Below are 112,133 nucleotides of genomic sequence, written 5' to 3' on the forward strand. Positions count from 1 at the left end.
CCGCCCCTACCATGGGCGGTGTCCGCAGCCGTCCGCCGCCGTGGGGTGCCCCGATGACCAACGCACGGGAACTGTACGAGCGCACCGTCGCCGAACTCGCCCCGGCCGCCGCCCACAACCGACTCGTCGAACTGGTGGAGGCCGGCACCGCACCCGTCGAAGCGCTGCGCCGGATCGCCGGCGAGGAGTACCGGATCATCCGCAGCGACCGGCGCTCCTTCGCCCTACTCGCCGCCCGCTTCGCGAACTCCGCCCCCACCTCGGCCGCGTTCTTCCTCGGGCTCGCGGAGGGCGAGGGCCAGGCACTTGACCTGCTCCCCGCGTTCGCCTCCGCCGTCGGCCTCCCGCCCGCCGAGCCGGCCGCCCACCGCCCCCGCCCGGCCGCGCAGACCTACCCGCACTACCTCGCCTGGCTGTCCCAGAACGGCGGCCTCGGCGAAACCGTCCTCGCCCTGCTCGCCAACTTCGGCTTCTGGGGCGGCTACTGCGCCCGCCTCGCCGCCGCCCTCCCCCGCCACTACGGCCTCTCCGCCGAAGCCACCGCCTTCTTCCGCTACTTCGCCACCCTCCCCCCAGACTTCGAACCCACCGCCCTGTCCCTCCTCCAACTCGCCCTGGACGAAGGCGAATCCGCCGACGACGCCCGCCACGCCGCCCACCTGATGCAGGCGTACGAGGCGAACTTCTGGACGGCGGTGCTCTAGGGTCTGTCCGGCCGGTCTTGTCGGATCAGCGCGCGTCTCCCCCGGCCCGCCAGGGCTGGGAGCGGATGATCCGGCGTCGCGCGCCCGGCACGATCGGCCGGACAGGCCCTAACTCCCGGCCGGCCTCAGCCGGTACACCACCGTTCGCCGGTGCGGCCCGGGCGGCAGGCTCAGGTCCTCGAAGTCCGCCGACGGGTCGTACGTCATGCCCAGCCGCTGCGCCACCGCCCGCGACGGGGTGTTCCCGGCCGCGATCAGGGCCAGGATCTCCGGCAGCGCCAACTCCTCGAAGCCGTACCGGAGTACGGCCCGCGCCGCCTCGGTCGCATAGCCGTGGCCCCACGCGTCCCGGTGCAGTCGCCAACCCGCCTCCACGCCCTCGACCGGCGCCTCCTCGTCCACCGGATCGAGCCCGGCGAACCCCAGGAAGCTTCCCCTGCCGCGGAGTTGGACGGCCCACCAGCCCCAGCCCCGCTCGGCGAGCTCCGCCCGGAAGCTCTCCAACGCACCGGCGGACTGCTCCCGGGTCAGCAGCGTCCCGAAGTGACGGCGCACCTCGGGGTCGGCGTTCAGCTCCGCCCAGCGGCCCAGATCACCGTCCCGCCACTGGCGCAACACCAGGCGCGGCGTGGTCAGTTCAACGAAATCACCCATGTCACGCCCCCGCCCCGGCCAGGACCTCGCCCGCCAGCGTCTGCGCCGCGTCCAGCACCGCACCGAGCTCCGCCGAGCCGGCCCCGCCGGGCGCGAACAGCGCCTGCGCCCGACGCTCGAAATCGGGTGGCGCACAAGGAAGTCGACCGGCCGAGGCGATCGCCCCCTTCTCGTTCACCAGCCACCGCCCGGCCCGCGCGTGCAGCGCGTGCACCAGCAGACCGACCGCCCGGAACAGACAGCCCTGCACATAACCGGCGTCACCCCGCCGCGCACCCTTGCGGGCACTGGCCAGCGTGAACGGCACCTCCCACCCGGCGTCCGCCTCCAGCCGCCGCGCCAACTCGGCCGGGAATTCCCGCACTTCACCCTGGAGCGCGGCCAGCGCGCCGTCCCGGTCCGCCAGCACCCGCCCCATCGCCAACTCGCCGACGTACGCGTACGACGGCACGCCGTACGGATGCCCGGCCTGCTGGCCGCCGACGTACCGCCCGGCCCGGGCCTCGGCGGCGTAGTGGCGGACCCGGGCCACCTCCCGGTAGATCCAGTCGACCCGCACCGGCCCCAGATCCAGCCACGCCCCGCCGTCCACCCACGGACCCCAGCCACCGGGTTCGGTCACCTCGACGGGCCGGCCGCAGAGTTCGGCGGCCAGCCCGCGCAGCGCGTCGGTGTCCAGTTCCCCGGCCCGGTAGTACAGGCCGAGGTCGTAGTCGGAGCCCGCGACCTGCTCCCCCCGCGCCCGGCTCCCGCCGAGACACACACCGACCACGCCCTCGACCGCCATCAGCCGCGAGGCGATCCGCCGGAGCTCGGCCTCACTCAACTCGCCATGTCCACTGTTCCCGTTCATCGCCCGCCACGATGCCGCACCGCCCCCTCCCCCGCCAGACGTTTTCGCCCGAACGGCCGCCGGGGAAGGGCGCGGTACGGCGAGAGCCCTCAACCTGCCGCGCAGGCCACCCCGTTGAGACAGAAGCCACGGCGACAGAGCGGCCGCCGCCCGGTTCCCCGGTCCGACGGCCGCTCCAACCAGCCCGGATCAAGCGGGAGTTACCGCTGGCCGGCACTCAAGTCGGCTTCCGCGCCGACCAGTTCCTTGCCCATGCAGATGCTGAGCTCGTGGTCCTTGTAGTAGCCGAACTTGCGGATGTCGTCGTAGCCCTCGGAGGCGTACAGGCCGACCGCCTCGGGCTGCAGGGTGCCGGTCTCCAGCACCAGCCGGGTGCGCCCCGCGGCGATCGCGGCCTGTTCGAGGTGGCGCAGCAGGGTGCGCGAGTAGCCCTTGCCGCGGGCGGCGGGGACGACGTACATCCGCTTGAGTTCGGCGTCGCCGTCGCGCAGGCCGTCCGCGTCGCGTTCCTTGACGCGCCATCCGCCGCAGGCCACCGGCTCGCCGTCCACGTAGCCGATCACGAACAGCCCGGCGGGCGGGTCGAAGTGGTCGGTGTGCATGGCGGTCTGGTCACCGTCGCCGTAGCGCAGGACGTACTCCTGCTGGACTTCGGCGGCGAGCTTCTGGGCATCGGGGTGTCCGAAGCCGGTGGTGCGGATCTCCATGTCGGTCAAGGGTACGGGCCGCTCCCGGGCAGTCGTGCGGCGGGCGACCGGGTCCGTTCGCACCCGGGCATCCGGGCGCCGTTCGGGGTGTGCTCCCCAACCGCCGTTCAGGCGATTTCCGGCCGGGCGGCCCGGGATCAACCCGTTTGCCGCACACCATCATCTATTACTTTTTGTCACCATAAAGGCACTTTCTGTCACACCTTTCTGTCACAACTGTCCCCGCCCCCGTGAGGAGCATCCCGTGATTCTCTCCATCTCAGGCATCGTTCTGTTCGGCGTCATCGCCTTCCTGTTCTTCCGCCGGGACGGGCTGAAGATCTCGCACGCCCTGGTGTGCGCACTGTTCGGCTTCTACGTCGCGGGTTCCTCGATCGCCCCGAGCATCCAGGCGGGCGGCGCGAGCCTGGCCGGCCTGATCGGCGGCCTGAACTTCTGAGCGGCCCCACCTCCTTTGCGGCCCGGGCGCGGAGGTCCCACCGCCCCGGGCCTTTCGCCGACCCGGGCCGTCCCCGCCGGCGACCGACCGACCGTCGAAACCCCACCCCGCCTCCGGAGCCCGCATGTCCTTCACCCGCCATTTCCACCGGGGCCGCAACCTCGCCCGCACGGCCGGCGACCACGCCGCCGACGTGTTCGCGCCGCTGACGCTGATCGGCCGCGGCCTGCTCCGTCACGTCGACTGGGCCAAGGCCCGCTGGGCGGCCACCCCGAAGGAGCGGCGCGGCCCGACCCTGCTGGTCGCCGCGGCCGTCACGATCGGCGTCTTCCTGCTGCCGCACGGCCCGCTGATGGCCCTGATCGCCCTGGTCGCCTCGGCCGCCTGGGTCGGCCGCCGCACCAGGTCCGCCCCCGAGCCGGAACCGGACCTCGCCGACGTCAAACTGACCGCGCTGTACGCGGCCCTCACCCCGTACCTCGGCGGGCTCGACGAGCCGTTCGCGCTGTACCGCCTGGACGGCGAGTGGCGGGCGGCGTTCTCCGGCTGGGAGTTCGACGCGGACGGGCGGCTCACCGCGCTGGAGATCTCCTACCCGGCGTACTTCACCGACACCGAGCCCGCCGCCCGGGCCCGGATCGAGCAGGTGGTGCAGGGCAAGGCGGGCCGCTCCCGGGAGTACCGCTTCGACTGGGACGAGGAGATCAACCGGCTGCGGGTGAGCGCGCTCGCGCCGCTGCCGGCCGACATCGTGGCGCAGCGTTTCGTCACCGCGCCGGGCGAGATCGTGCTCGGCTTCACCGACGGCGCGGGCAGTCACCGCACCATCCCGGTCGAGCAGGGCGGGGCGAGCGAGCAGCAGCCGCCGGTGGTGTGGCGGGTCGGCCCGCGCGCCGCCGAGCCGCACCTGCTGGCGCTGGGCACCGCCGGGTACGGCACCTCGACGCTGCTGCGCTCGATCGCGCTGCAGGCGCTGCCGTACGGCGACCTGGTGGTGGTGGACGGCGCGAGCACCGGTGAGCACGCCTGCCTGGTGAACCGTCCGGGCGTGTACACGGTGGAGACCAGCCTGCACGGGGCGCTGGCCGCGCTGGACTGGGTGGCGAAGGAGACCGAGCGCCGGCTGATCGCGCTGAACGCGGCCCGTCACCACGGGGTGGCGGCGCCGGAGGACGTCACCCGGCCGCTGTGGATCCTGCTGGACCACCTCACCGAGCTGTCCGAACTCGCTCACGCCGAGGGCCGCACCGACCCGCAGGAGCTGCTGGAGGTGCCGCTGCGGCACGGCCGGGCGGCGCGCGTCACGGTGGTGTTCGTGGACGACCTGGACGCCCGCCACCGGATCGCCGCCACCGTGTACGCCTGCACCCGGGCCCGGGTGGTGCTCGGCCCGGTCACCTCCGAGTCCGGCTCGGCCGGGCTGGGCGTCCCGCTGGACATCGCGCCCGCCGCGCACACCCCGCCCGGCCGCGGCTACGCCCGGATCGGCACCGCCGCCCCGGTCCGGGTCCAGGTCCCGGTGACGGTGGACCCGCTGGACGACGAGGCCCCGCAGGCGCTGCGCGAGGCGGTGATCGCGCTGCTGCCGCACCGCGACACCCGCACCGAGGCGCCCGCCCCGGCCGAGGCCGCGGGGGCGGAGTGCTCCGAGGTGCAGCTGACCAAGGACACCGCCCCGGCCGAGCCGGATCCGGCCCGTTAGGCGGCCGCGCGACCGCCGACCAGAAGTGCACAAAATGTGACACGCCGGGTGATATCACCGCTCAGATGTGACAAATCGGGCGACCATGGGTACAAACAGGGGCGGCACGACAGGCGACGTATGTCCCCGGACGGGAATCTTCGTCGGAGGTCGAGCGTTGGACCCATCGACGAAGACAGCGACCACTAGTCCTGTGGGCAAGAAGCCCGGGAGGCACGATTCATGAGCGAGCGAGCTCTCCGCGGCACGCGACTCGGGGCGACCAGCTACGAGACCGACCGCGGCATTGATCTGGCACCGCGCCAGACCGTTGAGTACGCATGTCAGAACGGACACCGTTTCGAGGTGCCGTTCTCGGTCGAGGCGGAGATCCCCGTGGTGTGGGAATGCCGCTTCTGTGGCCAGGAGGCCGCACTCCTCGACGGTGAGGAGCCCGAGGAGAAGAAGACCAAGCCCACCCGCACCCACTGGGACATGCTGATGGAGCGCCGGACCCGCGAGGAGCTGGAGGAGGTTCTGGCCGAGCGCCTGGCCGTGCTCCGCTCCGGTGGGATGAACCTCGCGGTCCACCCGCGGGATTCCCGCAAGTCCGCCTGACGGGCAAAGACCCCGCACCACTGCCGAAGGGCCCCGGAAGTTCCGGGGCCCTTCGGCGTTCCCCGACCCGGGGCCGTACAGGGCGGGGCCGAAGGGCCGAACGAAAAACTCCCCGCTCCGGGGAGCGGGGAGAGCGATCGGACGCAGCTGCGGATCCAGGTACGGCTCAGGGGGCGATCGGCGGCCGGTACTGCGTGTCCGGACCGTTCGGGCCGGCCGGCGGGTCGACGACCTCGCCCTGGACGATCTTGCCGTCGGGGCGGTGGATGCGCAGCTGCTCCTGCAGGCGCATCGCGTCGGCGAACCGGTCCGCACCGACCGGGGCGGTGGAGCGCAGTACCGAGCCGGTGAGCCGGCGGGCGGCGGCGCGCCACATGGCGCGGGTCGGCGGGAGCAGCAGGGTGCCGGCCACCAAGTCCGACAGGAAGCCCGGCAGTATCAGCAGCACGCCGGCCAGCACCGTCATCGAGGTGCCGGTCTGCGGCTGCGCGGACTGCGGGTTCTTGGACAGTTCGACCGCGGCGCGGAACGCCCGCACCCCGGCACGCTTGATCACCGTGCCGCCCAGGAACACCCCGGCCAGCAGCAGCACCAGCGTCAGGAACCAGCCCACCCAGCCGGCCACCAGGGTGACCAGCCAGATCTCCAGCACCAGCCAGGCGGCGATCATCAGCGGCACGAATCGGGCGAGGCGCCCGCGCCGGGTCGGACGGGCCGAGGTCGCTTGCTGGGACACGGTACGGATCCACTCCATCGCGGTGCTCTCAGCGGCGGCCGGCGACTCCGGCCGCGTTCACGGCACCACCCTGCACAACGGCCCGACGGCGCCGGGTGTTCCGCCGCCCGGTCCTGACCGGCTCCGGCCCGGCGCGGAACCCCCGTAAGGCCCCCGGAACCCCGCAACGACCGCCCGGAACCGCTCAGGACCGCGCACGGGACCGCTCGGGACCGCTCGGGAACCCGTCAGACCGCCCGGAACCCGTCAGGCCCGCTTGGCCGCCCGCCGCCGCTGCCACCCGGCCGCGGCCGCGTAGCCGCAGGCCAGCAGGCCGCCGAGGGCGAGCACCCACTCCGGCCCGGCGCCGACCTTGTCGGCGATCGTCTGGCCGTCGCGCAGCGGCACCACGGCGCTCAGCACTTCCTGGTCGAGTTCCTTGGTGCGCTGCTCGACCTCGCCGTCCGGGGTGATCACCGCGCTGACGCCGCTGGTGGCCGCGATCAGCACCGACCGGCCGTGCTCCACCGCCCGCAGCCGGGACATCGCCAGCTGCTGCTCGGTCTGCCCGGTCTTGTTGTAGGTGGCGTTGTTGGTCTGCACGACCAGCACCCGGCCGCCCTGGTTGACGGTGTCGCGGACGATCTCGTCGTACGCCACCTCGAAGCAGATCACGTCGCCGATCCGGGCCGGGCCCACGTGCATGACGCCGCTGCCGGTGCCGGGGTAGAAGTCGCGGGCGACCCGCTGGAGCCGGGTGATCACCTTGGAGAGTTGGGCGCGGAACGGCACGTACTCGCCGAACGGCACCGGGTGCTGCTTGGTGTAGGACTCCCCCGGGCCGGAGTTCGGGTCCCAGACGATGCCCTCGTTGCGCACGTGCTGCTCGTCGGGGCCGTCCACCAGGGCGCCGACCAGGGTGGGCACGCCGATGGTCTTCACAGCCTGGTCGATCCGGGCGTAGGCCGCGGGGTCGGTGAACGGGTCCAGGTCGGAGGCGTTCTCCGGCCAGATCACCAGGTCGGGCTTGGGCACCCGGCCGGCGGCAACGTCCTCGGCGAGTTGCTCGGTGGTCTTGGCGTGGTTGTTCAGCACCAGCATCGGCCGGCCCAGGAAGTCCATGCCGGGACGGTCCACGTTGCCCTGGACGATCGCGACCTTCACGGTGTCGGCGGCCGTGGTCGGCACCGGCACCGCGTAGCCGACCAGCACCAGGCCGACGGCCGCCAGGCTGCCCACGGCGGTGCGCCAGGGCAGTACGGGGGTGCCGGCCCGGCGGGCGCGCAGCACGCACAGCGCCGCCCAGGCCAGCAGCACGCCGCAGGACGCGACGGCGAAGGTCACCAGCGGGGCGCCGCCGAGCGCGGCGAGCGGCGTGAACGGGCTGTCGGTGTTGGCGAACGCGAGGCGGCCCCACGGGAAGCCGCCGAACGGCAGCCGGTCGCGCGCCCATTCCTGGGTCACCCAGAGCATCGCGCCCCACAGCGGCCAGCCGCGCAGCTTCGAGGTCAGCGCCAGGCCCGCGCCCATCAACGCGAAGAACACCGCCTCGATCGCCGACAGGCCGATCACGCCGTCCCAGCCCACCACCCGCAGCCAGGACAGCAGCACCACGAAGAACGGCAGCCCGAACACGTAGCCCAGCCAGGCCCCGTGCCGGGCCCGCCGGCCCCGGGTGAGCAGCGTCAGCGCCGTCACCCCGAGGATCGACAGCGGCCACACGTCGTACGGCGGGAACGCGAACGCCATCGCCGTCCCGCACGCCGCGGCCAGGCCGGTCCGGGCCCACCATCCGCCGCGGCCGCGGCGCTCCGGCGCCCCGTCCGGCTTCTTCTCGGCCACGGGGCGCTCCTGCGAAACGGGCAGTGCCACCTGCGCACCATCTCTCTACTTCGTACGACGTCCCCCGAAAGGTACATCACGCGCAGAGAGGGCCCACTAGCCCTGGTGGGTGTGCACCGTCCGCCCGCGGACGACGGTGCGCAGGCAGGTGGGGAGGGGCTCTCCGGGGGTGAGGTCGGGGAGGCCGGGGGTGCCGGAGCGCGGGTCGGTGGACCAGCCGGCAATGCGGTTGTCGGGGGCCTGGACGACCAGGTCGGTGGTGGCCCAGACCGCGTAGGAGGCGACCGCGCCGGGGACCAGCACGCCGTCGGTGTCGTGGCCGAGGGCGCGGTGGCCGCCGCGGGTGTGGGCGGTGAACGCGGCGCGCACCGAGATCCGGTGCTCGGGGGTGCGGTGGAACGCGGCGGCCCGGACGGTGCCCCACGGGTCGAGCGGGGTGACGGGCGCGTCGGAGCCGAAGGCCAGCGGGATGCCGGCCCGCAGCATCGCGGCGAACGGGTTGAGCCGCGCGGCGCGTTCGGCGCCGAGGCGTTCGACGTACATGCCGTCCGGGCCGCCCCAGGTGGCGTCGAAGGCGGGCTGGACGGAGGCGGTGAGGCCGAGTTCGGCGAACGCGGCGAGGGTCTCCGGGGTGAGGGCCTCGGCGTGTTCGACGCGGTGTCGCACGGCCTTGACGCGTTCGGCGCCGAGCTTCTCCCCGGCGGCGCGCACGCCCTCGACGACGGCGGTGATCGCGGCGTCGCCGATGGCGTGGAACCCGGCCTGCAGCCCGGCCTCGGTGCAGGCGGCGACGTGCTCGGCGATCTGCTCGGCCGTCAGGTAGGCGACACCGGTGTGGTCGGTGTCGGCGTAGCTGTCGTGCAGGCAGGCGGTGTGCGAGCCGAGCGCGCCGTCGACGAACAGGTCGCCGCCGGCGCCGACCGCGCCGAGCCGCTTGGCGGTGGCGACACCCTGCGCGCCGAGTTCGCCCCAGTAGCCGAAGACCTCGGGGCCGGGGGTCTCGGCGGCCAGCGCGAGCAGCGCGGCGAGGTCCTCGGCGGAGGAGATGTCGGGGCCGGCGCACTCGTGCAGCGCGCCGATGCCGAGTTCGGCGGCGCGGCGCAGCGTGGCGAGCTGGGCGTCGCGGCGCTGGGCGGCGGTGAGGTGGGCGAGGGCGGCGCGGCGGACGGCGTGGTGGGCGTCCTGGGTGAGCGGGCCGTCGGCGGAGTATCCGGTGCGGTCGGCCAGCGTCGGGACGAGGGCGCGCAGGGCGCTGGTGGCGAGGCCGGAGTGGACGTCGGTGCGGGAGAGGTAGAGCGCGGCCGAGCCGGCGGCGGCGTCGAGTTCGGCGAGCGTGGGGGCGCGGTGCTCGGGCCAGCGGGTCTGGTCCCAGCCGTGGCCGAGCAGGATGCCGCCGGTGAAGCCCTCGGTGAAGGCGGTGATCGCGGCCAGCGCCTCGGTGAGCGAGGCGCTGGTGGTGAGGTCGAGGCCGGTGAGGGCGAGGCCGGTGGAGGTGGCGTGCACGTGGGCGTCGACGAACGCGGGGGTGACCAGGGCGCCGTCGAGGTCGATGATCTCGTCGGCGACGTCGGCGTACGCCTCGGCGGCTCCGTCGCTGCCGACCCAGGCGATGTGTTCGCCCTCGACCAGCATGGCGGTGGCGAAGGGGTCGGCGGGGCTGTAGACGTTGCCGCCGCGCAGCAGGACGGTCCGGTCGGTGCGTTCGGTCATGGCGACCAGTCTCGCACCACGTACCTTCACAGTTTCGGGGGGCGGGCCTCGTACGGGGTGGAGAGGACGACGGTGGTGCGGGTGGAGACGCCGGCGGCGGCGCGGATCCGGGCGAGCAGGTCCTCCAGGTCGCCGGGGGTGGGGACGCGGACCTTGAGGATGTAGTTCTCGTCACCGGCGACGCTGTGGCAGGCCTCGATCTCGGGGAGGCCGACCAGGCGGTCGGGGGTGTCGTCGGGGGCGCTGGGGTCGAACGGTTTGACGGAGATGAACGCGGTGAGCGCCAGGTCGACCGCCTCGGGGTCGACGATGGCGGTGTAGCCGCGGATGACGCCGCGCTGTTCGAGGCGGCGCACCCGCTGGTGCACGGCCGAGGTGGACAGGCCGGTGGCCTTGCCCAGGTCGGTGTAGCTCATCCGTCCGTCCTGCAGCAGCAGATGGACGATGCGCTGGTCGAGTTCCTCCACAAGGCGTCAACCTACTCGATCCTTACGGGGCTGTGCAGGGAGCTCGCTGGGGGGCGCATTCGGGGGGCACATGCCAAGGGAATGTGGCAAGGAACACACGGGGTGCATCACCGTGCGCCGGAGCGCAGGGTTATGACATGCCGTCAGGGGGAAGTGCTGCTGGTGGCCCGGACAACGAGTGACTCCGGCCCGATCCGAGGGGGATCAGATGCCTTCCACCGACCTGCGTTCCGACGTCGAGGACGAACCCGGCGCGCCCGAGCTGTCCTTCGGGGCGGACCCGGGCGCGGCCGACAGCTGGGAGATCGTCCGGGTGCACTGCCCGGCCTGTGACCGCCCGATCGCGCTGATCGGGGACGAGGAGCGCCTGCCGCAGCACGCGGTGCTGCCCTCCGCGTGGAACCCCTTCCAGTCGGCGATCTGCCGGGGCACCGGCACGCCGACGGCCGACCTGCCGGAGTCCGAGGAGCAGCCCGCGCAGTCCGGCTTCGAGAACCTGGTGACGCTGCCGACGGCGCTGGACTGGCGCACCCAGCCGTTCTCGCACGCGGGCGTCCACCGCGCGGTGCGGGCCATGCTGCCCGTGCAGCGCGACCGTCGGGCGGCCTGAGCGCCGGATCCGGTCGAGGGCGCCGCGGGCCGGTGCCCTCCGGGGGGCCCGTGCCCGGCCACGTAGGCTGGCCGGATGAGCGATGCCTTCCCCGACCTGTCCGCGCTGGCCGCGGGCCTGCTCGCGCTGCCGCCGTCGCTGGGCCCGGTGCGGCTGGTCGCGGTGGACGGGCACGCCGGTTCCGGCAAGACCACCTTCGCGGGGCGGCTGGCGGTGGCGCTGGGCGGTGCGCCGGTGGTGCACCTGGACGATCTGGCGACCCATCAGGAGCCGTTCGGCTGGGTGGGCCGTCTGCGTGCCCAGGTGCTGGAGCCGCTCGGGCGGGGCGCGGCGGCCCGGCACGGGGTGTACGACTGGACGGCACGGGAGTTCGGCCCGGTGCGCGAGGTGCCGCCGGCTCCGGTGGTGCTGCTGGAGGGGGTGGGCGCGGGTCGGCGGGCGGTGCGTCCGGCGCTGGCGGCGCTGCTGTGGATGGAGCTGGACGCGGCGGCGGCGCGGGCGCGCGGGGAGTTGCGCGACGGTCCGGAACTGGCCGAGTTCTGGGCGGGTTGGGCGGTGGCGGAGCGGGCGCATTTCGCCGCCGATCCGAGCCGTCCGTTCGCTTCGCTGCGGGTGGACGGGATCACCGGGCGGATCGTCGGGGACACCCTGAGTGAACCGCTTGAACCGCTCTTGACCTGCGGCGTCGCCAGGATCTAAGTTCTGCGTGTCGCGGAAATCAGTTGAATCCGCAACCACAGACCGGCGTCTCCGACTTGTTCCCCCGTGAGTCGGAGACGCCGTTTCCCTTGCGCCCCGGGCACCGCCGCGCGCGCCAACACCCGGTCGTCTCGCGCCATTTGGCCTGCGCGGCACCCTTACGGATCAGCTCCGCGCCGGTACCATGCCCACGCAGGCGCGTGTGAACGCGGCCCGAGGTCCGGCGGGGGGCGTCAGTGACGGTGGAGAGTTCCGGCGGCAAGGGGCCCGCCGCGGCGGGGCCGGATCCGGAGGCCGACCGCTCCTGGTCGCGTGCCATGGACGCCTACACGGCCGGTTCCTACGCCCGCGCCGAGGAGGAGTTCCGGGCGGCGGTGCGGATCGATCCCGGCATGGCGGACGCCTGGCTGGGCCTGCACGCGCTGCGCAGCGACACCGCGGGCGCGCTGCTGGCGATGCACCGGCACCGGGAGCGGTTCGGCGAGCAGCGCGAGCGCCATCGCCGTCCGCTCAGCTCCTGGTACTGGCTGGGCTGGTGGGTGCAGCCGGTGCTGGAGAGCGCGCAGGACCTCGCGCTGGCGTACGCCTCGCACTGGCTGGACGGGCGTCATCTCACCGAGCTGGACCAGGCGTTGGCGGACTGCCCGACGCCGGATCAGGAGCCGGCGGTGCGTTTCCTGCACGCCTGCCGCTGCTACCTGTTGAAGGACTGGGAGCAGCTGATCCGGGACACCGACCGGCTTCTCGACGATCCGGTGCTGGGCATCGAGGCCGGCCTGTTCGCGGGCATGGCCCGGGTCCGGCTCGACATGTGCGCGCAGGCGCAGCGCCCGCTGGCGGCCTCGTTGGCCCGCTGCCGCTCCGAACAGCCGCAGCGCAAGGAGTTGCGCTACTGGCTGGGCCGGGCGTACGAGGGGGCGGGGCGCAGCGCGGCGGCGCTGCCGCTGTACCGGGCGGTGCACCGGGCCGATCCGGCGTTCATGGACACCGAGCAGCGCCTGGCGGCGATCTCCGCCGAGGACGGGCTGCTCGACGGCGCCGCGCCGGCGGGCGAGTCGTACGGCGAGTACCGGGGCACGGCGATGGAGACCGCGGTCGAGGCACTGGAGGACGCCGGGCCGGAGCGGGCCCAGCCGTCGGCCGGGGAGCCCCGCGGCGGGCAGGTGGCCGAACGGGCGTCCGGCGCTTCGCCATTACCCCTGCGGCTGGGCAACTGGCCTGCGGCGGCGGCGATTCCGCCGGCCGGGCCGAACCCGGCGCCGGCCGCCCGGCTGGAGCTGGACCAGGCGCTGGCGGAGCTGGAGGCGATGGTCGGCCTCGACCCGGTGAAGCGTCAAGTGCGGGCGCTGTCGGCGCAGTTGCGGATGGCGCGGCTGCGCGCGGACCGGGGCCTTCCGGTGCAGCCGCCGAAGCGGCACTTCGTGTTCTCCGGGCCCTCGGGCACCGGCAAGACCACGGTGGCGCGGATCCTCGGCCGGGTCTTCCACGCCCTCGGGCTGCTCTCCGGGGACCATCTGGTGGAGGCCCAACGGGCCGATCTGGTGGGCGAGTTCCTGGGGCAGACGGCGGTGAAGGCGAACGAGTTGATCGACTCGGCGCTGGACGGCGTGCTGTTCATCGACGAGGCGTACTCGCTGGCCAACTCCGGCTACAGCAAGGGCGACGCGTTCGGCGACGAGGCCCTGCAGGTGCTGCTGAAGCGGGCCGAGGACAACCGGGACCGGCTGGTGGTGATCCTGGCCGGCTACCCCGAGGGGATGAACCGGCTGCTGGCGACCAACCCGGGCCTGAACTCGCGGTTCACCACCCGGGTCGACTTCCCGTCCTACCGCCCGGCCGAACTCGCCGAGATCGGCGCCCAGTTGGCGCGCACCGACGGCGACGAGTGGGACGTGGACGCGGCCGAGGAGCTGGCCTCGATCTGCGGCCACGTGGTCACCGAGGGCTGGATCGACCAGCTCGGCAATGGCCGGTTCATCCGCACCCTGTACGAAAAGTCCTGCGCCTACCGGGACTTGCGCCTCTCCGGCCAGCGCGGCGTCCCCTCTCGGGAGGACCTGGCGACGCTGCGGCTGCCCGATCTCCTGCAGGCGTACGGCGAGTTGATCGACGGCCGCCAGTGACGGACCGGGGGCTCGGGCGTCAGCCGTGCACGACGGTGCGGCCGGCGATGACCCAGACGTTGGCCGGGGTCGGGGTGCACTTGGTGGCGCGCGGCGGCTTCTCGGGGTGCAGCAGGTCGGCGCCGGCCCAGCCCACGCGGAGGTGGCCCTCGGCGTCGGCCGGGTAGAAGCTGAATCCGGTCTCGGGGTGCCAGCCGGCCGGTCCGGTGGTCGGTGCACTGCCGTCGGCGGGGGTGGCCGAGGCGCTCGCCACGGGGCCGGTGACGGTCACGGCGCCGCCGCCGTCGACGACCAGACAGTCCACGTCGAACTCGACCCGGACGATGCCCTCGCCGTCGAAGACGTGCTCGGCGACGACGTGTCCGCGGGTGCGGCCGCTGTCGGTGCGGGCCTCCACCCACGCGGTGAACCGCTGGCCCGGGTTGGGGCCGGGGCCGTTCTGGTTGAGCAGCGTCCAGCTGTGCACGCCCAGGTGCCGATCGGAGTCCTGGGCGGCCGCGGCGGGGCCGGCGGTCACGGCGATCAGCGTCGCCGTCGCGGCGGCGGCCAGGGCGGCGGAAGCGGCCTTACGCATCGTCAATCCTCCATGCTGCCAAGGGAGTCGGGCACCTCGCCCGACACCCGCAATCCTTCCGCTCCGGCCGCCGCGCGCCCTCCGCCCAAGGCAGGAACCTCCGTCGGCACGGCGGACGAGGGCCGCCCCCTCCCGGGGGACGGCGCGGTGGGCGCGGCGTCCGCCGGGAGGAGGATGCACCCGCTGGACGGCACGCGCCGGGCGTGGGCTCAGGACGCCGGGGCGGTCGCCCGCACTCCGGTCAGGTAGGCGGTCAGGATGCGGCGCAGGCGGGGTTCGACCTCGACGATCGCGTGGCCGAGGCGGGGGTCGGAGGCGTAGAGCGCCCGGATCCGGGGGCCGGGGGTGGCGATCTGCCAGAGGGCGCCGGCCATGCCGGTGGCGGTGGCGGCGAGGTCCAGCACCTGCTGCTCGGTCAGGCCGAGCAGGCGGTTCAACTCCGCGCCGATCAGGGCGACTTCGTCCAGGGTGACGAGCTTGAAGGCGCGCACCGCCTCCACCGAGACGTTGCGCTCCAGGTTGAGCGGGGCCTGCGCCAGCAGGTCGCAGAACATCGGGCGGGCCGACAGCGTCGCGGCGAGCAGCTCAGCGACCTCGGCGGGGGCGGCGTGCGTCCGGGCCGCGAGGTCGGCGCGCAGGGCGGCGGACCACTCGCGCCAGCCCTGGGCGGTGAGTTCGAGGAAGATCTGCTCCCTGGTCTCGAAGTACCGCAGCAGCGCCGACTTGTGCATGCCGACCTCGGCGGCGATGTCGGTGAGCGTGACGTCGCGGATGCCGCGCCCCTCGCCGAGTGTCCGGGCCGCGTCCAGGATCGCCCCTTCGCGCGCCTGCTTGGCCTCGGCGCTGCGCGCCCGTCGGAATGCCGGCTCAGTCATGGACCCATCATAGGAGCCGTTAACGAAACGCCGTTGCGCTAATAAGAGAACGGTGTTTTACTAATGCCATGAGCGAAGAAGCGCGCACCACCCAGCAGCAGGTCTGGTTCATCACCGGCTCGTCCCGCGGCTTCGGCCGCGCCCTGGTCGACGCCGCGCTGGCCGCGGGCGACCTGGTCGTCGCCACCGCCCGCCGCCCCGAACCCCTCGCCGCGGAACTCGCCGGATACGGCGACCGCGTCCTCACCGTCGCCCTCGACGTCACCGACCCGGCCGCCGCGCAGGCGGCGATCGACGCCGCGCTCGACCGCTTCGGCCGCATCGACGTGCTGGTCAACAACGCCGGCTACGCCAACGTCTCCCCCGTCGAGACCTCGGACGACGCCGACTTCCGGGCCCAGTTCGAGACCAACTTCTGGGGCGTTTACCACGTCACCAAGGCCGCCCTGCCCGCGCTGCGGCGTCAGGGCGCGGGCACCGTGGTGCAGTTCTCCTCGGTCGGCGGCCGGGTCGGCGGGTCGCCGGGCATCGCCTCGTACCAGGCCGCCAAGTTCGCGGTGGACGGCTTCACCCGGGTACTGGCCGCCGAGACCGCGCCGTTCGGCATCCGGTACCTGGTGGTCGAGCCGAGCGGCTTCGCCACCGACTGGGCGGGCGCCTCGATGACGGCGTACCCCGTCCCGGAGGAGTACGAGCAGACGGTCGGCGCGATGAACCGCCGGATGCGCCAGGGCGGGCCCGGCGCCGCCGGCGACCCGGTGCGCGCCGCGGAGATCATCGTCCGCACCGTGCGGCTCGCCGAGCTCCCGAGCCACCTGCTGCTGGGCGTGAACGCGGCGACCATGGCACTGGATCACTCCCGCCGGCAGCTCGCCGAGGCCGGCGCCTGGGAACAGGTCAGCCGCTCCGCGGACTACGCCGAGCCGTACCCGGTCGAGCTGCCGGCGCGGTGACGGCGAACGGCCCCGCCGCAGCAGCTGCGACGGGGCCGGGAGGGAGCAGGACGTCAGCGGCGGTGGTCCGGGTCGTGGACCTCGCCGACCAGTTCCTCCAGGACGTCCTCCAGGGCGACCAGGCCGAGCTGGCGGCCGTCCGCGTCCACCACGGCGGCCAGGTGGGCGGCGGCGCGGCGCATCGCGGCGAGCGCGTCGTCCAGTGGCAGGCCGGAGCGGACCACGGTGATCGGGCGCCACAGCCGGTCGGGGACGGGCGCGGTGAGGTCGTCCACCTCCAGCGAGTCCTTGACGTGCAGGTAGCCGAGCACGGCGCCCTGTTCGTCGGTGACCGGGAAGCGCGAGAAGCCGGTGCGGACGGCCAGCTGCTGGATCTGTTCGCCGGTGACGCCCGCGCCGACGGTGACCAGCTGGTCGGCGGGCAGCAGCACCTCGGTGACGGGGCGGCTGCCCATCTCCAGGGCGTCCTCCAGGCGTTCGCGGCGGGTGTCGTCGAGCAGACCGGCCTCGCCGGAGTCGGCCAGCAGGTGCAGCAGCTGTTCGCTGGTGAACACCGAGTTGACCTCGTCCTTGGGTTCGACCCGGAACAGCCGCAGCACGCTGTTGGCGAAGGCGTTCAGGAAGGCGATCGCCGGGGCCAGCCAGCGGGCCAGCCGGTCCAGCGGCGGGCCGAGCCACAGCACGGCCTTCTCCGGCCCGGCCAGTGCCAGGTTCTTCGGCACCATCTCGCCGATCACCATGTGCAGGAACACCACCAGGCTGAGCGCGATGGCGTAACTGAGCAGGTGGATCGCCGTGTCGGGCACGCCGAGCGCGTGGAACGCGGGCTCCAGCAGGTGCGCGATGGTCGGCTCGGCGAGCGCGCCGAGCAGCAGCGAGCAGACGGTGATGCCGAGTTGGGCGGCGGCCAGCATCGCGGAGACGTTGGACAGCGCGTGCAGCACGGTGCGGGCGCGCTTGTCGCCGGCCTCGGCGAGCGGTTCGATCTGGCTGCGGCGCACCGAGATGACGGCGAACTCGGCGCCGACGAAGAACGCGTTGCCGAGCAGCAGGAGCAGCGAGAAGGCGAGTTGCAGGGCGCTCATCGGTGGCCGTCCTGGTCGTCCTGGTCATCGGCGGGGCGGGTGCGGCGCACCTCGACCCGGCTGGTGCGGTGCCGGTCCACGGCGGTCACGGTCAGCTTCCAGTCCGGCAGTTCGGCGCTCTCGCCGACCGCGGGGAGCTTGCCGAGCAGGTCGGCGAGCAGTCCGCCGAGGGTCTCGTAGGGGCCGTCGGGGGCGTGCAGGCCGATCTTGGCGAGCTGGTCGAGCCGGGCCCGGCCGTCGGCGTCCCAGACCGGCAGTCCGTCGCGCGGGGCGAGCGGGCGCAGCTCGGGGGCGTCGTCGGGGTCGTGCTCGTCCTGGACCTCGCCGACCACCTCTTCGACGATGTCCTCGATGGTGGCGACGCCGGCGGTGCCGCCGTACTCGTCGATCACCACGGCCATCGGTTCGCTGCCGCGCAGCAGGTCGAGCAGCCGCTCGACGGGCAGCGTCTCGGGGACCAGCAGCGGCAGGGTGGCCAGGTGCCGGACCTTGGTGTGGTCGCGGCGGTCGGCGGGGACGGCGAGCGCGTCCTTGAGCGTGACGGTGCCGGTGACGTTGTCGAGGCTGTCGCTGTACACCGGGAAGCGGCTCAGCCCGGTGGCCCGGGTGAGGTTGAGCACGTCGCCGGCGGTGGCGTCCTCCTGGAGCGCGGCGACGTCGATCCGCGGGGTCATCACGGATTCGGCGGTCAGCTCGCGCAGGCCCAGGGTGCGCACGAACAGGACGGTCGACTCCTCGTCCATCGCGCCGGCCTGGTAGGAGTGCCGGGCGAGCGCGACGAGTTCGTCGGCGGTGCGGGCGTGGCCGAGTTCCTCCTGCGGCTCGACGCCGAGGGCCCGGACGATCCGGTCGGCGGAGCCGTTCAGGAACGCGATCAGCGGGCGGCAGGCGGCGGAGAACACGCGCTGCGGGCCGACCACGGCGTAGGCGACCTGCATCGGGTGGGAGATCGCCCAGTTCTTCGGGACGAGTTCGCCGATCACCATCTGCAGCACGGTGGCCAGCACCAGGCCGACGATCAGCGCGGTGCCGCGGGCCGCCGCGTCGGGCAGGCCGACGGCGGTGAACACCGGGGAGAGCAGGGTGGACAGCGCCGGCTCGGCGAGCATGCCAACCACCAGCGAGGTGATGGTGATGCCGAGCTGGGCGCCGGAGAGCTGGAAGGACAGCTGGTGCAGGGCCTTGGAGAGGCTCTTCGCCCGGCCGTCGCCGGTGGCCGCGGCGCGTTCCACGGTGCCGCGGTCGGCGGTCACGAACGCGAACTCGGCGGCCACGAACAGGCCGTTGGCGAGGATGAGCAGGAATGCCGCGAGCAGCAGGAGCCAGGCGGTGGTCATCGGGCCGCCCGCCTTCCCTGGCTCGAAATGTGCGTGGCGGCGCGGGTACTACCGGACGGATCGTCCATCGAGGGGAGGTGTCACTCCTCAGGTCGCGGGTGGGGGCGGAAAGCCGGACACATGGAGGCTTTGCCGCGGTTTTACCAGCGTAGACGATACCCGAACGGTTCTCGGGGCCCGCTCGGCCGGGGCTGCCGAGGGGCGCGTCAGGGCCGGCTCGCGCCGCGTTCCTCGACCAGGTCGCGCAGCGTGCGGGCGGCCGTGACGGCCTGGTCGCGGCCGCCGGCGGGCTGGATGCCGACGGCGGCCAGCGCGGTGCCGTCGGCGAGGTCGAGCATCACCCACGGGTCGCCGTGCTTGAGGTTGACCCGGACCACCTCGGCCCAGGACAGGCGGCGGCTGCGGACGAAGTTGACCACGGTCAGCCCGTCGGCGTCGGCGACCACCTTGGGCCGGGCCAGCATCAGTCCGACCCCGGCGAACAGCAGTCCGCTGACCACCATCATCGCCCGGTCCCTGAGCTGCCAGTTCTCCGGCAGGGCGACGGCGAGCACGGTGAACAGCACCACCATCACGGCACACAGCGTGAGCAGCACGGCGCGGTTGCGGCGGGGGGCCCAGGTGACGGGCAGGGTGGCAGAGGCGAGGGACGTGGGCACAGACACGGGTGGCTCCCGGAAAAGGGCGGGGCCACCGCAGAGGTGGACCCCGCCCGACGGCGGATCAGATGCGGCAGGCGTGGATGTTGGTGACCAGGATGGCGCGGGCGCCGATCGCCCACAGGTCGTCCATGATCCGCTGGGCCTCCTTGCGGAGCACCATGGAGCGGACCGCGACCCAGCCCGCGGTGTGCAGCGGCGAGACGGTCGGCGACTCCAGGCCGGGGGTGAGCGCGACGGCCGCGCCGACGTTCTCGGCCTTGATGTCGTAGTCCATCAGCACGTAGCGGCGGGCCACCAGCACGCCCTGCAGGCGGCGCAGGAACTGGTCCACGGCAGGGTCCTCGCCGGCGCCCTTGGGCCGGATCACCACGGCGTCGGAGATCAGGATCGGGTCGCCGAACACCTCCAGGCCGGCGTTGCGCAGGCTGGTGCCGGTCTCCACCACGTCGGCGATGACCTCGGCGACGCCCAGGTGCACGGCGGTCTCCACCGCGCCGTCCAGCTTGGTGACGGTGGCCTTCACGCCGTGCTCGGCGAGGTGCTGCTCGACCAGCCCGGTGTAGGAGGTGGCGATCCGCAGGCCGTCGAGGTCCTGGACGGTGGAGATCTCCGCGCCGACCGGCTTGGCGAAGCGGAAGGTCGAGCCGGCGAAGCCGAGCGCGAGCACCTCCTCGGCGACGGAGGCGGAGTCCAGCAGCAGGTCGCGGCCGGTGATGCCGATGTCGAGCCGGCCGGAGCCGACGTAGACGGCGATGTCACGCGGGCGCAGGAAGAAGAACTCGACCTGGTTGTCCGGGTCGACCAGGACGAGTTCCTTGGCGTCCTTGCGCTGCCGGTAGCCGGCCTCATGGAGCATCTCCGCCGCGGGACCCGAGAGCGAACCCTTGTTGGGGACGGCGATGCGGAGCATGAGAGGCGAACCCTTCGTCGACTGCGTGCGGTGGGGGGACTTACAGGTACTTGTAGACGTCTTCGAGCGTCAGCCCGCGGGCGAGCATCATCACCTGGACGTGGTAGAGGAGCTGGGAGATCTCCTCCGCCGCCTCCTCGGGCGACTGGTACTCCGCGGCCATCCAGACCTCGGCGGCCTCCTCGACGACCTTCTTGCCGATGGCATGAACGCCCTGCTGCACGAGCTGGGCGGTGCGGGAGGTCTCGGGGTCGCCGGTGGCGGCCTTCTGCTGGAGCTCGGTGAAGAGCGCCTCGAATGTCTTGGAAGCCATGATGACCTCACCTTACGGGGTGCGGGCTGACGGGCGGTAAACGTTTCGCACCGTGGACAGTCCGGTGGACATCCAAACCGGCCATTCACGGTGCGATCGTCGGTTCAACGCCAGGGCTCGACGACCTCGCGCAGCGTGGCGGCGGTGAGGACGGCGGCGACGACCGCCTCGTGGCCCTTGTCCTCGGTGGAGTCGGGCAGGCCGGCGCGGTCCAGCGCCTGCTGCTCGGTGTCGCAGGTCAGCACGCCGAAACCGACCGGGACGCCGGTGTCCACCGCGACCTGGGTCAGGCCGAGCGTCGCGCCCTGGCAGACGTAGTCGAAGTGCGGGGTGCCGCCGCGCACCACCACACCCAGCGCCACCACCGCGTCGTACCCGCGGCCGGCCAGCTGCTTGGCGGCGACCGGAAGTTCGAAGGTGCCAGGGACGCGGACCACGGTCGCTCCCTCGATCCCGAGCTCCTTCAGCGCGCGGTGCGCGCCGTCCAGCAGTCCGTCCATCACCTGCTCGTGCCACTGCGCGGCGATGATCGCGACCCGCAGGTCGGCGTAGTGCTTCAAGGACAGATCGGGTGCTCCGTGGCCGGCCATGTCAGGTTCCTCTTTCGACGGTGCTTCAGAACACTTGTTACTACGACTACTTGCTGTCGTCCTCGAGCCACGGCAGGTCGTGACCCATCCGGTCGCGCTTGGTGCGCAGGTAGCGCAGGTTGTGCGCGCCGGTGGCGGTGGGCAGGGGACGGCGCGCGGCGACCTTCAGGCCGTGCTCGGCGAGGGCGGCCTGTTTGGCCGGATTGTTGGAGAGCAGGGTGAGCGAGCGCACGCCGAGGTCGGCGAGCATCTGCCCGGCGATCGAGTAGTCGCGGGCATCGACGGGCAGCCCCTGGTCGAGGTTGGCGTCGACGGTGTCGCGGCCCTGCTCCTGGAGCTCGTAGGCGCGCAGCTTGTGGGCCAGGCCGATGCCCCGGCCCTCATGGCCGCGCAGGTACAGCACCACGCCGCGGCCGGCGTCGGCGACGGCCCGCAGCGAGGCGTGCAGCTGCGGGCCGCAGTCGCAGCGCAGCGAGCTGAACACGTCGCCGGTCAGGCACTCGGAGTGCACCCGCACCAGCACGTCCTCGCCATCGGGGAGCTTCCCGTCGGCGTCCAGGCCGCCGGCCACCAGGGCCAGGTGCTCGGCGCCGTCGATGGTGCCGCGGTAGCCGACGGCGGTGAACTCGCCGTGGTCGGTGGGCAGTCCGGTGACGGCGGCGCGATCGACGTGCAGTTCGGTGCGGCGCCGGTAGGCGATCAGGTCCGCGATGGAGATGATCGCCAGGCCGTGCTCGCGGGCGAAGGCGTGCAGTTCGGGCAGCCGGGCCATGGTGCCGTCGTCGTTGACCACCTCGGCGATCGCCCCGGCGGGGGCGAGGCCGGCCAGCCGGACCAGGTCGACGGTGGCCTCGGTGTGTCCGGGGCGTACCAGCACACCGCCGTCCACGGCGCGCAGCGGGAAGACGTGGCCGGGCCGGGAGAGGTCGCCGGGTTCGGTGCCGGGCGAGGCCAGCAGCCGGACGGTGCGGGCCCGGTCGGCGGCGGAGATGCCGGTGTCCACGCCCTCGCGGGCGTCCACAGAGACGGCGTAGGCGGTGCCCTTGCGGTCCTCGTTGACCCGGGTCATCGGCGGCAGCTTGAGCCGGTCGAGCTCCTCGCCGGTCATCGGGACGCAGATCACGCCGGAGCTGTAGCGGACGGTGAAGGCCATCAGTTCGGGGGTGGCGGCGGACGCGGCGAACATGATGTCGCCCTCGTTCTCGCGGTCCTCGTCGTCCACCACGATCACGGCGCGGCCGAGCGCGATGTCGGCGATGGCGCGTTCCACCGGGTCGAGGGCGATCGGTGCTTCGGGCTGGTCGGCGCTCATACGGCAACTTCCTTCGCGCGCGGGGCGGTTCGTACGGTGCGGGCCTTCGTCCACCAGCTGACCAGGCCGGCCACCACCAGGACGAAGTAGATGGTGAAGGTGAGCGCGGAGAACACGTAGCCGTGGGCGTAGCTGTACGGCACGCTGATCACGTCAACGGCGATCCAGGCGAACCAGAACTCCACCCAGCCGCGGGCCTGGGCGTACATCGCGGCCAGCGTGCCGGTGAAGATGTACGCGTCCAGCAGCGGGTTCCAGGACAGCTGCGGGTTGGCGTAGAACAGCGCGGCGACGGCGGCGGTGCCGGCCGCGGTGGCCAGGATCAGTACGGATCGCTGCCGCCAGTCGGCGAACCGGACCTGGATCTCGCCGGTGTCGCGGCGGCCGCGGTGCCACTGGGTCCAGCCCCAGATCGCGGTGACCACGACGATCACCTGCTTGCCGATCAGTCCGGGCACGTGTCCGCCGAGGAACACGCTGATCAGCACGGTGCCGGCCAGCAGCTGGGCGGGCCAGGTCAGCACCGAGCGGCGCCAGCCGAAGGCCAGCCCGGCGAGCCCTATCAGGTTGCCGACCATGTCCGCCACCTTCACCTGCTCGCCGAAGGCGGTGAACGTCAGATCTGCGAGCGAGCTCACTTGGTTTCCCCCAGGGTGTCGGGCAGGGCACGGTGTTCGAGCAGTCGTTCCACGTACTTGGCGAGCACGTCCACCTCCAGGTTGACGGGGTCGCCCACCGCCTTCACCCCGAGCGTGGTCAGGGCGAGCGTGGCGGGGATCAGCGAGACGGTGAAGGTGTCGCGGGCGGCCTCGACCACGGTGAGGCTCACTCCGTCCACGGTGATCGACCCCTTCTCCACCAGGTAGCGCGAGATCGGCTGCGGCAGGGAGAAACGCACCACCTCCCAGCGCGGATTCCCGTCCGCGTCCAGGTCGCCCGGCTCGCGGGAGAGCAGGGTGCCGGTGGCGTCGACGTGGCCCTGCACGAGGTGGCCGCCGAGCCGGTCGCCGAGCGCCATCGCCCGTTCCAGGTTGACCCGGGAGCCGGGGCGCAGCGCGCCGAGGCTGGAGCGCTTGAGCGTCTCGCGCATCACGTCGGCGCTGAACTCGCCCTCGCGCTTGGCGAGTTGTTCGTTGTCGTCGACGACGGTCAGGCAGACGCCGTTGACCGCGACGGAGTCGCCGTGGCGGGCGTCCGCGGTGACCAGCGGGCCGCGCAGGCGGATTCGCGAGGATTCGCCGATCTCCTCGATGGAGACGACCTCGCCGAGCTCTTCGATGATGCCGGTGAACACCCGGGTTCTCCTCGCGCTTGGGGCGCGGACTCCGGGGCGGCGATCGGGAGTTGACTGCGGACGTGGCACGCCGGGAACGCCCCCGTGGAGCCTCGGCCGGAAACGGTCGTGGCACGGGTTCGCTGCCGAAAAAGCCGTGCTTCCGCACCCCGGCCCTCGGGTGGGCCCAGGTGACGGACGCACTTGTCCGCCGCGCACGCCTCCCATCCGGACTTTAACCGTCGGTCCAGGAATTTCACCTGGTCAACCGGCCGCTGGCTGCGGACGGGTCGCGGACTGTAACCGCCGGCTCGGAATTTCACCGACCCCGGAGTGCGCTGAACGTCACTGCTACTTCACCAGCATTCTTGCACGCGCATGGACCAGGAAGGCAAGAACGTCTCCTGTGGTCTGCTTCACGTCGCGGTCGCAGGGTGGAAATGAGCCACCTTTCGTACCGGGGGCTCCCGGCCGAGGAGTTGAGTCACGATGACGACGATGTACATGGACGTCCACCACGGCATGAAAGGCATCACCGCCGACCAGTTGAAGGCCGCGCACGAGGCGGACCTCGCGGCGCAGGCCCAGGAGGGCGTGAAGTTCCAGCAGGCCTGGGCCGACCCGGATTCCGGCACCGTCTACTGCCTGTCGTCCGCGCCGTCCAAGGAGGCCGTCCAGCGCGTCCACGAGCGCACCGGGCACCCGGCGGACGAGGTGCACCCGGTTCCGCTTCAGGTCTGACCCTCCCGCGGGCCGGTGGGCGGGGGTAGTGTCGGATCAGTGATCTTCGACGCCCTCGCCGCGGACGCGATCCGCGATCCGGCCCGCCTGCGCGGCCTGTACGAGCAGCCGAGCGAGCTGGTGCGGCGCAAGCAGGTCGACCACCTGCACGACGCGGCGCGCCGGTTCATCGGCTGCTCCTCGCTGGTGTTCCTCGCCACCGCCGACGCGGACGGCAACTGCGACGCCACCCCGCGCGGCGGCCCGCCCGGTTTCGTCTCCGTGCTGGACGAGCGGACCATCGCCATCCCGGACGCCACCGGCAACCGTCGCCTCGACAGCCTGCACAACATCGTCGCCACCAAAATGGCCGGGCTGATCTTCCTCGTCCCCGGCCGGGCGGCCACCCTGCGCGTCAACGGCCGGGCCTGCGTCAGCGAGGACCCGCAGCTGCTGGCGCGGCTGACCGCCGTCGGCAAGCCGCCGCGCACCGCGATCGTGGTCGCCACGGACGAGGTGTACGGGCACTGCCCGAAGGCGCTCATGCGCAGTTCGGCCTGGCGCCCCGAGCAGTGGCTGCCCGACGACGCGGCCCCCGCGTCCGCCGAGATCACCCTCTCCCACCTGAACGACCCGGAGCTGACGCTGGAGCAGATCCGGGCCGCCGAGGAGGAGTCGCTGCGCCTGCGGTACGAGTGAGCCGGGCCCGCCGAGGGGATGGTGCGGCGCTCGTGCATGCTGGAAGGCAGACAGGCGCCTCATAGGCGGAACTTTGGGGGGTCATAGCTTCGACTTATGGAGACATAAGCCGGAGCACCGTACCGGGCGCCGCCGACCGCCGGAAGGCTGGCGGTACGCGCCCAAAACTGAAACACCCAAAACTGAAACAGGAGTACCTGCCCATGTCCCGCCCCGTCCGGGTGGCCGTCGTCGGTGCCGGCCCCGCCGGGATCTACGCCGCCGACGCCCTGCTGAAGTCCGAACTGGCCACCGCCCCCGGGGTCTCCATCGACCTGATCGAGCGGCTGCCCGCCCCCTTCGGCCTGATCCGCTACGGCGTCGCCCCCGACCACCCCCGGATCAAGGGCATCGTCACCGCCCTCCACCAGGTCCTCGACAAGCCGCAGGTCCGCCTGCTCGGCAACGTCGACTACCCCGGCGACCTCTCCCTGGACGAGCTCCACCGCTTCTACGACGCCCTGGTCTTCGCCACCGGCGCCGAGGCCGACCGCGACCTGGCGATACCGGGCATCGAACTCGACGGCTCCTACGGCGCCGCGGACTTCGTCTCCTGGTACGACGGCCACCCCGAAGTCCCGCGCGAATGGCCGCTGGAGGCCGAACAGGTCGCCGTCCTCGGCGTCGGCAACGTCGCCCTCGACGTCGCCCGGGTGCTCGCCAAGACCGCCGACGAACTGCTGCCCACCGAGATCCCGCCGAACGTCCACGCCGGCCTCGCCGCGAACCGCGCCCGCGAGGTCCACGTGTTCGGACGGCGCGGCCCCGCGCAGGCCAAGTTCTCCCCGATGGAACTCCGCGAGCTCGACCACTCCCCCACCATCGAGGTGATCGTCGACCCCGAGGACATCGACTACGACGACGCCTCGATCGCCACCCGGCGCGCCAACAAGCAGGCCGACATGGTCGCCTCGACGCTGGAGAACTGGGCGATCCGCGACACCGGCGACCGGCCGCACCGCATCCACCTGCACTTCTTCGAGAACCCGGTCGAGGTCCTCGGCGAGGACGGCCGGGTCGTCGCGCTGCGCACCGAGCGCACCGCGCTCGACGGCACCGGTAACACGGTCGGCACCGGCACCTTCCGCGAATGGCCCGTCCAGGCGGTCTACCGCGCGGTCGGCTACCGCTCCGACGAGCTGCCGAAGCTGCCGTTCGACGCCCTCTCCGCGACGGTTCCGCACGAGGCGGGCCGCGTCCACGAGAACGGCACCCACCTGCCGTCCGTGTACGTCACCGGCTGGGTCAAGCGCGGCCCCGTCGGCCTGATCGGCCACACCAAGGGCGACGCGAACGAGACCATCGCCTGCCTGGTCGCCGACCACGCCTCCGGCGCGCTGCGGCCGGCCGCCGAGCCCGGCGAGGACGCCGTGGTGGACTTCCTGCGCTCGCGCGGCGTCGACTTCACCACCTGGGAGGGGTGGCAGCGGCTGGACGCACACGAGAAGGCCCTCGGCGAGGCCGAGGGCCGCGAGCGGGTGAAGGTGGTGGACCGGGTCGCAATGCTGGACGCCTCGGCGAGCGACCTGGCGGCGGAACGCAACCCGCGATAGCGGGAGGGCGGGGAACTGCGCGACTAGCGCAGACCGGTCCGCAAGGTCGCGACCACGTGCAAGTCATTGTCCTGTGTCGCGATCTCGCGGTCTGGTCCTTCCGCTTCGCGCAGTTCCCCGCGCCCCTGGTGGTGCTCTCCCTGGTTTCGCTCTCCCTACTCCAGCTCGGCCCGGCCGGCCGCGTCGGAGAGTTTGAGCAGGACGGCCGTGAGGAGCCAGTTCGCGGTGAGGGAGGAGCCGCCGGCGGCGAGGAAGGGGAGGGCCTTGCCGGTGAGGGGGATGAGGCCGGTGACGCCGCCGACGACCACGAAGACCTGGAGGGCGACGGCCGCGGAGAGGCCGGTGGCGAGGAGTTTGCCGAAGGGGTCGGTGACGGCGACGGCCGTGCGCAGGCCGCGTTGCACGAACAGGCCGTAGAGCAGCAGGACGGCCATGCCACCGGCCAGGCCGAGTTCTTCGCCGATGGTGGTGAAGATGAAGTCGCTGCGCCCGGCGAAGCCGATCAGGAAGGGTTTGCCCTGGCCGAGGCCGGTGCCCAGCAGGTGGCCGCTGCCGAGGCTGAACAGGGCCTGCGCGGGTTGGTCGGAGACCAGGTCGGGGTTGTGCACCGGCAGGTAGTAGTCGAGGGGGTGCAGCCAGGCCTCGACGCGGCCGTGCACGTGCGGTTCGAGGTCGCCGACCACGGCGGCGCCCGCGGCAGCCATGAGCAGGCCGATCAGGACCCAGCCGGTGCGTTCGGTGGCGGTGTAGAGCATCACCACGAAGACGCCGAAGAAGATCAGCGAGGTGCCGAGGTCGCGTTCGAAGATCAGCACCAGCAGGCTGATCACCCAGATCGCCAGGACCGGCCCGAGGTTGCGGCCGCGCGGCAGGTTGACGCCCCAGACCTTGCGGCCGGTGAGGGCGAGCGCGTCCCGGTTGGCGGTCAGGTAGCCCGCGAAGAAGACGGCGATGGCGACCTTGACGAACTCGTCGGGTTCGAAGGAGAGCCCGCCGAGCCGGATCCAGCGCTTGGCGCCGAAGCTGTCGCCGGGGAAGAACGCGGGTGCGGCCAGCAGGACCAGCGCACCGGCCATGATCAGGTAGACGTACTTCTGGAGCAGCCGGTGGTGCTTGACCACCACCAGCAGCACGGCGGCGACCACGGTGGCGACCACCGTCCACTGCACCTGGCTGGGCGCGGCGGGGAGTTTCTGCCAGTCGCCCTTGGCGGCGTGCCAGATCTTGTACGAGAAGTCGAGGCGGTCGAGCAGGACCAGTCCGAGGCCGGTGAGCAGCACGGCCAGGGGCAGGATCAGCGGGTCGGCGTAGGGGGCGGAGCGGCGGACCACCAGGTGCAGGACGGCGGTGAGGACGGTCAGGCCGGCGCCGTAGGGCAGCAGTCCGGGCGGGAGGGTGCCGGTCAGGGCCAGGTTCGCGCTCGCCCAGCCGGCCAGGCACACCGTCACCGCGAGGGCCAGCAGGCCCAGTTCGACGTTGCGGCGGTGGGTGGCGCGTCGGCGGCCGGCGCTGCGCGGAGCCTTTGTCACCCGGGCCCCCTCTCGAAGGTTTTCTACAGGCGTGTAGAACTTCGGTGTCGGATCCTTGCACACGGACCCGGCGCTGCGACGACGCCGGGTGCCGGTGTGCGGTTCCACCCGTCGGGCGAAGCGGCCGGAAAGCGACCGTAGGAGAGCCCCCGCCATGCCCCACCCCGCGGCCGTCGCGCCCTGGCACTGGTCGGCGCTGGCCGACACCTGGACCCTGGAACCGGCGGTCGCCGCCCTCACCGTGCTGCTGGCCGGCGGCTATCTGGTGGGCGTCCGACGGCGCGGCGGCTGGCCCTGGTACCGCACGGCGGCGTTCCTCGGCGGGCTGATGGTGTGGGTGTGGACCACCAGTTCCGGCCTCGGCGTCTACGAGCGGGTGCTGTTCACCGACCGCGCCGTGCAGATGGTGCTGTTGCTGATGCTGGTCCCGCTGCTGCTGGCGCTCGGCGCCCCCGTCTCGCTGCTGGCCGACACCCTGCCGCCGGCCGGCCGGGAGCGGCTGCGGGCCGCGCTCGGCGGGCGGGCGTCCCGGGTGCTGATGTTCCCGCTGGTGTCCACCGTGCTGCTGGTGGCGCCGCCGTGGCTGCTGTACTTCACGCCCTGGTACACCGAGACGCTGACCAGCACGGCCGGGAACATCGGCTTCCATCTGCTGCTGGTGCTGCTCGGCCTGCTGTATTTCTGGCCGCGCCTGCAACTGGACCCGGTGGCGCGCGAGTATCCGCTGATGATCGGTGTGGTGATCAGTTTCGTCGAGGTGGTGTTCGACGCGGCGCTGGCCCTGGTGCTGCTCTACGGCGGCCATGTGGTCGCCGAGCCGTACTACGCGGGCCTGGCCCGTGCCTGGGGCCCCTCGCTCGCCCGGGACCAGTTCGTCGGCGGCAACGCGATCTGGATCCTCGGCGACCTGGTCGGCCTGCCGTTCCTGGTCGCGCTGATCCGCCGCCTGATCGTCACCGGCCGGGCCGAGACCGCCGCCGTGGACGCCGCGCTGGATGCCGCCGAGCGCGACCGGGCCGTGGCCGTGGAGACGGGCGAGGCCCCGGCGGACGACCGGCCGTGGTGGCTGGACGACCCCAACCTGCGTCACCGCTACGGCGGCTGACCGCCGTCGGGCAACCGGGTGAGACGCACGTCACCCGGCGCGCCCGGGAATGCGCCTCCCGCCGGTCCGGTTGCACTGGGCGTACGCTGAATACCCATGGGGGTATCGAAGCACCAGAACGCGGACAAACCACAGCATCGACCAGAGAGGCTCGGCAACATGACCGACGACTTCACCGCCCTCCTGAACCACCCGTTCACGGACGCGGTCGACCGGGTCCGCGCGGCCCTCGCCGCGCAGGGCTTCGGCATCCTCACCGAGATCGACATGCCGGCCACCCTGCAGGCCAAGATCGGCGTCGGCATGGAGGACTACCTGATCCTCGGCGCCTGCAACCCGGAGCTCGCGCACCGCGCCCTGGAGATCGACCGCCGGGTCGGCCTGATGCTGCCGTGCAACGTGGTGGTGCGCGACCTTGGCGGCAGCGTCCTGGCCGAGGCCATGGACCCGAAGCTGATGGTGCAGTTCACCGGCCGTCCCGAGCTCGGCGCGGTGGCCGACGAGGCCGCCGCCAAGCTGCGCGCCGCGATGGCCGCCCTGAACGCCTGACCCGCACACCCCGGCAGGGGGCGCTCCCACGCCCCCCGCCCCCTCCGCATTCGCACCCCGACCCCCGCCTGCCTGCACATATACCCCCCTAGGTATTACCCTTGGACCGGCGGACCCCCGCCCGCTTGGAGAAACACCTGTGAACCGCTCCGCCCCCGCGCCGGCCGCCACCGCGCCCCCGGCCGTCGCCCCGCCCCGGGACGGGCTGCTCGGCCGCCTCGGCGTCTGGTCCGTCCACCACTTCAAGACCGTTCTGGTCGGCTGGCTGATCGTCGTGATCGGCCTCGGCGCCTTCGCCCCGAAGGTCACCACCGCGCTCTCCGGCGCGGGCTGGCAGGCCAACGGCTCCGACTCGGTGAAGGTCCGCTCCCTCGCCGAGGAGCACTTCGCGGGCAACGCCTCCTCCGCGATCCAGATCGTGGTGCACGCCGACCGCCCGGTGACCGACCCCGGCGTGCAGCAGGTGGTCGACCGGGCCGGCGCGCTGGCCACCGCCGACAGCCGGATCTCCACCGTCGTCCCGCCGCAGCCCGGCGCGACGATCAGCCAGGACGGCCGCACCGCCGTACTGCTGGCCGGCGCCAACGCCTCGCCGGACGACATGGTGCGCGCCGCCGACGACCTGAAGGAGCCGCTGCGCGAACTGTCCGGCGGCGGCGTGGACGTCACCGCGACCGGCGCGTCCGTGCTGTGGAGCGACTTCAACACCGCCAACCACGACGCGATGATGAAGTCCGAGATCATGTCCTGGCCGGTCACCCTGGCCATCCTGGTGCTGGCGTTCGGCTCGCTGGTCGCCGCCGGACTGCCGCTGCTGCTGACCATGGCCGGACTGGCCGCCTCGGCCGGCTCGCTGGTGCTGATCAGCCACCTGTTCCCGGTCTCCATCTGGGCGATGAACTTCGCCATGATGTTCGCCCTCGCGCTGGGCATCGACTACGCGCTGTTCCTGGTCGTCCGGTTCCGCGCCGCACGCGCCAACGCCGAACGGGGAAGCGACAGTTCACGGGCGGTCGCGGAAACCATGGACACCGCGGGCAAGGCCGTGCTGCTCTCCGGCGCCACCGTGCTGGTCAGCCTGTCCGCCGTGATGCTGGTCCCGTCCCCCGCGTTCCGCTCGATGGCCGGCGGCATCATGCTGGCCGTGCTGTTCGTGCTCGGCGCCACCCTGACCCTGCTGCCCGCCGTGCTCGGCAAGCTGGGCCACCGCGTCGACGCCGTCTCGCTGCCCTGGGCCAAGCGCGAGGAGCAGACCTCGCCGCGGTTCGCCGCCTGGGGCGAGCGCCTGTGGAAGCAGCCGCTGCGCTGGGGCGCGCTCGCCCTGGTCGCCCTGCTGGCGCTGGCCGCGCCGGTGATCGGACTGCGCACCGCGATGCCGTCCATCAACGTGCTGCCCGGCGACGCCAGCGCCCGGGCCGGCTACACCGCCGTCCAGCAGGCGTTCGGCGCCGGCGCCCCCGGCACCCTGCAGATCCTCACCCCCACCGACCAGGCCGCCGCCACCGCGCAGACCGTCGCCGGGACGCCCGGAATCGCCGGCGTCATGCCCGCGATGCCGGCCGCCGACGGCACCGACCTGTCGATGATCCAGGCCGTCCCGTCCGTGGACCCGTCCGACCCGCAGCTCGGCCACACCGTGAACGCGCTGCGCGCCGAACTGCCCGACCACACCCTGGTCGGCGGCGCGGCGGTGGAGAACCTCGACCTGCAGCACCTGCTGACCGAGAAGACCCCGCTGGTCATCGGCGTCGTGATGGCGCTCGGCTTCGTGCTGCTGCTGTTCGCGCTGCGCGCCCCGCTGATCGCGGCGCTCGGCACGGCCGCCAGCCTGCTGTCCACCGGCGCGGCGTTCGGCGTCGCCCGGCTGATCTTCCAGGACGGCCACGGCTCCGGACTGCTGGGCTTCGCCCCGCAGGGCTTCCTGGACGGCTGGGCACCAGTGTTCTTCTTCGCGATGATCTTCGCGATCGCGATGGACTACACCGTCTTCCTGCTGGCCTCCGCCAAGGAGCAGTACGAGCGCACCGGTGACCCGCGCAAGGCGATGGTCGGCGCACTGGCCCACTCCGGCCGGGTGATCTTCGCGGCGGCCGCCGTGATGGTCGCCGTGTTCTTCACCTTCGCCATCTCCGGCCCGCTGCCGCCCAAGGAGATGGGCATCGTGCTCGGCGTCGCCGTCCTGCTGGACGCCGCCCTGGTCCGCCTGGTGCTGCTGCCCGTACTGCTCCGCCTGACCGGCCGCGCCGCCTGGCACACCCCCCGCTGGCTGGACCGCGTCCTCCCCAACATCCCCTTCTCGCACACCTGACACCCCTCCCCGAAAGGACCCACCCCCATGTGCCGTCGCATCACCTGCAAGACCTGCAACAAGCCCTCCTACGCCGGCTGCGGCATGCACGTCGAGCAGGTCCTCGCCGGAATCCCCAAGTCCCAGCGCTGCTCCTGCACCGCGGCCGACAAGGCCGCCTCCGGCTCCTGGCTGAGCCGCATCTTCGGCCGCTGACCCGCACCCTCGGCCACTGAGCCGCCCGAACCGCGCCCCCGCCCACCATCAGGGCGGGGGCGCTCGGCGTTCCCCGAACCCGCGTCGGGCTCGGCGGACCGCTCCCGGGCCCCCTGTTCCCGCTGGTGTCGCGGCAGTTGGCTAGAGTCCGCTGCGACGTGCGCACAGGCGCGGCGAGGCAGGCACTCGACGTGCCGGTGTCCGACCGGGGGTGGACCATCAGAGGGGAACGAACGGCCGTGTCCGAGAAATGTCCGCGGTGTGGAGAGACCGGCAGTACTCTCAGGGCACGCCAGGCGTACGAGGGTGATCCACCCGCGCTCGAGGTCGCCCCGCCGCCCCCACCGCCGGTGGCCGAGACCGCCGCTGCCAAGCCCCGCTGGACCCTCGGCACGCGGATGGCGGCGCTGATCGCCGGCGGTTACCTGGCAGCCGCCCTGGTGGCGGTCCTGGTCGCCTACACCACCGGGCGGAGCCTGGGAGCCATCCTGGCAGGGTTCCCGATACCCGGCATTGGCCTCTTCGTGGTTCTCTACTTCTTCCATGACCGGGTTCCGCCTCCGTCCGCCAAGGACAAGCTGTCGTCCTTTCACCGGGCTGTCTGGACCCGGCGGATGCAGGTGTGGGAGCACGCCTGGTTCTGCTCGGCCTGCCGGGTGGCGTTCTGGCCCGCCGGGGCGTTGAAGGCCGCTTACCCCGCTTCGCCCGCCGTACCGGCGCACGAGTTCCCGCTCACGGTCGCCACGATGGCCGAGAGGGCGTACGGTCCGGCCTGACGACCGGCAAGCCCCTCCCCATGGGGCCATGGGGAGGAAAGCAAGAACCCCGGAGTTCGGCCGAGGTCGGCACACGGAGCTCCTACCGGCGAACCGTCACGCTGCTGCCCACCTCGAAACCCGGAGGAGAAGGCCTACACGGGCGCGGCCTCCGCACTGCCGGCGGTGGCGGCCAGGACGCGTTCGGCCAGGGTGGGGTCGAGGGCGGCGCGGACCAGGGCGTCGGCGAGGCGGTGGAGCTCGGAGGGGTCGATGAGGGTGGCGAGTTCGGTGGGGTCGGTGGGCAGGCCGAGGCGTTCGGCGCCGGTGATGGCGCGGGCGTCGAGGGCGGGGCGGAGGTGGGGCCAGACCGCCTGGGCCTCGCGGCAGAACGCGGCGGCGCCGGCCGGGCCGATGCCGGGGAAACGTTGCAGCAGGGCCCGGGTGCGTTCGGGGCGGCCCTGCGCGGCGGCGGCAAGTTTTCGCAGGTCGCCGCCGTATTCGCCCTGGGCGAGCCGGGCGCATTCGCCGAGCCGGGTGGCGGTGCCGTCGGCGAAGTGCTGGTAACGGCCGGCGATCAGCGCGTCCTTGCGCTGCTGCCAGTCCAGTTCGAGCGTGCCCGCGGGGGTGCCCGCCCCGGCCGCGACCAGGGAGGCCGTGCCGGTGACGGCGATCTCGGCCTGGATGCGGGCCGAGACCAGGTTGCTGAGCATCAGCAGCTGCCACAGTTCGGCGGGCCGGTCGGCGATGTCGATGCCTGCCTGTTCGGCGTAGGTGGTTCCCGCCTCCGCCACCAGTACTGCCACTCGTTGCCGCGCGTCCATACCGGCCTCCCTGAGTCCCTTCGCTGACGAACCGTCAGCCGTCCGGGCCCGACGGTACGCGGCGGGGGCCCCGGGCGGCCCGCAGGCACGCCGCGCGGGGTTCAGCCCAGCAGCGCGGCGACCTCGGTGAGTGTGCGCACCCGGGGGACGGTCGCGTCCGCGCCGGTGGGTTCGCGCTCCAGCCAGATGCCGAGCAGTCCGGCCTCGGTGGCGGCCTGCGCGTCCACGTCCAGCCGGTCGCCGACGTACGCGGCGCGCTCGGGGGCGACGCCGAGGGCGCGGCAGGCCAGGTGGAAGATCGCCGGGGCGGGTTTGGCGCAGCCCGCGTCGCCGGAGGCGGTGGTGTGCGCGGCCAGGGTGCCGAGGCCGACGGCGTGCAGCTTGCTGCGCTGCATGTCGCCCTCGCCGTTGGTGATCACGCCCAGCTGCCGTCCGGCCCCCAACTCGCGGATCGCGCGCGGCACTTCGGGAAACGCCCGCCAGGACCTCCGGTACCGGCGGAGATATCCGGCGAACCAGGCGTCGGCCCGTTCGTCCGACCACTCGCCCAGCCCGAGGTACCGGGCCAGGCCGAGCGCCCGGTGCCGGCGCTGCTGCTGCACCGTCAACTCGCCTGCCAGGTACCGGTCGTACTCGCGGTGTTCCAGCTCGCGCCAGAACCGCAGCAACCCGTCCCGGTCCAGTGGCTGTCCGGCGAGTTCGGCGACGGCGCCGGCCAGTACGGCGGCCTCGGCCGCGCCGTCGTGGTCCATCAAGGTCCCGTCGAGGTCGAACAGCACCGCCTCGATGCGCATCCGCCCCTCCTTCGCCGCCGCCCCACCTGCGCCGTCAGCCTGTTCGGCCGCCCGACGGGCCCTCACCAGGGGCCTGCCGGGAGGGGCCCCTGGTCTGGAGCCGGCCCTCCAGTTCCATGACCGTGGCCCGCAGGGAGGTGGACCAGCGTGCGCCGTTGTAGTGGGACGGGTGCGCCTCGACCTCGGCGGAGACGGCCAGTTGGCCGCTGCCGGACGGGACGACGCGGATGGCGGCGACCTCGTCCCCGGAGACGGCGAAGTGCAGGTGCAGGACGCCTTCCTCGGCGCGGGCCACCCAGCGCGCCGCCCGGTAGCCGGCCCGGTAGCGGTTCCACTGCTCCTCGGGGAAGTACATCCGGTCCGGAACGGAACAGGGCCGGGGCAGCCGCATCCGGGTGAGGTGCGGCAGCGGCGCGGGGATGCTGCCGGGGACGGTGAACGCCCAGGTGGGCAGCGGTTCGCGGGCGTCCAGCCAGGCGGCGGGGATGCCCGCCGTGCCGGTGCGGGCGGCGACCACGCCGCCGGTGATCGCGGCGACGGTGTCCATGTCGCCGCCGGCGCCGATCGCCGACCGGACGGCCGTCGGATAGTCGTCGAGCCACCGGGCGGCGCACCAGAGCGCGAACGGGACGGTGTCGAGGGCGCTGGTGCGGCTGCCGTTGCCGAGCACGGCCGCGACCTCGCGGGCGTCGCTGCGGTCGAGCAGCCGCTCGGCCTGGTGCAGGCCGTCGCGGACCGGCCCGTACGGGGTGAGGGCGGCGACGGCGCGCAGGAAGGGCTCGGGGCGGAGCGGCTCGGTGCGGCCGCGCACCGCGTGGGCGGCCGCGACGGCCACCGCGATCGTGCCGTCCACCGCGTCCGGGTGGGTGTGGGTGATCACCGCGGTGTCGGCGGCGATCCGGACCACGGCAGCCGGGTCCTCGGCGTGGGCGGCGCCGAGCGGGGCCACCCGCATGGCCGCGCCGTTGCCGAACGAGCCCTGGCCGTCGAAGAGTTCGGCGGCCAGCCGGCGGGCGTCGCCGCCCTCCCGGATCAGCCGCAGCAGGCGGTTCGCGGCGGGTCCGTAGCCCCGGTCGAAGTCGTGGCGGTGCGCAAAGGAATGGGTGAGGTCGTAGCTGTCGATGGCACCGCGTTCGGTCTGCGCGGCGTACACGGAGCAGGCCATCTCGGTGTCATCGGTCCACGGCCAGGGGCCGGACGGGACGGTGCCGGCGGCGAAGTGGGCGCGGGCGGTTTCGGGGACGAAGAACTGGGCGCCGAGGGCGTCACCGACGGACAGGCCCTGGAGCGCGTCGAACGCGGGGCCGGTGTGCGGGGCAGGGGCAGGGGTGGTCATATGGCTCCCACCGAAGCGCCCGGGGTGCCCGTTCGTCAAGCCCGCACCGGCAGGCGGTAATTCGTTTGCGGCGCCGGGTGGACCGGCCGAGAATCCGCTGCCATGGGTGTCCTTTCCGAGCAGCAGGTCGAGGCTTTCGTCGCGGACGGCTTCGTCCGCCTGGAGGGCGCGTTCTCGCCCGAACTGGCCGCCGAATGCCGGGAGTTCCTGTGGCGGGAGATGGGCCTCGACCCGGACGACCCGACGGGCTGGACGCAGCCGGTGGTGCGCCTGGAAGGGTACGCGCAGGAGCCGTTCCGGCGGGCGGCAACCTCCGAGCGGCTGCACGGCGCGTTCGACCAGCTGGTCGGCGAGGGCCGTTGGACGCCGCAGCCGTGGCTGGGCGGCTTCCCGATCCGCTTCCCGCACCCGGACGACCCGGGCGACGCCGGCTGGCACATGGACGCGAGCTTCACCCCGGACGGCGAACAGGGCCACTGGCTCAACCTGGTCTCGCGCGGCCGGTCACTGCTGATGCTGTTCCTGCTGTCCGACGTGGACGAGGCGAACGCGCCCACCCGGATCAAGGTCGGCTCGCACCTGGACCTGCCGCGCCTGCTGGAACCCGCCGGGGACAAGGGCGTGGAGATGTTCGCGTTCTGCGCCGAACTCGACCGGGCCGGACTGCTGGACCACCCCGGGCGAAGGACCGCCCTCGCCACCGGGCGGGCGGGGGACGTGTACCTGTGCCACCCGTTCCTGATCCACGCCGCGCAGCCGCACCACGGCACCGAGCCGCGCTTCCTCGCCCAGCCGGCGCTGCTGTCCACCGCCGACCTGGTGCTGGAGCGTGCGGACGGGGCGTACTCGCCGGTGGAACGCGCCGTCCGCCTCGGGCTGCGCCGCTGAAGCGCTGCTCGCTCCGCCGTTCGCGCTCAGGTGCCACAACTGCCGCCGGACGACACCCTCCTACGTGAGGTCGCAGCACACGTCCGCACTGGCACGGCCCGCCGCACGCCGTGCCGCCCGGCTGCGATGATCGGTGGACCGTATGGACGGACTCGGGGAGGCGGAGCCGGTGATCGGTGTGGTGCTGGTGGTCGTGCTGCTGCTCGTGGTGGGCGGCTGCGGGTGCGTGGTGTGGGCGGAGCGTGGTGGGCCGGGCTGGGTCCGCGTGGTGGCGCGGGCGACGCTCGGCGCCGGCGAGATGGTCCGGCGGGCCGAGCGTCGGCGCCGCATCCAGGGGCGCCGCAACAATGACTCCGGGGGCGGGGACTGACAGCGCGTCAGTACGGCGCGCCTGCGGAATGGCAGTGCGTCAGTCCGGGCCGGAATGGCACCGCGTCAGCCTGCCAGGCCCAGCGGGTCGGGGGCCTCGGTGAGCAGGTGGGGGCCGTTCTCGGTGACGCGGTTGACGGCCGTGGGCACCGCCCGGACCAGGATGTCGCCGTCGGCCGGGTGGTGCAGCAGGTGGTGCAGGTCGGCCCGGTCGCTGTGCGCCGGGTCGAGCCAACTGTCCACGTCCTGCCGGGTGATGGTGAGCGGCATCCGGTCGTGCACCCGCCCCGCGCTGTCGGTGGCGTCGGTGGTCAGGATGGTCGCCGTCGCCAGCCACGCCGCCGGGTCGTCCTCCGGCAGGCTCGCGTCCCGCCAGAACTCGTACAGGCCGGCCATCAGCATCAGTTCGCCGGTGCTCAGGTAGTACGGCTGCTTGTACGCCTTACGGCCGTCCCCGGCCGGGACGGGACGCCACTCGTAGTAGCCGTCGGCGGGGATCACGCAGCGCCGGGCGGCGAACGCCTTGCGGAACGACGGCTTCTGGTCGACGGTCTCCGAGCGGGCGTTGATCAGCCGGGCCGCGCCGGAGCGATCCTTCGCCCAGGACGGGACCAAACCCCAACGCAGGGTGCGCAGTTGGCGCACCACTTCGCCGGTGTCGCGGTCCACCCGCTCCAGCACGGCCGCAATCGGATCGGTCGGCGCCACGTTCCAGCTCGGCGCGAGCGCCTCGGTGGGGTTCCAGCGCGCGACATCGAGCAGGGCGACCAAGTCACCGGGCTCGGTGGTGGAGACGAAGCGACCGCACATGCGACCTACCCTGCCACCGAATCCCGGCAACCGCACGCACTCCACGCAATCCCGGACCGCCGAGGAGCCTCAGGCGTAGAAGTTCCGGTCCCAGCGGTGCCCGGCCAGCACCTTCAACTCGCCCTCGCCGAGCGGCACTCCGTCACCGACGGCGGCATTGCGCTGCACCTTGCGCACCGAACGCAGGTGATCGGTCCGCGAACTGGCCGGCCCCCCGACGGCCCGTTTACGGAGGTGGCGAGGACGGGCGTGAATCGGGGCTGGCGGGGGCGGCGGGGACCGGGGTGAGGCGGCGGGGCCGGGGTGGGGGTGGGCTGGGGTTTGTCCGCGAACTTTCGAACCCTGGCGGGCCGTTGGTGGGGGTGGTGGGGGGCGGTGTGGGGGCGAATTAGACTCCGGGGCATGACCGTTCCGCTGTCCGCTTTGGGGCCGTACTTTGCCACCGTGACCGGGCCGCCGCCTGGTGGGTTTCGGCCGATGCGGGAACTGTCGGCGACAGGTGGGCCGCTGGCGGGGCGGATTGCCGAGGTCGCGCGGGTGTTGGGTACGGACGAGGTGCGGGTTGCCGCGTCCACCGCGCACCTGGGGCTGGCGGCCCGGGTGTGGTCGGTGGCGCTGGGGGTGGCCGTCACGACCGGGCGGCTGCCCGACCTGGACGGTGCCCGGTTTGCGCTTCCGCCGCAGGGTCCGTTCGACCTGTGGCTGCCGGCGGCGCCCGGGGCGGAGGCAACACCCGCCGCACTGCACGGGCTGGTGATGGGCCGGCATCTGCACCCGCTCGCCGATGCCGTCCGCATCCTGACTCCGCTCGCCGCAGGCCTGTTGGCGGGCAACGCGGCCTCCGCGCTGGTCGGCGCGGCCCGGCAACTCGCCACCGCGGACGCCGCTGCCCTGGCCCGTGCCGTCCTCGCCTTCCCGGACCTCGCCCTCACCGGCACCGCCACGCCGCCGGGCCGCCCGCTCGCCTTCCGCCGTGCCTCCTGCTGCCTCTACTACCGCACCCCCTCGGGCGGCCTGTGCGGCGACTGCGTGTTCACCCGGTCGCCGAAGTCCCGCCGCTGACCAGGGACTTGGGAGGCCGGAGGTCGAGGAGGAGATCCACGGCTCGACCGGCGGCCTCAGGCCACGCAGGCCCTGGGCGGTTGCGTCGGAGGCGGTCCGGCTGCCCGGTTCGGTGCACAGCGCGGGTCCAGGTCCGTCTTGTCCCGGCGGGGGGTTGGCGCACCCCCCCCCGCGGCAGGTTCTTCAGCGGGTGGCGGTCTCCGCGATCAGGGCACCGATGCGATCGACGGCGGTGGACGGGCCCGGGAAGAAGCGGTTCTTGGTCAGGGCGAAGGAGATGCCGGTGGCCGGGTCGGCCCAGGCTGCGCTGCCGCCCATGCCGGGCATGCCGAAGACGGTCGGGGTCTGCTGCGGGTCGGTTCCGGGGCGGCCCAGGTTGTAGCCGAGGGCGCGGGGGGTCGGGAAGCCGACCATGCGGTCGGTCTCGGCGGTGGCGAGGGCGGTGATCTCGCGCAGGCGCGCGTCCGGGACCAGGCGGATGCCGTCCACCTCGGTGAGCAGGGCGGCGTACATCCGGGCCACCGCGCGGGCGGACATCGTGCCGCCCGAGGGGATGTCGGAGGTGAGCACGGTGGGGTTGTTGCCGTAGGCCGCGCTGGGGGTGAGGGCGGGTGGGGTGGCCTTGAAGAGTGGCAGGTCGGCGGGCATCGCGGCGAGCATCTCGGCGGTGCCGGGCGCGTCCACGAGCCGGGCGAGGCGGCCGAGTTCGGGCTCGGGGACGCCGAAGTACAGCTCGTCGGCGATGCCCAGCGGCTCGGCCACCTCCTGCCGGAGCACCTGCGAGATCGGCCGGCCGGTGGCCCGGCGGACCAGCTCGCCGATCACGTAGCCCCAGGTCACCGCGTGGTAGCCGGTGCCGGTGCCGGGCTCCCACCAGGGCTCGGAGTCGGCGATCAGGGCGCACATGGCGTCCCAGTCGGCGAGGTCCCGCACCGTGAGGTCGGCCGGCACGGCCGGGACGCCGAGCGAGTGGGTGAGCGCGTGCCGGACGGTCGCCTTCTCCTTGCCGTGGGCGCCGAACTCCGGCCAGAGCTCGACAATTGGCGTGTCGTACCCGAGCGCGCCGCGCTCCGCCAGGACGTGGACCACGGTCGCCGCCACCCCCTTGCCGGTGGAGGCGCTGAAGAACGGGGTGTCCGAGGTGACCTGGCGGCCGGTGGCCGGATCGGCGATGCCCGCCACCGCGTCCACCACCAGTTCGCCGTTCCGGTACACCGCGACCTGGATGCCCAACTCCTCGCCGGACTCCACCAGTTCGTCGATGGTCTGCTGCACAGGCTGCTGCATGACGGTCGTGCCCTTTCGATCCTCGACTGCGGCGCTCGTGGGCGCCGTTCACCCAACAGTCGGCGCCGCCGACCGGATCTCTACATCACCGGCGGAGAATTTCTGCCGCCGAGTTGCGCGGCGAGGACGGCGGGCGCCTCGGCCAAGGACGGGCCGTACCAGGTGAGATGGCGGCCGCTCAGCAGAGCGTACGGGAGGGTGGGGAACGCCTCGGGGCCGTCGGTGGCGGTGAAGCGGTAGGGCTCGTCGGGGAGGAGGAGCAACTCGGCGCCTGCGCCCAGGAGTTCGGGAAGCGGGACGCGGGGGTACCGGCCCGGGTGACCGGCCGTCACGACGGTGACGCCGAGCCGTCGAAGCAGGTCGGCGGCGAAGGTGTCCGCACCGAGTACCATCCACGGCCGCCGCCAGATCGGCACCACCGCACGCATCGGAACCGCCGGAGGCACCAGGCCGGCCCATGCCCGGCTCGCCGACAACAGCCAGTCAGGATCCGGGAGTTGGCAGGCGTCCACGAGCAGGCGGCGCAGCGAGCGAAGTGCCTGGTCGAGGTCCCGGATCCGGGTGGTCCACACGGCTACCCCGGCCGCGCGCAGGGCGGCTAGGTCGGGGGCCCGGTTCTCCTCCTCGTTGGCGATCACCAGGTCGGGGCGCAGCGCGAGGATCCGTGCCACGTCCGGGTTCTTGGTGCCGCCGATCCGGACCACGTCGAGGTCGGCGGGGCGGGTGCACCAATCGGTGGCACCGACCAGCAGGCCGGGGGCGGCGGTGGCCACGGCCTCGGTGAGCGAGGGGACCAGCGAGACGACCCGGCGCACCGCCCCGAGCCGTACCGGGTCACCCTCGTCGTCCCTCAACTCCCGCTCAGCGTCCATGAATGCCACGCTATCGCGCCCGCAGCTAGCCCCTCCGAGTGCCGGATCAGAGCCGATGGAACGCACACGTACGTTCATCGGCGCACTGCGGGGGCGGACCTTCGGCAGCTGACCTAGCGTGGGGCTCGCCCCGGCGATCCGGGGCGGAATTTCGCAGGTGGGCGCCCCCCTGTCTCCCGAGAACACTCCGTTGTTCCTCAGTGAAAGTGGAAAGACATGGCATTCGGAAAGATGCTCGCCGCCATCGGTACCGCCTCGGCCCTGGCCTTCACGGCTGTCGGCACGGTCAGCTCCGTCGCGTTCGCGGACACCGCTCCCGCGGCCCCGCAGACGAACCAGACCGCCTCCCAGCCCGCGGACCAGCCGGCGAACCTGCCGGTGATCACGCCCGAGAACGCGAGCGCCGAGCAGGTCCAGACCCCGGCGGTGGAGATGGCGAGGCCGTCCAACCTGCCGGCCGTGCACTCCGACGGGACGATCACGAGCATCACGCCGCTGAACCTCGTCTGCGGGAACTTCAACTTCAACGGGCCGTCCTTCACGGAGACCTGTAACGGCCAGCTCTGGCAGCCCTTCGTCGACTGCTCGGACGGCAACCGCTACGTGTCCACCGTCCTGTTCTCCGGCCTGTTCCGCGTGCGCCTGACCTGCCCGGTCGGCGTGGCGGTCGCCGGCGGCGCCTTCGACCTGTCGTAAGTGCCGCTGACGTAGCGGACGGTCCTCCTGGCGCGCGCGAGCGGAGCCGGATGACGCGCGCGGCTGCGGCCACCCTCCGAGTGGACGCGGCCGCGTGCTCGGACCCGGCTTTCGGCCGGGTGCGGGACTCCCGTCCGCCGATCGGCCCGCTCGGCCTCAACTGCGTTGCCTCCGGCGCCCGTTGTGGCGAGCGGTGACTCAGGCCGTCGGCCCTGCCCCACCGGGCACGGTCGGCGGCCTGAGCCGTCTCCGCTGTTGTCAGGAGCCGTTCTTGACCGGCAGCCGGACCACCAGCCGTGCGCCGGGCAGTCGGCCGGGCGGCTCGGCGGCGACGGTGCCGCCGAGGCTGCGGGCGATGGTGCGCACCAGGGCCAGGCCCAGGCCCGCGCCGCCGCTGTGCCGGTCGCGGGCGTCGTCCAGGCGGACGAATCGCTCGAAGACCCGCTCCCGGTCGGCGGCGGGGATGCCCGGGCCGTCGTCCTCGACGGTGAGCCGCGCCCAGCCGTCCGCGACCGTGAGCGTGACGGCGACCCGGCCGTGCGCGTGCCGGGCGGCGTTGTCCAGCAGGTTGCGCACCAGGCGGGCCGGCCGCACCTCGCGGCCCGGCAGCACCGCCTCGTCGAGCTCGCTCTCGTAGGTCAACTCCCGTCCGCCGTACTGCCGTTCGGCGAGCTGCTCGGCGATCAGGTCGTGCAGGTCCACGGTGCCCTCGGCGCGGTCGGTGTCCCGTTCGGCGCGGGCCAGCAGCAGGAGGTCGTCGGCCAGGTCCTGGAGGCGTTCGGTGTCGGTGAGCGCGCCGCGCACCACCGCCGGCCAGTCGGCGGCGGCCGGGTGGGCGAGCGGCACTTCCAGTGAGCTGCGCAGGGTGGCGAGCGGGCTGCGCAGTTCGTGCGAGGCGTCGGCGACCAGGCGGCGCTGTTCGTCCAGGGCGTGCTGGAGCCGGTCCAGGGTGTCGTTGGTGGTGCGGGCCAGCCGGTGGATGCCGTCCCGGGCGCGCGGCACGGGGACGCGCTCGTGGAAGGCGCCGCCCCGCACCACGGCCATCTGGCGGCGGATCGACTCGACCGGGCGCAGCGCGAGACCGGTGGCGAGCCAGGCGATCAGTGCGACGAACAGCGAGGCGAGGGGGGCGATGAGGACGAGCAGGTGCCCGGTGACGACGGCGGTGGTCTGGTCCGCGATGGTCGGGTCGATCAGGACGTAGACGGTGAGCCGCTGCTCGGGCATCTCCGGGCCGGGACGGCGCCCGTCCGGGACCATCAGGGCGAGTCGGGCGCTGGTCACCGGTTCGGTGAGCACGCGCAGGAAGTGGTAGGTGCGGGGCTCGGGCGAGGCCAGCCGGTAGTAGGGGGAGATGCCGGCCGGATAGCGAATGGCGACGGTCTCGACGTTCTCGACGGTCTCGAAGGGCAGCACGGGTGGCAGGGCGACGCCGATCTCGGGCTTCGCGACCCGCAGGGGCGTCAGGCGCAACGCGGGATCGTCCTCGCGGTGATCCGTGAGCTGGCTTCCGGTCAGCCACTCCCCCTCCTCGGTGACTACCACGAACGGTTGACCGCCCAGAACCTCACCGTCGGCGCCGTCCCGGATCCTCGCCTCGATGTTCTGCATGGCGTTCAGGGCCTTGATCTCGGCCTCGCGGTAGAGCAGCGCGTGGACGGCGCCGCCGACCAGCGGCGAGGCGACCGCGAACGCCAGCGCGGAGGCGACCAGCGCGGCCACGGCGGCCCGGGCGCGGACACCGAGGGCGGGCCACCACCGCCACCGGCGCCGGCGGTCAGCCGACATCGGCGGGCGACGGGGTGAGCCGGTAGCCGATGCCGCGGACGGTGTCGATCCGGGCGTGCGCGCCGGCCCGGTGGAGTTTGCGGCGCAGCGCGGCGATGTACACCTCGACGATGTTCAGGTCGCCGCGGACCGCCGAGTACGCGGCGTCCCAGACGGCGTCCAAAATGTCGGTCTTCGGCACGGCCTGGTCGGGGCGGCGCAGCAGGCACTCCAGGACGCCGAACTCCTTTGCGGTGAGCCGGAGTTCGGCGTCGGCGACGGTGCAGCGGCGGGCCGCCGGGTCGATCCGCAGGTCGGCGACGGCCAGGGCGGCGGGCCGGCCTGCCGCGCCGCGGCGCAGCAGGGCGCGCAGCCGGGCGGTGAGCACCACGTAGGAGAACGGTTTGGCGAGGAAGTCGTCGGCGCCGCAGTCCAGCGCCTCGGCCTCGTCGTATTCGCCGTTCTTCGCGGTCAGCATCAGTATCGGCACGGAGTTTTCCTCGGCCCGCAGTCTGCGGCAGATCCGGAAGCCGTTCAGGCCGGGCAGCATCAGGTCGAGCACCAGCAGGTCGTACCTGCCGGAACGGGCCAGCGCCAGACCCGCCGGGCCGTCGGTGGCCACGTCCACCGCGTAGCCCTCGGCCCGCAGGCCCTGGCTGAGCGACTGGGCCAGCCTTTCCTCGTCCTCGACCATGAGTAGGCGCACGGGGCAAGCGTAGGTCAATTCGCCGGGGCGAAAAGGCCGTTGACCGATGTGCCGGTTTTCTCCCGGCTGAAGAAATCCTCAGCTTCTTTCAGAATCGGCTCAGCGGGGTTTTCCTAGCGTCGGTCGGGTGCGAATACCTTTCCGGGTCCGTCCCTGTTTGCTGCCGGTGGTGCCGGTGGTGCTGTTCCAGTTGGCGCTGTCGGTGCCGAGGCACTGGCGGATGCAGACCAGCGGCTTCGACCTCGGCATCTTCGAGGAGGCGGTGCGCGGTTACGCGTATCTTGAGCGGCCGGTGGTCACGCTGAAGGGCGCCGGGTTTGTGCAGTTGGGCGACCACTTCAGCCCCGCGCTGGCGGTGCTGGCCCCGTTCTACCGGCTCTGGCCGGCCCCGGAGACGCTGCTGGTGGCGCAGTCGCTGCTGTTCGCGCTGTCGGTGGTGCCCGTCACCGGGCTGGCCGTGCAGTGGCTGGGCCGGGCCCGGGGCGTGGCGGCCGGGCTGGCGTACGGGCTGTCCTGGGGGCTGTGGCAGGCCTCGGTGTTCGACTTCCACGAGATCGCGCTGGCCGTCCCGCTGGTGGCGTGCGCGACGGTCGCGCTGGCCCGCGGGCGGTGGCGGGCGGCAGTGTGCTGGGCGCTGCCGCTGCTGCTGGTGAAGGAGGACCAGAGTCTGCTGCTGGCCGGTGTCGGCGGCTACGTCCTGCTGGTCGGGCGCCGCCGGGGGCTCGGCGCGGCGGGCCTGGCGGCGGCCGTCCTCGGCACGCTGCTCACGGTGCTGGTGCTGATCCCCGCCGCCAATCCGATCGGCACCTACGCGTACGGGGCGACGGCCGCGCCCGACGACGGGGATCCGCTGAGCCGGCTGCTGCTGCCCGTCGACAAGTGGTGGACGGTCGGGGCGATCGTTGCCCCGACCCTGCTGCTGGCGCTGCGCTCGCCGCTCGCCCTGCTGATGGTGCTGCCGTTGGCGGCGCGCTTCTGGTCGGCCAACCCCGCGTACTGGAGCACCGGTTGGCACTACAACGCGGTGCTGATGCCCATCGTCTTCGTCGCCGCGATCGACGGCCTGCGCCGCTTGCCCCGGCGTCCGTCGCTGCGGGTCGCGCCCGCCGCGATGCTCGCCGTCGCGCTGCTGGCCGCCCCGGTACCCGACCTGTCCGGGCCCGGCCCCGACATCCTGACCGCCCGCCAGGTCCTCGCCACCGTCCCCGACGGCGCACGGGTCGCCGCCGCGAACCGGCTCGCCCCGCAACTCACCTCCCGCTGCACCGTCTCCCTGTTCCCCTTCCTCACCTTCCCCGACGGCACCGGCTCCACCGGCCTCTCCCCCGACGACCGCTCCCCCCTCTTCCGCCCCGTCGCCGAATGGGCCGCCACCCTCGACACCCCCGACGGCTTCCCCGCCCCCGCCCCCGCCGACCTCACCGCCCAAGCCGCTCTCCCCACCGCCGGCTACCGCCCGGTCGCCCACGGCGCGGGCATCACCATCTGGCACTGGGAACCGGGGCATTGACGGGCAAGGGCCACGACGAGGAGGGTGCCCGTCGGCGCCGGCGGAAGGCGGCACCCGACACTGAATGCCGTGGAAGGCACCCGCCGGCGCGGGGCGCGGCCACCGGAGTTGAGGTGCGAGGATGGTGGCATGGCCGAGTTCCGTGTTCCCGAACGCCACGCGCAGCTGTTGGAGTACGCGCAGAGTCTGACACCTCCCGCGGGCTGGAAGGTTGAAGTGTCAGGCGACGAGATCATCATGATGGCCGGGCCCTCGGTGATCCACCAGCGAAATCTGTTCATCGTCCGGGAGCAGTTCGATGTTCGGCGGCCGGCCGGGCTGATGCCCAGCGAGAACACCGATCTGGCCTCGCCGAACGTCGGCAAGCTCCGCAACCCCGACCTGACGTACATCCCGGTGTCGGTGGTGGAGCTCGGCGGCAACGAGGTCCCGGCCGATCTCGCCGCAATCGCTGTCGAGGTCGTCTCGGTGTCGAATCCCGAGAACGACCTGGTCGGCAAGGTCCGTGACTATCCGTTGATGGATATCCCTCTCTACCTGGTGATCGATCCACGCGAAGGGACGGTCGTCCTGTTCTCGGACCCGTCCGGTGGGGCGTACCGCCAGCGGTGGACCGGGGAATTCGGCGATGTCGTCCCGATCCCGGCGCCGTTCGACTTCGGCCTGGTCACCGCCGACCTGGTCCGTTACTGAAGGCAACCGGGGCCGCCAGGTTCCGTAGGTGCGGGCCGCAGGCCAGGCAGCCGCCCGGCGTTCTCCCGGCCCGTCAACCCCGCTTCGGCGGACAGCTGTTGGGGCACCTGGCCGAGCAGGCGGCGCACTGCGACGGGGTTGGGCTGCGGTCGGCGGGCCGGCCTCCCCGGAAGGGGCCGGCCCGGTGCTGGTCAGCAGTCCTTGAAGGCGGTGCAGACCGGCTTGGCGAGTGCGCTCAGCACTGCGGTGTCGGCGGGCGCGGACCAGGCGGTCTTCGGGTGCGCGCCCTTGGCGGTCTGTGCGTGCAGGGTGAGTTCGACCAGCGCGCCGCCGGAGGTGGTCAGGTACTCGTGCACCTGTACGGTGCCGCCGTCGGATTGCGGCACCGTCACGGTCGCCACCAGGTACTCACTGTCGTCCCCGGTGATCTCGGCCTTGGCCCCGGGCACGGTGGTGGCGCAGTTCTTCACCTCGTCCTTGACGGCGCCGAGCAGGCCGAACGCGGACTGCGCGGCCACGCTGCTCTTCGAGGCGTCGCCGAAGCTGACGATGCTCTGGTCGGCCTTCCAGTCGCCCGAGGCGCCGCCCAGCGAGGCGGTGTCCACGCCGGGGACGGTGTCCGTCCAGTCGTCGGAGCGCTTGCCGTGGCAGAGCTGCTCGATCTGGAACTGCCCCTTGGCGCCCAGGCTCTTCGCCGAGGTCGCGGGCGCCGTCCAGTGCAGCGCCGCGTTCAGCGGCACCTGCTGCGGGGCGATCCAGGCCGCCGCCGGCACCGTCGAGGACTTCCCGCCACCTGCGGACGGCGCCGCGCCCGGGTCGGACTTCGGGCTCCCGGACGCCGTGCTGCCGGCGGACGGCGTCCCACTGGCGGCGGGCGGCGCGGCGGCCGTCTTCCCGGCGTCGCCCCCGCCCGAGCCCTCGGGGTCGCAGGCGGTCAGGGCGGCGATGGCGGTCAGGCAGGCCACCGCGGTGGCGGCGAGGCGGAGCGGGCGCACGTGGATCCCCGGATTCGAGAAGAAGGGTGGACGGTGGACGGCCCAGGGCCTGTCTTCAGGCCCGCGCCGCAGCCGCGTCGTGGGGCAGGCGGGGGTTTGCCGACAGGCCCTGGGCCCGCGCGCCGCCGCCCCCGGCCGGTGAACCGGCGGGCGGCGGCGCGCGGCTCGCGGACGGTCAGTAGCCGCGGGCCGGACGGTGCGGGTCGGCCTGCTGCACCTTGGACGCCAGGTCGTGGCCGTCCGGCGAGACGTGGTACCGGTCGCGGATGTAGTTCATCGAGGCCGCCACGTTCGCCACCGGGTCGTAGATGTCGGTGGAGGTGCCCTTGACGTGGTACGCCGCGAAGGTGGACGGGATGGTCTGCCAGCCGCCGCGCGAGCTGTTCAGCGGCGCGCCGTCGGCCTGCTTCGCGCCGTGCGCGTTGCTGTCCCACAGGTTGACCTGCGAGCCGGCCGCGTTGTACGTGGACTCGCGGTTGGCGATGGTCAGCATGCCCTTGGTCCACGCCTCGCGGGCCGCCGGGTCGGTCACGCCCATCGCGTCCAGCGCCTGCGCGATGTACTCGCGGCAGGCGGCCTCGCCGCTCTTGAACTTGCCCTTGCCGCCGTACGTGACCTCGCTGGTCTTGATCGCTCCGGCATGCGAGATCTCGATCTTCGGGTCGTTGCCGTGGCCGCTGCCCCCGTGGTCGCTGCCGCCGTGGTCGCCGCCGCCGCCGTGGCCGCCCTTGTTCGGGCTCTTCGGCATCGGCGTGCTGGGCTTCTTCTGCGCGGGCTTGGTGGTCGGCTTGTGGTCGCCGCCACCCTGGCCCGGGCTCTTCGGCTGGGGCTTGGTGGAGCCGGGCTTGCTGACACCCTCGTGGGCGCGCTTCTCGGCCTCCTGGTACCGCTTGATCACGGTGCCGATCTTCTTGGTGTCCTCGGCGAGCTCCTTGGTGAGCTTCGCCTTGGTCGCCTCCAGCGCCGCGACCTGCTCGTTGATCGCGTTCACCTGCTGGCGGACCTGCGAGACCACCTCGGCGAAACCGAAGATGTTGCCGAGCGCACCGGCGGCCAGGTCGGTGCCCACCGCCTTCATCATCACGCCCTGGATGCGGCCGGTCTGCTGGGTCATCTCGTTCATCCGCTGCTGGATCGCCGCGAAGTCCCGCTGGATCTTCGCGAGCTCGTCCAGCTTGACGCCGAAACCTGCTGTCATGTTGTGTCTGCTCCCCCGTCGGACCTGACGCCAGTTCAGTTGTTTATCCCACCACAAGGCGTCTCGCGGCAATCACCGGGCCCCATCGGGTGCGCGGTTACCCCTGGGGCGCGGCCGGCAAACCCGCTGCCGGGGCTTTCGCCGAGATGCCGGGGTGCGCCCGGCGCGCGATCATGGAGTCGTGGACCGTCCGCCTGCGGTCCGCCTCCGACCGCACCACCGCGACTCACTGCCGAGAGTCGCAGCCGACCGGCCGGCGTCCTACCGGAAAGGCTGGGATTCGATGTTCCAACTCCTCTGGATTCTGCTGATCGGCTTCGTGCTGGGCGTGCTGGCCAAGCTGATCCTGCGTGGGCCGCAGTCCATCCCGTGGTGGCTGACCATGCTGCTCGGCGCGGCCGGCGCCTGGCTGGGCAACGCGGTGGCCGGCTGGATCGGCGTCCGCAACACCTCCGGCATCGACTGGATCCGGCACCTGCTCCAGCTCGGCTTCGCCGTCGCCCTGGTCGCCTTGGTCTCGCCCGCCTGGACCAAGTCCCACCCCAGCAGATGAAACGCACCGGCCCTGCCGGTCGCCCTCGCCACCGCCCGCCGAGCGCTGCGCTCGGCGGGTGGTGGCGTGTTTCGGCGAGGGCGGGTCAGACGAAGCGGGAGCTGCGCACCGGGCCGGACGAGCGGATCCGGTCGCGGTTGCCGGTCGCCCAGGTCGCGGCGGCGCGGGCGGCGAAGGCCGACAGTGCCTCGTCCGGGTCGGGCGGGGACTGTCCGTCGCCCTCGTCCGGCTCGGCGGCGGCGGTGCGGATCCGCTCCGCGAGTACCGCCGCCGGGGCGTCGTCCGCCGGCCCCCGCTCGACCTGGCCGTTGTCGTCGACCCGCAATCCCGGCTCCCACGGCGCGACCAGGTGCTGCACCAGCAGGCCCGAGACGTCCGCCGAGACCGCCGGGGTGTCCGTCCAGCACGTCGCGTGCTCGTACAGCAGCTCACCGGGCGCCCGCTCGTACAGCGCGCCGACCAGCTCCTGGTCGCACTCGTTCAGGTCGTACGCCACCACCAGCGCGTCCGCCGTCCCCGCGCCCGGCCGGTACGGGGCCGCGGGCAGCCCGAGCAGTGCCGCGGCCGCCAGACCCAGCGCCTCGCTGCCCCGGTCCGGCAGCAGCGCCACCGAGGCCGGGCGGCGGCCGGTGGCGTCGAGGACGGTGCGCAGCCGTTCCAGGCCGTGGCGGCAGTTCTCGTAGGTGTCGCCCAGCATCGCCCAGCGGCCGGTCATCCCGGCGGTGAATCCGTGCGTGGAGAGCGTCGCCAGCAGGCCGCCGGTCAGCGTGAAGTGCCAGCCCCGCAGGTCCGTCGGCCCGGCCGGCGGGACGGCCGCGGCGCGGGCCAGCGAACGGCGGATCCGGTCGGCGGCGGGCCCCCAGGTGTCGGCGTCCGGCGCCGCCAGCGACGCGAACACCTCGCGGGCCTGCTCGACCCGGCCGTCCATCAGCGCGTTGTGCGCCAGCAGGTACCCGTCCGGCCAGTCGCCGGTGATCGCCCGGTGCTCCTGCAGCACGGCGACGGCCTCCGCGTGCCGCTCACCGTCCTCCAGCGCGACGGCCAGCTCCAGCAGCACCTGACGCGGGTTGACCTGCTGCCCGCGGCCCCGCCCGAACAGCTTCCGCTTCGCGGGCACGTCACCCGCCCGCAAGGCCTCCCGCAACGCCTCCCGCAACGCCGGGACGGCCAACTCCGAGAGCCCGTGCTCGATGCACGCGTACCCGTACGCGTACAGCGCGCCCGCGTCCGACGGCCGCCCCGCGAGTGCGCCGGCCGCGCCCGCCAGGTCGTCGATGCCGACGGCCTCCGCCAACTGCCGCACCACCGGCGCCACTTCGGCTGCCGCCAGCCCGTCGGCCACCGCCCTCAGCTCCCGCGCCGCACCCTGCGGGTCACCGGCCTCGAGCAACTCCCACGCCTTGGCGAGCTCGGAACGCAAAGCAGTCTCCTCCTGAACGCACAGGCACCCCCCGGACCACCCGGTTCGCGCACCCGCCCGATCATCGCTGCCGCGCCGCCACCCCGACAAACCACTTTCGCCCCCGAGCGACGGCACAGCGTCGGTCAGCCGGAGAGCCGGCGGTCCTGCGCGGGCGGGTGGGCGGCGGCGCGCATTCCCCTGGCCCGGGCGGTCTGCGCGGCCTCGTCGGCGGCCAGCAGGTCCAGCACCTCGCGGGCCGGGCCGGGCCGGGCGGAGGCGGTCAGGACGGCGCCGGAGAAGGTGGTGCTGATGGCCGCGTCGCCGGGCAGCGGGCCGACCACGTGCACCCCGGGCAGGTCCATCAGCTCGCTGTGCTGCTGGAAGGCGAGGTCGGCCGCGCCGGAGGCGAGCAGGGTGCCGGCCGGGACCCCGGGCGGTGCCTGGACCAGGCGGTCCCGGAGCGCCCCGGCGAGCCCCTGACGGTCGATCAGGTCCAGCACGGCGGTGCCGCTCGGGCCGGTCGAGTAAGCGATCCGACGGGCCGTCAGCAGGGCGTCCCGCAGGGCCTCCTGGCTGTCGAGGGCCGGCGCCGGGGAGCCCTCCGGGACGGCGGCGACCACCTGGGAGACCCACAGCGGGCGGACCGTCGCGGCGAGCACCGCCCCCTCGGCCGCGAGCGCGGCCAGCGCGTCCTCGGCGAGCACCAGCACGTCGCCCGCCGCCCCTTCCCGGACCCGCCGGGCCACCTCCACGCCGCCGGCCGATTCGAACCGTACCGGTATGCCGTGCGCACGCCCGATCCACCCGGACAGCTCGGCCAGGATCGGCCGGGTCGCCATCGAGGACAGGCCGACGATCTCTTCGTTCACGTCTGCTCCTTGCGTCCGGCAGATGCTACGACGGGCGAACGGGCTGTTCAACGGCGGTCTGCGACACTGCCCGGATGAACACCACCCCGAGCACCGCCGCCGGAAAGGTCCTGGACGTCCTCGCCGTCTTCGACCGCGAACACCGCGCGCTGACCCTGTCGGAAATCGCCCGGCGGGCGGGCCTGGCCGTGAGCACCGCGCACCGGGTGGTGTCGGAACTCGCGGCGTGGGGCGCGCTGGAGCGGGCGGAGGACGGCTCCTGGCACGTGGGCCTGCGGCTGTGGGAGGTCGCCTCGGGCTGCCCTCGGACGCAGATCCTGCGGGACGCGGCGCTGCCGTTCATGCAGGACCTGTACGAGGCGACCCACGAGAACATCCAGCTCGCCGTGCGCGAGGGCACCGAGCTGGTCTTCGTGGAGCGGATCGCCGGGCACCGCTCGGTGGAACTGCTGACCATGGTCGGCACCCGGTTCCCGGTGGCCTCGACGGGCATGGGCCGGGTGCTGCTGGCGCACGCGCCGGCCCCGCTCCAGGAGGAGGTGCTGGGCGCTCCGCTGCCCGCCTGGACGCCGCACACCGTCACCGACCCGCGGATGCTGCGCGCGCAGTTGGACCTGATCCGCCGCGAGCAGGTCTTCGTCAGCGACCGGCAGTTGTCGCAGAGCACGGTGGCGGTGGCCGCGCCGGTGCGGATCGGGCGGGACGGGCCGGTGAGTGCCGCGCTGGGCATCGTGATCGCCGCGCGGGACGCGGACCGGGCCCGGGGACTGCGCGAGCCACTGCTGCGGGCGGTGGGCGCGATCTCGGCGGAGCTCGGCCGGCGGGCCCGCACCGTGCGGTGAGCGGCCGGGCCCGCACCGTCCGGTGAGCAGCCGGGCCCGCACCGTCCGGTGAGCAGCCGGGCCCGCACCGTGCGGTGAGCGGCCGGTGCCGCGCCGTCCGGTGAGCAGCCGCACTGGTTTTCCGCCTGACGGAAAGCCGGGCGACCGGCCGCGGGTCGGGCTGCCAGCGTTCGGGGAGAGGAAATCCCCGCCGCAGTTCTGGAGACGCCATGGCCGACGCCATCCCCGCCGCCTCGATCGACACCGTCACCCGGGCCCCCGTCGCGATCGTCGGCGCCGGGCCGGCCGGTCTGATGCTGGCTCACCTGCTGGGCCGCGCCGGGGTGGAGGCCGTCGCCCTGGACACCCGCACCCGGCACGAGATCGAGACCACCCAGCGGGCCGGCATCCTGGAGGCCGACGCGGCCCGGGACCTGGTGGAGACCGGCGTCAGCGACCGGATCATGCGCGAGGGCCACGAGCACACCGGCGTCGAACTGCGCTTCGGCGGCCGGGCGCACCGGATCGACTTCCAGGGCCTGGTGGGCGCCTCGACCTGGCTCTACCCGCAGACCGACGTGTTCATCGATCTGGCCGACGCCCGCGAACGCGACGGCGGCACCGTGCACTTCGGGGTCCGCGACACCGAGGTGCTGGACGTCGAGAGCGCGGCACCCAAGGTCCGCTGGACGGCGCCCGACGGCACCCGGCACGAGGTGCGGGCGCGGTACGTGGTCGGCGCGGACGGCTCGCGCAGCATGTGCCGGGACGTGGTGCCGCAGCAGAGCCGGGTGCGCTACGGCCACGAGTACCCGTTCGCCTGGTTCGGCATCATGGCCGAGGCCCCGATGAGCGCCCCCGAACTCGTCTACGCCCACTCCGAGCAGGGGTTCGCGCTGATCAGCCGGCGCACCGACACGGTGCAGCGGATGTACTTCCAGTGCGACCCGCAGGACTCGCCGGACGCCTGGTCGGACGAGCGGATCTGGCAGACGCTCCAGGCCCGGGTTGCGGGCGAGGACGGCTTCCGCCTCCAGGAGGGCCCGGTGCTGGAGAAGAGCGTGCTGCGGTTCCGGTCGTTCGTGCAGGAGCCGATGCGCTGGGGTTCGCTGCTGCTGGCGGGCGACGCGGCGCACACCGTGCCGCCGACCGGGGCGCGCGGCCTCAACCTGGCGCTGCACGACGTGAAGGTGCTCGCTCCGGTGCTGCTGCGGGCGCTCGGCGCCGAGGGGGCGGCCGCGCTGGACGACTACCAGCCGCGCGCCCTGCGGCGGGTGTGGCGCGCCCAGCACTTCTCGTCCTGGATGACCAGGCTGCTGCACCTGGCGCCCGGCGCGAGCGCCTTCGACCTGCGGCGTCAACTCGGCGAGCTGGACTGCGTGGTGGGCACCCGGGCCGGCCGCAGCTACCTGGCCGAGCAGTACACCGGCTGGCCGACCCGGGGCTGACCGGGCCCCGACGCCCCATCGGAGAGGACCTTCACGTGATCATCGACTGCCACGGCCACTTCACCACCGCCCCGCCGCAGCTCGCCGCCTGGCGCGAGCGCCAGCTCGCCGCCCTCGACTCCCCGTCCGACGCGCCCGACCCGGCCGAGCTGCGGATCTCGGACGACGACCTGCGGGCGGCGATCGAGCCGAACCAGCTGCGGCTGATGGACGAGCGCGGCACCGACCTGACGGTGTTCTCGCCGCGGGCCAGCTTCATGGCCCACCACCTCGGCGACTTCGCGGTCTCCGCCGCCTGGGCGCGGATCTGCAACGACCTGGTGCACCGGGTCAGCACGCTCTACCCCCGGCGTTTCGCGATGGGCGCGATGCTGCCGCAGTCCCCCGGCGTCGATCCGGCGACCTGCCTGCCGGAGCTGCGGCGCGCGGTGGAGGAGCTGGGCGCGGTCTCGGTGAACCTCAACCCCGATCCCTCGGGCGGGCGTTGGACGGCCCCGCCGCTGACCGACCGGTCCTGGTACCCGCTGTACGAGGCGCTGGTGGAGTACGACGTCCCGGCCATGATCCACGTCAGCACCTCGTGCAACCCGGCGTTCCACACCACCGGCGCGCACTACCTGAACGCCGACACCACCGCGTTCATGCAGCTGCTCCAGGGCGACCTGTTCGCGGACTTCCCGACGCTGCGGCTGGTGATCCCGCACGGTGGCGGCGCGGTGCCCTACCACTGGGGCCGGTTCCGCGGGCTGGCGCAGGCCCTCGGCGGGCCCCGGCCGGAGGACCTGCTGGGCCGCAACGTCTTCTTCGACACCTGTGTCTACCACCGGCCGGGCATCGACCTGCTGACGTCCGTCGTCCCGTCCGAGGGCGTGCTGTTCGCCAGCGAGATGATCGGCGCGGTGCGCGGCGTCGATCCGCTGACGGGCCACCACTTCGACGACACCCGGCGGTACGTGGATGCCACCGACCGGCTCTCCGACGAGCAGCGGGCGGCCGTGTACGCCGGCAACGCGCTGCGCGTTCACCCCCGACTGGCCGCCCGCCTCGCCGCGTCCGGCCGCTGACCCCCAGGAGCGATGCACATGCACACCGAACTCGGTGTCGTCCGCACCACGATCGAGCGGCCCGATGCGGCCGCGGTGGCCGCGCTGTCGGCGTTCGGCACGGCGACCGTCCACGAGGCGATGGGCCGCACCGGCCTGACGCGCCCGTACCTGCGGCCGGTGTACCCGTCGGCGCGGCTGTGCGGCCCGGCGGTCACGGTGCTGCTCCAGCCCGGCGACAACTGGATGCTGCACGTCGCGGCGGAGCAGATCCGGCCCGGCGACGTGGTGGTGGCGGCCTGCACGACGGAGAGCGAGGACGGCTTCTTCGGCGAGCTGCTGGCGACCTCGTTCCGTTCCCGGGGCTGCGCGGGCCTGGTGATCGACGGTGGCGTGCGGGACGTCGCGGACCTCACCGCGATGGACTTCCCGGTGTTCTCCCGGGCGGTCAACGCGCGGGGCACGGTGAAGGCGACCCTCGGTTCGGTCAACGTGCCGGTGGTGTGCGCCAACGCGCTGGTGCACCCGGGCGACGTGGTGCTGGCGGACGCCGACGGCGTGGTGGTGGTGCCGCGCGAACGGGCCGCCGAGGTCGCCGCGGCCTCCGCCCGGCGGGAGGAGAACGAGGCGGGCAAGCGCGAGCGGCTGCGCGCGGGCGAGCTGGGTCTGGACATGTACGACATGCGCGGCCCACTGGCCGAGCTCGGACTGCGCTACGAGGACTGAGCCATGACGACCGATCAGCACCGGACCGATCAGCCCAAGACCCCGGGCTGGCTGGACTGGCACCCCTCCCCCGCCCGTCCGGCGCTCGCCCTCCCGGCCGGCGCGGTGGACGCGCACTGCCACGTGTTCGGCCCCGCCGCGCAGTTCCCGTACGCGCCGGAGCGCAAGTACACGCCGTGCGACGCCTCCGCCGAGCAGTTGTTCGCCCTCCGCGACCACCTGGGCTTCGCCCGCAACGTGATCGTCCAGGCGACCTGCCACGGCGCCGACAACCGCGCGCTGGTGGACGCCCTGCACCGCTCCGGCGGCCGGGCCCGCGGCGTGGCCACCGTCCGGCCCGGCACCTCGGACGCCGAGCTGCGGGAGCTGCACGCGGCCGGCGTGCGCGGGGTGCGGTTCAACTTCGTACGCCGCCTGGTCGATGTGACGCCCCGCGCCGACCTGTGGGACGTGGTGGAACGGATCGCCCCGCTGGGCTGGCACGTGGTGCTGTACTTCGAGGCGGCCGACCTGGCGGAGCTGCGCGAGTTCTTCCTCTCCATTCCGGTGCCGCTGGTGATCGACCACCTGGGCCGGCCGGACGTCTCCAAGGACCCGGACGGCCCGGAGTTCGCCGAGTTCCTCTCCTTCCTGCGGGCCCGGGAGGACATCTGGTGCAAGGTCAGCTGCCCGGAGCGCCTGTCGCTCACCGGCCCGCCGGCCCTGGACGGCAAACGGAACGCGTACCGGGACGTGGTGCCGTTCGCCCGCCGGGTGGTCGAGGAGTTCCCCGACCGGGTGCTGTGGGGCACCGACTGGCCGCACCCCAACCTGAAGGACCACATGCCGGACGACGGCCTGCTGGTCGACTTCCTCCCGCACATCGCCCCGACCGAGGAGCTGCGCCGGCGGCTGCTGGTCGACAACCCGAACCGCCTCTACTGGGCTTCTCCGGAAGGGAGTTGACGGCATGGCAGTCGACCGCACATACCGGCTCGTCCCCGGGACCACCATCTTCGACGCCGATCAGTCCGCGAAGGGCTACCACCTCAACCAGTTCTGCATGTCGCTGATGACGGCCGAGAACCGGGCCGCGTACCTGGCCGACGAGCGCGCCTACCTGGACGCCTGGCCGCTGCGCGAGGCGCAGAAGCAGGCGCTGCTGGACCGGGACCTGAACGCGGCGATGCGCGAGGGCGGCAACATCTACTTCCTCGCCAAGTGGGGTGCCACGCTGGGGTTCTCGTTCCAGCAGATGGCGGGCTCGATGACCGGCATGACCGAGCAGGAGTACCGGGACATGATGGTCTCCGGCGGCCGCTCGGCCTCCCTGCCGGGCAACCGGATCGACCGCGCGGTGCTGGAGGCCGCGCACGCCGACCAGTCGCCGCCCGCCGGGCACGCCGCCGTCTCGGCCGCCGTGTTCACCTCGCACGTCCCGGCGATCGGCGCGGCCATGGACCACGGAAAGACCGAGGAGCCGTACTGGCAGCCGGTGTTCGCCGGGTACGAGCACTCGCGGCAGTGGGCCCGGGAGAACGTCCCCGACGTGGTGATCCTGGTCTACAACGACCACGCCAGCGCCTTCGACCTCTCGCTGATCCCGACCTTCGTGCTGGGTACCGGCGCCGCCTACCCGACCGCCGACGAGGGCTACGGCCCGCGCCCGGTGCCGGGCGTCGAGGGCGATCCGGAGCTGGCCGCGCACCTCGCGCACTGCCTGATCCGCGACGACTTCGACCTGACGCTGGCCAACGAGATGCCGGTGGACCACGGGCTGACGGTGCCGCTGTCGCTGATGTTCGGCGACGTGGAGGCGTGGCCGTGCAGGGTGATCCCGCTGCACGTCAACGTGGTGCAGTACCCGGTGCCGTCCGGGGCGCGCTGCTTCGAGCTGGGGCGGGCGCTGCGCCGGGCGATCGAGTCCTACCCGCGGCCGCTGAACGTGCAGGTCTGGGGCACCGGCGGGATGAGCCACCAACTCCAGGGCCCGCGCGCCGGGTTGATCAACCGGGAGTGGGACAACGCGTTCCTGGACCGGCTGATCTCCGACCCGGCCGCCCTGGCGCGGGTGCCGCACCTGGAGTACGTCGAGGAGGCCGGCTCGGAGGGCATCGAGCTGGTGATGTGGCTGATCGCGCGCGGCGCGCTGAGCGACGTGGACGACGGCGGCCGGGTGGAGGTCGAGCACCGCTTCTACCATGTGCCGGCGTCCAACACGGCCGTCGGCCACCTGATCCTGAACAACCATCCCCGCCTCAAGGAGAACTGAGATGACCACCCAGCAGCCCCTGCGGATCGCCCTGGCCGGCGGCGGAGCGTTCGGCGCCAAGCACGCGGCGGCCCTGCGCCGGATCGAGGGCGTGGAGGTGGCCGTCGCGGTCTCCTCCTCGCTGGAGAGCTCCCGCAGGTTCGCCGCCGAGCAGGGCATCGCCCGGGCCGCCGGCAGCCTGGACGAGGTGCTGGCGATGGACGAGGTGGACGCGGTGATCCTGGCCACGCCGACGCCACTGCACGCCGCGCAGACCCAGGCCTGCCTGGCGGCGGGCAAGCACGTGCAGGTGGAGATCCCGGTCGCGGCCGCGCTGTCGGACGCCGAGGAGTGCGTGGCGGCGGCGGAGCGCACCGGCCTGGTGGCGATGGCCGGGCACACCCGCCGGTTCAACCCCAGCCACCAGTGGGTGCGCCGGCGGATCGCGGCGGGCGAACTGGCCATCCAGCAGCTCGACGTGCAGACCTACTTCTTCCGCCGCACCAACCTCAACGCGCTCGGCCACAAGCGCAGTTGGACCGACCACCTGCTGTGGCACCACGCCGCGCACACCGTCGACCTGTTCGCCTACCAGACCGGTTCGCCGATCGTGCAGGCCAACGCGATCCAGGGGCCGATCCACCCGGAGCTGGGCATCGCGATGGACATGTCGATCCAGCTGAAGGCGGCGAGCGGCGCGATCTGCACCCTCTCGCTGTCCTTCAACAACGACGGCCCGCTGGGCACGTTCTTCCGCTACATCGGCGACACCGGCACCTACCTCGCCCGCTACGACGACCTGGTCACCGGCGCGGACGAACCCGTGGACGTCAGCGGCGTCGATGTCTCCCTGGACGGCATCGAACTGCAGGACCGCGAGTTCGTCGCGGCGATCCGCGAGGGCCGCGAGCCCAACGCCTCGCTCGCCCAGGTACTGCCCTGCTACCGCACCCTGGCGGACCTGGAGCAGCAGCTCGCCACCGCCCCCTCGCCCGCGTGACGGCGTCCACCGCCGCAGGCCCGGGCCGCGCTCAGCGCCGGCTCGGGCCGTTCGGCGTTCCCGCCGTGGGCCTGGGCTGCATGAACCTCAGCCACGCCTACGGCACCCCGCCCTCCCCCGAGGAGGCCGCCGGACTGCTGCACGCCGCGCTGGACAGCGGCGTCGTCCTGTTCGACACCGCCGCGCTGTACGGCTTCGGCACCAACGAGGAACTCCTCGGCCGGGTGCTCGCCCCGCACCGGGAGCGGATCGTGCTGGCCAGCAAGTGCGGCATGACGGGCGTGGCCGGGCGGCGGGTGATCGACGGCCGCCCGGAGACGATCCGGCGCACCGCCGACGCCGCGCTGGCCCGGCTGCGCACCGAGGTGATCGACCTCTACTACCTGCACCGGCTGGACCGCCGGGTGCCGGTGGAGGAGAGCGTCGGCGCGATGGCCGAGCTGGTCACGGCGGGCAAGGTGCGGGCGCTGGGCCTGTCCGAGGTGTCGGCCGCCACGCTGCGCCGGGCGCACGCGGTGCATCCGATCGCGGCGCTGCAGAACGAGTACAGCCTGTGGACCCGCAACCCGGAGCGCGGCACCCTCGCGGCGGCCCGCGAACTGGGCGTCGCCCTGGTCGCGTTCAGCCCGCTGGCGCGGGGGTTCCTGACCGCCGCGCCGCCCGACCCGGCGGTGCTGCCGCCCGGCGACCTGCGGCTGTCGATGCCGAGGTTCACCGCCGCGCACTACCCGGCGAACCTGGCGATCCGTCAGGAGCTGGCCGCCCTGGCCGCGACGGCGGGCCTGACCCTGCCGCAGCTCGCGCTCGCCTGGGTGCTCTCGCGCGGCGAGCACGTGATCGCCCTGCCCGGCACCCGCAGCGCGGCGCACCTGCGGGAGAACCTGTCGGTCCTCGGGCTCGACGTGCCCGCCGGGGTGCTGGCGGCCGCCGGGACGCTGCTGGGCGAGCACACCGTGCACGGGTCGCGCTATCGGGAGGCGACACTGCCGGAGATCGACACCGAGCGCTGCGGCGCGGCGGGCTGATCCGGACACTGCGGAGCGCCGCGGCGCCGGAACCCCGCGAGGTCCCGGCGCCGCGGCGCTCCGTCTGTCGCCCTGGTCAGGCGTAGAACCGGGAGACGCTCTGCAGCACGGCGGCCGGCTTGGCCGCGCCCTCGATCTCCACCGTGCCGTCCACGGTGATCTGCACCCCGCCCGGCACCTCCTCGACCTCGGCGAGCCGGGCGACAAGGCGGATCCGGGAGCCGACCTTGACCGGCGAGGGGAAGCGGACCTTGTTCAGGCCGTAGTTGACCTTGGTGGTGACGCCCTCGACCTCCAGCAGTTCGGTGAACAGCGGGATGAACAGCGACAGCGTCAGGTAGCCGTGCGCGATGGGGGCGCCGAACGGGCCGGCGGCGGCCCGCTCGGGGTCGGTGTGGATCCACTGGTGGTCGTCGGTGGCGTCCGCGAAGGTGTCGATGCGCTGCTGGGTGACCTCCAGCCAGCGGCTGGTGCCGAGGTCGGCGCCGGCCAGCGACTTCAGCTCGTCGAGGCCGTTGACGGTGAGTGCCATGGGTGTTGCCTTTCGGTGGGTCAGCTGCCGTGCTGGGCACGGAGCCGGTGCTTGAGGATCTTTCCGGAGGCGGTGCGCGGCAGTTCCTGCGCGAGCACCACCGATCGGGGGAGCTTGTACTTGGCGAGCACCCCGCTCAGCGCGGCGAGCAGCGCCGCGGGGTCGAGGTCCGCCCCGGTTTCGGGGACCACCACGGCCCGGCCGACCTCGCCCCATTTGGCGTCGGGGACGCCGTAGACGGCGCACTCGGCGACGCCGGGCAGGGCCAGCAGGGCGTCCTCCACCTCGGCGGGGTAGACGTTCTCGCCGCCGGAGATGTACATGTCCTTGAGCCGGTCGGCGATGGTGACGTAGCCGTCGGCGTCCGCCCGGGCGGCGTCGCCGCTGCGGAACCAGCCGTCGTGGAAGGACTGCTCGGTGGCCTCGGGCAGGCCCCAGTAGCCGGGGCCGACGTTGGGCCCGTGGACCACGACTTCGCCGACCTCGCCGAGGCCGACCTCCCGCCCGTCGGGGCCGTGCAGCCGCACGTCGGTGAAGAAGTGCGGGACGCCCGCGCTGCCGGCCTTGCTGACGGCGTGTTCGGCGTCCAGGAAGAGGGTGCCGGGCCCGGCCTCGGTCATGCCGTAGCCCTGCAGGAAGGCCAGGCCGCGGCTCAGGTAGGTGTCGATCAGCGGTCGCGGGACGGGGGCGCCGCCGCAGTTGAGGATCCGCAGGCTGCTCAGGTCGGCGCCGTCCCAGCCGGGTTGCCGGGCCATCAGGTCGAACATGGTCGGCACGCCGAACATGAAGCTGATCCGCTCGCGGGCGATCAGCTCCAGCACGCCGGCCGGGTCGAAGGACTCGGCCAGCAGGCAGGCGCCGCCCTTGAGCAGGACCGGCAGGGCGAGCATGTTGAGGCCGCCGGTGTGGAACAGCGGGGCGCAGACCAGGGCGACGTCGTCGGCGACCAGGTCGGTGTCGATCAGGACGTTGTACGCGTTCCAGGTGATGTTGCCGTGGGTGAGCACGGCGCCCTTGGGACGGCCCGTGGTGCCCGAGGTGTACATGATCAGGCAGGTGTCGTCCAGGCCGACGGGCTCGTCGATCGGGGTGTGGTCCGCCCCGGCCAGCCAGGCCTCGTACGCCGGCCCGGTCTCCACCACCACCGGCACCGCGCCCGCCGGGACCAGCGGGGCGCAGCCGGGCGCGTGGATCAGCACCCGGGCCCCGCAGTCGTCGAGCTGGTAGGCGATCTCGGGCGGCGCCAGGCGGGTGTTGAGGGGGACGAACAGCGCGCCGAGCAGTCCGGCGGCGAACAGCGTCTCCAGGAAGGCGGGGTGGTTGGGTCCGAGGTGGGCGACCCGGTCGCCGCGCCGGACGCCGGCGGTGCGCAGCGCGTGGGCCAGCCGGGTGCTGCGCTCGTGCAGCTCGGCGTAGGTGTAGGTGCGTCCGTGGTGGCGCAGGGCGGTGCGGTGCGGGGTCTTCCGGGCCCGGCGGGCGGGCCAGGAGCCGATTCCCTCGTTGCGCATGGGCGGATGGGGCCCTTTCAGCTCAGCCCGAGCAGCCGGGCGGCGTTGTCCTTGAGGATCTTCGGCCGGACCTCGTCCTTGATCGGCAGCTTCGCGAAGTCGGCGAGCCAGCGGTCGGGGGTGAGGACCGGGTAGTCGGAGCCGAACAGCACCTTGTCCTTGAGCAGGGTGTTGGCGTACTGCACCAGCTGCGGCGGGAAGTACTTCGGGGACCAGCCGGAGAGGTCGATGTGCACGCCGGGCTTGTGGGTGGCGACGGCCAGTGCCTCGTCCTGCCAGGGGAAGGACGGGTGGGCGAGGACGATCTTCAGGTGCGGGAAGTCGGCGGCCACGTCGTCCACGTGCATCGGGTTGGCGTACTTGAGCCGGATGCCGCCGCCGCCGGGGACGCCCGCGCCGATGCCGGTCTGGCCGGTGTGGAACAGGGCGACGGTGCCGGTCTCCTCGATCAGTTCGTACAGCGGGTAGGCGAGCCGGTCGTTGGGGAAGAAGGCCTGGATGCTCGGGTGGAACTTGAATCCCTTGACGCCGAACTCCTCGACCAGGCGCCGGGCCTGACGGACGCCCGCCCGGCCGCGGAACGGGTCGATCGAGGCGAACGGGATCAGCACGTCGGCGTTGGCGGCGGCGGCCTCGGCGATCTCCTCGTTGGGGACGGGCGGGCGGCCGGTGGCGTGTTCGGCGTCCACCGTGAAGACCACGGCGGCCATCTTCCGCTCCCGGTAGTACGCGGCCATCTCGGCCACGGTGGGCTTGCGCTCGCCGGCCACCTTGAAGTAGCCGCTGGAGGCGTCGTTCAGTTCCTCGTCCAGCGAGGCGTGGCCGTGCGCGGAGACCTCGGCGTGGGTGTGGACGTCGATCGCGGTCAGCTCGGCCAGGTTCACTTCGCGCTCCCGGGGACGGCCGGGGCGGGGATGCCGACGCTCTGCGGTTCGCGGCCGACCGAGCCGGCCCAGGTGGCGGCGATCGTCTCGGGGCTCCAGCCGCCGTCGGCGTACGCGGTCGCCACTTCCTGCGGGTGCGACCACAGGGCGAGCTTGTCGCCGCCGATGCCGATGCACTGGCCGGTGATGCCGGCGGCGGCGTCGGAGGCGAGGAAGGGCAGCAGCGCGGCGCAGTCCTCGGCGGTGCCGAAGCCCTCGCCCTTGCGCAGGAAGTCCGGCAGCGGCGCGCCCTGCTTCATCGCCTCGATGTAGGGGGCGAAGGCGGGGATGGTCTCGGTCATCGCGGTGGCGGCGACCGGGACGACGGCGTTGACGGTGATGCCGGCCCGGCCGAGCTCCATCGACCAGGTGCGCACCATGGCGGCGATTCCGGCCTTGGCGGCGGCGTAGTTGGTCTGCCCGAAGTTGCCGCGCTGCCCGGCCGGGGAGCCGATCATGATCAGCCGGCCGCCGTCGCCCTGTTCGCGCATCCGGACGGCGGCGGCGCGGGCGCAGGTGAAGGTGCCGCGCAGGTGGGTGGCGATGACGGCGTCGAAGTCGTCGTCGGTCATCTTCCAGAGCACCTTGTCGCGCAGGATGCCCGCGTTGGTGACCATCACGTCGAGCCGCCCGAAGGCTTCGACGGCCCGGTCCACCAGGAGTTGCGCGGCTTCGGAGGTGCCGACCGCGGCGGCCTGCGCGACCGCCCGGCCGCCGGCCTCCCGGATGGTGGCGGCGGCCTGCTCCGCGGTGTCGGCGTCCAGGTCGTTGACCACGACGGCGGCGCCGGCCCGGGCGAGGGCGGTGGCGTAGGCGAGGCCGAGGCCGCGCCCGCTGCCGGTGACGACGGCGACCTTGCCGGTGAGGTCGAGGGGGGTGGTGGGGGCGGAGGAGGGTTCGTTGTCCATGCCCATTGAAGTTAGGAACAACCATTGCAGTTGTCAATGATTGCTGCGAACCAGCTTTCCGGGCATGATGGCCCTCATGAGTGACGCCCCCTGGATGCACCGCCTGCACAGCGACGCCGGCTATCTGCTCTACCGGCTCGGCCAGCGGTCCGGCAGTCTGTTCAACGCCGCCCTGGAACAGCACGGCCTGCGCCTGCGCCACTACGCGATCCTGCGCTACCTGGCCACCGTCGACGGCGCCCGCCAGCGCGAACTCGCCGACCGCGTCGGCTACGACCCGAGCGCCGTCGTCGCCCTCCTCGACGACCTCCAGCGCCTCGGCCTGGCCGAACGCCGGGCCGACCCGGCCGACCGCCGCAGCCGGATCGTGGTGCTCACCGACGGCGGCCGCGAGCTGCTGCGCACCACCGACGGCGACAGCCGCCGGGTCACCGACGACCTGCTGCAACCGCTCGACGCCGCCGACCGCGCGACGCTCCTCGCCCTGCTGCGCCGCCTCGCCGACCCGCTGCTCTGACCGCCGCCGGCCGGGACCGCGGCGCCTACGCCCAGATCTCCCGGACGGCCCGCAGCGGGTCGCGCTCGACCCGCGCCTCCGAGCCCCACCGCATGGTGGCGCGGCCGTCGCGGTAGGGCGGCCAGGCCGGGTCGAGGTCCCGGACGAAGGCCACCCAGGCGGAGTGCACGGCGTCGGCGAGGGCCTGCGGGGCCCGGGCGCCGAGGGCCTCCTCGACGCCTTCGGCGGCCAGCACGTCGAAGGCGAACGGCAGGTCGGTGCAGTGGTAGGCCTGACCGGCGCGGCCGGGGGCGGTGCCGGTCCACTCGAACTGGTAGAGCCAGGTGGGGCGCCCGAGGGCGACCCGGGCCTCGGCGTGGGCCAGCGCGGGGGCCCGGAACAGCCAGTCGGTGAGCACCTCGCCGGGGCCGGCCTGCGGCTGCTCGGCGTGGAACCGGGCGGCGTGCTCCGGGTCCAGGCCGAGCGCGGCGAGCATCGCGTCCACCTCCGGGCCGCCCGGCGCGGCCGGCCCGGGCGCGGCGAACTCGTGGGCGGTGAAGCCGAGCAGCAGCGGCACCTCGGACTCGGCGACCGCCTCGGCCACCGGGCGGGTCACCAGTTCGCCGTCCACGCACGGGGCGAGGGCCAGCAGCGGGTCGCCGTCGGCGCCCAGCGCGTCCTGGAGCGCGAGCAGCTGCTCGTCGCTCGCGTCCCGCAGGGCCGCGGCGGTGAGCACCGCGCCGGTGCGCTCGGCCAGCGCCCGGGCGACGGCCGGGGCGTCGGGTTCGAGCACCGCGCCGGAGGCGGAGATCGCGGCGCGCAGCAGCCCGCGCGCCGCGGGCACCGCCAGCAGGGTCTGCACCGCACCGCCGCCCGCGGACTGCCCGGCGACGGTGACCTTCGCCGGGTCGCCGCCGAAGCCGGCGATGTTGTCGCGGACCCACTCCAGGGCGGCGACCCAGTCCCGCACGCCCCGGTTGTCGGGCGCGTCCGGCAGGTGCAGGAAACCCTCGACGCCGAGCCGGTAGCCGACGGTGACCAGCACCACCCCGTCCCGGTTGAAGGCCGCGCCGTCGTACCAGGGGCTGGCGGCGCTGCCCGCGACGTAGCCGCCGCCGTGGATCCACACCAGCACCGGCAGCCCGGCCGCCGGGTCGGCGGCGGGGGTGAAGACGTTCAGGTTGAGGGTGCCCGCGCCGGGGATCGTCGGCTCGGGGATGGTGGTGACCTCGGCGAACGGCCGGCGCTGCGCGGTCGGCCCGTACGCGGTGGCCTCGCGCACCTCGCTCCACGGCTCGGGCGGCACGGGCGCCGCGAACCGCAGCGCCCCGACGGGGGGCTGGGCGTACGGGATGCCGAGGAAGCGCGCGCTCCCGTCGGCGCGGCGCTCACCGCGTACCGGGCCGCTGCGGGTGGGGACGACGGTCATCTGTTCTGCTCCTGGACGGGTCACGGGGTGGGCCCCTGGTGTTCGACGTAGTGGCGGACGCGGTTGAGCTCGGCCGGGTCGGCCGGGCGGGCGCCGTAGGTGCGGTCGGGGGTGACGGGGGTGACGGAGATCCGGTTGTCGCGCAGCAGTGCGGTGGCGTCGGCGTCCGGCACGGTCTCGGTGCAGCGGTCGCCGGGCCGGTGCTCGCACCAGCCGAGGCCGATGGTGTAGGCGCCGCCGGCGGTCGGCTGGTAAGCGTGCCAGATCTCCCGGCCGTGGCCGACGGAGGTCCACCGGGCGGGCCCGGCGGGGCGGCCGGCGGTGATGTCCGGGTAGTCCACCTTGAGGGCGAACGTGCGGCTGAGCAGGTCGTGGCCGCGCAGGCCGGCGATCAGCCGGGCGGCGTAGTCGGCGGTGGCCCGGTAGTCCGCGGTCGGGAAGTACTCGCCGCTGTCGTCACCGGTGGTGGAGAAGGCGAGCGCCGGGACGCCGTCGTCGAGGGCGGCGAGCGCCGCGCCGACCGTGCCGGAGTCGTTGACCTGGGCGCTGACGTTGGCCCCGGAGTTGATGCCGGAGACCACCAGGTCGGGCCCGCCGGACCAGCCGGTCCGGTCCGCGAGGGCGGCCCGCAGGGCCAGGTGCACGGTGTCCACGGGGGTGGCGGAGGGGCTGCCGGGCCGGCAGGCGTCGTCCAGGCAGACCCCGTACACGGCCCCGCCGGACGGGGCGCCGGCGCAGTCCCCGCCGTACCCGGCGGGCAGCTCGCCGCCGCGGGCCAGGGCCAGCGTGCCGCCGTTGCTGACGGCGGTGCCCCTGCCGGACTGGACCTGCCAGGGCGCCATCACCACCACGTCCGCGCCGGCCGCGCACAGGGCGCGGCGCAGCTCGTACAGGCCGAGGCCGTCGGACTGCGAAGCCTTGGCGGCCCGCATCGAGTCGTCGTTGGTGAGCAGCACCCGCAGGCCCGCCAGCGGCCGGGCGGCCGGTGCGGGGGCGTCGGGGGCGGCGGCGGCGGAGCCGGTCACGGCCAGGGTGCAGGCGGCGGTGGCGGCGGCAAGCAGGCGGCGGGCGGTGCGTCTCACGTGAGGTTCCCTCTCTGTCCGCGGGTCACAGGTCGAGGCCGTGGCCGAACGCGAAGACCGGGTCGGCGGTGTCGTTGGGCACGTCGGGGCGGGAGGCCGCCACGGCGGCCATCGAGCGCGGCAGTTCGAACGGCAGGCGGCCCTCGGGGCGGGCCCGGCCGAACACCACGTCGAGCAGGGCGTCGTCCTGCGCGCCGTAGTCGGCGATCAGGGCGTGCGCGCGCTCGGCGATCTCGGGGAGCACGGCCGGCCGTTCCAGGTTGATCAGCACCACGGTGGGCACGGCGTCCAGCACGGCGAGGATGCGGGCGAGTTCGTCTTCCGGGAAGTCCAGGTGCCCGGAGTGGAACAGCGATTCGAAGCGGTTCGGGCGCTGCTCGTACGGCGTGTACAGGCGCAGCACGGCAAGGTCGGCCTCGGCCGGGTCCTGGACGGCCCGGCCGTGCCGGGCGACGGCGGCCGGGTCGAGGCCCTCGGTGTAGAGCCGGGGGGCGGGTCGGGTGACGGGCAGGGTGCCGTCGCGGTTGACCAGGACGGTCAGTGAGCGGCGCTGCGCGGCGGCCCCCTCGGCGCGGAACTCCGGGTTGCCGACGATCAGTTCGGCGGCGTCGGGGTCCACGTAGCGCCGCTCGTCGAACAGGCCGAGGACGAACTTCTCCCGCAGCAGCCGTCGCACCGAGGTGTCGAGCCGCTCCTCGGTGATCCGCCCGTCGCGCAGCAGGGCGAGCAGCAGTTCGGGGCACTCCTCGCCGCCGAACTGGTCGACGCCGGCGTCGAGCGCCTTGGCGGCGCGTTCGGCCGGGGTGAGGTGTTCGACGCCCCAGGCGCGGGCGCGGTGCGGCTCGCCGAAGATCTCGTCGTCGTTGAGCAGGCCCCAGTCGGTGCACACGATGCCCTGGAAGCCGAGCTCTTCGCGCAGCAGGCCGGTGACCACGCCGCGGTTGAAGCCGAAGCCGACCTCCTCCCAGTCGGTGCCGATCGGCTGCCCGTAGTAGGGCATCATCTGGGCGGCTCCGGCCGCGACGGCGGCCCGGAACGGGGCGAGGTGCAGCTCGCGCATCCCGCCGGGGTAGACCTGTTCCTTGCCGTGCGGGAAGTGCGGGTCCTCGCCGTCCTTCTGCGGCCCGCCGCCGGGGAAGTGCTTGACCATGGCGGCCACGCTGTCCGGGCCGAGCCGCTCGCCCTGCAGGCCGCGGATGTAGGCCTCGGCGAGTTCGGTGGTGAGGGCGGCGTCGGAGCCGAAGGTGCCGGTCTGCCGCGACCAGCGCGGTTCGGTGGCGAGGTCGAGCTGTGGGTGCAGGGCGACCCGCAGGCCGACGGCGAGGTACTCGCGGCGGGCGATGTCGGCGAAGCGGTGCACCAGTTCGGGGTCGCGGACGGCGGCCAGGCCGATCGGCTCGGGCCAGGCGGAGAACGCGCCGGCCCGGATCGAGGCGCCGATGTTGGCGGTGAAGGAGTGGCGGGGGTCGGTGGAGAGGGTGACCGGGATGCCGAGCCGGGTGCCGTGGGCGATCTCCTGGACGGCGTTGTGCCATTCGGCGATCCGGCGCGGCTCGGCGGTGCCCACCAGGTTGAAGTGGCTCAGGCCCTGGTCCCTGATCAGGCCGGTGGTGTCGGCGGGGAAGTCGCTGTCGTCGCCGTCCTCCACGGGCCTGCCGTCGGCGTGCATCGGCAGCATGGTGTGGAACATCAGGCCGGCCTTCTCCTGCGGCGTCATCCGGCCGAGCAGGTCCTCGACGCGTTCGTCCACCGGCCGGGCGGGGTCCTGGTAGGGGAGGACGGTGTGGTGCATGGTGTTTCTCCGGTACAGGGGGTGAGGGGCGGTCAGCGGACGCCGCGGATCGGGACGACGGAGAGCGCGCCGCCCAGGATGATCAGGGCGCCGGCCAGGTAGAGCGCGTCGTAGCCGGCCAGGCCGACCACCGCGGAGGCGACCAGCGGGGCGAGGATCTGCGGCCCGGCGTTGGCGATGTTCAGCACGCCCAGGTCGCGGGCGGCGTCGGCGGCGCTCGGCAGCACCTGGGTGACCAGGGCGGTGTCCACGGCCATGTAGCAGCCGAAGGCGATCCCGGCGAGAACGGTGTACAGCAGGATGCCGGTCCAGGTGGGCATCAGGACGGGGATGGCCATGGTGGCGGAGGCCAGGACGCAGGAGATGGCGATCAGCGGTTTGCGGCGGCCGAGCCGGTCGGACAGCCAGCCGCCGAAGACGGTGGCGGCGAGTGTGGAGACCGCGTCCACCGGGGCGAGGTAGGTCTGGGCGCCGGGGGCGTCCATGCCGTCGGGGAGCCGGATGTGGTCCTGCAGGATGTAGAACTGGAACAGCGAGACGGCGAAGAAGCCGAGCATCATCAGGAACCGGCCGATGAACGCCCAGCGGAAGTCGGCGACCTTCAAGGTCTCGGCGAACGCGGCGAGTTGGCGGCGCAGCGGGACGGGTTCGGTCTTCGTCGGGCGCTCTTCGCGGACCAGTACGGTGAACAGCACGGCGGCGAGCGCGATGACGGCGCCGATCAGCAGGTAGCCGGTGCCGAGGCTGTCGGGGACGAAGTGGGCGGCGAGCAGGATGCCGACCACCGAGCCGATCGGGGTGCCGATGCCGACCATCGCGGAGGCCACTCCGCGGCGTTCGGCGGGCACCCGGTCGGGGACCACGGCGGTGATGGCGGCCTGGAAGCAGTTCATGGTGGCCTGCACCAGGCACCACACCAGGGTGACCAGCAGGATGGTGCGGACCTGGCCGAGCAGGGCGAGCGCGCCGAAGGAGGCGAGGCCGCCGCCGAGGATCCACGGGTTGCGGCGCCCGGAGCGGTCGGAGAGCAGTCCGGCGAGCGGGTTGAGCAGGGTGGCGAACACGGCGGCGACGCCGGAGACCAGGCCAAGGCTGCCGACCTTGCCGTCCGGGTCGAGCAGTTCGATCTGGGCGGGCAGCAGGACGCCGCCCACGCCGAGGTAGACCAGGTACAGCGCGGAGTTGCCGAGGGTGAGCATCGGCAGCAGCGCCCGGCCGGCGGTTCTCGGGTGGGAAACGACGTCGTCGGCGGTGGTCATGACCGGCCTCCTGGGGTGGCCACGGTCCCGTGCGGCGGGAGGGGGAAGGGTGGGGGTGCCCCGCGCGGGGTGCGGCACGGCGAACGGACGGCACGTCAGGTGGCCGTCCGGCCCGGACGGGCACGGCGGCGGGGCCGGACCAGCAAAGCATGAAAACCGAGTGGCCAGTAGGTATTCATTTTGTGACCTGGGTCACACCATGCGGGGCTCCGTGAAGGGTTGGCTAAGGTGGCAGTCATGGACGTGAAGCACGGGCCGACCCGCCGCGGAACCCCGCGCGGCAGCTACGCGGTCGGCGACGAGCGCCGCACCCGCATCCTGGACACCGCCGTCGCGCACTTCGCCCAACTCGGCTTCCGCGGCACCTCGCTGGCCCGGATCGCCAAGGACGCGGGCCTGACCCAGGGCGGTCTGCTGCACCACTTCCGCACCAAGGAGGCGCTGCTGGTCTCGGTGCTGGAGGCCAGCGACGAGAACGACGTCGAGCAGTTCTTCGCCGAGGAGTGCGCCACCGTCGCCGAATGGTTCCACCGCCTGGTCGACCTGGCCGCCCACAACGCCGACCGGCCCGAGCGCACCCGGATGTTCAACGCCCTGGTCGGCGAGTCCGGCGACCCGGAACACCCCGCACACGCCTTCTTCACCCGCCGCTACCGGACCCTGACCGCCGACGCCGCCCAGTCACTGCACCGCGGAGTGGCCGGCGGCGAACTGCGGGCGGACACCGACTGCCCGGCCGAGGCCCGCCAACTGCTCGCCGTCATGGACGGGTTGCAGCTCCAGTGGGTGCTCGACCAGTCCGTGGACATGCCCGGCCAGCTGCACGCCTACCTGGACCGGCTGTACCGGGCGCTGTCCACCGCCGGCACACCACTGCCGGACGCCGCCCGCGCGCCACTGCCGGACGCCGCCCGCCCGCGCGGCTGACGGCCGGACGCGAGCGGCCCGCCCCCCGGGATCCGCGGCGTCGTCGGTCCCTTATGTCAACGCCATTGACGTTGAACGGCAGGGAACGGTCAGATGACGGCATCCGGGCCCCGCTCCCCCGCTCCGGGGCCCGGCGTCCCCCCGCACGCCGAAGGAGCACCGCCATGGCCGACCCCGTCCACGCCCTCCGGGACGCCCAGCCCGTACCGTTCTGGCTGGACTCCCCCGACCGGCCCGCGGCCGAACCCGCCCTGGTCGGCCAGACCCGCTGCGACCTGCTGGTGGTCGGCGGCGGCTACAGCGGACTGTGGACCGCGCTGATCGCCAAGGAGCGCGACCCCTCGCTGGACGTGCTGCTGATCGAGGGCCGCGAGGCCGGCTGGGCCGCCTCCGGCCGCAACGGCGGCTTCTGCGAGGCCAGCCTCACCCACGGCCTGGCCAACGGCCACCAGCGCTGGCCCGGCGAACTCGCCGTCCTGGAACGCCTCGGACAGGCCAACCTGGAGGCCATGCAGGAGACCGTCCGCCGCCACGACATCGACTGCGACTGGCAACGCAGCGGCTCCCTCAGCGTCGCCACCGAGCCCCACCAGGTGGAGGAACTGCGGGAGTTCGCCACGCTCGCGGCCCGCTACGGCAGCCACCTCGACGTCCTCGACCGGGACGCCGTACGCGCCGAGGTCGACTCCCCCACCTTCCTCGGCGGCCTCTGGGACCGCGAGGGTGTCGCCATGCTCGACCCGGCCCGCCTCGCCTGGGGCCTCAAGCGCGCCTGCCTCGACCTCGGCGTCCGCATCCACGAGCACACGCCCGCCACCGCCCTCGCCGACACCCCCGGCGGCCTGGCCGTCCGCACCCCCTACGGCCGGATCGCCGCCCGCCGCGCCGCGCTCGCCACCAACGCCTTCCCGTCGCTGCTGCGCCGCCACCGGCCGTACACCGTCCCGGTCTACGACTACGCGCTGATGACCGAGCCGCTGACGGACGCCCAGCTCGCCTCCGTCGGCTGGCAGAACCGGCAGGGCTGGTCCGACAGCGCCAACCACTTCCACTACGTGCGGCTGTCCGCCGACAACCGGATCCTGTTCGGCGGCTACGACGTCGTCCACCAGTACCGCGGCCGGGTCAGTGCCGAGCGCGACCAGCGGCCGGAGACCTTCGCCACCCTGGCCCGGCACTTCTTCCGGACCTTCCCGCAGTTGGCGGGCCTGCGCTTCACCCACGCCTGGGGCGGCGCGATCGACACCTGCACCCGGTTCTCGGCCTTCTTCGACCTGTCCCACCGGGGGAAGGTCGCCTACGCGGCGGGCTTCACCGGCCTCGGCGTGGGCGCGACCCGGTTCGGCGCCGAGGTGATGCTCGACCTGCTCGCCGGGGAGCGCACCGAACGCACCGCCCTGGAGATGGTCCGCCGCAAGCCGCTGCCGTTCCCGCCGGAGCCGGTCCGCTCGGTCGGCATCGGCATCACCCAGTGGGCCCTCACCCGGGCCGACGCCAACGCCGGGCACCGCAACCTGTGGCTGCGCACCCTCGACCGTTTCGGCCTGGGCTTCGACAGCTGACCGAACGCCCTCGGGAGGGCGGGCCGGCCGGCCCGCCCTCCCGAGGGGTTGATCAGCCGGGAATCCGCCGGATCCCGTTGCCCGCCGCGGAGACCTGCAGCGGGTCGGAGACGGACTTCACGGTCATGCTCGGGAACTGCCCGCCGTAGCCGACGGCGTTGAGCGCGACCACCCGGTAGCTGTACGCGTTCGCCGCCGAGGAGGTCATGTCGACGAAGGTACGGCTCTGGTGGATGTTGGGCTGGTCCAGCGGCGAGGCGATCGTCCCGACGTCGGCCCAGTTCGTGCCGTCCGTGGAGCGTTGGACGGTGAACGAGGTCTCGGTGATCGAGTTGTCCTGCCACTGGAGCTGGACCTTGGCGTTGCTGCCCTGGCCGACCACGGCGGCACTCAGCCCGTCGGGTTTGGCCGGGGGCAGGGCGAGCGATTCGGGCCGCATCATGTCCATCTCCTCGTGGCTGAGGATGTGGCAGTGGATGACGTACTCCCAGCCGAAGTTGACCAGCTGGTTGGTGATCGCCGCGGTCGGGTTGCCCTGCGGGTCGGTGTTGTTGAACATCGAGGTGTCACCGGCCGGCATCGCCGGGTCCAGCAGCCGTACCGAGTTGGGCACTTCGAAGGGCACCGTGGGCACCACCGGGCGCAGCGCGACGATGGTGTCCTCCAGTGGGCTCATCCGCACGGTGTCCTTCCAGCCGAGTTCGTTGGCGTCCGGCCGGATGATGATGTTGTCCCAGGTCACCCGGTTGAGCACTTGGACGTCGTAGAGGTGGAAGTGGATCGGATGGGTGTCCACGCCGTTGTGGGTGAACCGCCAGATCTGGGTGCCGTCGGCGGCGTTCCCGATCGGGGTGACCTTGACGTCTCCTCTCGGTAGTGAGGTGCCGTCGATCAGTTCGGTCTGTGGGTTGATGTAGGGGTACAGGGTGACGTTCTGGGCTCCGGGTGTGGGTGGTTGGGCTTCGACGCCGAGGGTGGCCTGCATGCGGCCGTAGGGGTCGAAGCTGGTGGCGTTCATCTCGTCGTGGATGGCCTTGGGTTGCAGTGGCAGGGTGGTTTTCGACGTCGGCGCCTTGAGCGTGTTGAAGTTGAACGCCGTGGTGTCGTTGACCCGGACCAGTCCGTCGCAGTTGTTCTGGGTGGAGCCCGCGGCGTTGCAGTTGCTGCCGGCGGCGAAGCTGGTCCCGTAGGCCGAGTTGTAGGCCGACTGGCCGACGATCACCGGGTGCTGGCCGGATTCGAAGACGCCGGAGCCGTCCGCGTGGTGGCGGAAGGCGGCCTGGAGCTTCGACAGGTTGAACGCGGGGGCGGGGGTGGTGTTGGCGACGGTCACCTGCATGACGGTGCGGGTGTTGGGGCCGTAGCCGGGCATGATCTTCGGGGCGCCGGCCGGAGCGAGGTCGGGGGCGCCGGTGTAGTAGTCGTAGGAGGCGACCCGGGCGGGGTAGGCGGCGGGCGCGTCGTTGTAGAGGATCAGGGTCTTGCCCGCGAACTTCGCGAAGTCGACCAGGACGTCGGCCCGTTCGGCGGGGGCGAGGACGAGCGAGTGCTTGTCCACGTTGCCGACGTCGAAGCGGGTCGGGTCGGTGATCCAGGTGGTCGGCTGCTGTCCGTCGATGACGGCGGGGGCGGGCAGGAAGCCGCCCTCGCTGGCGATCTGGATCCAGCTCGGCCCGGCGGCCGCGTTGTGCGCGTCCTTCGGGGTGGGCGACACGTTGGGGTCGGTCTGGGCGGCCTTCAACTCGTCGGGGTTCAGGGCGACTTCGGTGGTGCCGTCGCCCTGGTTCGGGTCGGCGGTGTACCACTGGAAGTTGAAGAACCGGTCGTTGGCGGCGTTGAGCATCCGCAGCCGGTAGGTCTTCGGCTGGACGGTCAGCTTCGGGTAGGCGACGCCGTTGACGATGGGGGTGTCGTTGAACTGCTCCATGCCCATGGAGATGTTCGGGGTGCCGGGGATCTGCTCCGGCTCGCAGTAGGGCGCGACCTGGTACTGCCAGGTGGTCGGGTCGTCCAGCTTGCAGTGCGGGTCGTGGTACGGGTTGGGGATCGGCCCGTAGGTGGTGTTGCCGGCCGGCGGCCAGAACCACGGCCCGTACATCCAGCGGCCGTAGGAGCTCATGCCGCTGGAGTCGCCGGGGTTCTGCGCGGGCATGTAGACGTGGTGGTACCAGAAACTGCCCTTTCCGCCCCAGCGTTTGGCGTCCCAGGTCGGGTCCTGACCGTAGGAGACCCGGTCGCCGCCCGCGTCGAACTGGTCCTTGAGCTGGGGGTCGTCGGGCACGAAGGTGCGGTCCTGGACGAGCAGCGGGAGGGTTGACGCGGCGTCGGGGATGGTGCCGCTGCTGATCAGGGCCTTCTCGGTGTCGTCGGTGATGGTGTAGCCGGCGGCCTCGCCCGCGTACACGTTCAGGCGGGTGATGCCGTAGGAGTGGTCGTGGTAGAACATCAGCCGCGCGCTCTGCTGGTTCGTGTAGTAGAACGTCGAGCAGCCGTCGTCGGCGGCGGCGCACAGGGTCGCGCCGGAGCCGTCCACCATGTCGGGCACGTTCTGCACGCCGACGCCCTGCGGCCAGTCGGTGTGCTCGCCCGCGGGGGTGATCCACTGGTGCGGGGTGCCGTCGCTGATCCACGGGGTGATGCCGCCGTGCAGGTGCAGGTTGGCCCGGTTGTCCGTGTAGCAGCCGGACTTGGCGTTGGTGCAGGGCGGGTTGCGCACCTCGTCGGTGACGGTGGAGCTGTTGCCGGGCGCGGGCATCGTCATCGGGCCCATGCCGGCGCCCATGCCGGTGCTGTCGACCGGCAGGAACAGGTCTCCGGCGGCGCCGGTGGGCAGCAGGTTGCGGAACACCACCCGCACCGGCCGGTCCTTGGTGGCGGCGATCAGCGGGCCCATCCACTGCGGTGCGGCGACGCCGGTGTACGGCAGTTGCTGCCGGGTGCCGTCCATCAGCTCGTTGTACAGCGGGACCTTGCGGCCGGGCACCGCGTCGGTGGAGAGCTGGACGTAGCCGCGCACCAGGGTGGGCGGCAGGTCGGAGGAGAACCGGGTGCGGTACTGCACCAGGCCGATGACGTACTGGTCGGCCTGCTTGCCGCCGGTGGTGACGGTCTCGGGCACCGCCTCGGGGATGAACTTCGCCGCCGGGTCGGTGCTCGGGTCGGCGAGCTGCTGGACGTCCGGGCAGCCGGTGCCGTTCGCGCCGGGGTTGCAGGTGACGGGCAGCTTGTCCTGGAACTTCTTGATGCCGGGCGTCAGGTAGCCGGCGCCGGGGCTGGTGACGCTGATCGAGCTGATCGCGCCGAGGTTGGTGACGGCGCTCGCCGTAGCCCCCGAACCACCGTGGCCGGTGGGGTCGGTGATGGTGACGTCAGGCGTCGAGGCGTAGCCGGAGCCGGGCGTGTCGACGGTGAGCGTCAGCAGCTTCAGGCCGCTGGCGGCGGCGGCCGGGGTGGCGCCGGCGATCGGGTCGGCCAGGGTGCCGTTGCGGATGGTGACGCCGGGCGCGGCGGTGTAGCCGGTGCCGGGGTCGTCGACGATCACCTTGGTGACGCCGCCGCTCGCGGTCAGGTCGGCCGGCTCGACGTGGCCCTTGGCGACCGTGCCGTCCGGCTGGGCGGGCAGGTCGAAGTCGACGGTCGGCATGGTGTAGCCCGCGCCGCTGTCGGTGACGGTCACGGCCGCCACCCCGCCGGAGGCGGTGGCCGTGGCGCCGCTGCCGCCGCCGCCGGTGACGGCGACCTCGAAGCCGCCGTAGCCGCTGCCGCCCGCGCCGACCTTGTAGTCGACCACGCTGCGGGTCTGCTGGATGGCGGCGGTGGCGGTGGCGGCCGTGGTGCCGCCCTCGACGGTGACGGTGGTCGCGCCCTCGGCGTAGCCGTGGCCGGGCGTGGTCACCTCGATGCTCGCGATGCCGCCGGTGCGCGGGTCCACGGTGGCGGTGGCCTCCGCGCCGCTGCCGCCGGCGGCCAGCGCGACCTGCGCGCCGAAGGAGTACGTCCGGTCCTGGGTGGCGTAGCGCTCCCAGCCGGGGGCGCCGACGGTGAGGGTGGCGTCCTTGGCGGGGGCGACTCCGGTCGGCGGGCTGGTGCTGTTGTCCGCGCCGGCCGGGTACACCAGGGTGTCGGTCGGCTGCCCCACGCCGGTGTCCACGGGGACGCCCTCGCCGTAGAAGGCGATCAGGTCGCCGGCCTGGACGGGCGTGTCCGGCATGTCGTAGGTGGTGACCTCGCCGGCGGTGTTGCCCGGCGCGGGCACCGTGCGCGGCCCGCTGTCGGCGATCACCGTGTACTGGTCGGCGGTGCCGGTCGGGTGCAGCACGTAGCCGTGGAACAGGCCGCCCTCGGAGGTGCTGGGGCTGCCGCCCGGGGTGGTCTGGTTCCAGGTGCGGAAGCCCTTGAGGGTGCCGGAGGGCAGCGGAGTGCTCGTCAGGATGACGAGCACCGGCCCGAGTTGGCCCTTCGGGGTGGCATAGTCGGTGGCGTAGGCCCGGGCGGTCAGCGGGTTGCCCACGGCCACGGTGGTGGCGTTGCTGTGGATGGTGACCTTGGCCCGGGACGTCGTGAGCGGGCTGTTCGCCCAGTTCGGCCATGGGCCGAAGTAGTGCGGGACCTTGCTCTGGTCGGTCGGCCCGGACGGGGCGGCGGCGGCCGCCTGCTCGGGCTGCGTCGGCGGCAGTCCGAGCAGGGCCGCCACCACGGCCCAGACGCCGGCCATGGCGACGAGGTGCCGCCGCCTGCGGCCCGGCGGCCTCGTTGTGTGGCGCGTGAGCACGCCGTTTCTCCTTCCGTCGGCACCCGGCCGCCGTCGCGCGGGTCCGTCCCTTCCGGCTCGGCGGGAGCGGCGGGTGCCACGGGGGTGTGCGGGGCCGCGCCGCCGGCCGGCCACGAGCTGCGGCGGATGCGGCCCCCAGTGTGGGGACGGCCGCCGGGCGGGCCTCGGAAGATGACATTCCTGTCATGAAGCCGTCATGACGGCACATCAGCTCCGCAGCGCACACACAAAGTGCGATAATCATCCGCAACTTGGGCGCGATCGCCGCCCGGCCTGCGGGGGGAGACAGGACCGAGCATGGCACGACTGCTGGTCGTCGAGGACGAAGCCCGCCTGCGGGCCTACCTGACCCGCACGCTGAGCGCGGACGGCCACCTCGTCCACGGCGCCGCCACCGGCCCGGAGGCCGTCCGCCGCCTGCGCGAGGACGCGTACGACCTGGTCGTGCTGGACCTGATGCTACCCGGCTTCGACGGCTTCGAAGTGATGCGGCAGGCCTTCGAACTCCGCCCCGAACAGCGGGTGTTGGTGCTGTCCGCAGTGGCGGACGTGGCCACCCGGGTGCGCTGCCTGCGGATCGGCGCCGTCGACTTCCTCGGCAAGCCCTTCGCCACCGCCGAGCTGGTCGAACGCGTCCGCTCCCGGCTGCGCACCGCGCCCGCCGGCGCGCCCCAGCGCTGGCTGCGGGTCGGGGACGTCGCGCTCGACCTCGAACGGCAGGCACTCGGCATCGACGGGCGGCAGATCCCGCTCTCCCACCGGGAGTTCATGCTGCTCGGCCACCTGATGCGGCAGGCCGGCCAGGTGTGCAGCCGGCACGAACTGCTGGCCGGCGTCTGGGGCTACAGCGACGACCTGGCCAGCAACGTGGTGGACGTGACGGTCCGCCGGATCCGCGGCAAGGCGCCACGGCCGATCATCGAGACGGTGCGCAACGTCGGGTACGCGTTCAGTGTCTGCTGACCGCCGCGCACGCGACCGCGCGCTCTTCGCGGGCTGGGTGCTGTTCGTGGCCTGCACCCAGCTGGTGCTGCTCGTCGAGCCCCACCTGGAGACGGTGGCGTTCCACCTGGTGTGGATCAGCATGTCCATCGTCTACGGCTTCCAGTCCTGGTCCCCCCGCCGGACGGCCGCGGTGCTCACCACCGTCACCCTGGTCACCGGCGGCACCATGACCGCGTACGCCTGGTACGGCCACCTCGGCTGGGACGAACTCGCCGAAGTCCCGCTGATGGCCCTGGTGTTCCTCGCCATGGCCTGGCACGTGCGCCGCCGCGCCGCCGCCCTCGCCGAGGTCCGCGCCGCCGCCGAACGCGAACGCCGCGCCCAGCAGGACAAGGAACTCTTCGTCCGCACCTGCTCGCACGAGATGCGCACCCCGATCACCGTCGCCCGCTGCTACGCCGAACTCGTCCAGGGCGAACTGCCCGCCGGGGCCGGTCGGGAGGACCTCGACGTGGTCCTCGACGAACTCGACAAACTCGCCCGTCTGTCCGGCCGCCTGCTGGTCCTCGCCGACGCCTACCGGCCCGCCGAACCCGACCACGGCCCCGTGGACCTCGACGCGCTGGTCCACCGCACCGTCCAGCGCTGGCGGCCCGCGACCGACCGCCACTGGCACCTGGACGCGCCCGCCGTCCGCATCGAGGGCGACGAATCCCGCCTGGAGGCCGCCCTCGACGCCCTGGTGGAGAACGCCGTCAAGTACACCGGCCCCGGCGACGCCATCACGCTGCGCTGCCGCACCGCCCGGCACGGCGCCGAACTCGACGTCGAGGACACCGGCATCGGCTTCGCCCACTCCCCCGCCACCGGCCTGGCCGGCACCGGCCTGGGCCTGGCCATCGTCCGCGCCGTCCTGGACGCCCACGCCGGCGAGCTCACCATCTCCCCCGCCCCGCACGGCGGTTCACTGCTCCGCATGCGCCTGCCGGGCTGACGGCCGCCGGGCTCAGGCCCCGGTGGCGAGGGCGATCCGCAGGGTCCGGATCTCGAACGGGCGAAGGGCGAGGACCGGCCGGGGATGGTCGCAGGCGTGCACGGGCTCGGCGTCCGGCAGCGGGCGCTCCAGCAGGTCGGTCTCCGTGACGGTGTGCCAGGGGACGGAGACGGCCAGGGTGGTGCGGGCCCGGCCGCCGTGCGCCTCGTAGAGACGGACCACCAAGTCGCCGGACCGGTCGTCGGCGAGTTTGACGGCCTCGATCACCACGCCCTCGTCCGCGACGGCGACCAGCGGAGCCACCGCCGTGCCACCGGGCACGGCGCGCTCGGGAAGGTTCAGGGCGTAACCCTCGCGGACGGCGTCGGCGACCCCGGCGCCGAGCACCAGGCCGTACCGCAGGCGGTGGGTGCCCTGGTCCGCGTCGGGGTCGGGAAAGCGCGGGGCGCGCAGCAGGGACAGCCGCACCGTCGTGGTGGTGCCGCCGTCGGGACGCACCTCGCGGGTGACGTCGTGGCCGTAGGTGGAGTCGTTGACCAGGGCCGCGCCCCAGCCCCGTTCGCCGACGTGCAGGAAGCGGTGGGCGCAGATCTCGAACCTGGCCGCGTCCCAGCTGGTGTTGGTGTGGGTGGGGCGCTCGACGTGGCCGAACGGGATCTCGGCGGTGGAGTGGCCGGCCCGCACGTCCAGCGGGAAGGCCGCCTTGAGCAGGCGTTCGCGTTCGTGCCAGTCGATCTCGGTGTCGATGTCGAGGCGCCGGGCGCCCTCCCGCAGGGACAGCCGCTGCCGGATCCGCGAGCTGCCGAAACTCCGGCGGACCTCGACGCCGCCGGGCACGGCCGCCACCTCGTCGGCCCGGTCCAGGTCGCGGACGGTGTTGCGGTAGAACGCGTCGAGATCCCAGGCGTCGTACTCGTTGGGGAAGTCCTGGTGGAGCTGGAGCAGGTTGGCCGCGGCGCCCGGCGGCAGGGCCTCGCGGCCCGCGGCCAGGTCGATGGCGGAGACCACCAGGCCGCGGGCGTCGAGGGTGAACCGGACCAGCCCGTTGTCCAGGACCAGGCGGCCGTCGGCGGCCGGCACCGGATCCACCGCGGGCGCCGGATCGACCCCGCGCGGTGCCGAGCCGAACGCGGGGACGCCGCCGCGGGCGTGCGGCGCGCCGTTGAAGACCACCGTGCCGTCCCCGGGACCGGCCAGTGCCCGCTGCGCCGCGTCGACGATCCCGGTCAGTTCGGCGTGGACGGCGGCGTACGTCTCCTCGGCCTGCCGGTGCACCCAGGCGATGGACGAGCCGGGCAGGATGTCGTGGAACTGGTGCAGCAGGACGGTCTTCCACAGCCGGTCGAGGGCCTCGTACGGGTACCGCAGCCCGCGGTGCACGGCGGCCGTGGCGGACCACAGTTCGGCCTCGCGCAGCAGGTGCTCGCTGCGCCGGTTGCCCTGCTTGGTGCGCAACTGGCTGGTCAGCGTGCCCCGGTGGAACTCCAGGTAGAGCTCGCCGAGCCACACCGGCGCGTCCGGGTACTCGGCGTGGGCGCGCGCGAAGAACGCGGCGGGCGCTTCGATCGCGACCCGCGGCGAGCCCTCCAGGTCGGCGAGCCGATCGGCGCGGGCCAGCATCTCCCGGGTGGGCCCGCCGCCGCCGTCGCCGTACCCGAACGGCAACAGCGAGCGGTTGGCGGGCCCCTTGTCCTGGAAGTTGCGGACACTGTGGGCGAGTTCGGCGCCGGTCAGCTCGCCGTTGTAGGTGTCCGCGGGCGGGAAGTGGGTGAAGATCCGGGTGCCGTCGATGCCCTCCCACCAGAAGGTGTGGTGCGGGAACCTGTTGGTGGTGTTCCAGGAGATCTTCTGGGTGAGGAACCAGCGCACCCCGGCGAGTTTCAGCAGCTGCGGCATCGCCGCCTGGTAGCCGAAGGTGTCGGGCAGCCACAGCTCCTCGGTCTCGACGCCGAACTCCTGCGCGTAGAACCGTTTGCCGTGGACGAGCTGGCGGGCGAACGCCTCCCCGCCGGTGATGTTGGTGTCGGGTTCCACCCACAGGCTCCCCACCGGCAGGAACTGCCCGTTCGCGGCCTTCTCCCGCACCCGGGCGTAGAGCGCCGGGTGCTGCTCCTTCAGCCAGGCCAGTTGCTGCGCCTGGGACATGGCGAAGCGGAAGCCGGGGTGATGGTCCATCAGGTGGGTGACGTTCGAGACCGTCCGGGCGACCTTGCGGGCGGCCTCGCGCAGCGGCCACAGCCAGGCGGTGTCGATGTGGGCGTGCCCGACCGCGGAGATCCGGTGGGCGCCGGCGGTCGCGGGCGCGGCCAGGGCCGGGCGCAGCACGGCCCTGGCGGCACCCGCAGTGGCCGGGACGTCCTGCACGTCCACGGCGTCCAGGGCCCGTTCGAGGGTGTGCAGGAGCTGCCAGCGGCGCTCCGCTCCCTCGGGCAGGGCGTGCATCAGTTCGCCGAGCACGTCCAGGTCCTGGGCGAGCTCCCAGACCTCCCGGTCGAAGACGGTCAGCTCGGCCCGGCGCAGCCGGTAGAGCGGGTCGCCGTCGGCGGCCCCCGTGCCGGTCAGCCAGGCCGGCCGGTCCCCGGCCCGGGTCGGCGCGTGGTGCGCCTCGCCGGGCAGCGGCACGGTCGGGTTGGCGGCGGCCTCCACGTAGTACGTGAAGCGCTCGCCGCCGCGCGCCGGGTCGGCGACGGGGATCCAGGCGTTGCGCGGATTGAGCGCCTTCACCACGCCGCCGTCGGGGCGGTGCACCAGGCCCTCGGCGGAGAAGCCGGGGCCGGTGACGTCGAAGCCCAGGTCGAGCACCGCCTCGATCCGCTGCCCCGCCCAGTGGGCGGGGACTTCGCCACTGATCCGGAACCAGCTGGTCGACCAGGCCGGCCCCCACCGGTGCCCCACCGCGACGGGCCGGTAGGACGCGGCGATCGCCTGCGCGGCGGGCACCGGCTCGCCGGGGGCGTCCCAGATCTCCACCGTCAGTGGCAGCGCGCGGCCGTGGACGGCCGGGCGGATGCGCTGCGACAGGACGCGGGCGAGCCGCTGCTCGGTCAACCGCTGCTTGCTGTGCACGGGAGTGCTCCGTTCGTGGCGGACGCGGGTGCGGGCGGGTCAGTTCAGCGGGCGGCACAGCAGCGCGTCCGGCACGCCGCCGTGGGTCCACTTCCAGGTGTAGGCGACGCCCGCCAGGTACTCGTTGTCGGCGCACTGGCCCTTGTAGTAACCGGGCGCCCAGTCGCTGGCGGCCGAACCGCCGCCGGCGGGCCGGTTGTCCCCGCTGTCGAACCACACGTTGCGCCCGGTCAGCGGCAGCGCGGTGGCGGCGGGCGCGCACAGCAGGGCGGACATCGCGTTGCGGTTGACGCTGTAGCCGACGGCGAAGGTGTTGTCCGGGCACTGGAGCTTGTTGTAGCCGCTGGCCCAGTCCCCGTGGGTGACGTAGCGCTCGTCGGTGACGGTGGTCCAGGCACCGGCGCCCTTGGCGGGCCGGCCGGCGTCCGTGCACAGGCCACGGCTGTCGCCGCGGCCGAGGCCGACCAGGCGCTGGGTGTCGGGGCAGTTGCCCTTGCGGTTGCCGTAGGACCAGTCGGGCCCGGCCAGCATGGCGGTGGACAGGTTGGCGTCGTAGTGGTCGAGGTTGAGCATGTTCCAGCGCGGGCCGTCGGCGACCGGACCGCTGCGGGCGGGGGCGGCGATCAACTTGTTCCAGTCGGCGGCGCGCCAGTCGCCGGTGTCCATGACGCCGAGCCGGGTGCCGTCCGCCGTGTAGTTGACCATCGCCCAGTTGTCCTGCGGCGTGCCGGTGGAGTCGCTCCAGCCGACCAGCGGCCAGATCGCGAAGTCGGTGTCGTTGCGCACCAGGATGTCGGTGAAGGTGTCGAACCAGGCGCGTTCGCGGGCATCGACGGGGCCGCGGCCGGCGGCGCCGAACTCGCTGATCCACACCGGAGCGGTGAAGTGCTGGCCGGTGCGGGTCACGAACAGCGCTTCCTCGTCAACGGCCTGGGCGAGCTGGTCGGGGGTGAGTTCCTCGTAGCGCGGGTCGTGGGTCTCGCCGGTGCCGGTGGCGCCGGTGTGCCTGGGGCCGGTGTAGCCGTAGAAGTGCGCGGAGTAGACGAGTTTGTCGGAGCGGATCAGGGTGTTGGACAGGGTGGCGACGGGGGTGAGCATCGGGCGCCAGTGCGGGGTCAGGTCGGTCGGGATGCCCTGCCAGTTGATGCCTTCCATGACGATCAGCAGGTCGGGGTCGGCCTGGAGGATCCGGTTGCCGGCGTCCTCCAGCGCCTGGTTGAGGTCGTGGTCGTCGCCCCAGCCCCAGTTGGCGTCGTTCCAGGTGTCGCGGCGCACCTCGTTGCGCAGGTCGGCGCCGACCACCCGCTTGTTGTCCTGGTACCGCTTGGCCAGGAACACCCAGTCGTCGATCCACTGCTGGGTGGACTGTCCGCTGTTCCAGCGTTCGTTGCCGTCCAGGCCGCAGCAGAACCGGTAGCTGGTGGTGTGGTTGTTGAGGATCACCGCGAAGCCGTCCGCGGTCAGGGCGGCGACCACGGCGTCCATCACCTGCAGCGGGGTCTTCCCCCTGAGCTGCGGGTTGGCCGCGACGGCCGCGTCCGGGACGGCGGTGGTGTCGTGGACGAGCGCGTTGGCGAACGGCAGACGGATGCTGTTCAGGCCCATGGTGTGGAAGTCGGCCAGGATCCGGGCGATCGGAGTCCGGTCCAGGCCCAGCGGAATGTTGTTCGACAGCTGCCGGGCCTGGTGGTTCGCCGGGTCGCGGACATCGCCGCTGCCCTGCCAAGTGCCTTGGGCCCCGGCCCAGTTGCCGGCCTTGAGCTTGAACCGGTCGCCGTTCGCATCGACGACGTACCGGCCCCGGGTGGACAGCGGGCCGGCCCAGGAGGCGGCGAGCTGCGGGCCGGTGAGGACGGGCGCCGCGGTCGGGGTGTCCGCAGTGGGAACGGTCGCGGCGGACGCGGTGGGGGCGAGGGTGCCGAGCAGGAGGGCGCACGCCGCGGCGAGGGCGGCGGACGCGCACCGGAGAGTGGTGCGAGGTTTCACGGAACGCTCCTGACGAGGGGGGAGAGGTGCGTCTGACCTTGCGCGGTGCGGTGGCGCGGGTGGTGCGGTTGCGTGGTGGTGCGGCCGTGCGGTTGCGTGGTGGTGCGGCCGTGCGGTGGTGCGGTTGCGTGGTGGTGCGGCCGTGCGGTGGTGCGGGTGGTGACGCCGGGTCAGCCCTTGAGGCCGCTGGAGGCGATGCCTTCGACGATGTACCGCTGGGCGACCAGGAACATGACGACCAGCGGTGTGATGGTGACCACAGCGCCGGCGAACAGCCCGGGGAGGTTGATGGTCTGCGAGGTGAGGAAGGTGGACAGCGCGATCTGCGCGGTCCAGGCGGACGGGTCCTGGCCGATCACCAGCGGCCACAGGAAGGCGTTCCAGCTGTCGATGAAGGACAGCGCCCCGAGTGAGGCCAGCATCGCCCCGGAGCTGGGCAGCGCGATCCGCCGGTACAGGCCGAGCCAGCCGAGGCCGTCGAGCCGGCCGGCGTCCTCGATCTCGTCCGGGAACTGCAGGTAGAAGTTGCGGAACAGCAGCACCGCGAACGGGTTGAACAGGCCGGGCGCGATGATGCCCCACAGCGTGTTGACGCCCCCCATCGAGCCGACCACCACGAACGTCGGCACGAAGGTGGCCGAGCCGGGGATCATCAGCGTCGCCACCACCAGCGCCAGCACCACGCCGCGCCCACGGACGGGAATCCGGGCCAGCGCGTACCCGGCGGCCGAGGCGAGCAGCGTGGACAGCGGCGCGGTGACGGCGGCGACCAGCAGCGAGTTGCCGAGCGCCGGGCCCATCGCGACGGACGGGTCCTCGAACAGCGCGGTGAAGTTCTCCAGGTGCATGGTGGACGGCCACCACGTCCACTCCGGCGCCGTCAGACCCCGGCTGTCCATCAGCGCGTTGCGGAGCATCAGGTAGAAGGGCGCCAGGAAGAGCGCGGTCAGCAGGCCGATCAGCAGACCGCGGACGGTGAGGCGGGCGGCCCGCAGCGGGGCGGACAGGGTGCTCATCCGGCGCTCACTCCCCGGCCCGGCCGAATCCGGTGACCCGGCCCTGGATCAGCGTCACCCCGACGATCAGGGCGGTCAGCAGGAACGCCCCGGCGGAGCCGACGCCGTAGTTCTGGCTCCCCATGGCGGTGTTGTAGAGGTGGACCAGCGGGGTCTGCACGGGCGCCGTCCCGGTGCCGGACATGCCGCTGCTGAACAGGTTGTAGAACTCGTCGAAGGCCTGGAACGCGGCGATGAACAGCAGCATCAGCACGGCGACGGAGGTGTTGCGCAGCATCGGCAGGGTGACGCCGGTCAGCAGCCGCCGGCCGGTGGCCCCGTCGAGCGCCGCGGCCTCGTACAGCTCCCGTGGGACGGCCTGCAGGCCGGCCAGGAACAGCACCATGTAGAAGCCGACCTGGAGCCACAGCCGCAGCGTCACCAGCACCACCCAGTACAGCGGTGGCGAGACGGTCTGCAGCCAGGGCACGGGCTCGGCGCCGAACCAGCCCCCGATCAGGTTGGCGACGCCGGTCGGCAGGCCGTTGAACAGGCACATCTTCCACAGCAGCGAGGCCGCCACGTACGAGACGGCGGTCGGGACCAGGAAGGCGGTGCGCAGCAGTGCCCGGCCGCGCCGGACGCGGTGCACGAGCAGGGCGAGGCCGAGCGAGGCGGCGAAGGTGACCGGCACGATGAAGGCGGTGAACAGCAGGATCGTCAGCAGCGAGTCGCGGAAGGCCTGATCGGCCAGCAGCGTGCGGTAGTTGTCGAGTCCGACCCAGTGGCCGAGGGCGATGCTGCCACGGGCCTCGCTGAGGCTGAGCAGGAAACTCCAGCCGATCGCCAGGTACTTGAAGAGGCCGAGCCCGATCAGCATCGGCGCGGTGAGCAGGACGAACGCGAGCCGGCCGGAGCGGCCGGTGCGGTGGTGACGGCCGGCCCGGGCGGTACGGTTTCGTCGGCCGGCCGCGGGGCGGGGCCTGTCGAGGGCGGGGATCATCGGCCGAGCTGCTTGTCGATCTCGCTCTGGGCCTTGCTCGCCGCGTCGGCGAGCAGGGCGGCGGGGTCGCCCTGCCCGGTGGCGATCTTCGCCGCGGCCGCGTTGAAGGCGGTGCTGACCGCGGTGTTCCAGGTGCCGGGGTTGTGCCGGCCGTACCTCCGGGCGAGCTCGACGGTGTCCTTCGCGAGGCCGGTGGTGAGCTTGGTCGCGGTGGCCGCCACCGAGGTGCGCGGCGGCACGTGCAGGCCGTAGCTCTCGGCGAAGTCCCGCTGAAGGTCCGAGTTCTGCACCCAGAGCCACTGGACGAACTTGTTCGCCGCGTCCACGTGCCGGCCCTTGGCGTTGACGCAGCTGGTCCAGCCGCCGACCCGCAGCACGGGGGTGCCGCCCTCGCGGAACGCGGGCCACGGCATGACACCGAAGTCGTCGCCGAGCGCGGTCCGGACGGCCGGCATCGCCCACAGGCCGCACCACTGCATCGCCGCCATGCCCTGGGTGAACGCGGACGGGTCCCACCAGTCGGTGGTGAAGCCGAGCAGCAGCGACTTGTCCTCGTGCAGACGCTTGAAGGCGGTGAGCGCCTCCAGGGCCTGCGGCGAGCCGAACGCCACCTTGCCCTCGCGGGTGACCAGTTCGCCGCCGGTGGACATCACGGCGAGAGCGGGGCCGTCGCCGGTGCCGTCGGTGCCCAGGTACAGGCCCTTGGACTTTCCGGTGCTCAGCGCCTTCGCGGCGGCGGCCAGGCCGTCGAAGGTGGTGGGCGGGGTGATCCCGGCCGCGGCCAGGGCGCTCTTGCGGTAGTAGAGCATCAGCACGTCGTCGATCATCTTGACGCCGTACAGCTTGCCCTCGACGGTGACGGTGTCGAGGGCGGCGGCGCCGAAGTCGGCCCTGGTGTCGCCGTAGAGCTCGTCGAGCGGGGCGATCTGCCCGCGATGGGCGAGGCCCTCGTCGAAGTCGCCGATCTCGAACACGTCGGGGGCCGCGTCGGTCAGCAGGCTGGCGTAGAGCTTGCCCGCGTAATCGCCCGGAACCCAGGTCACCTTGACCGCGATGTCCGGGTTGGCCTTGGTGAAGGCGGTGGCGTAGCGGAGCACGGCCTGCTGGGTGCCGGCCTCGCCGTAGGCGTGGTACCAGACGTTGAGCGTGGTCTTCCCGCCGGAGGACCCTCCGGTGGGGTCGGTGCTGCAGGCGGTGCTGACGACCGCTCCGGCGGCGATCAGCAGCGATCCGGTGAGGAATCGGCGTCGGCCGATCCGGGGCGCGGGGGTGTTCACGGGGATGTTCATGGGGCGCGTGTCCTTGCTGTGAGGGGGTGCAGGGCACTTGCTCTCCCCGACCGGCACATCGCCGGTACCGGCCGGCCCGGACGGGCGGCGGTCGGGGGTCGGGAATCGGGGGCCGAAAGGTCGGCGGTCGGGGGGTGTGGAAATCGGAGGTCGGGAAGTCGGCGGTCGAGGGGCCGGGGCTGGCGGTCGGCGTCGGGCAGTCGGAGACCGGGAAATCGGTGCCGAGGGGTCGGGGATCGAGGGGGCGGAAGCGGCAGCGGGTCAGCCGCCGGCCGGTAGGTTGTGGGAAGTGCGCTGGATGGCCACCGCCGCGTCGCCGCGGGCCGGGAATCGGTGCCGAGAGATCGGCGGTCGAGGGAGCCGAGGTCGAGGGGCCGAGCGTTCAACGGTCCGGCGGCCGGGGTCGGCAGTCGGACGGTCAGCGGTCAGCGGTCAGCGGTCAGCGGTCAACGGTCGGGAATCGGCGGTCGGGAATCGGCAGTCGGACGGTCGGCGGTCTGGGTGTCGGCAGTCGGACGGTTGGTGGTCGGGAAGTCGGACGGTCGGGCGCGGCTGCGGGTCAGCCGCCGGACGGGGGTTGTGGGAAGAGCGCCTGGATGGCCACGGCCGCGCCGCCGCGGGCCCACTCCTGCCAGGGCAGCGGGCGCAGCGACAGCGGGCAGCGGGAGGCCGCGCCGAAGGCGTGTGCCGCGTACGCGTCCTGGATGTGACGGCTGAACAGGTCGTAGGCGTCGACGCCCTCGCCGCTGACCACCACCCGCTCCGGGCCGATCAGGTTGACCAGTGCGGCGATGCCGGTGCCGATCGCCTTCCCGGCCCTGGCGAATGCCTCGCGGGCCTCGGGTCGGCCCTCGCGGGCCATCGTGACCACCTCGGGGAAGGTGAGCCGCGGATCTCCGGCTGCCTGCCGGACGGTGTCGAGGATGACGTCGATCGATCCGATCGCCTCGACGCAGCCTCTGGCGCCGCACCGGCAGCGCGGCCCGGCCGGGTCGACGCACAGGTGGCCGACCTCGCCGGCGACGCCGTACGCGCCGCGCATCATCTGGCCGTTGACGACCAGGGCGGAGCCGATGCCGGAGCCGATGGTGACCAGGGCGAAGTAGCCGGTGCCGATGCCTTCGCCGAACCAGTGCTCGGCGACCGTCAGCGCCCGCACGTCGTTCTCCACGGTGACGCTCAACCCGGTGGCGGACTCCAGCAGTTCGGCGAGCGGGACGTTGCGCCAGCCGAGCAGGCCGGAGTGCCGCAGCCGTCCGCTGTCGCGGTCCACGTCGCCGTTCACCGCGACTCCGAGGTGGCGGGTGCGGGCCCGGAACCCGGGCTCGGAGTCGAGCAGTTCGTCGACCAGTTCGGCGAGCAGCGCGGTGACGGCCTCCGGGGTGCAGACCTCCACCGGCCGGACTGCGGTGTCCCGGATGCCGGCCCTCAAGTCGCAGACCGCGCCGAAGAGTTGGTCGGCGCTGATCTTCACGCCGAGGAAGTACTCGCGGTCCCGGTCGACCGCGAGCGGGTACACCGGCCGGCCCGCACCGGGGGCGGTGCGCTCGGGCGGCAGTTCGTACAGGTAGCCGTCGTCGATCAGCGGCCGGGCCGCCTTGGTGACGGCCGTCGAGGAGAGCCCCGTGCGGCGCGCCAACTCCACTCTGCTGAGCGGCCCTTCGGCCAGCAGACGGGCAAGGATCGCGGTCTCGGCCGGGGCGCTGACAAGGGGCTGCGAGCGTTGTCGAAACACGGAGGCAATCTAGAGCAAATAAATAACTTCCGACAGTATTGATTCGGGGATCGAGGCCGCCCTACGCTCGAAAGCCGCCTCCGGCCGGACAGGCCCTGGACGCCTTCCAACTCCCTTCGCGCGTCAGGGGATTCACTCGTGCCCGCCACGTCTCCACCCGTCAGCTTCGACCCCGACCGCGGCCTCGCGGTCCTGCGCACCCCGAACAGCGTGTACGCCCTGCGCCTGCACCCCGACGGCAGCCCCCGGCACCTGTACTGGGGCGCCCCGCTCGACACCGCCGACCTGGCGGCGCTGCCCGCGACCGGCTCCCCCGCCGACAGCAGCTTCGAGGACGACGCCGCCGCCGACGAGCTCGCGCCGCAGACCGGGGCGCGCTTCGGCCCGGCCGGCCTCCAGGTCCGCTTCGCCGACGGCACCCGGGGCGCCCAGTGGCGCTTCACCGGCCACCGCGCCGACGGCGGCGAACTGCGGCTGCGCCTCCAGGACCGCCGCCGCCCGCTGCGCGCCGAACTCTGCTACCGCGTCCGGCCCGACAGCGACGTGATCGAGCGCTGGACCGAGCTCACCCACCTCGGCCCCCAGGACGGCACCGACGGGCCGATCACCGTCGACCGGCTCGACTCGGCCGCCTGGCGGACCCCCGCGCTGCCCGACTACCGGCTCAGCCACCTGGTGGGCGGCTGGAACAGCGAGTTCCAGCTGCGGCGCGACCGGCTGCCGGTCGCCGAGACCGTACTGACCAGCCGTCGGGGCCTGACCGGGCACCACGCGAACCCCTGGCTGGCCGTGGACGACGGCACCGCGGACGAGGAACACGGCGAGGTGTGGAGCACCGCACTGGCCTGGAGCGGCAGTTGGCGCATCACCGTGCACCGCGACCCGGTCGGCCGCACCGGCTGGACCGGCGGTTTCGGCCACGACGGCACCGCCTGGACGCTGCGGCCCGGCGAGCGGCTGCACACCCCCGTGTTCGCCGGCCTGTACACCGCGCACGGCTTCGGCGCGTCCAGTACCGCCTGGCACGAGCACCTGCGCCGGCACGTCCTGCCGCAGCCCGAACGGGACCGGCCGGTGCTGTACAACTCGTGGGAGGCCACCGGCTTCGACGTCTCCGAGGCCGGCCAGCTCCGCCTGGCGCGGCTCGCCGCCGGGCTCGGCGCCGAGCTGTTCGTCCTGGACGACGGCTGGTTCGGCACCCGGTGCGACGACCGCTCCGGGCTCGGCGACTGGACGCCCCGGCCCGCCGCCTTCCCGCGCGGGCTGCGCCCACTGGCCGACGAAGTGCACCGGCTCGGCATGGAGTTCGGGCTCTGGGTGGAGCCGGAGATGGTCAACCGCGACAGCGAGCTGTACCGCACCCACCCCGACTGGGTGGTGCACTCCCCGCACCTGGACGCCACCGAACTGCGCCACCAGCTGGTGCTGAACTTCGCCCGGCCCGAGGTCGAGTCCTGGGCCCACCGCACGCTCGACACCCTGATCCGCGAACACACCGTGGACTGGCTGAAGTGGGACGCCAACCGGCCCTTCACCGAAGCCGGTTGGGACGGTCACCCGGACCCGGACCGGCTGTGGATCGGACACACCCGGGCCGTCCACCGGATCATGGACCGGCTGCGCGCCGACCACCCCGGGCTGCGCATCGAGGCCTGCGCCGGCGGCGGCGGCCGGGTCGACCTCGGCATGCTCGCCCGCACCGACCAGGCCTGGACGTCCGACAACACCGACCCGGTCGACCGGATCGGGATCCAGCACGGCTTCTCGCAGCTCTTCCCCGCCCAGGCGATGGCCGCCTGGGTCACCGACAGCCCCAACCCGGCGACCGGGCGGAGCACCCCGCTGCGGTTCCGCTTCCACGTCGCGATGGCCGGGGCGCTCGGGATCGGCGGCGACCTTTCGTCCTGGCCCGCGGCGGACCTCGCCGAGGCCGCCGAACTGGTCGCCCGCTACAAGCAGATCCGCCCGCTCGTCCAGCACGGCGTCCAGCACCGGCTCACGCCGCCCGGACCGGTGGCCGCCGTCCACTACGCCTCCCGCGACGGCCGGGACCACGCGCTCCTCGTCTGGCGCCCCAGCACCCGCTTCGGACACCCGCCCGCCCCGGTCCGCCTGCCCGCACTCGACCCCGCCGCCCGCTACCTGGACCCGGACCGGGGCCGCGAGTACAGCGGCGCCGTCCTGGTCCACCGCGGCATCGAGCCGCCGCTGCCGGCCGGCGACTACGCCAGCTGCCTGGTCCGCCTGCACCGCACCGACAGCTGACCGCCGGCCGCGCAGCGGTGTGCCGCGCAGCGGTGTGCCGCGCAGCGGTGTGCCGCGCAGCGGTGTGCCGCGCAGCGGTGTGCCGCGCAGCGGTGTGCCGCGCAGCGGTGTGGCGTGCCCTGCCCGACCGGCGGCCGTCTCACGGTGTGGCGACACGCCGGGTGGCCTGCTCGCACGGGAAGCTTGGGGGTCGTGCGCGCAGCGGTGTGCGGGCGGGTGGGAGGAGAACGGGGTGTGGACCGACCGCAGTGAGGACGGCGCGGGCTACGGGGTCGGCAGGGTGGGGCGGGCGGTGTCGTTGGGGACCGCCGTCCTGATGTACTGCGTGATGGTCGGCCTCCAGTTCGCGCCGGACGGCTGGCAGACGCCGTCGGTGGTGGTCGCGGTGCCGGCCCTGGTGTCGATGGCCTTTCCGCCGCCGATGATCGTGGCCTCTGCGGTGCTCGCGATCGGCACCCGCTGGGCCTTCGTGCCGGGCGAACCGGGCCGGGTCGGCGCCGCGATCGGCACCAGCGCGGTGATCGCCATCATCGCCGCGCTGGGCGTCTACCTGGTGCACCGCCGCGAGCAGGCGGCCGCGCACCTGGTGGAGATCAATTCGGTCGCCGAGGCCGCGCAGCGGGCGATCCTGCGGCCGCCGCCGCCCGTGGTCGGCCCGTTCCGCACCGCCGCCGCGTACCGGGCCGCCGCGCAGTACGCCCGTGTCGGCGGCGACCTGTACGCGGTGGCCGACACCGCGTTCGGCGTCCGCGCCCTGATCGGCGACGTCCGCGGCAAGGGCCTGGACGCCGTCGCCACCGCCGCCGTGATCCTCGGCTCGTTCCACGAGGCCGCCCAGGACCACGCGCGGCTGAACGACCTCGCGGACCGGATGGACACCAGTCTGCGGCGCCACCTGAACGACTCGGAGGCGTTCGCCACGGCCTTCCTGGTCGAGATCGCCGCCGACGGAACCGCCCACGGCCTGTCCTGCGGGCACCCGCCGCCGCTGATCCTGCGGGGCACCGTCGTCGCCGAACTCCCGGTCTCGCCGCGACCGCCGCTCGGCCTGAGCGGCCTGAGCGGCCTGAGCGGCCTCGGTGAGGTGGACGACCCGCAACCCGCCGCCCCGGCCGTCCGGCTGCACCCGGGCGACACCCTGCTGCTGTACACCGACGGGCTCACCGAGGCCCGCGCCGCCGACGGCACCTTCTACCCGCTGCTGCCCCGCCTGACCGCCCACCTGGAGTCGCACCCCGACGGCCCCGGCCCCGCCGCCCTGCTGGAGTGGCTGCACCGTGACTCCCGGGCCTTCGCCACCGGCGGCGCCGACGACGACGCGGCGCTGCTCGCGCTGGCCTGGCCGCCCGACCGCGCGCATCCCAGAAACCTGGGATACCCCGGGCCCGCACCGCTCTGACAGGCTGACCTGTCATGGACGCGCGCAGCAACGGTGCTCCGTGCGGGTGAGGAGGTTTCGTGGCCACCGGGCTGACAGAGCACGCCGCCGCCGTGAGCCCCGAGCGCCCGCCGCTGCGGTTCCGCCTGCTGGGCCAGCTCGCCGCCGAAACCGACCGCGGCCCGCTCGCCCTCGGCTCGCTCAAACAGCGCGCCGTCCTGGCCGCCCTGCTCGGCCACCCCAACACCCTGCTCTCCACCGACCTGCTGACCGAGGCGGTCTGGGAGGACGAACCGCCCCGGTCCGCCCGGAAGAACCTTCAGGTGTACGTCTCCGGCCTGCGCGGGGCGCTCGGCGCCGCCCGCCTGGTGCACCGCCCCGGCGGCTACGAACTGCGCGTCGCCGAGGAGGAGTTGGACACCCTGCGGTTCACCGCCCTGGTCCGGGCCGGCCGGGAGGCGGCGGCCCGGCAGGAGGACGAACAGGCGGGCCGGCTGCTCGGCGAGGCGGTGCGGCTGTGGGACGGCCCGCCGCTGCCGGAGCTGCGGCACTCCTCCGCGCTGCGGGCCGTCGCCGAGCGGCTGACGGCCCGCTACCTGGCGGCCGTCGAGGACTGGGCGGAGGTGGAACTCCGGCTCGGCCACGCCGGCCGGGTCGCGGGCGCGCTCGCCGACCTGACCGACCGTCACCCGCTGCGCGAACGCCTCCAGGCCGTCCACCTGCTCGCCCTGCACCGGGCCGGGCGGCGCGCCGAAGCACTGGCCGCGTTCGCGCAACTGCGCCAGCAACTCTCCCGGGAACTGGGCCTGTCGCCCGGCCCCGAACTGGAGGCCTGCCACCGCGAACTGCTCGCCGACCGCCCGGCACCGCCGCCACGTACCGCCGCACGCCCGGGCCGCACCGTCCTGCCGCCGGACACCACCGCCTTCACCGGCCGGGAGCAGGAGGTCGCCGAACTGGTCCGCGCGGTGCGCCGGGCCGAGCGGCCGGTGGTACTGACCGGGCCGATCGGCGTCGGCAAGACCGCGCTGGCGATCCGCGCCGCCCACGCCCTGCGCGAGGACTTCCCCGACGGCCGCCTGTTCGTCCGCCTGCGGGACGCCACCGGCCGGGCCCGCGAACCGCAGGCCGTCGCCACCGACCTGGCCCGGCTGCTGGCCACCGACCCCGCCGACGCCGATCCTGTCCACACACCGGCCCGGTGGCGCGAGTGGCTGGCCGACCACCGGGCGCTGATCGTTCTGGACGGCGCCACTGACGAACGTGCCGTCCGCTCCCTGCTCCCCCCGGCCGGCCCGGCCGTCGCCCTGGTCACCGGCCGCACCCCGCTCGCCGGCCTCGGCGCCGCCCACCGCACCGACCTCGCCCCGTTCACCGTCCCCGAGGCCCTCGCCCTGCTCTCACTGCTGGTCGGTGCCCACCGGGTGGACGGCGCCCCCGCCGCCGCCGAACGCATCGTCACCGGGTGCGGCCTGCTGCCCGCCGCCGTCCGTCTGGCCGGCTACAAACTCGCCGCCCTCCGCCACCTGCCCCTCGGCGAGTTCGCCGACCGCCTCGCCGACCCGCAGCGCGCCCTCGACGAACTCGCCGTCGGCGAGACCCGCCTGCGCGACCGCCTCGACACCCAGTGGCACGCCCTCGACGCCCCCCAGCGCCACACCCTCTCCCGCCTGACCCGCCACCCCTGGACCCCCACCTTCGACCTCACCCACGCCCGCCACGCCCTCGCCCTGCCCCCCGCCCCCGCCCTTGACGCCCTCGAACACCTCATCCTGGCCGGCATCCTCCTCTGCCCCACCGAAGAGGTCTCCGCCCACACCGCCCACTACACCCTCCCTCGCCTCACCCACCTCCACGCCCACCTCCAACAACCCTCCTGACGGCCCGCCACCGGCCCTCTCTGCACGGGACAACCTCAACGAGCTCATCGCCGTCGCGGAGGCCGAACACGGCCGGATCACCGACGAAGGGATCCAACAGCGTCGCGACCTGCTGCGCCGCACGCGCGACGAGCAGCACGCCTCCGCCCCGAGCGCTGCGTGACCCGGGACGCCGCCGCGCCAGGAGGCACCCTGGTGCTGGACAGCGAGGGGGCTCGCCAAGGCCGTCCTGCGAGACCGGGAGGCGGCAACGGGGCAACGGTGATCAAGGTCTGAACGGGCGGGCGGCGTCCGTATCGAGCTGAGGTGGGAATAAGCCTGCCGAACCCCAAAAGCGCCGGCCACCGTCGTGGTGGCCGGCGCCGATCGGCCGGTGGTCCGGGTCGTTACTGGACGAAGTAAACGCTCTGGCCGAGTTCGAGGTCCTTGGTCTCGCCGGGCAACATGGCGCCGAGCATGTGCCCGGTGCAGTCGGGCTCGTCGAAGACGAGGGCGACCCCGTCGGTGTTGTTGGTGACGGCGAAAGGCGATGTGTCGGCCTTGACACAACTCTTCGCCTCGTCCGCCCCCGCCTTCGGCCCGGCCGCAGCCGGGGCCCGATCGGGCTGCTGAGGGATGTCCGCCGACGCGGCCGTGCCTGCGGCCAGGACGGCCACGCCGAGGGTTGTCGCGATGAGCATGCCGATACGACGCATGAAGAACCGCCTTCGAGTACGAGGGGAAGGGAAATGGGTCGAAACCGTTCCCCGCCACGAACAGCGCGGTGCGGGATCCGCACCGGGGTCACCCGCACGCACGATCGCTCATCGCCAACCGGTCCGTCCAGCCCGCCCAGCAGGCCCTCACCTCGGACACGGACCTGCTCCTGCCCCTGCCCCTGCCCGACCACACCGTCCCGGCCGTCCGCACCGCCACCGCCTACGCCCTCGCAGCTGCCACCCTCCCCGCCCGCGAGCGGATCACCGGCGCCCTGCACACCCGCTTCGCCACCGAGACCGGCCCGACGACCCGCGCGAGCCTGGCCCTGGCCATCGCCCAACTCGCCGGGGAGACCCGCGATCCCGCCACCATCGCCCACACCCGCGCCTGGTGGCAGGACCCCGCGCAGGTGGTGCGGACGGAGGTGGGGGCGGCGGGCGCGCGCGTGCCCCTGTTCCGGCTCTCCGCGGATTCGTTGTACCGCCGCTTATGCGCTCCTGTACCGGCCCGCAAGCGCCGCCCCCCACAGTCCTGTTGGCACTCGGTCGGACGGGAGGAGGGACGGACGTGGAGTTGTCGGAGATCCTCGGTCTGCGCCCCGAGCCGGCCGCCGGGCTGCTGGTCGCGCTGACCCGGCGGTGCCCGTTGAGCTGTGCGCACTGTTCCACGGCCTCCTCGATGGACTCCCCCGACCACCCGGACGGCGGGCGCCGCGCCCAACTGCTGCGGTTCGTGAGGTCGTTCAAGCCCGAGCAGCGCCCCGAGGTGGTTCTGCTGACCGGCGGTGAGCCGCTGCTGCTGCCCGGTCTGGCACACGAGCTGACGCGGGCCGCGCAGGGCGCCGGGGCGCGGGTCTCGTTGCTGAGCGGGTTGTTCTTCGCGCGCGACGGCGGGCGGATCCCGGCGCCGATCCTGCGGGCGATCACCGCGCTCGACCACTTCTCGGCCAGCCTGGACGCCCCGCACGAGCGCGAGGTGCCGCGCCCGGCGGTCTTCCGGGTGCTGACCCGGGTGCTGGACGCGGGGGTGCCCGTCAGCCTGCACCTGACCGGCACCGGCCCGGACGACCCGTACCTGGCGGAGGCAACGGCCGCGGTGCTCGGGGAGTTCGGCAACCGGGTGCCGATGCTGGTCAACGAGGTGCGCGCCGTCGGCCGCGCCACCACCGGCAGGACAGCCACCAAGCCGACCAGTCCGCGCGGGCCGGGCGGGCCGGGCGGGCCGTGCGCGATGGCGGCGTGGCCCACCGTCGCCCCGGACGGGACGGTGCTCGCCTGCTGCAACCAGCAGACCATGGACCGGCGCCCCGCCCCGCCGCACCTGACACTCGGTCACATCGCGGAGGACGACTGGCCGACCGTCCGCCGCCGCACCCTGGACTCACCACGGCTGCGACTGATCCGCACCCTCGGGCCGGACCTGCTCCGCGCCCGCACCGGCACGGCCCCCGCCGAGGGCGGCTACTGCGCCGGCTGCCGCACCCTCCCGCCGCAGCCGGGCCCGGACGACGCCGCCGCCGCGGGCGCCGCCGGCCGCCTGCTGGACCAGCTCTCCGCCGCCCGCCTGCGCGCCCAGGGCCCGGCCGCCCTGCTGCGCCGGCACGGCTGCGCCCCGTACGCACATCTGGTGCAGCCCGGGGGACGGGCATGAGCGTCCCGCCCTCCCCCGCGCCGAACACCCGTCCGCTGAACCGCCCCGACGCCCCGACCGCACACCCGGGGCCCGACCGCCCCGCTGCGCCGCCACGGCCGCACCCCCGGCTCCCGCACGACGCGGCCCCGAACGCCCAACCGCCGGCCCACCCCCGGCACCCGGCCGGCCGCGTGCGGAACCGGTCCGCGAGCATCCCGTTCTCCTGTGCGCTGGACGCCCGACTCGCCCTGGCCTCACCCATCCTGCACCGGGCGAGCGCCCAACTCTGGCGGGCAGAAGGAGATTTGACGGTCCGCTACACCGGCTACCTGTGGGCGATGCACGCCCTGACCGTCGCCTCCGTCCCCCTGCTGGAGCGCGCCGCAAGCGCCTGCGCCCGGCTGGACGAGGACTGGGCGCCGCGGCTGGCCGCGTACTTCGCGGGCCACGCGGAGGAGGAACGGGGCCATGACGCCTGGCTGTTGGCGGATCTGGCCGCCGCCGGGGAGCGGGCCCGGGAACAGCCGTTGCCGCCCCCACTGGTGGTGGAGTTGGCGGGCGCGCAGTACTACCGGATCGAACACCGTCATCCGGCCGCGCTGCTCGGCTACCTCGCCGTGCTGGAGGGCCACGCCCCGTCGCCCGCCCTGGCGGGGGTGCTCGCCGCCCGCACGGGGCTGCCGGAGGCCGCGTTCCGCACGGTGCGTGAGCACGCGGACCTGGACGCGGGGCATCTCGCCGAGGTCCGGCGTCAGCTCGACCGGCTTCCGTTGACGGGCCCTCAGCAGACCGAGGTCGCCGTCAGCGCCCTGCACAGCGCGGGCATCCTCGCCCGGCTCTTCCACCAGCTTGCCGCGGACCCAGGAGAACAGCCATGACCGACCGCACCGGCCGCAGCGACCACACCGGCCGCATCGGCCGCAGCGACCACACCGGCCGCACCCGCCCCGGCAACGGCCCCGATGCCGCCCTGGACGCCCTGGCCGCCGCCGGGTTCGACCTGAGCGCTCTCACCGAGGAGCAGCATGCCGTGCTGCGTGCGCTGACCGATCAGGAGCTGGCTCTGCTGACCGACCTGAGGGGGCGGCTGGAGGAGGCGGGGCCGGAGGTCCAAGGGCATGCGGAGGTGGCGGGCGGTGCTCTCTTCTGACGTGTTCGGCCCGGATCCGGCGGGTGGGCGCTGCCCGGGCTGTCACCGTCCGCTGCCGCAGGACGCCCGGTTCTGCGCGTCCTGCGGCACCCCGCGCGCCGACCCCCGGGGTCCGGCCACCGCGGGCCGGAAGATCGTCACGGTGCTGTTCTGCGACCTGGTCGGCTCGACGGCGCTGTCGGGGTCGCTCGATCCGGAGGCGCTGCGCGGGGTGACCCTGCGGTACTTCGACGCGATGCGGGGGGCGATCGAGGAGCACGGCGGCACGGTGGAGAAGTTCATCGGGGATGCCGTGATGGCGGTGTTCGGGGTGCCGTCGGTCCGCGAGGACGATGCCCGGCGAGCCTTGGCGGCGGCGCTCGGCATGCTGGCGGCGCTGCGGGCGCTCAACGAGGAGTTGCACGCCGGGTTGGGCCTTCGGCTGACGGTCAGGATCGGCGTCAACACGGGCCGGGTGGTGACCGGTTCGGACGCCTCGGTGCGGCAGGCGTTGGTCTCCGGCGAGGTGGTGAACGTCGCGGCCCGGCTGGAGCAGAACGCCGGCCCGGGCGAGGTGCTGATCGGCCCGGACACCCTGCGGGCCGCCGGTGCGGGCGTGCGGGCGGTGGAGGTCGGGCCGCTCCGGCTCAAGGGCAAGGCGCAGGAGGTGACCGCGCACCGGTTGCTCGGTCTGCACAGCGGCCCGCCCGCAGGCCGCGCCGACCTGCCGTTCGTCGGCCGTGAAGCCGAACTGGCGGTGCTCGACGCGGAGTTCGGGCGCGCCGCCAGGCAGTGTTCGGCCCGTCTGCTGGTGCTGGGCGGTGAGCCGGGGCAGGGCAAGACCAGGTTGCTCCGGCACTGGCTCGAACTCCCGGGCCGCGGCGGCCGGTTCGGCGCGGGCCGGTGCCGCCCGCCGGGCGAGCAGGCGGGTCTTCAGCCGTTGGCGGACGCCGTCACCGCGCTGCTGGCCAAGGCCCCGGACCGGCCGGCCCTGCCCGGTCTGGAGGTGCTGGCGCAGGGTCTGCTCGCGGACGGCACGCCGACGCCGTCGCCGGAGGACACCTGCGCGGCGCTGGTCGAGGTGCTGGGCGCGCTGGCCGGTGCGGCGCCGCTGGTGCTGGTGATCGACGACGCGCACTGGGCGGCCGCGCTGCTGCTCGACCTGCTGGACCGGGTGGTGGCGGCGCTGGCCGACGCGCCCGTGCTGGTGGTGGTGCTGGGCCGGCCCGAGCTGCTGGAGGCCGGCCCGGCCGGCCCGCACCGGGTGCTGCCGCTCGGCGCGCTGTCCGACCGGGAGGCGCGCCGCTTGGCCGGGGCGCTGGGCGGGGCGGCGCCCGCGCATCTGCTGGAGCGGGCCGGCGGCAATCCGCTGCATCTGGAGCAGTTGCTCGCGGCCCCGGCGGGCGCGGGCGGCGACGGGGTGCCGCTGACCTTGCAGACGCTGATCGGGGCCCGGCTGGACGCGCTGGACCCGGCCGAGCGGCGGGCGGTCGATCTGGCGTGCGTGCTGGGCCGCGAGTTCGCGGCCGACGAGCTGGCGGCCCTGGACACGGCCGGTCCTGACCTGTCGGCGGCGCTGCGGCGGCTCGGCCGGCTCCGGCTGGTGGTGGCGGACGGGGCGTCGTTCCGGTTCGCCAGCGGCGTGGTGCAGGAGGTCGCGTACGAGTGTCTGTCCAAGCAGGGCCGGGCCGAGCGGCACGAACGGGCCGCGGCGCTGCGTTCGGTGCGCGCGGGCGGCCCGGCGGCGGTCGGCGGCCACCTGGAGCGCGCCCACCGTTACCGGGCCGAGCTGGGTCTGCACGGCGAGCGCACCGACGCGCTGCGGCGGTCCGCCGCGGCCTCGCTGGCCGAGGCGGGTGCCCGGGCGGCGGCCCGGACCGACCCCGGTTGGGCGGTGGAGCTGCTGACCAGGGCCACCGCGCTGCTGCACCCGGGCGAGGACGGCCGGCTCCCGGCGGCCCGGCGGCTCGGCGAGGCGCTGCTCGCGCTGGGCCGGATCGAGCCGGGCCGGGCGCTGCTCGCCGAGGTCGGCGCGGGCGCGGCCGACCCGGTCGAGGCGGCGCACGCCCGGCTCAGCCTGGCCGCCGTCGGCCAGCAGCAGGCGCCCGCTCCGGTGGCCCGGGAGACCCTGCCGCTGTTCGAGCGGGCGGGCGACCAGTTGGGCCAGGCCCGGGCCTGCCTGCGGCTGGCCCAGCAGGAGCAGACCGACGGGCGGCACGCGGCGGCGGTGCGGCTGCTGGCGCGGGCGCTGCGGCACGCCGGGCGTTCGGACGGCGAGCAGGAGCGGGCGTCGGCGCTGGGCGCGATCGGTGTGTCGCTGTGGCGCGGTCCGGTTCCGGTGGCCGCCGCGGTGGGGCGCTGCCGGGAGTTGCTGGCCGTGCAGGGCCGGGGGCGGCGCGCGGTGCGGGTGACGCTGAACTGTCCGCTGGCGGTGCTGCTGGCGCTCGGCGACGACCAGGACGGGGCGGCGGCCTGCCTGGCGGAGGCCGGGCAGCACGCCGAGCGCCTGGGGTACGCGGAGGCGGCGGCGTTCCTGCCGCTGTTCGGCGCGACGGTGGCGGCGCTCGGCGGGCGGTCCCGGGAGGCGCTGGAGCTGCTGGCGGCGGCGGCCGGGGCGGCCCGGGAGCTGGGCGGGGGCGCCCTGCTGAGCGGTGCGCTGCTCGACACGGCGCGCCTGCGGCTGGACCTGGGCGAGCGCCCGGCCGCCGCGGCCGCGCTGGCCGCGCTGGAGGAGGAACGGGCCCGCACCGGCGGCCGGCTGTCGTTCGCGACGCTGGTGGAACGCGACGGCCTGCGGGCCCGGCTGGCCGCCGCCGACGGCGAGCGGGTGGCTGCGCTGCGTCTGGCCCGCGGCGCGGTCGCGGAGGCCGGCCGGACGGACTCGCCGATCCTGCAGGGCCTGGCCGCCGCCGACCTGGCCCGCACCGCCGCGCTGCTCGGCCTGGAGCAGGAGCGCCGGTCGGCCGCCACCGCGGCCGGCGGCCGATTCGCGGCCAAGGGCCACGGTCCGGGCGCGCGGCTCGCCGAGACCCTGGCCGGCCACCATCCCCGCAGAGAGGCAGTTTCGTGATGACGACCGTGCCCCGTGCCGTGCCCCCGCGCGGCCTGACCTGGCGCCTGCTCGACCGGACCCCCGAGGACGTCCGGACGGAGGCGGACACGCTGCCCGAGCGGCCCGCGCCGGGCGCACTCGTCGGGGGTTCCGGGCGGGGGGTGCGGGTCTGCGTGGTCGATTCCGGCGTGGACGGGACCCATCCGCTGGTCGGGCGGGTGGCGGGCGCGCACGTGGTGCGCAAGGACGAGGACGGGACGATCCGGGTCGAGGAGCTCGGCGCGGACGACCCGGGCGACGTCTCCGGTCACGGCACGGCCTGCGCGAGCATCGTCCGGCGGGCCGCGCCGGACTGCGAGATCCACAGCGTCCGGGTGCTCGGCGAGCGGTTCACCGGCAGCGGCGAGGTGCTGCTGGCGGGGCTGCGCTGGGCGATCCGGCAGGGCTTCGACGTGATCAACCTGAGCCTGTCGACCACCCGTACCCGGTACCTGGAGGACCTGCACGTGCTGGCCGACGAGGCGTACTTCGGGCGCAGCACGATCGTCGCCTCGGCGCACAACGCCCGGGTGGAGAGCTTCCCGTGGCGGTTCTCGTCGGTGATCTCGGTGGGCAGCCACCGGGAGGACGATCCCGGTCTGCACCTGTACAACCCCGAGCCGCCGGTGGAGTTCTTCGGCCCCGGCGTCAACGTCGAGGTGGCCTGGCTCGGCGGCGCCACCTTGCGCAGCAGCGGCAACAGTTTCGCGACGCCGTTCGTCGCGGGCCTGTGCGCCCGGATCCTGTCCGAGCGGCCCCGGCTGACGCCGTTCCAGCTGAAGCACGCCCTGTACCTGTCCGCAGCGAACGTCCATGTCGGCGGCACCCGGTGAGCGCCGGACCGCACGTCGTGAGAAAGGGACCGTGGTCGAGATGACCCAGTCAACCGCCCCCGCCGCGCCGTCGACCGATCCGGTGGTGGCGGAGCTCCTGCAGTCGGTGGTCGATGTGGCCCGCGCCATCTTCGGCGCCCAGGCCGGTTCGATCATGCTGCTCGACCACCAGTCCTTCGAGCTGGTCTTCCAGGCGGTGTCCGGCCAGGGGCAGGAGTTCCTGATCGGCCGCCGCTTCCCCGCCGGGCAGGGCATCGCGGGCTGGGTGGCCGGCTCGGGCGAGCCGATGATCGTGGACGACCTGCGCCGCAGCGCGTCCTTCGACCAGGAGACCGCCGAGTCCACGGGCTTCGTGCCCAACGCCCTGATGGCCGCCCCGCTCATTCACGGTGATCGCGTCCTGGGGGTTCTGGAGGTCCTGGACCCGGCCCCCGGCCCGAGCCGGGCCTGCCTCCCGGAACTCGACCTGCTGGCCCTGTTCGCCCGTCAGGCCGCGGTGGCCCTGCGGGTCGCCGTCGACGGCTCGGGTCCCGGGCTCGCCCCGGGCGACCGCGACCGGGCGGTGCGGCTGCTCGCCGAGGTGCAGCGGCTGATCGGCGACCACGGCGAGTGGTGACGGCCGCCGGCCTGTACCGGCCCTGAACCGCCCTTGAAGCGGCGCCAACTAGCTTGATGTGCACGGTAATTGAGCCATCGAGACAAGGAGACCGCGATGAGCGCCGACCGGATCCCCGAGGACAGCGCCACCGAGTCCGAGGCCGTCCTCTCCCTCCAGGAAGCCGGGGGCGGTGACGATGTCCAGGCCCACGGCATGGACCAGCAGAGCGTCTTCTGCTCCCCCGAGACCATGACCATCACGGTCGCCTAGCCCCGGAGACCGGCATGAGCACCGAGCGCATCCCCGAGGACGACGCCGCCGAGGCCGAAGCCGTCCGTTCCCTCCAGCAGGCGCCTGCCGCCGAGGCCGACGACGTCGAGGGCCACGTCTTCAGCGTCCTCAGCGCGGCCTGCAACACCATCATCGTCACCGAGGCCACCGGCTGACCGCCCCGATCCGCACCCAGGAGACCGCGATGAGCACCGACCGCAGCCCGGACAACGAAGCCGCCGAGACCGAGAGCGTCCTCTCCCTCCAGGAGACCACCACCGCCGACACCGACGACGACGTCGAGGCCCACGACACCGCCTGCCACAACTGCTGGCCGCCGACCACCGAGATGGTGTTCTAGGCCCTGGCCCGCTTCCCCCACCACCACCCGACAGGAGACGTTCATGGCCGAGGGGCCGGCGGAGTTCACCGTCGCGGACCGGGAGTACTACGAGCCGCTGGACACCGCCGCGCCGAAGGGCGACCCGTTCGCGCCGGGCCGGCCTCCCGAGGGCTGGCTCGGGGTGGCGAGCGGGCTCTGGACGATGTGGCACCGGGAGGGGATGCCCGCGCTGCCCGAGGACGGCTGGAAGGTGCACGTCTCCGCGCGCCGCTCGCGCGCGGCCGCGGTGCTGGATGCCGTGGCGGAGGTCTGCTTCGCGCAGGACGTCGCGTTCAAGCACCTCGCCACCGACCACTGGTACTGGTGGGTGCACCGCAAGCACGCGTCCCGGCCGCAGAGCGGCAAGTTCCTCGCCGCGTACCCGGCGGACGCCGACGCCTCCCGCCGCCTGATGGAGGCGCTGCGGGAGGCGCTGGACGGCGAGCGGGGCCCGCTGATCCTGACCGACCGCCGGTTCCCGGGCAGCGAGTGCGTCCAGTACCGGTACGGGGCGTACCGGACGCGCGAGCGGCTGGACGCGGACGGCACCCGCACCCTGCTGACCCGCGGTGCCGACGGCCTGGCGGTACCGGACCTGCGGGGCGCCTCGTTCCGGTTGCCGGAGGGCCTCACCGACCCGTTCGCGCCGGCCCCGCTCGCGGCGCGTCCCGAGGGGCCGGTCGTGCTGCGCGGCTTCTCGGTCGGGGGCGCGATCGCCCACTCCAGCGGCGGCGGCACCTACCAGGGGCTGGAGGCCGCCACCGGCCGGAAGGTGTTCATCAAGGAGGCCCGCCCGTTCCACGGCCTGGGCGACGGCGAGCAGGACGCGGTCTCCCGGCTGCACCGGGAGTGGCGGACGCTGACCACCCTGCACCAGCTCGCGCCGGGCCTGGCCCCGGAGCCGATCGCTCAATTCCAAGCGGGCGGCCACGAGTTCATGGTCACCGAGTTCGTCGAGGGCAGGGCGCTGCACCGGATCCCCCCGGCCGGCCATCCGCTGCTGAGGACCGACAGCACTCCCGACGACTTCGCCGCCTACTACGCGCGCTGCGAGCGCGTTCTCGCCGCGATCGAGGCCGCCATGGAGCGTCTGCACGCCCTCGACTGGACGTTCGTGGACGTCAGCCCGTCCAACGTGCTGGTGACGCCCGGCGACGGCATCAGGCTGATCGACTTCGAGACCGCCTGCGGCCCCGACGACACCCCCGGCCGGATGGGCACACCCGGGTACGCTCCCCCGCCGCAGGTCGTGGACCGTGACGGCCGCACCGCCCACGACGACTTCGGCGTCAGCGCCCTGGCACTGACGCTGGCGGGCTGTCTGCCGCACACCCCCGGCCGCACGCCGGACTCGCTCACCCACTTCCACCACTCGCTGACCGAGCACGCCCCGATCGGCGAGGTGCTGTGGAAGCGCGCCACCCGCTACCACCCGCCGAGCGAGCACCCGGTGCTGCCGTCGCCGCAGGAGGTCGCCGCCGATCCGCTGCGTCACCTCGCCGAGTTGCGCGGGGCCGTGGCGGCGGGGCTGCTCGGCGCGGCCGACCCGGAGCACCCGCTGCGGACCTTCCCGACCGTCCCGCAGGGGTACACCAGCAACACCCTGTGCGTGGCCTGGGGCGCGGCCGGGGTGCTGCACGCGCTGCACCGCTGCGGCATCGCCGCGCCCGAGGGCGCGCTGGAGCGGCTGCGCCGCGACGCCCTGGCCGCCGCCGGGGAGCTCGCGCCCGGCCTGCACGTCGGCCTGGCCGGGATCGCCTGGGTGCTGGCCGAGCACGGCCTGCCGGAGGAGGCCCGCAGCCTGCTGGACACCGCCGACGCGCACCCGCTGACCGGGCGGAGCGCCACCCTGTTCGGCGGGGCGGCAGGCCTGGCGATGGGTCACCTCGCGCTGTACCGCCGCACCGGCGACGCCCACCACGCCGAGCGCGCGCACACCCTGCTGGCCGCCCAGCCGGACGGCGCGGACCTGGTGCCCCGGCTCGGCCGCGACGACGCCACCGGCCTGCTGCACGGGCGCGCCGGACTGGCCCTCGCCCACCAGCAGTTCGCCCAGGTCACCGGCGACACCTCGCTGCTGCCCAGGGGCGTGGCACTGCTGCACGCCGAACTCGACCGGGCCACCGAGCCGGACGCGCCGGGCCTGCTGTTCCCGGTCTCCACCGGGGACCGGCGCGCCATGCCCCACCTGTACTGCGGCTCGGCGGGCCTGGTCCACGTCGCCACCCGGTACCTGCGGACCGTCGCCGACGAACGGCTGGCCGCCGCCGTGCCGCGCCTGCTCGCGCCGCTGCACGGCAGCCACACCGCGCTGCCCGCGCTCTTCAGCGGCGCCGCCGGGTTCGCGTTCGTCCTCGCCGAGCACGCCCTGCTCACCGGCGAGGAGTCCTCCCGCGCCGGAGCCGTCCGGGCCGCCCGCAGGCTGTACCAGCACGCGGTGCCGCACGGCGCTTCGGTACGCTTCCTCGGGGCGGGCCTGCTGCGGTACAGCACCGAGCTGTGGAGCGGCTCGGCCGGTGTCCTGCTGGCGCTCGACCAGGTCCTCGCACCCCGCGCCGACCTGCTGTTCACCCTCGACGCCCCGGCGGGGTGAGCCGGCGGCCCGCGGCCCGGGGCGCACCGGTGGGGGCAGACCGCCTCCACCGCCGGCGCGCTGTTCACCGCCGGCTCCCTGCTCGCCGCCGTCGCGCGGTGACCGGCCGCGCACACACCGTCGCCACCGGGCGAACACAGGTGCTAGCGTCCGCCCATGGGATTACGCGGACCCCAGCGCGCCGCCGCGCGCGCAGCGATCGAAGGCCTGCGGGAGCTCTCCGCACAGCGCCTCACCACCAGTCAGCTGTTTCGCCGCGCCGATGAACTCCTGCGCCCCGCACTGGAGTTCGACGCGGTCTGCTGGCACACCAACGACCCGGCCACGGGGCTGGTCAACTCGGTGCAGAGCGACGACCTCAACCTCGGCCGGTTCCAGGACGCGGTGCACCTGGAGGTGTGGGCGGACGACCTGGCCACCTTCCCGAAGATCCGGCACAGCGGGGTGCAGGCCGAGACGCTCAGCCGGGCCAGCCGGGGCGCCCCGCAGAACAGCATCCGCTTCCGGGAGCAGATCTCCCGGCACGGCTTCGGCGACGAGCTGCGGGCCGTGTTCGACGCGGCGGGCGGAATGTGGGGCTGCGCCGCGTTCATGCGGGCCGCCGACCGCGGGCCCTTCCCGGCGCGCCAGCGTGAACTCGCCGACACCGCAGCCAAGTTGCTCGGCCGGATGTTACGGGCCAGCCACCTCCCGCCGACCGACCCGGCGGACGCCGACCCCACCCCCGCCGTGCTGCTGCTCGACCGGCACAACCGCCCGCGCACGCTGTCCGGCCCGGCGGAGGAGCTGCTCTCCCGCGTCGCCGACCCCTCGCCCACCTCGCTCGACGTGCCGACCGCGATCGCGATGGCCGCCGAGCACGCGCGCCGCGCCGCACACGGCCTGCCCACGCCGCACATCCCGGTCCGGATCCGCACCCACGACGGCCACTGGTACCTGCTGCACGCCGCACCGGCGCGCGACGCCCGGTCCGGCGGCCCGGCCGCCGGTGAAGCCGACGAAGTCACCGTGGTCGCCACCCCCGCCTCCCCCGCGCACGTCATCCCGCTGCACCTGGCCGCATACGGCCTCACCGCGCGCGAGCAGGAGGTGGCCCTGCTGCTGATCCGCGGTGCCGACACCCGGGAGGTCGCCCAGCGGCTGGCCATGACGCCGTACACCGTCCAGGACCACCTCAAGTCGGTCTTCACCAAGACCGGGGTGAGCCGCCGCCAGGAACTCACCGCCCTGATCATGCTGGCCCTCAACCCCGGCCCGCCAGGCTGAAGTCCGGTCAGTTCGGTTCGTCCATCAGGCGGCGCAGCCACTCGCGCAGCAGGGCCGTCTCGGCGGCGGTGAAGCGGTGCGGCCGATCGGGCAGGGTGGCGTCCAGGGCGATGGCGAGCGCGGCCGGGGTGAGGTTCTCGGGGGCGGGGGCCGGGGCGCAGGTGATGGCGGCGAGGACGGTCTCGCGGGTGCGGACGGACAGCGCGAGGTCGCGGGTGGCGGGCGGTTCGGCGATCAGGGTGAGGGTGACGCCGAGGGCGGCGGCCCGGATCATCTGCGCGGCCATCGGCACCGGCAGGCGCAGCCGGCCCTCGCAGGCGACGCGCTCCAGCATCGTGGTGAGCACCCGGCCGGCCCGTTCGGCGGCCGCGACGGCCTCGCCCGGGCGGGCGGCGCTGTACATCAGCGCGTAGAAGGACGGGTGGCTCAGACCGAACCCGACGTGCAGGTCCCAGCCGCGGCGCAGGTCCTCGACCGGGTCCGGGCCGGGCGTGCGGGAGGTCTTCTCGGCGAGGTAGCGCTCGAAGCCGTAGTTCACCACGGCGTCGATCAGGCCCTGCTTGTCGCCGAACAGCCGGTAGAGCGTCGGCGCCTGCACCCCGGCGGCCGCCCCGACGGCGCGGGTGGACATGGCCTCGCTGCCGCCCTCGGCGAGGAGTTCGGCGGCGGCGGCGAGGATGCGCTCGCGGGGGTCGGCGGCCCTGGTCCGGCACATCGGCCTGTCCGAGGTCGGCGCCGAGACGCTGCGCCGCGCCCACGCCGTGCACCCGATCGCCGACCTGCAGATCGAGTACTCGCTGCTGTCCCGCGGCATCGAGGCCGAGATCCTGCCGACCGCCCGCGAGCTCGGCATCGGCATCACCGCCTACGGCGTGCTCTCCCGCGGCCTGCTCTCCGGCCACTGGAGTAGGCAGCGCGAGCTCGGCGAGCGCGACTTCCGCGGCTTCAGCCCGCGTTTCCAGGGCGAGAACCTCGACCACAACCTGGCCCTGGTGGAGGCCCTGCGCGCCGTCGCCGACTCCAGGGGCGCCACCGTCGCCCAGGTCGCCATCGCCTGGGTCGCCGCCCAGGGCAAGGACGTCGTCCCGCTGGTCGGCGCCCGCCGGCGCGACCGCCTCGCCGAGGCCCTCGCCGCCGGAAACCTCGACCTGACCGCCGCCGACCTCGCCGCCGTCGAACAGGCCGTCCCCGCCGACTCCGCCGCCGGCAGCCGCTACGCCGCCCCGTTCATGGCCCAGCTCGACAGCGAGCGCTGACCGCGAGCCCGGTCGCATGGCCGCCATAGCAGCGGCGGAAATCCGGTTGATCGACTGCCGCCGCTGCCGGTAGCAATACCCCGTGATTCATGGCGAATTGATCGGGCTGCGCGCCCGACACGACTGCGACATCCCGGTTCTCCACTCCGAGCTCTACGACGACGTGGCCACCCGCTCACGCGCCGACTCCCGCCCGTGGCAGCCCATCGCCGCAGGGTCCGGCCACTCGCCGTTCGTGGTGGCCGGGCCGTCGGACGAGGCGGCCTGTTTCTCCGTCGTGGAACTGGAGTCGGAGGAACTGGTCGGCGAGGCCCTGCTCTGGGGCATCGACCCGCACAGCCGCACCGCTCATCTCGGCCTCGCCCTGCGTCCCGCGTTCCGCGGCCGCGGCCTCGCCGTCGACGTCGTGCACGCCCTGTGCGAGTACGGCTTCCTCGTCCGCGGGTTCCAGCGCCTGCAACTCGAAACCCTCACCGACAACACCCCCATGCTCGCTGCCGCCGCCCGCGCCGGGTTCACCCTGGAAGGAACGCTGCGCCGCGCCGCCTGGGCGTACGGCGCCTACGCGGACCAGGCCGTCCTGGGCCTCCTCGCGGAGGACTGGAAGCCCCGGAAGAGCCACCCCGCGCGATAACCGAACAGCCTCGGCAACGCCCCGGAGCGCTCCCCTGCGGAGTGCTCCGGGCACGCTGTGCGACACGGCCGGCCGGGTGGATCCCCCGAGGTCAGGGCGGTGGACGCGATAGGAGATCATGTCGCGACCGGTTGCATGGTCGCCCACCAGGGTTTCGCACGGCACAGCAGAGACGAGGCAAGGACATGAAGGTCGCGTTCGGGTGGAAGCTGCACGGGGACGGAAGATCCCCGCAGCCCGGGGCGGTGGTGAAGCCGGACGAGCGGCTGTCGTGGGGGCGCACGATCGGGCTGGGCGCGCAGCATGTGGTGGCGATGTTCGGCGCCACCTTCGTCGCCCCGGTGCTGATGGGGCTGGACCCGAACCTGGCGGTGATGGTCTCCGGTGTCGCGACGATCTTCTTCCTGCTGGTGACGAGCGGCCGGATCCCGTCCTACCTGGGCTCCAGCCTGTCGTTCGTGGGTGTGGCGGCCGTGATCAAGGCGCAGGGCGGGGACGCGGCGACGCTGACCGGTTCGCTGCTGGTGGTCGGTGCGGTGCTGGCGGCGTGCGGCGCGGTGGTGCAGGGCTTCGGCGCGAAGGTGATCCACGCGGTGCTGCCGCCGATCGTGACCGGCGCGGTCGTCATGCTGATCGGTTTCAACCTGGCGCCGGTCGCGGCGGGCGTGTACTGGCCGCAGGACCAGTGGGTGGCGCTGCTGACGATGTTCTTCACGGGGCTTGCCCTGGTGGTGCTGCGGGGGTTCTGGTCGCGGATCGCGATCTTCCTGGGCCTGGTGTTCGGCTACGTGGTGTCCTGGCTGTTCGACCGGATCTTCGGCCAGATCCACTCCGCGATCGGTGGCGGCGCGGCCGTCGACCACTGGCGCCTCGACTTCTCCGGTGTCGGCAAGGCGGACTGGATCGGCCTGCCCTCGCTGCACGCCCCGAGCTTCTCGCTGTCCGCGATCCTGGTGGCGCTGCCCGTGGTGGTCGCGCTGATCGCCGAGAACGCCGGCCATGTGAAGGCGGTCTCCGAGATGACGGGTGACCCGCTGGACGACAAGATGGGCACCGCGATCATGGCGGACGGCGCGGCCACCGTGCTGTCCACGGCGGTCGGCGGCCCGGCGACCACCACGTACGCGGAGAACATCGGCGTGATGGCGGCGACCCGGGTGTACTCGACGGCGGCGTACTGGTGCGCGGCCGGCTTCGCGATCCTGTTCGGCCTGTGCCCGAAGTTCGGCGCGGTGATCGCGGCGATCCCGGGCGGTGTGCTCGGCGGCATCACGGTGGTGCTGTACGGCATGATCGGCCTGCTCGGCGCGCAGATCTGGATCCACAACAAGGTGGACCTGACCAACCCGCTGAACCTGGTCCCGATCGCGGCGGGCGTGATCGTCGGCATCGGCAACGTCAACCTGAAGATCACCAACAACTTCGAGCTCGGCGGCATCGCCCTGGGCACCCTGATCGTCCTGACCGGCTACCACGTCCTGCGCGCGATGGCCCCGGCCCACCTCAAGCACCCGACGCCGGCCAACGGCCCGCTGCTCGACGAGGGCACCAGCGCCTACGACGACGACAACCGCCCGGAGAGCTGATCCTCCGCGCAACTGCCGGAGCGCCCGGGCCCGTTGAACCCCGCCGACCGCACCATGCCGGTCGGCGGGGTTCGGCGTCCCGGCCGGCGGTCCGTCAACCGCCCGCATCCCGACCCGCAGTCCGTCAACCGCCCGCATCCCGACCCGCGGTCCGTCAACCGCCGGCGTCCCGGGCCAGCAGCGCCGCCTGGACGCGGTTGCTGACACCGAGCGCGGTGAGGATCCGGCTGACGTGTGCCTTGACGGTGCTCTCGCGCATCGCGAGGCGCCCGGCGATGTCGGCGTTGGCGAGGCCCTCGGCGAGCAGCGCCAGCACCTCGCGCTCGCGCGGGGTGAGCCGCTCCAGGCGGGCCCGGGCGGCGGTCGCGGCGGTGCGGCCGCTCGCGTGGTAGCGGTCGATGACGCGGCGCGCCGCGGCCGGGTGGAGCATCGCGGAGCCCGCCGCGACCAGGTGGACGGCGCGCAGGATCTCGGCGGGGTCGGTGTCCTTCAGCAGGAACCCGTCCGCGCCGGCGGCCAGCGCGTCGTAGACGTACCGGTCGAGGTCGAAGGTGGTCAGCACGATCACCCTCGGCGCGGCCGGCAGGGCGCGCAGCCGGGCGGTGGCGGTGATGCCGTCCATCCGGGGCATCCGGATGTCGACCAGCGCGACGTCGATCCGGTGGGCGGTGGCCCGCTCCAGCGCCTGGAGGCCGTCGGCGGCCTGCGCGGCCACCTCGATGCCGGGGTCGCCGTCGAGCAGATCGGTCAGGCCGAGACGGACCAGTGCGTCGTCGTCGACGACCAGCGTGCGGATCATGCGGGGCCGTCCTTCGGAGCGGGGTGCGGGAGGCGGGCGGACAGCCGCCAGGAGCCGGTGCCGGCCGGGCCGGCGTCGAGCCGGCCGCCGAGCGCGGTGACGCGTTCGCGCAGGCCCACCAGGCCGTAGCCGGAGTCCACGGCGGTGGACGCGGCGGTGCCCGCGCCGTTGCTGACCTCGACCAGGGTGGCGGGCGGCCGGTAGTCGACCCGGACCTCCACCCGCGCCCCGTCGGCGTGCTTGCGGGCGTTGGTCAGCGCCTCCTGGACGATCCGGTAGGCGGCCAGCCGGTGCGTGGTCGGCGCGTCCGGCGCCCGTCCGGTGACGGTCAGCGCGATCTGCTGCCCGGCGGCGCGGGCGTCCTCGACCAGCGCGGCGACCTCACGGACGGCGGGTGCGTCGGCGGGTGCGGCGTGCGGGTCGTGGAGCGCGCCGAGCACCTCGCGCAGGTCGGTGAGTGCTTCGACGGAGGCGGTGCGCAGGACGGCCAGCCGGTCGGCGACCGGGCCGGGCAGCGCGGCGCCGCGGGTGGCGAGGACGCCGGTGTGCAGGGCGATC

102 protein-coding genes, 1 pseudogene and 1 riboswitch (1 of these 104 running past the window's edge) are annotated in these 112,133 nt (G+C 73.6%); of the genes and pseudogenes, 53 read left to right on the plus strand and 50 right to left on the minus strand.

Features of this window, described 5'->3' with window-relative positions:
• Positions 1 to 53: 53 nt before the first annotated feature.
• The gene (locus tag ACFV18_RS20455; protein WP_380485129.1) at positions 54 to 704 is read left to right on the plus strand and encodes a transcriptional regulator; all 651 of its coding nucleotides are present in this window, start codon (positions 54 to 56) and stop codon (positions 702 to 704) included.
• A 108-nt stretch (positions 705 to 812) separates the two neighbouring features.
• Here the strand turns inward: ACFV18_RS20455 and ACFV18_RS20460 are convergent, their stop codons facing one another.
• From ACFV18_RS20460 to ACFV18_RS20470, 3 genes are all read right to left on the minus strand, one after another.
• A complete protein-coding gene (locus tag ACFV18_RS20460; protein WP_380485131.1) occupies positions 813 to 1,358 on the minus strand; it encodes a GNAT family N-acetyltransferase in 546 nt (181 codons plus the stop codon).
• Between the two features lies 1 nt (position 1,359).
• Complete coding sequence (locus ACFV18_RS20465; RefSeq protein ID WP_380485133.1) at positions 1,360 to 2,211, minus strand: nucleotidyltransferase domain-containing protein; 852 nt, start codon at positions 2,209 to 2,211, stop codon at positions 1,360 to 1,362.
• 200 nt (positions 2,212 to 2,411) lie between these two features.
• Positions 2,412 to 2,918 (minus strand): GNAT family N-acetyltransferase, encoded by a 507-nt coding sequence (locus ACFV18_RS20470; protein ID WP_380485135.1) that lies wholly within the window; start codon positions 2,916 to 2,918, stop codon positions 2,412 to 2,414.
• 244 nt (positions 2,919 to 3,162) lie between these two features.
• Between ACFV18_RS20470 and ACFV18_RS20475 the strand changes: the two genes are divergently transcribed.
• From ACFV18_RS20475 to ACFV18_RS20485, 3 genes are all read left to right on the plus strand, one after another.
• The gene (locus ACFV18_RS20475) at positions 3,163 to 3,357 is read left to right on the plus strand and encodes a hypothetical protein (RefSeq protein ID WP_380485138.1); all 195 of its coding nucleotides are present in this window, start codon (positions 3,163 to 3,165) and stop codon (positions 3,355 to 3,357) included.
• Between the two features lie 124 nt (positions 3,358 to 3,481).
• Positions 3,482 to 5,059, plus strand: a complete 1,578-nt coding sequence (locus ACFV18_RS20480; protein ID WP_380485140.1) for a hypothetical protein — start codon at positions 3,482 to 3,484, stop codon at positions 5,057 to 5,059.
• A gap of 222 nt (positions 5,060 to 5,281) precedes the next feature.
• Complete coding sequence (locus ACFV18_RS20485; RefSeq protein WP_073816413.1) at positions 5,282 to 5,656, plus strand: RNA polymerase-binding protein RbpA; 375 nt, start codon at positions 5,282 to 5,284, stop codon at positions 5,654 to 5,656.
• 166 nt (positions 5,657 to 5,822) lie between these two features.
• On the opposite strand, the gene fxsA is transcribed toward ACFV18_RS20485, so the two are convergent.
• The 4 genes from fxsA to ACFV18_RS20505 form a co-directional block, all read right to left on the minus strand.
• The gene (gene fxsA, locus ACFV18_RS20490) at positions 5,823 to 6,392 is read right to left on the minus strand and encodes an FxsA family membrane protein (RefSeq protein ID WP_380485142.1); all 570 of its coding nucleotides are present in this window, start codon (positions 6,390 to 6,392) and stop codon (positions 5,823 to 5,825) included.
• Between the two features lie 246 nt (positions 6,393 to 6,638).
• Entirely contained in the window at positions 6,639 to 8,213 is a 1,575-nt protein-coding gene (gene lnt, locus ACFV18_RS20495) for an apolipoprotein N-acyltransferase (protein ID WP_380485144.1), read from the minus strand.
• A gap of 96 nt (positions 8,214 to 8,309) precedes the next feature.
• A complete protein-coding gene (locus tag ACFV18_RS20500; RefSeq protein WP_380485146.1) occupies positions 8,310 to 9,923 on the minus strand; it encodes an amidohydrolase in 1,614 nt (537 codons plus the stop codon).
• Between the two features lie 26 nt (positions 9,924 to 9,949).
• On the minus strand, positions 9,950 to 10,390 hold the full coding sequence (locus ACFV18_RS20505; RefSeq protein WP_380485148.1) for an Lrp/AsnC family transcriptional regulator: 441 nt from the start codon (positions 10,388 to 10,390) through the stop codon (positions 9,950 to 9,952).
• Between the two features lie 208 nt (positions 10,391 to 10,598).
• Here ACFV18_RS20505 and ACFV18_RS20510 point away from each other — a divergent pair, with 208 nt between their 5' ends.
• From ACFV18_RS20510 to ACFV18_RS20520, 3 genes are all read left to right on the plus strand, one after another.
• Positions 10,599 to 11,000 carry a hypothetical protein gene (locus tag ACFV18_RS20510; RefSeq protein ID WP_380485150.1) on the plus strand — a complete coding sequence of 134 codons (402 nt, stop codon included), beginning with the start codon at positions 10,599 to 10,601 and terminating at the stop codon, positions 10,998 to 11,000.
• Between the two features lie 75 nt (positions 11,001 to 11,075).
• Positions 11,076 to 11,699 carry a uridine kinase gene (locus ACFV18_RS20515; RefSeq protein ID WP_380485152.1) on the plus strand — a complete coding sequence of 208 codons (624 nt, stop codon included), beginning with the start codon at positions 11,076 to 11,078 and terminating at the stop codon, positions 11,697 to 11,699.
• Between the two features lie 317 nt (positions 11,700 to 12,016).
• Entirely contained in the window at positions 12,017 to 13,822 is a 1,806-nt protein-coding gene (locus tag ACFV18_RS20520; RefSeq protein WP_380485397.1) for an AAA family ATPase, read from the plus strand.
• 19 nt (positions 13,823 to 13,841) lie between these two features.
• Here ACFV18_RS20520 and ACFV18_RS20525 read toward each other — a convergent pair whose 3' ends face one another.
• Both ACFV18_RS20525 and ACFV18_RS20530 read right to left on the minus strand, forming a co-directional pair.
• Complete coding sequence (locus tag ACFV18_RS20525; protein ID WP_380485154.1) at positions 13,842 to 14,396, minus strand: hypothetical protein; 555 nt, start codon at positions 14,394 to 14,396, stop codon at positions 13,842 to 13,844.
• A gap of 209 nt (positions 14,397 to 14,605) precedes the next feature.
• Positions 14,606 to 15,271, minus strand: coding sequence for a TetR/AcrR family transcriptional regulator (locus ACFV18_RS20530; RefSeq protein ID WP_380485156.1), 666 nt, complete (start codon positions 15,269 to 15,271; stop codon positions 14,606 to 14,608).
• Positions 15,272 to 15,339: 68 nt separating this feature from the next.
• Between ACFV18_RS20530 and ACFV18_RS20535 the strand changes: the two genes are divergently transcribed.
• On the plus strand, positions 15,340 to 16,224 hold the full coding sequence (locus ACFV18_RS20535; RefSeq protein ID WP_380485158.1) for an SDR family NAD(P)-dependent oxidoreductase: 885 nt from the start codon (positions 15,340 to 15,342) through the stop codon (positions 16,222 to 16,224).
• A gap of 53 nt (positions 16,225 to 16,277) precedes the next feature.
• On the opposite strand, the gene ACFV18_RS20540 is transcribed toward ACFV18_RS20535, so the two are convergent.
• The 9 genes from ACFV18_RS20540 to ACFV18_RS20580 all read right to left on the minus strand — a co-directional run bounded on the left by ACFV18_RS20540 (position 16,278) and on the right by ACFV18_RS20580 (position 23,727).
• The gene (locus ACFV18_RS20540) at positions 16,278 to 17,309 is read right to left on the minus strand and encodes a hemolysin family protein (RefSeq protein ID WP_380485160.1); all 1,032 of its coding nucleotides are present in this window, start codon (positions 17,307 to 17,309) and stop codon (positions 16,278 to 16,280) included.
• Positions 17,306 to 18,646 carry a hemolysin family protein gene (locus ACFV18_RS20545; protein ID WP_380485162.1) on the minus strand — a complete coding sequence of 447 codons (1,341 nt, stop codon included), beginning with the start codon at positions 18,644 to 18,646 and terminating at the stop codon, positions 17,306 to 17,308. The genes ACFV18_RS20540 and ACFV18_RS20545 overlap by 4 nt, the downstream gene beginning before the upstream one ends.
• Before the next feature lie 206 nt (positions 18,647 to 18,852).
• Positions 18,853 to 19,311: a PH domain-containing protein gene (locus ACFV18_RS20550; protein ID WP_380485164.1), complete on the minus strand. Its 459-nt coding sequence runs from the start codon at positions 19,309 to 19,311 to the stop codon at positions 18,853 to 18,855.
• A 58-nt stretch (positions 19,312 to 19,369) separates the two neighbouring features.
• Positions 19,370 to 20,218 carry an ATP phosphoribosyltransferase gene (gene hisG / locus ACFV18_RS20555; RefSeq protein WP_380485166.1) on the minus strand — a complete coding sequence of 283 codons (849 nt, stop codon included), beginning with the start codon at positions 20,216 to 20,218 and terminating at the stop codon, positions 19,370 to 19,372.
• A gap of 40 nt (positions 20,219 to 20,258) precedes the next feature.
• Complete coding sequence (locus ACFV18_RS20560; RefSeq protein ID WP_380485168.1) at positions 20,259 to 20,531, minus strand: phosphoribosyl-ATP diphosphatase; 273 nt, start codon at positions 20,529 to 20,531, stop codon at positions 20,259 to 20,261.
• 104 nt (positions 20,532 to 20,635) lie between these two features.
• Positions 20,636 to 21,121 (minus strand): 6,7-dimethyl-8-ribityllumazine synthase, encoded by a 486-nt coding sequence (gene ribH / locus ACFV18_RS20565; protein ID WP_380485169.1) that lies wholly within the window; start codon positions 21,119 to 21,121, stop codon positions 20,636 to 20,638.
• 46 nt (positions 21,122 to 21,167) lie between these two features.
• The gene (locus ACFV18_RS20570; protein WP_380485171.1) at positions 21,168 to 22,433 is read right to left on the minus strand and encodes a bifunctional 3,4-dihydroxy-2-butanone-4-phosphate synthase/GTP cyclohydrolase II; all 1,266 of its coding nucleotides are present in this window, start codon (positions 22,431 to 22,433) and stop codon (positions 21,168 to 21,170) included.
• Entirely contained in the window at positions 22,430 to 23,071 is a 642-nt protein-coding gene (locus tag ACFV18_RS20575; protein ID WP_380485173.1) for a nicotinamide riboside transporter PnuC, read from the minus strand. The genes ACFV18_RS20570 and ACFV18_RS20575 overlap by 4 nt, the downstream gene beginning before the upstream one ends.
• On the minus strand, positions 23,068 to 23,727 hold the full coding sequence (locus ACFV18_RS20580; RefSeq protein ID WP_380485175.1) for a riboflavin synthase: 660 nt from the start codon (positions 23,725 to 23,727) through the stop codon (positions 23,068 to 23,070). Before ACFV18_RS20580 ends, ACFV18_RS20575 begins: the two co-directional genes overlap by 4 nt.
• Positions 23,728 to 23,918: 191 nt before the next feature.
• Positions 23,919 to 24,046: riboswitch (FMN riboswitch) on the minus strand.
• A gap of 149 nt (positions 24,047 to 24,195) precedes the next feature.
• Between ACFV18_RS20580 and ACFV18_RS20585 the strand changes: the two genes are divergently transcribed.
• The 3 genes from ACFV18_RS20585 to ACFV18_RS20595 all read left to right on the plus strand — a co-directional run bounded on the left by ACFV18_RS20585 (position 24,196) and on the right by ACFV18_RS20595 (position 26,717).
• Positions 24,196 to 24,447 carry an SCO4226 family nickel-binding protein gene (locus ACFV18_RS20585; protein WP_380485177.1) on the plus strand — a complete coding sequence of 84 codons (252 nt, stop codon included), beginning with the start codon at positions 24,196 to 24,198 and terminating at the stop codon, positions 24,445 to 24,447.
• Between the two features lie 39 nt (positions 24,448 to 24,486).
• Positions 24,487 to 25,125 (plus strand): MSMEG_1061 family FMN-dependent PPOX-type flavoprotein, encoded by a 639-nt coding sequence (locus ACFV18_RS20590; RefSeq protein WP_380485180.1) that lies wholly within the window; start codon positions 24,487 to 24,489, stop codon positions 25,123 to 25,125.
• A 203-nt stretch (positions 25,126 to 25,328) separates the two neighbouring features.
• A complete protein-coding gene (locus ACFV18_RS20595) occupies positions 25,329 to 26,717 on the plus strand; it encodes an FAD-dependent oxidoreductase (protein ID WP_380485182.1) in 1,389 nt (462 codons plus the stop codon).
• Between the two features lie 155 nt (positions 26,718 to 26,872).
• On the opposite strand, the gene ACFV18_RS20600 is transcribed toward ACFV18_RS20595, so the two are convergent.
• Positions 26,873 to 28,246, minus strand: coding sequence for an FtsW/RodA/SpoVE family cell cycle protein (locus ACFV18_RS20600; RefSeq protein WP_380485183.1), 1,374 nt, complete (start codon positions 28,244 to 28,246; stop codon positions 26,873 to 26,875).
• Between the two features lie 154 nt (positions 28,247 to 28,400).
• On the opposite strand from ACFV18_RS20600, the gene ACFV18_RS20605 reads away from it, so the two are divergent.
• From ACFV18_RS20605 to ACFV18_RS20625, 5 genes are all read left to right on the plus strand, one after another.
• Positions 28,401 to 29,351, plus strand: a complete 951-nt coding sequence (locus ACFV18_RS20605) for a cytochrome c oxidase assembly protein (RefSeq protein WP_380485186.1) — start codon at positions 28,401 to 28,403, stop codon at positions 29,349 to 29,351.
• 159 nt (positions 29,352 to 29,510) lie between these two features.
• Entirely contained in the window at positions 29,511 to 29,900 is a 390-nt protein-coding gene (locus ACFV18_RS20610; RefSeq protein WP_380485188.1) for a DUF302 domain-containing protein, read from the plus strand.
• A 139-nt stretch (positions 29,901 to 30,039) separates the two neighbouring features.
• Positions 30,040 to 32,208 carry an MMPL family transporter gene (locus ACFV18_RS20615; protein ID WP_380485191.1) on the plus strand — a complete coding sequence of 723 codons (2,169 nt, stop codon included), beginning with the start codon at positions 30,040 to 30,042 and terminating at the stop codon, positions 32,206 to 32,208.
• A gap of 27 nt (positions 32,209 to 32,235) precedes the next feature.
• Entirely contained in the window at positions 32,236 to 32,403 is a 168-nt protein-coding gene (locus tag ACFV18_RS20620) for a hypothetical protein (RefSeq protein ID WP_380485193.1), read from the plus strand.
• A 350-nt stretch (positions 32,404 to 32,753) separates the two neighbouring features.
• Positions 32,754 to 33,179, plus strand: coding sequence for a hypothetical protein (locus ACFV18_RS20625; RefSeq protein WP_380485194.1), 426 nt, complete (start codon positions 32,754 to 32,756; stop codon positions 33,177 to 33,179).
• A 134-nt stretch (positions 33,180 to 33,313) separates the two neighbouring features.
• Here ACFV18_RS20625 and ACFV18_RS20630 read toward each other — a convergent pair whose 3' ends face one another.
• The 3 genes from ACFV18_RS20630 to ACFV18_RS20640 all read right to left on the minus strand — a co-directional run bounded on the left by ACFV18_RS20630 (position 33,314) and on the right by ACFV18_RS20640 (position 36,112).
• Entirely contained in the window at positions 33,314 to 33,982 is a 669-nt protein-coding gene (locus ACFV18_RS20630) for an endonuclease (protein WP_380485195.1), read from the minus strand.
• Between the two features lie 101 nt (positions 33,983 to 34,083).
• The gene (locus ACFV18_RS20635) at positions 34,084 to 34,776 is read right to left on the minus strand and encodes an HAD family hydrolase (protein WP_380485197.1); all 693 of its coding nucleotides are present in this window, start codon (positions 34,774 to 34,776) and stop codon (positions 34,084 to 34,086) included.
• Between the two features lie 34 nt (positions 34,777 to 34,810).
• Positions 34,811 to 36,112 (minus strand): ADP-ribosylglycohydrolase family protein, encoded by a 1,302-nt coding sequence (locus ACFV18_RS20640; RefSeq protein WP_380485199.1) that lies wholly within the window; start codon positions 36,110 to 36,112, stop codon positions 34,811 to 34,813.
• Positions 36,113 to 36,214: 102 nt separating this feature from the next.
• On the opposite strand from ACFV18_RS20640, the gene ACFV18_RS20645 reads away from it, so the two are divergent.
• Together ACFV18_RS20645 and ACFV18_RS20650 are read left to right on the plus strand one after the other, a co-directional pair.
• Complete coding sequence (locus tag ACFV18_RS20645) at positions 36,215 to 37,000, plus strand: phytanoyl-CoA dioxygenase family protein (protein ID WP_380485200.1); 786 nt, start codon at positions 36,215 to 36,217, stop codon at positions 36,998 to 37,000.
• A gap of 142 nt (positions 37,001 to 37,142) precedes the next feature.
• Positions 37,143 to 37,370: a hypothetical protein gene (locus tag ACFV18_RS20650; protein ID WP_380485202.1), complete on the plus strand. Its 228-nt coding sequence runs from the start codon at positions 37,143 to 37,145 to the stop codon at positions 37,368 to 37,370.
• A gap of 65 nt (positions 37,371 to 37,435) precedes the next feature.
• Here ACFV18_RS20650 and ACFV18_RS20655 read toward each other — a convergent pair whose 3' ends face one another.
• Entirely contained in the window at positions 37,436 to 38,179 is a 744-nt protein-coding gene (locus ACFV18_RS20655; RefSeq protein WP_380485204.1) for an SOS response-associated peptidase, read from the minus strand.
• A 477-nt stretch (positions 38,180 to 38,656) separates the two neighbouring features.
• Between ACFV18_RS20655 and ACFV18_RS20660 the strand changes: the two genes are divergently transcribed.
• A complete protein-coding gene (locus ACFV18_RS20660) occupies positions 38,657 to 39,241 on the plus strand; it encodes a (2Fe-2S)-binding protein (RefSeq protein WP_380485206.1) in 585 nt (194 codons plus the stop codon).
• Between the two features lie 183 nt (positions 39,242 to 39,424).
• Here the strand turns inward: ACFV18_RS20660 and ACFV18_RS20665 are convergent, their stop codons facing one another.
• Entirely contained in the window at positions 39,425 to 40,528 is a 1,104-nt protein-coding gene (locus tag ACFV18_RS20665; protein WP_380485208.1) for a serine hydrolase domain-containing protein, read from the minus strand.
• Positions 40,529 to 40,608: 80 nt separating this feature from the next.
• Positions 40,609 to 41,400, minus strand: a complete 792-nt coding sequence (locus tag ACFV18_RS20670; protein WP_380485210.1) for a helical backbone metal receptor — start codon at positions 41,398 to 41,400, stop codon at positions 40,609 to 40,611.
• Positions 41,401 to 41,616: 216 nt separating this feature from the next.
• Between ACFV18_RS20670 and ACFV18_RS20675 the strand changes: the two genes are divergently transcribed.
• On the plus strand, positions 41,617 to 42,096 hold the full coding sequence (locus ACFV18_RS20675; protein WP_380485212.1) for a hypothetical protein: 480 nt from the start codon (positions 41,617 to 41,619) through the stop codon (positions 42,094 to 42,096).
• A 258-nt stretch (positions 42,097 to 42,354) separates the two neighbouring features.
• Here the strand turns inward: ACFV18_RS20675 and ACFV18_RS20680 are convergent, their stop codons facing one another.
• Complete coding sequence (locus tag ACFV18_RS20680) at positions 42,355 to 43,884, minus strand: sensor histidine kinase (protein WP_380485214.1); 1,530 nt, start codon at positions 43,882 to 43,884, stop codon at positions 42,355 to 42,357.
• Entirely contained in the window at positions 43,874 to 44,569 is a 696-nt protein-coding gene (locus tag ACFV18_RS20685; protein ID WP_380485216.1) for a response regulator transcription factor, read from the minus strand. Before ACFV18_RS20685 ends, ACFV18_RS20680 begins: the two co-directional genes overlap by 11 nt.
• A gap of 127 nt (positions 44,570 to 44,696) precedes the next feature.
• Between ACFV18_RS20685 and ACFV18_RS20690 the strand changes: the two genes are divergently transcribed.
• Together ACFV18_RS20690 and ACFV18_RS20695 are read left to right on the plus strand one after the other, a co-directional pair.
• The gene (locus ACFV18_RS20690) at positions 44,697 to 46,079 is read left to right on the plus strand and encodes a DUF2079 domain-containing protein (RefSeq protein ID WP_380485218.1); all 1,383 of its coding nucleotides are present in this window, start codon (positions 44,697 to 44,699) and stop codon (positions 46,077 to 46,079) included.
• A gap of 24 nt (positions 46,080 to 46,103) precedes the next feature.
• Entirely contained in the window at positions 46,104 to 46,772 is a 669-nt protein-coding gene (locus tag ACFV18_RS20695) for a Uma2 family endonuclease (RefSeq protein WP_380485220.1), read from the plus strand.
• A 191-nt stretch (positions 46,773 to 46,963) separates the two neighbouring features.
• On the opposite strand, the gene ACFV18_RS20700 is transcribed toward ACFV18_RS20695, so the two are convergent.
• Entirely contained in the window at positions 46,964 to 47,767 is an 804-nt protein-coding gene (locus ACFV18_RS20700) for a hypothetical protein (protein ID WP_380485222.1), read from the minus strand.
• Positions 47,768 to 47,942: 175 nt separating this feature from the next.
• Positions 47,943 to 48,965: a transglycosylase SLT domain-containing protein gene (locus ACFV18_RS20705; protein ID WP_380485224.1), complete on the minus strand. Its 1,023-nt coding sequence runs from the start codon at positions 48,963 to 48,965 to the stop codon at positions 47,943 to 47,945.
• Between the two features lie 283 nt (positions 48,966 to 49,248).
• On the opposite strand from ACFV18_RS20705, the gene ACFV18_RS20710 reads away from it, so the two are divergent.
• On the plus strand, positions 49,249 to 49,518 hold the full coding sequence (locus ACFV18_RS20710; RefSeq protein ID WP_380485226.1) for a GlsB/YeaQ/YmgE family stress response membrane protein: 270 nt from the start codon (positions 49,249 to 49,251) through the stop codon (positions 49,516 to 49,518).
• Between the two features lie 85 nt (positions 49,519 to 49,603).
• On the opposite strand, the gene ACFV18_RS20715 is transcribed toward ACFV18_RS20710, so the two are convergent.
• Positions 49,604 to 50,938: a hypothetical protein gene (locus ACFV18_RS20715; protein ID WP_380485228.1), complete on the minus strand. Its 1,335-nt coding sequence runs from the start codon at positions 50,936 to 50,938 to the stop codon at positions 49,604 to 49,606.
• A 125-nt stretch (positions 50,939 to 51,063) separates the two neighbouring features.
• Positions 51,064 to 51,789, minus strand: a complete 726-nt coding sequence (locus ACFV18_RS20720) for a substrate-binding domain-containing protein (RefSeq protein WP_380485230.1) — start codon at positions 51,787 to 51,789, stop codon at positions 51,064 to 51,066.
• A gap of 74 nt (positions 51,790 to 51,863) precedes the next feature.
• On the opposite strand from ACFV18_RS20720, the gene ACFV18_RS20725 reads away from it, so the two are divergent.
• The 8 genes from ACFV18_RS20725 (at position 51,864) to ACFV18_RS20760 (ending at position 60,082) form a co-directional block, all read left to right on the plus strand.
• The gene (locus tag ACFV18_RS20725) at positions 51,864 to 52,631 is read left to right on the plus strand and encodes an IclR family transcriptional regulator (protein WP_380485232.1); all 768 of its coding nucleotides are present in this window, start codon (positions 51,864 to 51,866) and stop codon (positions 52,629 to 52,631) included.
• 209 nt (positions 52,632 to 52,840) lie between these two features.
• A complete protein-coding gene (locus tag ACFV18_RS20730; RefSeq protein ID WP_380485234.1) occupies positions 52,841 to 54,058 on the plus strand; it encodes a 4-hydroxybenzoate 3-monooxygenase in 1,218 nt (405 codons plus the stop codon).
• Between the two features lie 35 nt (positions 54,059 to 54,093).
• On the plus strand, positions 54,094 to 55,122 hold the full coding sequence (locus tag ACFV18_RS20735; RefSeq protein ID WP_380485235.1) for an amidohydrolase family protein: 1,029 nt from the start codon (positions 54,094 to 54,096) through the stop codon (positions 55,120 to 55,122).
• Between the two features lie 18 nt (positions 55,123 to 55,140).
• Entirely contained in the window at positions 55,141 to 55,827 is a 687-nt protein-coding gene (gene ligK / locus ACFV18_RS20740) for a 4-carboxy-4-hydroxy-2-oxoadipate aldolase/oxaloacetate decarboxylase (RefSeq protein WP_380485237.1), read from the plus strand.
• A 3-nt stretch (positions 55,828 to 55,830) separates the two neighbouring features.
• On the plus strand, positions 55,831 to 56,772 hold the full coding sequence (locus ACFV18_RS20745) for an amidohydrolase family protein (RefSeq protein WP_380485238.1): 942 nt from the start codon (positions 55,831 to 55,833) through the stop codon (positions 56,770 to 56,772).
• 4 nt (positions 56,773 to 56,776) lie between these two features.
• Entirely contained in the window at positions 56,777 to 58,078 is a 1,302-nt protein-coding gene (gene ligA / locus ACFV18_RS20750; RefSeq protein WP_380485240.1) for a protocatechuate 4,5-dioxygenase subunit alpha, read from the plus strand.
• A 1-nt stretch (position 58,079) separates the two neighbouring features.
• Positions 58,080 to 59,057, plus strand: coding sequence for a Gfo/Idh/MocA family oxidoreductase (locus ACFV18_RS20755; RefSeq protein ID WP_380485242.1), 978 nt, complete (start codon positions 58,080 to 58,082; stop codon positions 59,055 to 59,057).
• Positions 59,054 to 60,082 carry an aldo/keto reductase gene (locus ACFV18_RS20760; protein ID WP_380485245.1) on the plus strand — a complete coding sequence of 343 codons (1,029 nt, stop codon included), beginning with the start codon at positions 59,054 to 59,056 and terminating at the stop codon, positions 60,080 to 60,082. Before ACFV18_RS20755 ends, ACFV18_RS20760 begins: the two co-directional genes overlap by 4 nt.
• Before the next feature lie 76 nt (positions 60,083 to 60,158).
• Here the strand turns inward: ACFV18_RS20760 and ACFV18_RS20765 are convergent, their stop codons facing one another.
• The 4 genes from ACFV18_RS20765 to ACFV18_RS20780 are packed head-to-tail and all read right to left on the minus strand — an operon-like array spanning position 60,159 to position 63,959.
• Positions 60,159 to 60,614, minus strand: coding sequence for a MaoC family dehydratase (locus tag ACFV18_RS20765; RefSeq protein ID WP_380485247.1), 456 nt, complete (start codon positions 60,612 to 60,614; stop codon positions 60,159 to 60,161).
• A gap of 20 nt (positions 60,615 to 60,634) precedes the next feature.
• The gene (locus ACFV18_RS20770; RefSeq protein ID WP_380485249.1) at positions 60,635 to 62,122 is read right to left on the minus strand and encodes a long-chain fatty acid--CoA ligase; all 1,488 of its coding nucleotides are present in this window, start codon (positions 62,120 to 62,122) and stop codon (positions 60,635 to 60,637) included.
• Between the two features lie 17 nt (positions 62,123 to 62,139).
• Positions 62,140 to 63,006, minus strand: coding sequence for an amidohydrolase family protein (locus ACFV18_RS20775; protein ID WP_380485251.1), 867 nt, complete (start codon positions 63,004 to 63,006; stop codon positions 62,140 to 62,142).
• Positions 63,003 to 63,959: an SDR family NAD(P)-dependent oxidoreductase gene (locus ACFV18_RS20780; protein WP_380485253.1), complete on the minus strand. Its 957-nt coding sequence runs from the start codon at positions 63,957 to 63,959 to the stop codon at positions 63,003 to 63,005. Before ACFV18_RS20780 ends, ACFV18_RS20775 begins: the two co-directional genes overlap by 4 nt.
• 70 nt (positions 63,960 to 64,029) lie before the next feature.
• On the opposite strand from ACFV18_RS20780, the gene ACFV18_RS20785 reads away from it, so the two are divergent.
• The gene (locus ACFV18_RS20785; protein ID WP_380485254.1) at positions 64,030 to 64,470 is read left to right on the plus strand and encodes a MarR family winged helix-turn-helix transcriptional regulator; all 441 of its coding nucleotides are present in this window, start codon (positions 64,030 to 64,032) and stop codon (positions 64,468 to 64,470) included.
• A 25-nt stretch (positions 64,471 to 64,495) separates the two neighbouring features.
• On the opposite strand, the gene ACFV18_RS20790 is transcribed toward ACFV18_RS20785, so the two are convergent.
• The 4 genes from ACFV18_RS20790 to ACFV18_RS20805 are packed head-to-tail and all read right to left on the minus strand — an operon-like array spanning position 64,496 to position 70,011.
• A complete protein-coding gene (locus tag ACFV18_RS20790) occupies positions 64,496 to 65,878 on the minus strand; it encodes a carboxylesterase/lipase family protein (protein ID WP_380485256.1) in 1,383 nt (460 codons plus the stop codon).
• A gap of 20 nt (positions 65,879 to 65,898) precedes the next feature.
• Positions 65,899 to 66,960 (minus strand): 5'/3'-nucleotidase SurE, encoded by a 1,062-nt coding sequence (surE, locus tag ACFV18_RS20795; protein ID WP_380485258.1) that lies wholly within the window; start codon positions 66,958 to 66,960, stop codon positions 65,899 to 65,901.
• A gap of 25 nt (positions 66,961 to 66,985) precedes the next feature.
• A complete protein-coding gene (locus tag ACFV18_RS20800; protein WP_380485260.1) occupies positions 66,986 to 68,752 on the minus strand; it encodes a glycoside hydrolase family 3 protein in 1,767 nt (588 codons plus the stop codon).
• A 32-nt stretch (positions 68,753 to 68,784) separates the two neighbouring features.
• The gene (locus ACFV18_RS20805) at positions 68,785 to 70,011 is read right to left on the minus strand and encodes an MFS transporter (RefSeq protein WP_380485262.1); all 1,227 of its coding nucleotides are present in this window, start codon (positions 70,009 to 70,011) and stop codon (positions 68,785 to 68,787) included.
• 237 nt (positions 70,012 to 70,248) lie between these two features.
• Between ACFV18_RS20805 and ACFV18_RS20810 the strand changes: the two genes are divergently transcribed.
• Both ACFV18_RS20810 and ACFV18_RS20815 read left to right on the plus strand, forming a co-directional pair.
• Positions 70,249 to 70,938, plus strand: a complete 690-nt coding sequence (locus ACFV18_RS20810; protein WP_380485264.1) for a TetR/AcrR family transcriptional regulator — start codon at positions 70,249 to 70,251, stop codon at positions 70,936 to 70,938.
• 164 nt (positions 70,939 to 71,102) lie between these two features.
• Positions 71,103 to 72,500 (plus strand): NAD(P)/FAD-dependent oxidoreductase, encoded by a 1,398-nt coding sequence (locus tag ACFV18_RS20815; protein WP_380485266.1) that lies wholly within the window; start codon positions 71,103 to 71,105, stop codon positions 72,498 to 72,500.
• A gap of 52 nt (positions 72,501 to 72,552) precedes the next feature.
• Here ACFV18_RS20815 and ACFV18_RS20820 read toward each other — a convergent pair whose 3' ends face one another.
• Positions 72,553 to 77,271 carry a multicopper oxidase domain-containing protein gene (locus ACFV18_RS20820; RefSeq protein WP_380485267.1) on the minus strand — a complete coding sequence of 1,573 codons (4,719 nt, stop codon included), beginning with the start codon at positions 77,269 to 77,271 and terminating at the stop codon, positions 72,553 to 72,555.
• Positions 77,272 to 77,568: 297 nt separating this feature from the next.
• Here ACFV18_RS20820 and ACFV18_RS20825 point away from each other — a divergent pair, with 297 nt between their 5' ends.
• Both ACFV18_RS20825 and ACFV18_RS20830 read left to right on the plus strand, forming a co-directional pair.
• Entirely contained in the window at positions 77,569 to 78,234 is a 666-nt protein-coding gene (locus tag ACFV18_RS20825) for a response regulator transcription factor (RefSeq protein WP_380485269.1), read from the plus strand.
• Entirely contained in the window at positions 78,224 to 79,210 is a 987-nt protein-coding gene (locus tag ACFV18_RS20830) for a sensor histidine kinase (protein WP_380485271.1), read from the plus strand. The genes ACFV18_RS20825 and ACFV18_RS20830 overlap by 11 nt, the downstream gene beginning before the upstream one ends.
• A 12-nt stretch (positions 79,211 to 79,222) precedes the next feature.
• On the opposite strand, the gene ACFV18_RS20835 is transcribed toward ACFV18_RS20830, so the two are convergent.
• The 6 genes from ACFV18_RS20835 to ACFV18_RS20860 all read right to left on the minus strand — a co-directional run bounded on the left by ACFV18_RS20835 (position 79,223) and on the right by ACFV18_RS20860 (position 89,284).
• Positions 79,223 to 82,276 carry a glycoside hydrolase family 38 C-terminal domain-containing protein gene (locus ACFV18_RS20835; RefSeq protein ID WP_380485273.1) on the minus strand — a complete coding sequence of 1,018 codons (3,054 nt, stop codon included), beginning with the start codon at positions 82,274 to 82,276 and terminating at the stop codon, positions 79,223 to 79,225.
• 39 nt (positions 82,277 to 82,315) lie between these two features.
• Positions 82,316 to 84,262 (minus strand): glycoside hydrolase family 5 protein, encoded by a 1,947-nt coding sequence (locus ACFV18_RS20840; RefSeq protein ID WP_380485274.1) that lies wholly within the window; start codon positions 84,260 to 84,262, stop codon positions 82,316 to 82,318.
• 170 nt (positions 84,263 to 84,432) lie between these two features.
• Complete coding sequence (locus ACFV18_RS20845) at positions 84,433 to 85,278, minus strand: carbohydrate ABC transporter permease (RefSeq protein WP_380485276.1); 846 nt, start codon at positions 85,276 to 85,278, stop codon at positions 84,433 to 84,435.
• A gap of 7 nt (positions 85,279 to 85,285) precedes the next feature.
• Positions 85,286 to 86,260, minus strand: a complete 975-nt coding sequence (locus tag ACFV18_RS20850; protein ID WP_380485277.1) for a carbohydrate ABC transporter permease — start codon at positions 86,258 to 86,260, stop codon at positions 85,286 to 85,288.
• Positions 86,257 to 87,549 carry an ABC transporter substrate-binding protein gene (locus ACFV18_RS20855; protein ID WP_380485279.1) on the minus strand — a complete coding sequence of 431 codons (1,293 nt, stop codon included), beginning with the start codon at positions 87,547 to 87,549 and terminating at the stop codon, positions 86,257 to 86,259. Before ACFV18_RS20855 ends, ACFV18_RS20850 begins: the two co-directional genes overlap by 4 nt.
• A 559-nt stretch (positions 87,550 to 88,108) precedes the next feature.
• Positions 88,109 to 89,284, minus strand: a complete 1,176-nt coding sequence (locus tag ACFV18_RS20860) for an ROK family protein (protein ID WP_380485280.1) — start codon at positions 89,282 to 89,284, stop codon at positions 88,109 to 88,111.
• Positions 89,285 to 89,422: 138 nt separating this feature from the next.
• On the opposite strand from ACFV18_RS20860, the gene ACFV18_RS20865 reads away from it, so the two are divergent.
• From ACFV18_RS20865 to ACFV18_RS20875, 3 genes are all read left to right on the plus strand, one after another.
• Positions 89,423 to 91,549, plus strand: a complete 2,127-nt coding sequence (locus tag ACFV18_RS20865; RefSeq protein WP_380485282.1) for an alpha-galactosidase — start codon at positions 89,423 to 89,425, stop codon at positions 91,547 to 91,549.
• Positions 91,550 to 91,781: 232 nt separating this feature from the next.
• The gene (locus ACFV18_RS20870; RefSeq protein WP_380485284.1) at positions 91,782 to 92,948 is read left to right on the plus strand and encodes a PP2C family protein-serine/threonine phosphatase; all 1,167 of its coding nucleotides are present in this window, start codon (positions 91,782 to 91,784) and stop codon (positions 92,946 to 92,948) included.
• A 59-nt stretch (positions 92,949 to 93,007) separates the two neighbouring features.
• Complete coding sequence (locus tag ACFV18_RS20875) at positions 93,008 to 94,807, plus strand: BTAD domain-containing putative transcriptional regulator (protein WP_380485286.1); 1,800 nt, start codon at positions 93,008 to 93,010, stop codon at positions 94,805 to 94,807.
• A 386-nt stretch (positions 94,808 to 95,193) separates the two neighbouring features.
• Here ACFV18_RS20875 and ACFV18_RS20880 read toward each other — a convergent pair whose 3' ends face one another.
• A complete protein-coding gene (locus ACFV18_RS20880; RefSeq protein WP_380485288.1) occupies positions 95,194 to 95,502 on the minus strand; it encodes a hypothetical protein in 309 nt (102 codons plus the stop codon).
• Between the two features lie 571 nt (positions 95,503 to 96,073).
• Between ACFV18_RS20880 and ACFV18_RS20885 the strand changes: the two genes are divergently transcribed.
• The 11 genes from ACFV18_RS20885 (at position 96,074) to ACFV18_RS20935 (ending at position 107,300) form a co-directional block, all read left to right on the plus strand.
• The gene (locus ACFV18_RS20885; RefSeq protein ID WP_380485290.1) at positions 96,074 to 97,156 is read left to right on the plus strand and encodes a radical SAM protein; all 1,083 of its coding nucleotides are present in this window, start codon (positions 96,074 to 96,076) and stop codon (positions 97,154 to 97,156) included.
• Entirely contained in the window at positions 97,153 to 98,016 is an 864-nt protein-coding gene (locus tag ACFV18_RS20890) for an iron-containing redox enzyme family protein (protein ID WP_380485292.1), read from the plus strand. Before ACFV18_RS20885 ends, ACFV18_RS20890 begins: the two co-directional genes overlap by 4 nt.
• Positions 98,013 to 98,288, plus strand: coding sequence for an aroma-sacti cluster domain-containing protein (locus ACFV18_RS20895; protein WP_380485294.1), 276 nt, complete (start codon positions 98,013 to 98,015; stop codon positions 98,286 to 98,288). The genes ACFV18_RS20890 and ACFV18_RS20895 overlap by 4 nt, the downstream gene beginning before the upstream one ends.
• The gene (locus ACFV18_RS20900; RefSeq protein ID WP_380485296.1) at positions 98,275 to 101,337 is read left to right on the plus strand and encodes an adenylate/guanylate cyclase domain-containing protein; all 3,063 of its coding nucleotides are present in this window, start codon (positions 98,275 to 98,277) and stop codon (positions 101,335 to 101,337) included. Before ACFV18_RS20895 ends, ACFV18_RS20900 begins: the two co-directional genes overlap by 14 nt.
• Positions 101,337 to 102,191, plus strand: a complete 855-nt coding sequence (locus tag ACFV18_RS20905) for a S8 family serine peptidase (protein WP_380485298.1) — start codon at positions 101,337 to 101,339, stop codon at positions 102,189 to 102,191. Before ACFV18_RS20900 ends, ACFV18_RS20905 begins: the two co-directional genes overlap by 1 nt.
• A 40-nt stretch (positions 102,192 to 102,231) precedes the next feature.
• On the plus strand, positions 102,232 to 102,807 hold the full coding sequence (locus ACFV18_RS20910; protein ID WP_380485299.1) for a GAF domain-containing protein: 576 nt from the start codon (positions 102,232 to 102,234) through the stop codon (positions 102,805 to 102,807).
• Positions 102,808 to 102,903: 96 nt separating this feature from the next.
• Positions 102,904 to 103,059, plus strand: a complete 156-nt coding sequence (locus ACFV18_RS20915) for a hypothetical protein (protein ID WP_380485301.1) — start codon at positions 102,904 to 102,906, stop codon at positions 103,057 to 103,059.
• 14 nt (positions 103,060 to 103,073) lie between these two features.
• A complete protein-coding gene (locus ACFV18_RS20920; protein ID WP_380485303.1) occupies positions 103,074 to 103,235 on the plus strand; it encodes a hypothetical protein in 162 nt (53 codons plus the stop codon).
• A 29-nt stretch (positions 103,236 to 103,264) separates the two neighbouring features.
• Entirely contained in the window at positions 103,265 to 103,420 is a 156-nt protein-coding gene (locus tag ACFV18_RS20925) for a hypothetical protein (protein ID WP_380485305.1), read from the plus strand.
• A gap of 43 nt (positions 103,421 to 103,463) precedes the next feature.
• Positions 103,464 to 106,034, plus strand: coding sequence for a class III lanthionine synthetase LanKC (gene lanKC / locus ACFV18_RS20930; RefSeq protein ID WP_380485306.1), 2,571 nt, complete (start codon positions 103,464 to 103,466; stop codon positions 106,032 to 106,034).
• Between the two features lie 156 nt (positions 106,035 to 106,190).
• On the plus strand, positions 106,191 to 107,300 hold the full coding sequence (locus ACFV18_RS20935; RefSeq protein WP_380485308.1) for a helix-turn-helix transcriptional regulator: 1,110 nt from the start codon (positions 106,191 to 106,193) through the stop codon (positions 107,298 to 107,300).
• Positions 107,301 to 107,307: 7 nt separating this feature from the next.
• Here ACFV18_RS20935 and ACFV18_RS20940 read toward each other — a convergent pair whose 3' ends face one another.
• Positions 107,308 to 108,015 (minus strand): TetR/AcrR family transcriptional regulator, encoded by a 708-nt coding sequence (locus tag ACFV18_RS20940; RefSeq protein ID WP_380485310.1) that lies wholly within the window; start codon positions 108,013 to 108,015, stop codon positions 107,308 to 107,310.
• Here ACFV18_RS20940 and ACFV18_RS20945 point away from each other — a divergent pair.
• The 3 genes and pseudogenes from ACFV18_RS20945 to ACFV18_RS20955 form a co-directional block, all read left to right on the plus strand.
• Positions 107,996 to 108,556, plus strand: a pseudogene (locus ACFV18_RS20945) (aldo/keto reductase); the annotation flags it as partial. The gene ACFV18_RS20940 and the pseudogene ACFV18_RS20945 overlap by 20 nt on opposite strands.
• A gap of 82 nt (positions 108,557 to 108,638) precedes the next feature.
• Positions 108,639 to 109,190 (plus strand): GNAT family N-acetyltransferase, encoded by a 552-nt coding sequence (locus tag ACFV18_RS20950; RefSeq protein WP_380485312.1) that lies wholly within the window; start codon positions 108,639 to 108,641, stop codon positions 109,188 to 109,190.
• A 185-nt stretch (positions 109,191 to 109,375) separates the two neighbouring features.
• Entirely contained in the window at positions 109,376 to 110,776 is a 1,401-nt protein-coding gene (locus ACFV18_RS20955; protein ID WP_380485314.1) for a uracil-xanthine permease family protein, read from the plus strand.
• A gap of 154 nt (positions 110,777 to 110,930) precedes the next feature.
• Here ACFV18_RS20955 and ACFV18_RS20960 read toward each other — a convergent pair whose 3' ends face one another.
• Together ACFV18_RS20960 and ACFV18_RS20965 are read right to left on the minus strand one after the other, a co-directional pair.
• Positions 110,931 to 111,575, minus strand: coding sequence for a response regulator (locus tag ACFV18_RS20960; RefSeq protein WP_380485316.1), 645 nt, complete (start codon positions 111,573 to 111,575; stop codon positions 110,931 to 110,933).
• Positions 111,572 to 112,133: the 3' end of a sensor histidine kinase gene (locus tag ACFV18_RS20965; RefSeq protein ID WP_380485318.1), read on the minus strand. Its footprint extends 569 nt past the window's final position; the window shows 562 of its 1,131 coding nt (coding positions 570-1,131); the start codon falls outside the window, past its right edge — the gene reads right to left on this strand; it ends in the stop codon at positions 111,572 to 111,574. Before ACFV18_RS20965 ends, ACFV18_RS20960 begins: the two co-directional genes overlap by 4 nt.

The organism is Kitasatospora sp. NPDC059673, assembly GCF_042734215.1.
Classification (GTDB): Bacteria; Actinomycetota; Actinomycetes; order Streptomycetales; family Streptomycetaceae; genus Kitasatospora.

Bases quoted from the DNA above. Each gene is read 5' to 3' on its own strand.
- ACFV18_RS20455 (WP_380485129.1), top strand. From the start codon at position 54: ATGACCAACGCACGGGAACTGTACGAGCGCACCGTCGCCGAACTCGCC.
- ACFV18_RS20460 (WP_380485131.1), bottom strand. From the start codon at position 1,358: ATGGGTGATTTCGTTGAACTGACCACGCCGCGCCTGGTGTTGCGCCAG.
- ACFV18_RS20465 (WP_380485133.1), bottom strand. From the start codon at position 2,211: ATGAACGGGAACAGTGGACATGGCGAGTTGAGTGAGGCCGAGCTCCGG.
- ACFV18_RS20470 (WP_380485135.1), bottom strand. From the start codon at position 2,918: ATGGAGATCCGCACCACCGGCTTCGGACACCCCGATGCCCAGAAGCTC.
- ACFV18_RS20480 (WP_380485140.1), top strand. From the start codon at position 3,482: ATGTCCTTCACCCGCCATTTCCACCGGGGCCGCAACCTCGCCCGCACG.
- ACFV18_RS20485 (WP_073816413.1), top strand. From the start codon at position 5,282: ATGAGCGAGCGAGCTCTCCGCGGCACGCGACTCGGGGCGACCAGCTAC.
- ACFV18_RS20500 (WP_380485146.1), bottom strand. From the start codon at position 9,923: ATGACCGAACGCACCGACCGGACCGTCCTGCTGCGCGGCGGCAACGTC.
- ACFV18_RS20510 (WP_380485150.1), top strand. From the start codon at position 10,599: ATGCCTTCCACCGACCTGCGTTCCGACGTCGAGGACGAACCCGGCGCG.
- ACFV18_RS20515 (WP_380485152.1), top strand. From the start codon at position 11,076: ATGAGCGATGCCTTCCCCGACCTGTCCGCGCTGGCCGCGGGCCTGCTC.
- ACFV18_RS20520 (WP_380485397.1), top strand. From the start codon at position 12,017: ATGGACGCCTACACGGCCGGTTCCTACGCCCGCGCCGAGGAGGAGTTC.
- ACFV18_RS20525 (WP_380485154.1), bottom strand. From the start codon at position 14,396: ATGCGTAAGGCCGCTTCCGCCGCCCTGGCCGCCGCCGCGACGGCGACG.
- ACFV18_RS20530 (WP_380485156.1), bottom strand. From the start codon at position 15,271: ATGACTGAGCCGGCATTCCGACGGGCGCGCAGCGCCGAGGCCAAGCAG.
- ACFV18_RS20535 (WP_380485158.1), top strand. From the start codon at position 15,340: ATGAGCGAAGAAGCGCGCACCACCCAGCAGCAGGTCTGGTTCATCACC.
- ACFV18_RS20540 (WP_380485160.1), bottom strand. From the start codon at position 17,309: ATGAGCGCCCTGCAACTCGCCTTCTCGCTGCTCCTGCTGCTCGGCAAC.
- ACFV18_RS20545 (WP_380485162.1), bottom strand. From the start codon at position 18,646: ATGACCACCGCCTGGCTCCTGCTGCTCGCGGCATTCCTGCTCATCCTC.
- hisG (WP_380485166.1), bottom strand. From the start codon at position 20,218: ATGCTCCGCATCGCCGTCCCCAACAAGGGTTCGCTCTCGGGTCCCGCG.
- ACFV18_RS20560 (WP_380485168.1), bottom strand. From the start codon at position 20,531: ATGGCTTCCAAGACATTCGAGGCGCTCTTCACCGAGCTCCAGCAGAAG.
- ribH (WP_380485169.1), bottom strand. From the start codon at position 21,121: ATGGCCGGCCACGGAGCACCCGATCTGTCCTTGAAGCACTACGCCGAC.
- ACFV18_RS20570 (WP_380485171.1), bottom strand. From the start codon at position 22,433: ATGAGCGCCGACCAGCCCGAAGCACCGATCGCCCTCGACCCGGTGGAA.
- ACFV18_RS20585 (WP_380485177.1), top strand. From the start codon at position 24,196: ATGACGACGATGTACATGGACGTCCACCACGGCATGAAAGGCATCACC.
- ACFV18_RS20595 (WP_380485182.1), top strand. From the start codon at position 25,329: ATGTCCCGCCCCGTCCGGGTGGCCGTCGTCGGTGCCGGCCCCGCCGGG.
- ACFV18_RS20605 (WP_380485186.1), top strand. From the start codon at position 28,401: ATGCCCCACCCCGCGGCCGTCGCGCCCTGGCACTGGTCGGCGCTGGCC.
- ACFV18_RS20610 (WP_380485188.1), top strand. From the start codon at position 29,511: ATGACCGACGACTTCACCGCCCTCCTGAACCACCCGTTCACGGACGCG.
- ACFV18_RS20620 (WP_380485193.1), top strand. From the start codon at position 32,236: ATGTGCCGTCGCATCACCTGCAAGACCTGCAACAAGCCCTCCTACGCC.
- ACFV18_RS20630 (WP_380485195.1), bottom strand. From the start codon at position 33,982: ATGGACGCGCGGCAACGAGTGGCAGTACTGGTGGCGGAGGCGGGAACC.
- ACFV18_RS20635 (WP_380485197.1), bottom strand. From the start codon at position 34,776: ATGCGCATCGAGGCGGTGCTGTTCGACCTCGACGGGACCTTGATGGAC.
- ACFV18_RS20640 (WP_380485199.1), bottom strand. From the start codon at position 36,112: ATGACCACCCCTGCCCCTGCCCCGCACACCGGCCCCGCGTTCGACGCG.
- ACFV18_RS20645 (WP_380485200.1), top strand. From the start codon at position 36,215: ATGGGTGTCCTTTCCGAGCAGCAGGTCGAGGCTTTCGTCGCGGACGGC.
- ACFV18_RS20650 (WP_380485202.1), top strand. From the start codon at position 37,143: ATGGACGGACTCGGGGAGGCGGAGCCGGTGATCGGTGTGGTGCTGGTG.
- ACFV18_RS20655 (WP_380485204.1), bottom strand. From the start codon at position 38,179: ATGTGCGGTCGCTTCGTCTCCACCACCGAGCCCGGTGACTTGGTCGCC.
- ACFV18_RS20660 (WP_380485206.1), top strand. From the start codon at position 38,657: ATGCGGGAACTGTCGGCGACAGGTGGGCCGCTGGCGGGGCGGATTGCC.
- ACFV18_RS20665 (WP_380485208.1), bottom strand. From the start codon at position 40,528: ATGCAGCAGCCTGTGCAGCAGACCATCGACGAACTGGTGGAGTCCGGC.
- ACFV18_RS20670 (WP_380485210.1), bottom strand. From the start codon at position 41,400: ATGGACGCTGAGCGGGAGTTGAGGGACGACGAGGGTGACCCGGTACGG.
- ACFV18_RS20675 (WP_380485212.1), top strand. From the start codon at position 41,617: ATGGCATTCGGAAAGATGCTCGCCGCCATCGGTACCGCCTCGGCCCTG.
- ACFV18_RS20680 (WP_380485214.1), bottom strand. From the start codon at position 43,884: ATGTCGGCTGACCGCCGGCGCCGGTGGCGGTGGTGGCCCGCCCTCGGT.
- ACFV18_RS20705 (WP_380485224.1), bottom strand. From the start codon at position 48,965: ATGACAGCAGGTTTCGGCGTCAAGCTGGACGAGCTCGCGAAGATCCAG.
- ACFV18_RS20710 (WP_380485226.1), top strand. From the start codon at position 49,249: ATGTTCCAACTCCTCTGGATTCTGCTGATCGGCTTCGTGCTGGGCGTG.
- ACFV18_RS20725 (WP_380485232.1), top strand. From the start codon at position 51,864: ATGAACACCACCCCGAGCACCGCCGCCGGAAAGGTCCTGGACGTCCTC.
- ACFV18_RS20730 (WP_380485234.1), top strand. From the start codon at position 52,841: ATGGCCGACGCCATCCCCGCCGCCTCGATCGACACCGTCACCCGGGCC.
- ligK (WP_380485237.1), top strand. From the start codon at position 55,141: ATGCACACCGAACTCGGTGTCGTCCGCACCACGATCGAGCGGCCCGAT.
- ACFV18_RS20745 (WP_380485238.1), top strand. From the start codon at position 55,831: ATGACGACCGATCAGCACCGGACCGATCAGCCCAAGACCCCGGGCTGG.
- ligA (WP_380485240.1), top strand. From the start codon at position 56,777: ATGGCAGTCGACCGCACATACCGGCTCGTCCCCGGGACCACCATCTTC.
- ACFV18_RS20755 (WP_380485242.1), top strand. From the start codon at position 58,080: ATGACCACCCAGCAGCCCCTGCGGATCGCCCTGGCCGGCGGCGGAGCG.
- ACFV18_RS20765 (WP_380485247.1), bottom strand. From the start codon at position 60,614: ATGGCACTCACCGTCAACGGCCTCGACGAGCTGAAGTCGCTGGCCGGC.
- ACFV18_RS20770 (WP_380485249.1), bottom strand. From the start codon at position 62,122: ATGCGCAACGAGGGAATCGGCTCCTGGCCCGCCCGCCGGGCCCGGAAG.
- ACFV18_RS20780 (WP_380485253.1), bottom strand. From the start codon at position 63,959: ATGGGCATGGACAACGAACCCTCCTCCGCCCCCACCACCCCCCTCGAC.
- ACFV18_RS20785 (WP_380485254.1), top strand. From the start codon at position 64,030: ATGAGTGACGCCCCCTGGATGCACCGCCTGCACAGCGACGCCGGCTAT.
- ACFV18_RS20790 (WP_380485256.1), bottom strand. From the start codon at position 65,878: ATGACCGTCGTCCCCACCCGCAGCGGCCCGGTACGCGGTGAGCGCCGC.
- ACFV18_RS20800 (WP_380485260.1), bottom strand. From the start codon at position 68,752: ATGCACCACACCGTCCTCCCCTACCAGGACCCCGCCCGGCCGGTGGAC.
- ACFV18_RS20805 (WP_380485262.1), bottom strand. From the start codon at position 70,011: ATGACCACCGCCGACGACGTCGTTTCCCACCCGAGAACCGCCGGCCGG.
- ACFV18_RS20810 (WP_380485264.1), top strand. From the start codon at position 70,249: ATGGACGTGAAGCACGGGCCGACCCGCCGCGGAACCCCGCGCGGCAGC.
- ACFV18_RS20815 (WP_380485266.1), top strand. From the start codon at position 71,103: ATGGCCGACCCCGTCCACGCCCTCCGGGACGCCCAGCCCGTACCGTTC.
- ACFV18_RS20825 (WP_380485269.1), top strand. From the start codon at position 77,569: ATGGCACGACTGCTGGTCGTCGAGGACGAAGCCCGCCTGCGGGCCTAC.
- ACFV18_RS20845 (WP_380485276.1), bottom strand. From the start codon at position 85,278: ATGAGCACCCTGTCCGCCCCGCTGCGGGCCGCCCGCCTCACCGTCCGC.
- ACFV18_RS20850 (WP_380485277.1), bottom strand. From the start codon at position 86,260: ATGATCCCCGCCCTCGACAGGCCCCGCCCCGCGGCCGGCCGACGAAAC.
- ACFV18_RS20855 (WP_380485279.1), bottom strand. From the start codon at position 87,549: ATGAACATCCCCGTGAACACCCCCGCGCCCCGGATCGGCCGACGCCGA.
- ACFV18_RS20880 (WP_380485288.1), bottom strand. From the start codon at position 95,502: ATGCGTCGTATCGGCATGCTCATCGCGACAACCCTCGGCGTGGCCGTC.
- ACFV18_RS20890 (WP_380485292.1), top strand. From the start codon at position 97,153: ATGAGCGTCCCGCCCTCCCCCGCGCCGAACACCCGTCCGCTGAACCGC.
- ACFV18_RS20895 (WP_380485294.1), top strand. From the start codon at position 98,013: ATGACCGACCGCACCGGCCGCAGCGACCACACCGGCCGCATCGGCCGC.
- ACFV18_RS20905 (WP_380485298.1), top strand. From the start codon at position 101,337: ATGACGACCGTGCCCCGTGCCGTGCCCCCGCGCGGCCTGACCTGGCGC.
- ACFV18_RS20910 (WP_380485299.1), top strand. From the start codon at position 102,232: ATGACCCAGTCAACCGCCCCCGCCGCGCCGTCGACCGATCCGGTGGTG.
- ACFV18_RS20915 (WP_380485301.1), top strand. From the start codon at position 102,904: ATGAGCGCCGACCGGATCCCCGAGGACAGCGCCACCGAGTCCGAGGCC.
- ACFV18_RS20920 (WP_380485303.1), top strand. From the start codon at position 103,074: ATGAGCACCGAGCGCATCCCCGAGGACGACGCCGCCGAGGCCGAAGCC.
- ACFV18_RS20925 (WP_380485305.1), top strand. From the start codon at position 103,265: ATGAGCACCGACCGCAGCCCGGACAACGAAGCCGCCGAGACCGAGAGC.
- lanKC (WP_380485306.1), top strand. From the start codon at position 103,464: ATGGCCGAGGGGCCGGCGGAGTTCACCGTCGCGGACCGGGAGTACTAC.
- ACFV18_RS20935 (WP_380485308.1), top strand. From the start codon at position 106,191: ATGGGATTACGCGGACCCCAGCGCGCCGCCGCGCGCGCAGCGATCGAA.
- ACFV18_RS20940 (WP_380485310.1), bottom strand. From the start codon at position 108,015: ATGTGCCGGACCAGGGCCGCCGACCCCCGCGAGCGCATCCTCGCCGCC.
- ACFV18_RS20955 (WP_380485314.1), top strand. From the start codon at position 109,376: ATGAAGGTCGCGTTCGGGTGGAAGCTGCACGGGGACGGAAGATCCCCG.
- ACFV18_RS20960 (WP_380485316.1), bottom strand. From the start codon at position 111,575: ATGATCCGCACGCTGGTCGTCGACGACGACGCACTGGTCCGTCTCGGC.